Raw genomic sequence first — 111,875 nt, 5'->3', positions numbered from 1 at the left:
CAAGGAAGGCCAGGTTCTCGGGCTGCGATTTGCTGAAGCGGTGGCTCTGGTGGTTGTAGGGGTTCACGGCGGGGGCCGTGTCCGACTTGCGCAGTTCCGGCGCCAGGGGCGGGTTGTCGCGCAGCTGGGCGTCGTGGAAATAGAAGTTGATCGTGTCCAGCCGGAAGCCGTCGACGCCCTTGTCCAGCCAGAACCGCGCCATCTCGATCAGGGCATCCTGGACGGCGGGGTTGTGAAAGTTCAGGTCCGGCTGCGACGACAGGAAATTGTGCAGGAAATACTGTTCGCGCCGCGCATCCCATTGCCACGCGCTGCCGCCAAAGATCGACAGCCAGTTGTTGGGCGGCGTGCCGTCCGGGCGCGGGTCCGACCAGACATACCAGTCCGATTTCGGGTTGTCGCGGCTGGCGCGGCTTTCCTTGAACCAGGGATGCTGGTCCGAGGTATGCGACATCACCAGGTCGATCATGACCTTCAGGCCCAGCTCATGCGCGCTTTGGACCAGCCAGTCGAAATCCTCCATCGTGCCGAAGATCGGGTCGATGCCGCAGTAATCGCTGACGTCGTAGCCGAAATCCTTCATCGGAGAGGTGAAGAACGGAGAGATCCAGACCGCATCGACCCCCAGGGACGCCACATAGGGCAGGCGCTGGGCGATGCCCGCCAGATCGCCCGTGCCGCTGCCGGTCGTGTCCTGAAAGCTGCGCGGGTAGATCTGATAGATGATCCCGCCCTTCCACCAATCCGTCGTCTGTTCAGTCAAGTTCATCCACCTTTCACGGAGCCGGCCAGCAATCCGCGGACCAGATATTTCTGCATGGCAAAGAACACCAGCAGCGGCACCGCTATCGAGATAAAGGCCGAAGTTGCAAGGATCTCCCATTCACCTCCGCGCGATCCCATCAGCTCTCGCAGCAGGCCCGTCATGACCAGCTGTTCGCGCGTGTTGCCCAGGAAGACCGTGGCCACCAGCAGGTCGTTCCAGACCCACAGGAACTGGAAGATCGCGAAACTGGCCAGGGCGGGGAAGGACAGCGGCAGGATGATCCGGCGGAAGATCTGGAATTCGGTCGCGCCGTCCACGCGGGCGCTCTCGATGACCTCTCGTGGCAGGCCGACCATGTAGTTTCGCAGCAGATAGACCGCCAGCGGCAGGCCGAACCCGGTATGGGCCAGCCAGATGCCCAGGTATCCCTTGCCGATGCCCAGTTCGTTGTGCAGCCGCAGCAATGGGATCAGCGCCACCTGCAGCGGCACGACCAGAAGCCCCACCACGCAGGCCGTCAGCAGGGCCCGGCCCGGAAACTGCATCCAAGCCAGCGCATAGGCCGCAAAGGCCGCGATCAGGATCGGGATGACGGTGGCGGGGATCGTCACCGTCATGGTGTTCATGAAGGCGCGCCCCAACCCGCCTGCGGTCAGAACCCGGGAATAGTTGTCGGTCGTGAAGGCCGGCGGCGACAGGGTGGTGGTGAAGATCCGTTCACCCCGCCGCATCTCGAAGGGCTGGGCCGAGGTCATGCGATAGCTGCCGTCCTCGGCCACGGTCAGATCGATCCCCGGCTCCAGCTCGACGGTGTCGCCGGGGGCGTTGGCATCGGGCTGACGCGCGCTGGTGCCCCAGGCGGTCAACTCCTGCGTGCCCTCCAGGGCGCTGCCCTGGATCACATAGAGATCGCCCTCCTGCACCTGGTCCTCGGCCGTGCCCGAACGCACGAAACCGGTCTGCACCGAGCCCGAGAACGACTGCCACCACCCCGAGGTCGAGATCTGGTCGCGGTCGCGGAACGACGACACGAACAGGCCCAGCGTCGGGATCGTCCACAGCAGCACCAGCAGGAAGGCCGCGATGTTGACCGCCCAGGCCAGCGACGACTTCTGTCCAGCCATCCCCTCCATCAGCGGACCTCCTTGCGTGCGTTGTAGATGTTCCAGACCATGATCGGGGTGACCAGGATCATCAGGACGATGGCGATGGCCGATCCGCGCCCGTAATCGGGCGTGCCGCGGAACATCCAGTCATACATCAGGTTCGCCAGCACCTGCGTGCCCCATTGCCCGTTGGTCATGACGAAGACGATGTCGAAGACCTTCAGCACGACGATGGTGATGGTGGTCCAGACCACCGCGATGGTGCCCATGATCTGCGGCACCTTGATCTTGAAGAAGACCTGCAGGGGGGATGCGCCGTCCAGGATGGCGGCCTCGATCGTCTCCTCGGGGATGCCGCGCAGGGCGGCCGACAGGATGACCATCGCGAAGCCTGTCTGGATCCAGACCAGCACGATCATCAGCAGAAGGTTGTTCCACACCGGCAGGGTCAGCCAGATCTGCGGCTCTCCACCCAGCTGGGTCACGATCCAGTTCAGAAGGCCGATCTGCGTCTCGCCCGAGGCGCGGTATTCATAGATGAATTTCCAGATCACGCCCGCGCCGACAAAGCTGATGGCCATGGGCATGAAGATCAGCGACTTGCCGATGTTGCCCCATTTCAGCCGGTCGGTCAGCTGCGCGGCCAGCAGGCCGAACAGCGTGGACAGGGCAGGCACGACCAGCAGCCAGGCCATGTTGTTCAGCATGGATTCCCGGAACTTGCCGTCGTTCACCAGCCAGACATAGTTGTCCAGGCCGACGAACTGCGATCCGTTCGAATTGAACAGCGACCGCCAGAAGCTGTCCAGCACCGGATAGACCAGATAGGTCGTCAGGAACAGGATCGCGGGCCCCAGGAACAGCCAGGGGCGGATCTGGCTCGCCCGCCGGATGTTGTCGCCCGCCTGCGCCCCGCGCGGCGGATAGATGCGGTCCAGCAGCCAGTTCGACCCCCAGAACCAGGCCACGCAGCCAAAGACCCCGATCGCGATCGTGCTGACCGCCAACCACAGCAATTCCATTCCCGGTCTCCCCCCTGGATCATGGGGCGCGGCGGCGTCGCGGCCGCCGCGCCGGTCGTCGTCAGTTCAGCGAAGCCCAGCTGGCCTGGATCTTGTCCGCGACGTCCTGTGCCGAGGCGCCGCCGACGAAATCGATCATCCCGGTCCAGAACGCCCCCGCGCCAATCGCGCCGGGCATCAGGTCCGACCCGTCAAACCGGAAGACCGTCGCGTCCAGCAGGATCTGCCCCATGCGGCGGACGGTCGGATCGTCATAGGCCTCGACATTGGCGCCGGTATAGGGCGTGACGAAGCCCTGCTGCGCCATCCAGATCTCGTGCGCGACGGGGGTCTTCAGGAACTCGACGAAGGCCATCGCGGCGGGGTTGTCCGACAGGACCGCGAACATGGTGCCGCCGCCCAGGACGGGCTGTCCCAGGTCACCCGATGCGGGCGCGGGCATGTAGAAGAAGTCGGCATCCTCGCCCACGACCGTGCCCTCAGGGAAGAAGGTCGTGATGAAGCTGGCCTGACGGTGCAGGTAGCAGGCGGGCGGGCTGTCGAACAGGCCGGCGGGGCTTTCGCGGAAATCGGTCGCGCTGACCGATCCGACGCCGCCCGCGACGAAATCGGGGTTCTTGGCGAACCAGCCGAACTCGTCGATCGCGGCCACGACCTTGGGGTCGTTGAACGGCATCGCATTGGTCGTCCAGGCGTCGTAATCCTCGGGCGTGGAAGTGCGCAGCATCAGGTCCTCGACCCAGTCGGTCGCGGGCCAGCCGGTGGCGCCGCCCGATCCCAGGCCGATGCACCAGGGGGTCTCTCCCTCCTCGGCGATCTGCTCGGTCAGGGCCTTCAGGTCCTCGTAGGTCTCGGGGATCTCATAGCCGGCATCCTCGAAGTTCTCGGGGACGTACCACACCAGCGACTTGACATCGGCCTTGTAGGGGAAAGCGTACAGCGCCTCGGTCCCGTCGGGGCCCGCATAGGTGCCAAGCGCCGCCCAGCTTTCGCCCGCGGCATAGTTGTCGGTCAGCCATTGCGCCGTCTCCTCGCCCAGAGGGCGCAGGAAGCCCTTTTCGGCCAGGTCCGAGGCCAGGCCCGGCTGCGGAAAGACCGCGACATCGGGGGGCGATCCTGCCTCGCTGTCGATGACAATCTGCTGCTCGAAGCTGTCAGAACCGGAATAGTTCGCCTGCGCGCCGGTCGCCTCGTTGAAATAGGCGATGACCGACTGGAACAGCTCCTGGTCGCCGCCCAGCCAGGGGCCCAGGATGTTGAAGCTCTGCCCCTCAAGGTCGGAATGCGCGGCCTTGAACTCGTCCAGGCTGGCCCAGTTGATGCGGTCGTCGCTGCCCGGTTCGATCACCAGCTGCGCCTGCGCGCTGCCCGCGGTCAGCGCGATGATCGCGGCGGTCGTGTACAATGCGGTTTTCAAGTCTTCCTCCCTGAAAGTCCCCGGACCTGTTTCGCCCGGCTGTTAACGCGAACATTTGCCAGTTCTGGCGAACCTGTCAAACGCTTCTCATTCCCATTCCAGTTCCTTGTAGGCCGCGGTTGCGTTCCGCGCCACCGTCTCTGGATAGGAATTCCATGAATTCTGCATCGGCTGCAATGCATTGGCGATGGCGGGCACGGCCTGCGACAGCGGCAACCCGTCCTGAATGGCCCGGCGCGTCGCGGTCGCAAGCGCTTTCAATAATGCGGCCTGGGGCGCCGATGCTTCGGCCCATGATTCGCTGGCCGGCCCATGTCCCGGCACGATCAAGCCTGCGCCGCGCGCCGGGTCGCTGTCCAGCCATTCCAACCATCCCAGCAGCGATCCGTCCACGACCGGCGTCAGGTCACGGAACAGCAGATCGCCGGTGAACAGCGTGTTAGTCCTGCGGTCCAGCACGGTCAGGTCGCTGTCGGTATGGGCCGCGGGCCATGCCCGCAGCAGCAGGGACCGATCGCCCAGGTCGATCTGGCGGCGGTCATCGACCAGGTCGTCGGGCATGACCACCTGCGTGCCGATCCAGTCCGGGGCCGGGTAAAGACCAACCAGCGCGTCAAGATACCCCGCCGCCCGCGCCTGAAGCGCCTGCGGCAGGGCGTGATGCGCGGTGATGCGGGCCCCGGCCTCGGACAGCACCTGCGCGCCCAGCACGTGGTCGGGATGCATGTGCGTCAGGATCAGGTGCCGCACCGGAAGGTCGGTGATCCTCCGGATCGCCACATAGAGGTCCTGCGCCTGCGCCCGCGACACGCCCGCATCGATCACCGCGACCGCATCGCGGCCGATGATCACCCCCAGGTTGGCGATGCGCCCGTCCGGGGTCTCCTCCATCTGGTGAGAATCGCCGAAATGGACATGAACGCCCGGCGCGACCTGCTGCAGATCCAGCGTCGGAAGATCGGCATTGGCGCGGCATTCCGGCGCACTGCCGGTCAGATCGGGCCGCGCGGCCAGCCACGCATCCGCGACCTGCGCGGCCTGCGTCCGACACCCCTGGGCCGTCGCCGAATCGCCCTGGGGCAGCAGAACCTGGCCGCATTGATCGGCGGCCATCGCCAGACAGACGCCCAGAACCAGGTGAAACATCGTCCTTCCGTCCCCTTTTGCGGCCCGTCTTCACGAAATGGTCACGACCTTGCGACCTTTGTCGTGTTGATTCATCCTGTCTCTATACTAGATTTGAATCCAGTCGCCTTCTGTAGCGGCGCCACCGGCATGTAGGAGGAGCACAACATGGCCTGGACCAAACCTATCCTGACCGAGATCGCTTGCGGCATGGAAATCAACATGTACGCACCCGCCGAGGACGAGCCCGTCCTGTTCTGAGCCTGTACCGCAGGCAGGAATGCGGCCCCGTCCGAATTCGTTCGGGCGGGGCTTTCTTATCGTAAGGCACGACACCCGATGCGGATCATCATCCTTGGGGCGGCGGCGGGCGGTGGCCTGCCGCAATGGAACTGCGGCTGCGGCAATTGCGACGCGGCACGCGCGGGACGTATCCCGTCGATGACCCAAAGCTCGGTCGCGGTCAGTGCCGATGGGCGCGACTGGGCCATCCTGAACGCATCGCCCGATATCCGGGCGCAACTGGCAGCGACGCCGGCGCTGCACCCGTCCGGTCCGCGGACCATGCCACTGCGGTCGGTCCTGGTCACGAATGGCGACATCGATCACGTGGCCGGGCTGCTGACGCTGCGCGAAAGCCAGCCCTTCGATCTGTTCGCGACGCAGGCGATCCATGATGCGCTGGCGGCGAACCCGATGATGGCTGCGGTGAACCCCGACTTTGTCCCACGCCGGACCGTCGCGCTGGACCAGACGATCCCGCTGACCCCCGGCCTGACCGCGACGCTGTTCGCCGTGCCGGGCAAGGTGCCACTGTATCAGGAGGGCGCCACGGTCGAGACCGGACTGATCGGAGAGACCACCGTGGGCGTCGAGCTGCGCAGCGCGGACCGGCGCGCGTTCTACATCCCCGGATGCGCGGACATGCCCGACTGGCTGCGCGACCGCGTCGCGGGGGCGGATGCGCTGTTCTTCGACGGCACCCTTTGGGACGACGAAGAGATGATCCGCATGGGCTTGGGCCGCAAGACCGGCCGCCGCATGGGGCACATGGCGGTGACCGACACGATCCCCGCCTTGGCCGACACGCCGCTTGGTCGGCGCATCTTCGTGCACATGAACAATTCGAACCCGCTGACCGACCCGGACAGCCCGCAGGCGGCCCAGGCCGCGGCACAGGGCTGGCAGGTCGCCCGCGACGGAATGGAGATCACGCTGTGAAGGACGTCCAAGCCACCGCCCAGTCCCGTGAGGATTTCGAGGCCCGCCTGCGCGCCATCGGCGCCGCGCGCTATCACGACCGCCACCCGTTCCACGCCCGCCTGCATGGCGGGCAGTGCACCCCGGACGAGGTGCGGGCCTGGGTCATCAACCGCTGGATGTACCAGTCGCGCATCCCCATGAAGGACGCGGCCTTCATGAGCCGGGTCGAGGATCCCGACCTGCGCCGCGCCTGGCGCAAGCGGATCGAGGATCACGACGGCGGCCAGACCGAGGGCGGCGGCATCCGCCGCTGGCTGGCTTTGGCGCAGGCGGTGGGGCTGGACCCGGACTATGTCGCATCGGGCGTGGGCATCATGCCGGCGACACGGTTCGCGGTCGATGCCTATGTCCGCTTCGTGCGCGACATGCCGCTGCTGGACGCGGTGGCGGCCAGCCTGACCGAACTGTTCGCGCCCCGTATCCATGCCCAGCGGATCGAGGGTCTGTTGCAGCATTACGATTTCGCCGATGACAGCAGCCTGTCCTATTTCAAGAAACGCCTGACCGAGGCGCCCGAGGACGTCAAGTTCGGCCTGGACTATGTCCTGACCCATGCCGACACGCTGGAGAAGCAGGACGCTGCCGCCGCCGCGCTGACCTTCAAGACCGACGTGCTGTGGGCCCAACTGGACGCGCTGTGGCACGGCTATGTCGAGGGGCGCACGCCCCCCGGGGCCTGGCGGCCCGGAGAGGGGATGCGCGCATGACCGCATTGATCGGACCCGACGACATCCCCTATCTGCCGCGCGGCGTGCGGCTGCAGGGCGACCGCGTGCGCGGCATCCGCGTGCTGCAGGCCCCGGAACGCGCGATGCAGCTGGACCAGATCGGAGAGGCGATCCTGTCCGAACTGGACGGCGCTCGCAGCCTGGACCGGATCGTGCGCGACTTGGCCGCGCGCTACGACGCGCCGGTGGACCAGATCGGCGGCGACGTGCGCGATTTCCTGACCGGGCTGATCGAACGGCGCATGGTCTTTGTCAGGGACAGCGCATGAAGGACCAGCAGCACCAGCCCCGCGACCTGGACGGCAACCCCGTCACCCCCGGCCTGCCCATGGCGATGCTGGCCGAGGTCACACACCGCTGCCCACTGGCCTGCCCCTATTGCTCGAACCCCGTCGATCTGGTCCGCGCGTCGCGCGAGATCGGCGCCGACGACTGGGGCCGGGTGTTCCGGCAGGCTGCCGATCTGGGCGTGCTGCAGGTGCACATCTCGGGCGGTGAACCCGGTGCGCGGCGCGATCTGGCGCAGATCGTGGGCCATGCGCGCGACGCGGGGCTGTACGTGAACCTGATCACCTCTGGCATCGGCATCACCCGTGACCGGCTGATCGAACTGGACCGCGCGGGCGTCGATCATGTCCAGCTGTCGCTGCAGGGCATCCGCCCGGACATGGCCGACCGGATCAGCGGCCATCCGGGATCCTGGGACAAGAAGATGGCCTTCAGCGACTGGGTCACCGAGATCGGCTTTCCGCTGACCATCAACGCCGTCGTCCACCGCCAGAACATGGACCGCCTGCCCGACATGATCGATCTGGCCGAACGCCTTGGCGCCCGGCGGATCGAGGTGGCGACCGTCCAGTTCCACGGATGGGCCGACCGCAACCGCGGCGCGCTGATGCCCACGCGCGAACAGGCCGAATTCGCGCGACAGGTGGTCAACGCCGCCCGCGTCCGGCTGCGCGGACGGATGGTCATCGATTACGTCCCCGCCGATCACCATGCGGTCTATCCCAAGGCCTGCATGGGGGGCTGGGGCTCGACCGGGCTGAACGTCGGACCTGATGGGACCGTGCTGCCCTGTCATGCCGCCCAGACCATCGACTGGATGCGTTTCGAGAACGTGCAGGAGCGGTCGCTGTCCGACATCTGGCACCTGTCCGACAGCTTCAACGCGTTCCGCGGCACGGCATGGATGCCGGAACCCTGCCGCGGCTGCGATCGCAAGACCGTCGATTTCGGGGGCTGCCGCTGCCAGGCGATGGCGCTGGCCGGTGACGCGCGGGCGACGGACCCGGTCTGTTCGAAATCTCCGCTGCATGCAGGGGTCGTGGCACGTGCCGAGGAGGACGCCGCCGCCACGACCACCGAATTCGTCTATCGGAGGATGTCCAAGGGAGGATGAGGCAATGAGACTGTGGCTGACCCTAACGGCGGCGTTGCTGGCCGTGCCCGCGATGGCGCAGGACAACGCGCTGCAACCATCGCCCACCTGGGAGGAGCTGCGCGGGGCGGTGATGGATTTGGACAGCGATCCGCCGCAGGACGCGACGGTGCTGGACCTGGACGCACCGGCCCGCGCCCATGACGCGGCCATTGTGCCCATCCGGCTGACGCAGGCGGCCGACGCCCCCGCCATCGACGCCCTGACCCTGGTCATCGACGAGAACCCTGCCCCCGTCGCCGCCGAATACGCCTTTGGTCCCGCGCTGATGCCCCTGGATTTCGAGGTGCGCGTCAGGGTCGACAGCTATTCTGACGTCCGCGCCATCGCGACCCAGGCCGACGGCACGCAGGTCATGGCCGGGCGCTTCGTCAAGGCCGCGGGCGGCTGTTCGGCGCCGGCGGGCAAGGACATGGCCGCGACCAAGGCGACCATGGGCCAGATGCGCTGGCGCAGCGAGGTTCAGGACGGAGAGGAGATCGGCACGCTGATGATCCGGCATCCGAACTTTTCAGGCCTTCAGCGCGACCAAGTGACGCTGCTGAACATCCCGGCCCATTTCATCGACCGCCTGGACGTGCGCCAAGGTGACGCACTGCTGTTCTCGATGGCGGCGGGGATCTCGGTCAGCGAGGATCCGGTGTTCCGCTTTCGCTATCAACCGGATGGCCAGCCGATCAACGTCCGGGTCGAGGATACGGACGGCAATGTCTGGACCGAAAGCTTTCCGCCGGGCGAACGAACGGTCAACAAAAGCTAGATCGTCATCCGACTTTCGTCGCAGCATGGCGCTTGCTTTATGTGCACCCTGCCCTAGACTGCGGTCACGGCGGCACCCTTGAGGAGGGGTTGCAGCCGGCAGAACCCAGGGAGGAATGCCATGACAGCAGCCGCCATGCAGGCGCGTCCCGTGCCGTCAGCGCGACCCACCGCCGACCAGGTCCGCGAGATCCTGATCGTCGACGACCACCCGCTGATGTGCGATGCGCTGGCACTGACGCTGAAGATCAGCTTTGGCCTGAAGAATGTCCGCACCGCGCGCAGCCTTGGCGCAGCGGTGGAACAGATCCGCGTGCAGGGTGCGCCCGATGCCGTAATCCTTGACTTGAACCTGCCCGACGCGCGCGGCGCCGAGGGCATCGTGACCCTGCGCCGCCAGCTTCCGGGCGTGCCGATCACCATGATCTCGGCCGATCTGGAGGGGGCGATGATCTCGACCGCGATGGCGGCCGGGGCACAGGGCTATATCAGCAAGTCGCTGTCGCGCGAGGCGCTGGTCGACAGCCTGCGCCGCATGTGGGAGGGCGAGCACGTCACCCCCGAGGGATACCAACCCGATCAGGACAGCGCGGACGACGACGCGAAGGCCGAACTGGCGCGGCGCTTTTCGTCGCTGACGCCTCAGCAGATGAAGATCCTGCGGCTGATCTGCAAGGGCAAGGCCAACAAGGAGATCAGCTACGAGCTGTCGATCGCCGAGGCCACGGTCAAGACCCACATCACGGCGATCATGTCCAAGATCAACGCCCGCCGCCGCACGCAGGCCGTGCTGCTGGCCAACTCGATCCGGCTGTTCGAGGCCGGCTGATGAACACCGACCCGGCTGCGATGGAGGGCGCATCCGGGCCGGTCGCTGTGCAGGCCGACCGCGACGGGACCGACATGGTTCCGACCCTGCTGGACGGCCTGCGCGGCACCAATCCCGCCTTGGTCCTGCTGTTCGGCGCGCAGGCGGACGACCTGGCCGCGCTGCAGTGCGGGCTGGCCCCCCACCTGCCGCCCGATTGCGTGATCGCCGGATGCTCGTCCGCCGGGGAGATCGGGCCGCAGGGCTATGCCAGCGACAGCGTGGTGGCGATCGGGTTTCCCGCGCGCCATTTCCGCGCCGCGTCCCTGCTGCTTCCGGACCTTGCCGCGCTGCCGGTGTCGGAATGGATGGCGCAGCTGCGCCAGATGGCGCGCGATTTCGGCCCCGATCCGGCGCGGCACCTGTTCGGCCTTCTGCTGACCGATGGCCTGGCCGGACAGGAGGACGCGCTGGTCGCCACGCTGGACGCGGCCCTGCCCTCGGTCCCGGTGCTGGGGGGGTCGGCGGGCGACGGTCTGGATTTCCGCCGCACCTCGCTGCTGGCCCAGGGCGCCGTGCAGTCGGGCGTCGCGGTCTTCCTGCTGGTCGAGACCGACCTGACCATCCGCGAGGTCACGTTCGCCCATTTCAGCCCCACCCCCACGCGCGCGGTGGTCACCGCCGCCATTCCCGAAAAACGCCGCATCCTGGAGCTGAACGCCGAACCCGCGGCCCAGGAATATGCCCGCCTGACCGGGTTGCGCCGCGCCGACCTGACGCCCAGCGAATTTGCCCGCCACCCCCTGCTGCTGCGCATGGGCGGGCGCCATCACGTGCGTGCCATCAGCGCCATCACAGACGACGACGGCCTGTCGCTGATGTCGTCCATCGACACCGGCACGGTCCTGACCCTCGGCCGGTCCGAGGATCTGATCCAGGGGTTTTCCGACCTGCTGGAGGCGCTGCCCACGCCGCCGCTGATGGTGCTGGCCTTCGACTGCATCCTGCGCCGGCTGGCACTGGAACGCGCGGGGCTGACCGACCGCATGTCGGACCTGTACCGCCGTCACCGCGTTGCGGGGTTCAACACCTATGGCGAACAGCACAGCGGCATGCATGTGAACCAGACATTCGTGGGCCTGGCCTTCATGAGGTCCGATGATGTTGCGTGACGACGATCCGCCCGACCGGCAGATCGCCAAGCTGACCCGCATCAACGCCGTCCTGATCGACCGGATCGACCGGCTGGAAGAATCACGCGGGTCCGCATGGTCGATGTTCCAGGCCGCCGTCGCGCTGGAGCAGGAGGTGCTGGCCCGCACGCGTGACCTGGAACGCGCGATGGCCGACCTGTCGCAAAGAAACCGCGAACTGGCCGTGGCCCGCGCCCTGGCCGAGGAGGCGAACCGGTCCAAGACCCGTTTCCTGCGCGCGGCCAGCCACGACCTGCTGCAGCCCCTGTCGGCGGCGCGCCTGTTCCTGTCGGCGCTGACCGACACGCCGATGGACCCGCACCAGACCGAACTGACCGACCGGCTTGGCAGTGCCTTCGAATCGGTCGAACAGCTGATGCATGCAGTGCTGGACATCTCGCGGCTGGACAGCCAGCGGATCGAGTTCAACCGGCAGCCCGTGCCGCTGGATGACCTGTTCCGCAGGCTGGCCGCCGAATTCGCGCCCGTGGCTCAGGCCAAGGGGTTGCGGCTGCGGTTCATGCCCACGACCACGGTCGTGGACAGCGACCCGATCTTCCTGCGCCGCATCGCGCAGAACCTGGTGTCGAACGCGATCAAGTACACCCATCGCGGCGGCGTCGCGGTGGGTGCGCGGCGCAAGGGAGCGATGTGCTGGCTGTCGGTCTATGACACCGGGATGGGCATTCCCGCCGTGGACCGCAACCGCATCTTTGACGAATTCCAGCGCCTGACTCATGACAGCGCGACGCCTGGCATGGGGCTGGGCCTGTCCATCGTGCGCCGGGCCTGCGCCAAGCTGGGCCATCCGATCAGCCTGTCGTCCGAGGCGATGCGCGGCACGGTGTTCCGCGTCGGCCTGCCCCTGGTGCAGGCGCTGTCGGACACACCGCGCCTTGCCGTCGCGCCGCTGCCCGCGCTGCGCGGCCGCGTGGCCCTGGTGGTCGAGAACGACCCCGAGATGCGCCGTGCCTATCAGATGATCCTGCGCGACCGGCTTGGCATGGTGCCCCGCATCGCCGGCGACACGGCCGAGGCGCTGGCCACGATGGGGGACGAACCCCCCGACGTGATCCTGGCCGATTACCACCTGGAGAACGGCGACACCGGGTTTGCCGCGATCGAGGCGCTGCGCGCCGCATCCGACCGGCCGGTGCCCGCGGTGATGGTGACGGCGCATCGCGATCCGGCGATTTCGCGGCGCTGCGCCGCCATGGGCATCCACCTGCTGGAAAAGCCCGTCAGCCCGCCAGACCTGGCCGAGATTCTGGGGCGTCTTCTGGCCTAAGACCAAGGGGGGATGCGGCCGCCGCCGGGGCTTGCGCCGCCGCCCGTCCCGCGCCCATCATGCCCCAACGTTTGGGAGGACGACCATGACCCGCGCCTTTGCACTTGCCCTGATGCTGGGGCTTGCCCCCCTGCCCCTGATCGCGGCCGAGGCCGGCGACGCGGTCTTTGCCGAGCGGGGGCCCTGGGATCTGGGCGACAGGACGCTGGAATGGCAGATGACCGTCACGGGCCCTATGGCCGAAGGGTTCCGTCCGACCGAGGACGGCCGCATCACCCTGTCCCAGGACATCGACCCCAGCGATCAGCAGCCGATCCTGGAACTGACCCAGAAGGCCGGGCCGATCGACCGCACGATCGGGCCGTTCCCGATCTCTTCGGGTGATCCGGTCCTGACCTTCTTTCTGGAACAGACGACCCGCGACATGGCCGCGCTGACCGGAGGCAGCCCTTTCTATATCCGCAACCGCATGAAGGAGGCGCTGTTCCGGGGCGGAGAGGTCACGACCACCGACGGCGGCATCACGGCCAGCTTTCAGCCCTTCATCGCGGACAAGAATGCAGAACGCATGCACGGCTTCCAGACTCTGACGCTGACCTTCGTGATGACCGCGCCGGACGAACCCATCCGCGAGCTGCGCGCCGAAACCGATGCCGCGGCGGGTTATCGCAACGAACTGGTTCTGCAATGATCCGCGCAGGCGCCTGTGCGCTGGCGCTGGCCCTGACGGCGGCCCCGGCATCGGCGCAGGCGGTGAACGATTATCCGACCAATGCGCGGGTCGAATACGCCTTTGCCTGCATGGCGACCAACGGGCAGACACGCGACATGCTGGACCGCTGTTCCTGCGCGATCGACCGCATCGCCGAGGTGCTGCCCTATGCCGATTACGTCGGCGCGGAAACCATCCTGCGGATGCGCCAGACCACCGGAGAGCGGTCCGGCATGTTCCGCGGCATGGCCGCCCTGACCGAGACCGTGGCCACCCTGCGCCGCGCCGAGGCCGAGGCCGAGATCATCTGTTTCTGACCGGCGCGCCCTACAGCGACAGGCCGATCCCCGCCCCCGCCGCCAGCGCCAGGATCGCGACCAGCAGCAGCGTCCCGGAACTGCGCGGCTGGATCAGGGTCAGGCGCGCCTCCTCGGGGTGGGCGCGTTCCCACAGGGCCTGCTCGATCATCCGTGGCAGCAGCGGGCCGTACCGGCCCACGGTCTGCGCGATATGGGTCAGGTCGCTGATCGCGGCCTTGGGGCCGACGCTGGCCTTGATGTAATCGGACACCACAGGCTTGGCCGCGTCCCAGATGTTCAGCTGCGGGTCCAGCGACCGGGCCACGCCCTCGACCACGACCATGGTGCGTTGCAGCAGGATCAGCTCGGTCCGCGTGGGCATGCCGAAGCGTTCCGTCACCTCGAACAGATAGGACAGCAGGTTGCCCATGCTGATGCGGCTGGCATCGGCACCGAAGATCGGCTCGCCCACGGCACGCAGGGCGCGGGCAAAGGCGGCCTCGTCGCGGTCGCGGGGGACGTATCCGGCCTCGAAATGCACGCGCGCGACCAGGCGGTAATCGCGCTGTATGAACCCGTACAGGATCTGGGCATAGACCCGGCGGGTGTATTCGTCGATCTCTCCCATGATGCCAAAGTCATAGGCGATGATGTCGCCGTTCGCCGCCACCTTGAGGTTGCCGTGATGCATGTCGGCATGGAAGAACCCGTCGCGCAGCGCATGCGACAGGAACAGCTGGATCACCCGGCGCGCCAGTTCGGTCGTGTCGTGACCGGCGGCGATCAGCGCGTCGCGGTCGCCCATCGGCAGCCCCTCGGCCCAGTCGGCGGTCAGCACGCGACGCGACGACAGCGCCCAATGCGGCATGGGGATCTGAAAGCCCGCGTCCCGCGCGGTGTTTTCTGCGAATTCCGACGCGGCCGCGGCCTCCAGGCGCAGGTCCTGCTCGCCGGTGACCGTCTGTTCGAAATGGCTCACCACGTCGCGCGGCCGCAGGCGGCGGGTGCCGGGGGACAGAAGCTGGATCAGGCGGGCGCCGAAATGGAACGCGTCGATGTCGCGCTTGAACGCGGCCCCGATGCCGGGGCGCACGACCTTGACCGCGACCTCGCGCCCCGTCTCGCGGACGCGGGCGCGGTGGACCTGCGCGATCGAGGCGGCGGCGACGGGTTCGGAAAATTCGCTGAACAGCTGGTCGACCGGGGCGCGCAGTTCGGCCTCGATGGCCTTCTTGGCCAGGTCGGTGGGAAAGGGCGGCAGGCGGTCCTGCAGCATGCGCAGCTGCCCGGCCATTTCCGGGCCCACGACATCGGCGCGCGTCGACAGGATCTGCCCGAACTTGATGTAGGCCGGCCCCAGCGCGGTGATCGCCCGGGTGATGGGCGGCAGGGTCGGATCGCCCTTGTAGCCCAGCCAGCGGAAGGGCCAGCCCATGACCCGCGCGGCCAGGCGCAGGCGGATCGGCGCATCGACCGCGTCCAGGACGGCGGCCATCGCACCCGTCCGTTCGAAGGTCGCACCTGTCCTGATCAGACGCAAGATGTTGTGGGGACCGCGCATATGCCTACAATTTCCAGCCGGAATGCAGGGCGGCGATGCCCATCGACAGATTGCGCCACTGCACCCGGTCAAATCCCGCGTCACGGATCAGGGCGGCAAAACTGTCCTGGTCGGGAAACTTGCGGATCGATTCGACCAGGTATTGATAGCTGTCGCGATCACCCGTTACTGCCTGCCCCATCGCCGGGATCACGTTGAAGCTGTAGCGGTCATAGGCCCATTGCATCGCCGGCACCGGGATCTGGCTGAACTCCAGCACCATCAGGCGGCCGCCTGGCCTCAGCACGCGGTACGCCTCGGCCAGTGCATCGGGAATGCGCGTCACGTTGCGGATGCCGAAGCTGATCGTGTAGCGGTCGAAGCTGTTGTCGGCAAACGGAAGCGCCATCGCGTCGCCCGTGACCCAGGCCAGCCGGTCCGCCTTGTCGACGGCATCGGCACGCTTGCGCCCCTCGACCAGCATGGATTCGGTCATGTCGCAGACGGTGACCCGCGCGCCCGGCGCCCGGTCCAGGAACCGGAATGCCACGTCGCCCGTGCCGCCCGCCACGTCCAGCAGGTGCTGTCCGTCACGCGGCGCCAGCCAGTCCATCATTGCGGTCTTCCAGACGCGGTGGATGCCCACGCTCATCAGGTCGTTCATCACGTCGTATTTCGACGCGACCGAGGAGAAGACCTGATGGACCATACCGGCCTTCTGATCCTCGTCCACGGTCCGAAAGCCGAAATGGGTCGTCTTGCTGTCCGTCATGCGCTTGCCGTTTGCCTGTTCCATTGCCAGATAGGTCCGGCGTGCCGCGCGCACAATGCGACGAAAGGAACCCGATTGCCAGAACTGCCGGAAGTCGAGACCGTTCGCCGCGGCCTGCTGCCCCATCTGGAAGGCGCGCGCATCGCCCGCGTCCAGATCAACCGCCCCGACCTGCGCTGGCCCCTGCCGGTGGACCTGATGCAGGTGCTGACGGGCGCCACCGTCACCGCGCTGCGGCGGCGGTCGAAATACCTGCTGGCCGACCTGGAAGGGCGCGGCACGGTCCTGTGGCACCTAGGCATGTCCGGCCGCATGCTGGTCGAAGGTGCGGGCCTGGCGGGGTTCCACCGCGATCCAGGCATCCATGCACGCCACGACCATGTCGTGCTGACCACGGATGCGGGCACGACCGTCACCTTCAACGACGCCCGACGGTTCGGCATGGTCGACCTGATCCGCGAGGGCGCGTCCCATCCCCTGCTGGACCATCTGGGCCCGGAACCCTTCGACCCGGTCTTCACGCCCGCCTATCTGCAGGCGGCCTTTGCCGGTCGGCGGGTGCCGGTGAAACAAGCGCTGCTGGATCAGCGCATCGTCGCGGGGCTGGGCAACATCTATGTCAGCGAATCGCTGTGGCGCGCAGGCATCGATCCGCGCCGGGCGGCGGGACGGATCGGGGCCGCACGCATCGCGGTGCTGGTGGGCCATGTCCGCGACGTGCTGACCGACGCGATCGCCGCGGGCGGGTCCAGCCTGCGCGATCACCGGCAGGCCAGCGGAGAGCTAGGCTATTTCCAGCACAGCTTCCGTGTCTATGACCGGGCGGGCCAGCCCTGCCTGCGGGACGGATGCGGCGGCACCATCGCGCGGATCGTGCAATCGGGGCGGTCGTCCTTCTACTGTCCCGCCTGCCAGAGGTGAACGATTGGACGACTGCGCGGGCCTCTGCTAGGACGGGGGCCACGCAATCTGCCAACGAGGTCCAAGCCTATGGCTTATGAAACCATCATCGTGGAGATCGAGGACGAGGTCGCCCTGATCCGGCTGAACCGCCCCGAGGCGCTGAACGCGCTGAACGCCACGCTTCTGGACGAGCTGTCGGCCGCGCTGTCGGATGCCGACCGCAACGACAAGGTCCGCTGCATCGTCCTGACCGGCAGCGAAAAGGCCTTTGCCGCCGGCGCCGACATCAAGGAGATGTCGACCAAGACCTTCGTCGAGGTCTACGAATCCGACCTGTTCGGCGCCCAGATCGAGGCGATCACCCGGGTCCGCAAGCCGATCATCGCCGCCGTCAGCGGATACGCCTTGGGCGGCGGATGCGAACTGGCGATGGTCTGCGACTTCATCATCTGCGCCGAGAACGCCAAGTTCGGCCAGCCCGAGATCAACCTGGGCGTCGTCGCGGGCATCGGCGGCACGCAGCGCCTGACGCGGTTCGTGGGCAAGTCCAAGGCGATGGACATGAACCTGACCGGCCGCTTCATGGACGCCGCAGAGGCCGAGCGGTCCGGTCTGGTCAGCCGCGTCGTGCCCACCCCCAAGCTGATTCCCGAGGCGATGGCCGCCGCGCGCAAGATCGCCGAGAAGTCCCAGATCGCGACCAAGACCGTCAAGGAGGCCGTGAACCGCGCCTATGAGACGACGCTGCGCGAGGGTCTGCTGTTCGAGCGCCGGTCCTTCCATGCGCTGTTCGCGACCGAGGACCAGAAGGAGGGCATGGCCGCCTTCCTGGAAAAGCGCGAGGCGCAGTTCCGCGACAGATAAGGGTTTTCTTTTCGGCAAGGCTGGCCTATACGCCCCGACTTACATGCGTGTGGGCCCGCTTTGGCAAGAATCATGTCCGTCCCGAACAGGGACGGCGCCATGGGGCTTTTGCACGTTCGAAATTTAGACATGCAACTGACCCGATAGGAAGACACCCATGGCCAACACGCCCCAGTCCAAGAAACGCGCCCGCCAGATCGAACGTCGCACTGACGTCAACAAGGCCCGCCGTTCGCGCATCCGCACCTATATCCGCAAGGTCGAAGAGGCCATCGCCTCGGGCAATGCCGATGCGGCCGCGCTGGCGCTGAAGACCGCGCAGCCCGAACTGATGCGCGGCGTGACCAAGGGCGTCGTGCACAAGAACACCGCGTCGCGCAAGATCTCGCGTCTGGCGGCCCGCGTGAAGGCGCTGTCGGCCAACTGATCCACAGGCCCCACGGGGCCCTGAGACACGCGTTCCACGCCCTTCAGGGAACCGGAATACAGCATCGGGTGCAGGCGAAAGCCCTGCGCCCGATTTGCGTTTCTGCACCTGCGACATTTTGAAAAATCGAACGAATTCAAGCAATTCAGAAAATTGTTAATCGAGTCAAAGGCATCGCAGATTCGCTTGGACCAAGTTGCTGTCAAGCGCAGAGTTCGGTTGCAGCTATCCACAAGCTGGGGCTAGTTTCCTCCTTGCGATTCACGTCGCTTGGGGACGGGCCGGGCCCTGTGGACAGATCTTCGGATCCGTCCGGGACGACGGCCGGGCCGCGAAGAACACCTCTTCCGCCTTCGGGTTCACGACATCCGGCTGCCACCGGGTGTCCGGGGACCTGTGTCCAGGACCGAAAACGGGCTGATGCCCCTTGATCGACCGCGTTCGCGGTCGCGGGGGCAGCGTTTTTGCGTGCCACCCGGATGACGTGAATTCTGTCCCGTCGGATCAACCGGCGGGGATTGGGGACAGACGGGAAACGGGACGATGATGGACAAGATCTGGGGTCAGGCATGCGCCGAGCTGGAACAGAGCGTGGGGCCGAACAACTACAACCACTGGATCAAGCCGCTGCGCCTGATGGCGATCGACGACGGGGCCGCGCGATTCGTCAGCCCGACGCGCTTCATCTCTGACTGGGTCGGGCGTCACTTTGCCAAGGACATCATGGCGGTGTTGACCCGCCACGGCGCCCCGGTCGAGCGTCTGCGCTTTGACGTGGGCAGCGCCGCGGCGCGCCCCTCGGCCCAGGCCACGGCCCCCGCGGGCCAGCCGGCCGAGGCGCCGACCACCCGCGCCGCCCGCACCGATCTGGGCGCGCCGCTGGACAGCCGCTTCACCTTCGGGAACTTCATCGTCGGCAAGCCGAACGAGCTGGCCCATGCCGCCGCCCGCCGCGTGGCCGAGGGGGGGCCCGTGGGTTTCAACCCGCTGTTCCTCTATGGCGGCGTGGGCCTGGGCAAGACGCACCTGATGCACGCCATCGCGCATGACTATCAGGCGCGCCACCCGTCGGCGCAGGTCCTGTACCTGTCGGCCGAACAGTTCATGTACCGCTTCGTGCAGGCGCTGCGCGAAAGCTCGATCATGGACTTCAAGAGCATGTTCCGGAACGTGAACATGCTGATGGTCGACGACGTGCAGTTCATCGCCGGCAAGGACAGCACCCAAGAGGAATTCTTCCACACGTTCAACGCGCTGGTCGACCAGGGCAAGCAGATCGTGATCTCGGCCGACCGCGCGCCCGCCGAGATCAAGGGCCTTGAGGAACGCATCAAGTCGCGCCTGTCCTGCGGCCTGATCGTGGACCTGCACCCGACGACGTATGAGCTGCGCCTGGGCATCCTGCAGTCCAAGACGCAGGCCTTTCGCGCCCAGCAGCCCGACCTGGAGATCGGCGCGGGGGTGCTGGAGTTCCTGGCGCATCGCATCACCACCAACGTCCGTGTCCTGGAAGGTGCGCTGCAGCGCCTGTTCGCGCATGCAAGCCTGTTGCGCCGCGAGATCACGCTGGAGGTGGCGCAGGAATGCCTGGCCGACATCCTGCGGACCAACGACCGCAAGATCAACATCGACGACATCCAGCGCAAGGTGGCCGAGCATTACAACATCCGCCTGGCCGACATGATGGGTCCGAAACGCGCCCGCAACGTCGCCCGGCCCCGCCAGATCGCGATGTACCTGTCCAAGCAGCTGACCAGCCGCTCCCTCCCCGAGATCGGCCGCCGCTTCGGCGGACGCGACCACACCACGATCATGCACGGCGTGCGCAAGATCGAGGAGCTCTTGGTCGAGGACAGCGCCATGGTCGAGGACATCGCCGTGCTGAAGCGGATGCTGGAAGCCTGATCACGAAAATCTTGTGACTGCCCGCGCGGGCGGCTACACATCAGGTCCGGCAGGGGCCGCAGAGCCATGGGACAGGGGAAACTGATGAAATTCTCGATCGAGCGCGCCGTTCTGGTCAAGGCCGTGTCGCAGGCCCAGTCGGTCGTGGAACGCCGCAACACCATCCCGATCCTGGCCAACGTGCTGATCGAGGCCACCCCCGAAGGCGTCAGCTTCCGGGCCACCGACCTGGACACCGAGGTCGTGGACCGGGCCGTGGCCCAGGTCGAACGCCCCGGCGCCACCACCGTCAGCGCCGTGATGCTGAACGAGATCGCGCGCAAGCTGCCCGACGGCGCCCTGGTCCAGCTGGCCAGCGACGACGCCTCGGGGCGGCTGTCGGTCCAGGCCGGGCGGTCGTCCTTCAGCCTGGCGACCCTGCCGCGGGCCGATTTCCCGGTCATGGCCACCAGCGAATACAGCGCGAACTTCAAGGCGCCCGCATCGGTGCTGCGCCGGCTGTTCGACAAGTCGAAATTCGCGATCTCGACCGAGGAGACGCGGTACTATCTGAATGGCGTCTACATGCACGTGGCCCAGTCCGAGGACGGCCCCGTCCTGCGCTGCGTGGCGACCGACGGGCACCGCCTGGCCCGGATCGACGCGCCCCTGCCCGCGAACGCGGATGCGATGCCCGGCGTGATCGTGCCCCGCAAGACCGTCGGAGAGCTGCGCAAGCTTCTGGACGACGACGAGGCCGAGATCGCCGTGTCGGTCAGCGAGACCAAGGTCCGCTTTGCCACGCCCACGATCACGCTGACCTCCAAGGTCATCGACGGGACCTTCCCCGATTACAGCCGCGTGATCCCGCAGGGCAACGCCCGCAAGCTGGAGGTGGACGCCGCCGACTTTGCCCGCGCGGTCGACCGCGTGGCGACCGTCAGCAGCGAACGTTCGCGCGCGGTCAAGCTGTCGCTGGACGCGGACCGGCTGGTCCTGTCGGTCAACGCCCCCGATGCCGGCGCCGCCGAGGAGGAGTTGATCGTGGCCTATGCCGACGAGCCGCTGGAGATCGGCTTCAACGCCAAGTACCTGCAGGAGATCGCGGGCCAGGTCGATCGCGACAATGCGGTGTTCCTGTTCAACGGCTCGGGCGACGCCGCCCTGATCCGCGAGGGCAGCGATCTCAGCGCGGTCTATGTCGTCATGCCGATGCGCGTGTGACACTGACGGCGCTGCGGCTGTCCCAGTTCCGGTCCTGGCCGCGGCTGGACCTGTCGCTGGACGCCCGCCCCCTGGCGATCCACGGGCCGAACGGGTCCGGCAAGACAAACATCCTGGAAGCGCTGTCCATGCTGGCGCCGGGCCGCGGACTGCGCGCGGTGGCCGCCCCCGATCAGGCGCGGATGGGCCCCGATGCGGGCTGGCGCCTCCGCGCCACGCTTGGCGATCACGCGGTCGAGACCGCGGCGCCCCCCGGCCAGCCCCGCCATGTCATCCTGGACGACAAGCCCGTGACCCAGACCGCGCTGGCCCGGCTGGTGCGGGTCATCTGGCTGGTGCCCGCGATGGACCGGTTGTGGTCGGACGCACCCGAAGGGCGGCGGCGGTTCCTGGACCGCGTGACCCTGTCGCTGATGCCCGACCACGCGGACCTGGCGCTGGCCTATGACAAGGCCATGCGTGAACGCAACCGCCTGCTGCGCGATCAGATCGGCGATCCCGGCTGGTACCGCGCACTGGAGACGCAGATGGCCGAGGCCGGCGCGGGCCTGACCCGCAACCGCCAGGCGGCCCTGTCCGCCATCATGGCCGCGCAGGACGGCGGCACGGATTTTCCGGCCGCACGCCTGACCCTGCTGGCCCAGGACGGCTTTGCCGACGATGCCGATCCCGCCAGCATTGCGTCGCGCCTGGCCGCGACGCGCCACCGCGACATGGCCGCCGGGCGGACGCTGACCGGGGCGCATCGGGCCGATCTGGGCGCCAGCTGGGGACCGCAGGACATGCCCGCCGCCCAATCCTCGACCGGAGAGCAGAAGGCATTGCTGCTGTCGCTGATCCTGGCCAATGCGCGGGCGCTGTCGGACCAGCCGGTCCTGCTGCTGCTGGACGAGGTCGCGGCGCATCTGGACGCCGACCGGCGCGCGGCCCTTTACGACCGCATCACCGACCTGCCCGCCCAGACCCTGCTGACCGGCACGGGGCCGGAACTGTTCGACGCCTTCGGCCCGCGCGCGCGCAGCCTGGCCGTGACCAAGACCGACGGCGCCTCTGCGGCATGCGAGGCCGCATGACGCTGAGCGTGCAGGCGATCTGGCTGTATGCGGGCGCGCTGGCGGCGATCTGGCTGACGCCCGGCCCGGTCTGGGTGGCGATCATGGCGCGGGGCCTGTCGTCCGGTTGGGCGGGGGTCTGGCCGCTGGCGCTTGGGGTGGCGATCGGGGACATGATCTGGCCTCTGATCGCGATCTTCGGTCTGACGCTGCTGGTGGGCGATCAGGCGGCCCTGCTGTCGGTCCTGCGCTGGATCGCGGTCGCGGTCTTTCTGGGCATGGGCATCGGGCTTTTGCGCCACGCCGGACAGGCCGTGGACAGCGACAGCCGCCTGACCCGGCGTGGTGGGTGGGCGGGCTTCAGCGCGGGCCTGCTGGCCATCGCGGGCAACCCCAAGGCGGCGCTGTTCTATGTCGGCGTGCTGCCCGGTTTCTTCGACGTGGCGCGGCTTACCGGGCGCGATGTGGCGGTGATCGTGGGGATGTCGGGGGCCATTCCGTTCCTGCTAAACCTGGGCATGGGCGCCACTTTGGCCGCGCTGCGCGCCCGTCTGGCGACCCCCGCGGGGCTGCGGCGGATGAACCTGGCATCGGGCTGGCTGCTGATTTTCGTGGGGCTGGTGCTGGGTGCGGGCCAGATCTGGGCAGGCCGGGCATAAAACCCGCCGACGGGGCCGAAAAACCCAGCCAAAGCCGTGACTTTGCCCCTGCGAAGGCCTATATCAAGACATGACGAACAGAAAGCCCGACGCATGACCGACACCGCCGCCCAACCCGCTTTGTACGACGCCGATTCCATCAAGGTTCTCAAGGGTTTGGACGCCGTGCGAAAGCGTCCCGGCATGTATATCGGCGATACCGACGACGGGTCCGGCCTGCACCACATGGTCTATGAGGTCGTGGACAACGGCATCGACGAGGTCCTGGCCGGCCATGCCGACTTCGTGCAGGTCAAGATCCATGCCGACAGCAGCGTCAGCGTGCGCGATAACGGGCGCGGCATCCCGGTCGACATGCATGCCGGAGAGGGCGTCAGCGCGGCCGAGGTTATCATGACCCAGCTGCATGCGGGCGGAAAGTTCGACCAGAACAGCTACAAGGTGTCGGGGGGCCTGCACGGCGTGGGCGTGTCGGTCGTGAACGCCCTGTCCGATTGGCTGGAGCTGCGCATCTGGCGCAACGACAAGGAGCACTTCGTTCGGTTCGAGCGCGGCGACACCGTCAAGTCGCTGGTCGTGGTGGGCGATGCGCCGGGTGAAAGCGGGACCGAAGTGCGCTTCATGGCCTCGGCCAAGACCGTGCATCCGGACGGGACCTTCAGCAACCTGGACTACAGCTTCAAGACGCTGGAGAACCGCCTGCGCGAGCTGGCCTTCCTGAACAGCGGCGTGCGCATCATCCTGGAGGACGAGCGTCATGCCGAGGTCCAGAAGACCGAGCTGTTCTACGAGGGCGGCGTCAAGGAATTCGTGAAATACCTGGACCGGTCCAAGACCGCCGTCATGCCCGAGCCGATCTTCATCACCGGAGAGAAGGGCGGCATCGGCGTCGAGGTCGCGATGTGGTGGAACGACAGCTATCACGAGACCGTCCTGCCCTTCACCAACAACATCCCGCAGCGGGACGGCGGCACGCACATGGCCGGTTTCCGCGGCGCCCTGACCCGCGTGATCGGCAAATACGCGCAGGACAGCGGCATCGCGAAGAAGGAAAAGGTCGACTTCACCGGCGATGACGCGCGCGAGGGGCTGACCTGCGTGCTGTCCGTCAAGGTGCCCGATCCCAAATTCTCCAGCCAGACCAAGGACAAGCTTGTCTCCAGCGAGGTCCGTCCGGCGGTCGAGGGGCTGGTGGGCGAGAAGCTGGCCGAATGGTTCGAGGAGAACCCGACCGAGGCCCGCCAGATCGTCGGCAAGATCATCGAGGCCGCCTTGGCCCGCGAGGCGGCGCGCAAGGCGCGCGAGCTGACGCGGCGCAAGACGGCGATGGACGTGGCATCTCTGCCTGGCAAGCTGGCCGATTGCCAGGAGAAGGACCCGGCGCTGTCCGAGCTGTTCATCGTCGAGGGGGATTCGGCCGGCGGTTCGGCGAAGCAGGGCCGCTCGCGCCAGAACCAGGCCGTCCTGCCGCTGCGCGGCAAGATCCTGAACGTGGAACGCGCGCGGTTCGACCGGATGCTGGGCAGCGACCAGATCGGCACGCTGATCACCGCGCTTGGCACCGGCATCGGGCGCGACGAGTTCAGCCTGAAGAAGCTGCGCTACCATAAGATCGTCATCATGACGGACGCCGACGTCGACGGCGCGCATATCCGCACGCTGCTGCTGACATTCTTCTTCCGGCAGATGCCGGAGCTGATCGAGGGCGGGCATCTCTATATCGCGCAGCCGCCGCTCTACAAGGTCGGGCGCGGCCGGTCCGAGGTCTATCTGAAGAACGAGGCCGCGCTGGAGGATTACCTGATCCAGCAGGGCGTCGAGGGGGCATCGCTGCGCCTGGCCTCGGGCGAGGAGATCACCGGCAACGACCTAGCCCGCGTGGTCGAGGAGGCGCGGGTGGCACGCCGCGTCCTGCGCGCCTATCCGACCCACTACCCGCCCCACATCACCGAACAGGCTGCGATCGCCGGGGCACTGGTTCCCGGCCGTATCGACCAGGACGCCCAAGGCGTGGCCACCGACATCGCCGCCCGCTTGGACCAGATCGCCGAGGAGTACGAGCGCGGCTGGCAGGGACGCCCGACCCAGGATGCCGGCATCCGCCTGTCGCGCACCCTGCGCGGGGTCGAGGAGAACCGCACCCTGGACGGCCAGATGCTGCGCAGCGGCGAGAGCCGCAGGCTGGGCGAGATGACCCAGGCCCTGCAGGACATCTATGCCAAGCCCGCGCGCCTGATCCGCAAGGATCGCGATCAGCCCATTCACGGCCCCCTGGGCCTGCTGCAGGCGGTGTTTCTGGAGGGCGAGAAGGGCCTGTCCCTGCAGCGCTACAAGGGACTGGGAGAGATGAACCCCGAGCAGCTGTGGGAAACCACGCTGGACCCCGTCGCGCGCACCATGCTCCAGGTCCGCATCGAGGACGTGGCCGAGGCCGAGGACCTGTTCACCAAGCTGATGGGCGACGTCGTCGAACCGCGCCGCGAGTTCATCCAGCAGAACGCCCTGAACGTCGAGAACCTGGATACCTGAACGGCCCATGTTGCCCAAAGGTCACTGTCCATGCCCGTCACCGCGTGCAGGGACAGGGGCCAATGCGCGTTTTAATTGATCTTGGGCCGATTCTCTGCGCTGGATTGACCGGACATCATTTGCAGATCGGGCGCAGCCGGTGGGCGCGCCCCAGCTTTTCAGGAGTATCCCCCATGCGCCTCTTTGCTCTCTCCTCCGTCTCGGCCCTGGTTTTGGGGGCAGGCGCTGCCCTTGCCGGGGGCGTGGTGTCGCCCGTCGTTGACGTGGCACCGGTGACGGTGACACCCGTGGCGCCGATCGCCTCGGCATGGGGTGGCGCCTATGTGGGCGGGTCGCTCGGCTATATCTTCGACACCGAGGATCAGGTGGGTTTCTCCGAGGTCATCGACGGCGAGGATGTGGGCCTGATCGGCGGGCTGGGTGATGTCGGCATCTCCGGCGCAACCGCAGGCCTGCAGCTGGGCTATCGCTGGCAGCGCGGCAACTGGGTCTTCGGTCCTGAACTGGGCGTCGAGTTCGGCTCGGTCGACGAAAGCATCGACATCGGCGATCCGCTGCTGGGCCGCGTCGAGAGCGAGATGAAGAACATCGCCACCCTGGTCATCAAGACCGGCTATGCGGTCAACCCGCAGACGCTGGTCTATGGCACCCTGGGCGTCGCCCGCGGTGATTTCGACTATACGCTGAGCACGGGCGACTTCTCGCAGACGCGCGGCTTCACCGCGACGGGTGCCGCGGGCGGCTTGGGCGTGGAGCGCATGATCAACCCGCGCACATCGATCTTCGCCGAATACCAGTACCGCGATTTCGGCAACGAGCGGGTGGAATTCTCGGATGGGATCGACACCCTCTCGACCCGCGCCAGCATGACCATGAGCTGCGTCAAGATCGGTGCGAACTTCCGCTTCTGATCCGACCACTCTGGATGACGGGGCCGGCCGCGATGCGTGCCGGCCCTTTTTCATGCGCGGCGACGCATGCCCACCGGCACCGGCAGGGCGCGCGCCCCGCAAGCGATTGCCAACCCCTGCGGCACCAGCGCGGCCAGCGCCCTGTCCGTGACCTCCAGCCCGCCGGTATAGGCACCGAACGCGGGCAGGATCAGGTGGTCGCGGCCGACCAGGAAACACCGCCGCCGCTGGCCCGCCAACCGGATGCAAGGGTGGTAATGGCCCGACACGTCCGGCCCCTGACCCGCCTCGTGGCGCAGGATCAGGCCGTCGTGCAGGTCCGCCGCGGTATCGCCGGGCAGACGGGGACAGATCGCCCCGGGGTCGTGGTTGCCGCTGACCCAGATCCAGCGCCGGCCCTGGGCCATCGTGCGCAGCCGGTCGCAGACATCGTCGGGCAGCGCGCGCCCCGCCGCGTTGTCGTCGAACCCGTCCCCCAGGCTGACGACCACCGCAGGATCGGTCGCTGCGATCTCCGCCTGGAGGCGGTCCAGCGTCTCCAGCGTCTCATAGGGGGGCAGCAGGGCACCCCCACGCCGCGCCATGCGTTCGGATTTGCCCAGATGCAGGTCGGCCACGATCAGCCAGCGCCGTTCCGGCCAGAACAGCGCACCGGTGGCCCGCGCCTGCAGCGCCTGACCGTCGAAATCGAAAGGGTGAAACGTCACGAAAGCCCTGCCTCTGCCATCAATGCCGCAGCCTCCGCCTCTGCCATGCGCTCGCGTCCCTGTCCCGCGATGGGCACGCGACCCAGTTCCAGCATCAGCGGCGCGGCCAGGGGCGACACACGCTCCAGCATGCGGTGGTCCAGGCGGTCGGTGCGGTCCAGCATTTCCTCGATCCGGCCGAAATCCACAAGCCCCCGGCTGGCCTCGGCCGCGGTGATGCGCAGCATCAGGTGGTCCGGGTCGTACTTGCGCAGCGTGTCATAGAGGATGTCGCTGGAGAACGTCGCCTGCCGCCCCGACTTGCGCGCGCCCGGCAGGTTGCGCTGAATCAGCCCGGCGATGGTCGCCACGTTGCGAAAGCTGCGCTTCATCACCGCATTGCTGGCCAGCCAGTCGCCCAGACCCTCTCGCAGGCCGTCGCGGTCCAGCAAAGGCGCGGGGTCGGTCACCGGGTCCAGCGACCAGATCAGCAGCGCGTAATCGGTGGCCAGGAACCCCAGGGGGGCCAGCCCCGCCTCCTCCATCAGCCGCGTCATCAGCAGGCCCAAGGTCTGCAGCGCATTGCGCCCCGCAAAACCATAGACCGCCAGATGCCAGCGCCCCTGATGGGGGAACGCCTCGGTCAGCAGGGTGCCGGGACGCGGCAGCGCGCTGACCCGCGCCTGCAACGCCAGCCAGTCGCGCGTGTCCGCGGGCAGGCCCGCATGGGCCGCCGGATCGCCGATCAGCGCCAGGACCCGGTGCGACAGCTGCGTCGACGTGGCCAGCTTCATGCCCGAGAAGGTGGCGATGCGGGGTTCCTTGGAGGGCTGTTTCGTGACCTCGACCACCATCTCGCGCAGCGCGTCGTATCGGACCGTCTGCCCGCCGATCAGGAAGGTGTCGCCCGGCGCCAAGGTCGCCGCGAACCCTTCCTCGACCTCGCCCAGGGGAGCGCCGCCGCGTCCGCGAAAGCGGACCTTGAGCATCTCGGCCTCGACGATGGTGCCGATGTTCATGCGCAGGTTTCGTGCCGCGCGCGGGTCGCGCAGGCGCCACAGCCCGTCGCGTTCCATCAGCCGCTGCCAGCGGTCATAGGCCCGCAGCGCATAGCCACCCGTCGCCGCGAACTCCAGGCAGGCGTCGAAATCGGCGCGGGTCAGGTCACGATAGGGCCCGGCGGTGCGGACCTCGGCGAACAGCGCATCGGCGTCAAAAGGCCCCGCGCAGGCGGTCAGCAGGATATGCTGGCACAGCACGTCCAGCGGCCCCGGCCCCCGGTCGTCGCCATCCAGATCGCGTTCGCGCACGGCCTGCAGGGCGGCGACGCATTCGATCACCTCGAACCGGTTTGCGGGCACGATCCGCGCCCGCGACGGCGCGTTATAGCGGTGGTTCGCGCGCCCGATCCGCTGGACCAGCCGCTTGACATTGCGCGGCGCGCCGACCTGGATCACCAGATCCACCGCGCCCCAGTCGATGCCCAGATCCAGGGACCCGGTCGCCACCACCGCGCGCAATTCGCCCGCGGCCATCGCGGCCTCGGTCCGGGCGCGGGCCTCGCGCGAGAGGCTGCCGTGATGCAGGCCGATGGGCAGGTTCGCGTCATTCGCGGCCCAGAGCGCCTGAAAGAACAGCTCGGCCTGGGCGCGGGTGTTGATGAAGATGATCGTGGTCGTGGCCTGCGCCACGGCCTCCAGCACGTCCGGCACGGCGTAATGCCCGCCCGCGCCGGCCCAGGGCGGGGCCTTGGCGGTGGGCAGCATGGCGATGTCGGGGTTGGGGCCGGGATCGGCGTGGATCACGGTGGCACCGCCCATGAAGCGGGCCAGCCGCGACGGGTCCTCGACCGTGGCGGAGAGGCCCGTGACCTGCAGGTCGGGCGCCAGCGTGCGCAGCCGCGACAAAGCCAGCATCAGCTGATCGCCGCGCTTGTTCTCGGCCAGGGCATGCAGCTCGTCCAGCACCACCCGGCGCAGGCCCCCGAAGATCGCGGGCGCCTGTTCATAGGACAGCATCAGGGCCAGCGATTCCGGCGTGGTCAGCAGGATGTCGGGCGGGTCCATGCGCTGGCGGGCGCGCTGGCTGGCGCGGGTGTCGCCGGTGCGATCCTCGATGCGGATGTCCAGGCCCAGATCGGCGACCGGGCGCGACAGGTTGCGCGCGATATCCGCCGTCAGCGCCTTCAAGGGCGAGACGTACAGCGTGTGCATCCCCCGATGCGGCGCGGTCAGATCGACCAGCGAGGGCAGGAACCCCGCCAGCGTCTTGCCGCCCCCGGTCGGCGCGATCAGCAGGCTGTCCTCCCTGGCCTCCAGCAGGGCCAGCTGATGCGGATGCGGCTGCCAGCCCTGCCGGGAGAACCAGTCCTGGAACGCGGGGGGCAGCGTCACGGGATCATGTCCTTCAGCGTCTGCAGCCGGTCGGCCTCGGCGGCGGGCTTGTCCCATCGGATGCGGCTGATGCGGGGAAAGCGCATCGCGACCCCGGACTTGTGGCGCGGAGAGGCGTTCAGCCCCTCGAACGCGACCTCCAGCACCAGCTTGGGCGCAACGGAGCGCACGGGGCCAAAACGTTCGGTGGTGTTGTTCCGAACGAACCGGTCCAACTCGCGCAGCTCTTCATCGGTGAAGCCGAAATAGGCCTTGCCCACGGGCACCAGCGCCTCGCCGTCCCACAGGCCGAAGGTGAAGTCGCTGTAGAAGCCCGACCGCTTGCCATGCCCGCGCTGCGCATAGAGCATCACCGCATCCACCACCATCGGGTCGCGTTTCCACTTGAACCAGGGCCCGCGCGGGCGGCCGCCGACGTAAGGACTGTCGCGGCGCTTGATCATCACGCCTTCGATCACGATCGAGGGCGGGTCGGCGCGCAGGGAGGCAAGATCGTCCCAGGTCTGGAAGGGCAGCAATGGCGACAGGTCGATCCGGTCGCTGCCGAAATCGGCGTCCTCCAGCACCGCGCGCCGCTCCTGATGCGGCAGGTCGCGCAGGTCGCGCCCTTTCCAGATCATCGCGTCATAGACCCGAAGGCCCGCGGGATGGCTGTCCAGCATCGCGCGCCCCACGACCTTGCGGCCCAAACGCTTCTGCAGATCGCCGAAGGGCGCCACGTCGGCGCCCCGCCGGACCAGCAGCTCGCCATCCAGCGCACCGTCGAAGTTCAGCGCCTCCAGCAGGTCGGGAAAGGCCGCGCCCACATCCTCTCCGGTCCGGGAATAGAGGCGCCGGGTGCCGCCGTCGTTGATCGCCTGAACGCGAATGCCGTCCCATTTCCATTCAGCGATGTAATCGCCGGGATCGAAGGCGCGCAGCTGATCGAGATCGACGGGCGTGGACAGCATCACGGGCCGGAAGGGCGCGCGGGCCGCGTGTTCGGGGCGCGCACCCCCCGCGATCCAGTCGAACAGCGGCTGATAGGGGGGCGTCAAGCCGTGCCAAATCTCCTCGATGTCCTTGACCTCGGGGCGGCCCATCTCGGCCAGGGCCATGCGCGCCATGCGGGCGGACAGGCCCACGCGCATGTTTCCCGTGGCCAGCTTCAGGAAGGCCAGTCGCTGAGACGGACCAAGCCGGTCCAGCATCGCGGTGATCGCCGCAGGCAGCCCCGCGCGGCCCGTGTCGCGCAGGAGCGCTACCGCATCCCGCAGGGGCACGTCCTGATCCTGGTCGGTATCCCACAGCAGCGCGATGGTCTCCGCCAGATCGCCCACGAAATCATAGGACATGGCGAACAGCTGTTCGTCCACCCGCCCCGCCATCAGCCCGCGCAACAGGCCCGGCGTCACCGCCCTGAGCTTCAGATCACCGGTCAGCGCGGCCAGCGCATAGCCGCGGTCGGGGTCGGGCGTGGCCTCCAGGTAATGGCGCAGCAGGCGCAGCTTGGCGTTGCGCGCGGCGGTGAAGGCCAGCCGTTCCAGCAGATGGGCAAAAGCCTTCATTCCGGCTCGTCCTCATATCCGATCAGGCGCAGGGGGCGGGACGCGATGCCCTGCAGCTCGCACCAGCGCATCAGCCCGTCCTCGGTCCCGTGGGTGATCCAGACCTCCTGGGGGGCCAGCTCAAGGATGGTCTGTGTGACCTGCGGCCAGTCGACATGGTCGCTGATGACCAGGGGCAGCTCCACCCCCCGCTGCCGCGCCCGCGCGCGCACCGTCATCCAGCCCGAGGCAAAGCCGATGACCGGGTCGCGGAAGCGCTGGACCCAGGCACTGGCAAAGGCCGAGGGCGGCGCGATGACCAGCTGGGCATCGACCTGCTTGGCGGTGGCGGGGACCAGCGGGCCAAGGTCGATCCCTTGTTCCACGTGAAAATCGCACAGGCGTTGCAGCGCGCCGTGGATGGCGATGGGGCCGTCGATCCCGGCCTGGCGTGCCAGCGCGATGACCCGCTGCGCCTTGCCCAGGGCATAGGCGCCGATCAGGTGCGGGCGTTCGGGAAATTCGGCCATGCTGGCGATCAGCTTGGTCATCTCGGTCAGCGGGTCGGGGTGGCGGAAGACCGGCAGGCCGAAGGTCGCCTCGGTCACGAAGATGTCGCAGGGCACCGGCTCATAGGGGGCGCAGACCGGGTTCGGGGCGCGGCAGTAGTCGCCCGAGACGACGATCTTGGGGCCGCGGTCGGGCATCACCGCGATCTGGGCCGAGCCCAGGATATGGCCCGCGGGGTGAAAGCTGACCTGCACGTCGCCAATGCGGGCCACCCCTTGGGCGGCCTGGCGGGTGCCGGTGAAATCCTCGCCATAGCGGATCGCCATGATGTCCAAGGTCTGCTGGGTCGCCATGACGGCCCCATGACCCGCACGGGCGTGGTCGCCATGCCCGTGCGTGATCAGCGCGCGGGGCACCGGGCGGACCGGGTCGATGTAGAAATCGCCGGGCGGGCAATAGAGCCCGGCCTCGGTCGGGTGCAGGATCTGGTCGGGACGCATGGCACCATCATCGCAGGGGTTCGCGCAGGCTCAACGCCGCCGATGGCCGCAGGGGTCCGTCAGCTGGGCGGCGGGCGCTTGACCGGGGGCGCCTTGGACAGCTGCACCGCCAGAATGCCGGCCATGATGACCGCGACGCCGATCACGTCGCCCGCGCCCAGATCCTCGCCCAGGAACAGGGCGGCGGTGGCCACGCCGAAGAAGGGCGTCAGAAAGTGGAACGTTGCCGCGCGCACCGCGCCGATGCGCCCAACCAGCATGAACCACACCCAGGTCGCGACCAGCCCCGGCACGATCACCGTATATAGGAACGCCACGACCAGGCGCGGTGTATAGGTGACGTCCCAGGTCTCGAACCAAGGCGCGATCAGGCCCAGGGTCACGGCGCCGACCAGCATCTGCAGGCCCACGATCATCATCACGTTGCCGCCCGAACTGGCGCCCCGCACGGTCAACGTGGCCACCGCCAGCGCCAGCGCCGCGACGAAGCACATGACGATGCCGGTCAGGTCGCTGCCGCCCTGCAGGCGCGCGCCCATGATGATCGCCACACCAACCACGCCCAGGATCAGGCCGCCCACGCCCATCGGGCGCAGGCGCTCGCCCATCAGGCTCCAGCCCAGGGCGGCCACCATCAGCGGCATGGTCGCCGCGATGATCGAGGCCAGTCCCGCCTCGATCCACTGCATCGCGGTCCAGTTGAGGCCCAGGTACAGTGCGTTCTGGCACAGCCCCAGGATCAGCACGGCGCGCCACTGCGCCCGCGTCAGGGTGCGCCAGGTCTGCCCCATGGCCAGCGCGATCATCACGCCCACCACGCCCGACAGCGCAAAGCGCAGGGCCAGCGCCATCAGGGGCGGCGCCTCGGTCACGATCATCCGGGTCGAGGTGAAGGCCGAGGCCCACATCACCGCGAAGGCCAGACCCATCAGCAACGCGCGAAGATCCATGGACCAGGCCTTTCTTGCAGGTGATGCAAGACGGCTAACAGAGCACCGCCGTGGGGTGAAGACATAAAGAAAAGGGGCCGTGCCCGATGGCACGACCCCGATCCGTCATCGCAGCATCTGCGGATCAGCTGTTGACGCTGTCCTTCAGGGCCTTGGCGATGGTGACCTTGACCTGCTTGTCGGCCGGCTTGGTCATCATTTCCTGGGTCTGCGGGTTGCGGACCTGACGCTCGGGGCGGGCGCGGCAGGCGATCTTGCCGATGCCCGGCAGGGTCACCGCGCCGCCGCCGGCGACTTCGCGGGTCACGATCGCCACGATCGCGTCCAGAGCGGCCGAAGCGGATTTCTTGTCCGAGCCCATTTCTTCGGCGATCGTCGCCACCAGTTGGGTCTTGGTCATCGGTTTTGCAGCAGCCGTAGCCATGGTCCGTCTCCTCTTGCCCTGTTGCACCGGGCCCACAAATTGCGCCTTTTGCGGCATATCGCCTGCTACACACGGTTTTGACGGGCAGATCAAGCCTTTTTCGCCCCGCGCGCGAAAACCCGCGTTTGCTGGTGTTTTGCCGCCGCGCTACAGGAACGCCGTCTCGCTGAAGGACCGCAGCTTGCGCGAATGGATGCGCTCCAGCGGCATGTCGCGCAGCTTCTCCATCGCGCGGATGCCGATCAGCAGATGGTTGGCGACCTGCGTGCGATAGAAGTCCGTCGCCATGCCCGGCAGCTTCAGCTCTCCGTGCAGCGGCTTGTCGCTGACGCAGAGAAGCGTGCCGTAGGGCACCCGGAACCGGAACCCGTTCGCGGCTATCGTGGCGCTCTCCATGTCCAGCGCCACCGCGCGCGACAGCGACAGGCGGTGGACCGGGCCGGACTGGTCGCGCAGTTCCCAGTTGCGGTTGTCGATGGTGGCGACGGTGCCCGTGCGCATGATGCGCTTCAACTCGTACCCGTCCAGTCGGGTGACCTCGGCCACTGCCTCCTGCAGGGCGACCTGGACCTCGGCCAGGGCCGGGATCGGCACCCAGACGGGCAGGTCGTCGTCCAGCACGTGATCCTCGCGCAGATAGGCGTGGGCCAGGACGAAATCGCCCAGGGACTGGCTGTTCCTGAGGCCCGCGCAATGGCCCACCATCAGCCAGACATGCGGGCGCAGCACCGCGATGTGGTCGGTGGCGGTCTTGGCGTTGGACGGGCCGACGCCGATATTGACCAGGGTGATCCCCTGCCCGTTCGCGCGTTTCAGGTGATAGGTCGGCATCTGCGGCAGCTTGGACAGCGGCACGATCGTGTCATGGCCGTCGGTGATCTGCTGGTTTCCGGGGGCGACGAAGGCGGTATAGCCGCTGTCCGGATCCGACAGGACGCGGCGGGCAAAGGCCTCGAACTCGTCGACATAGAACTGATAGTTGGTGAACAGGACGAAATTCTGGAAATGCTCGGGCGCGGTCGCCGTGTAATGGGCAAGGCGCGCCAGCGAATAATCCACACGCTGCGCGGTGAACGCCGCCAGGTGCTGGCTGCCGTCGGGCATGGCGCCGGCCACGCCGTTCACGATGTCGTCGTTCATGGTGTTGAGGTCCGGCACGTCAAAGACGTCGCGCAGGCTGAAATCCAGAACGCCCTCCTGCGGGACGGCCAGGTCGCTCTGGGCGGCGACCGCGAAATGGACAGGCATGGGCGTGTCCGACAGGCCGATGGTCACCGGCACCCCGTGATTCTTGATCAGCAGGCCCAGCTGCTCGGTCAGGTAATGCTGGAACAGGTCGGGGCGCGTCACCGTGGCCGCATAGACGCCGGGCGCGACCACATGGCCGAAGGACAGGCGGCTGTCGATCTTGCCATGCGTCGGGACGATCAGCCGCACCTCGGGGTAGAAGGCGCGATAGCGCGCGACGGGGGACGTGCCTTCCAGGATGGCGGTGAAATGGCCCAGCAGAAAGCCGGTCGCCTGGTCGTACAGCGCACGCAGATGGGCCACGGCCGCGGCCGCGTCGGTAAAGTCGCGGGGCGCCGCGGCGTCGGGGGTCTGGACCGGCAGAAAGCGGGCGTCTGTCGTCATCGGATCTGTCCTTCTTGCTGCGCCGACCCTGCCAGCGCGGCAGGCGGCAGGCAAGCGTCTGGCGCAGCCGCACGTGCGCCGTTACGGTGCCGTCATGAAGATGCTCGTTTTCGGTCACGGCTACAGCGCCGGCTTCCTGACACCCCTGTTGACCGCCCGCGGCTGGCAGGTCACCGGCACCACCCGCGACGACCCTGACCGCGTCGCGGCCGCAGGCGCCGTGCCCCTGCTGTGGCCGGGGTCCGAGGATGCGCTGCGCACGGCCATCGTCCAGGCCGACGCGATCCTGGTCAGCACCGCGCCCGGACCGGACGGCGACCCTGTTCTGGCCGCGTTCCGCGACGACTTGGCTCGCGCGCGGCCTCGCTGGCTGGGCTATCTGTCGACCACCGGCGTCTATGGCGACCGCGACGGGGGCTGGGTCGACGAGGATTCGGTTCTGGACGGATCGGGCCCGCGCGGCCAGGCCCGCATCGCCGCCGAAGGCGCATGGCAGGACCTGGCGCGGGCGCATGACCTGCCGCTGCACATCTTTCGGTTGGCGGGGATCTATGGTCCCGGTCGCGGTCCGTTCCAGAAGGTCCGCGACGGCACCGCGCGGCGCATCATCAAGCCCGGTCAGGTCTTCTCGCGCATCCATGTCGAGGATATCGCCCAGGTCCTGCTGGCCTCGATCGACGCGCCCGACCCGATCGGCATCTACAACGTCTGCGACGACGACCCGGCTCCGCCTCAGGACGTGATCGCCCATGCGGCGACCCTGCTAGGCCTGCCCTTGCCGCCTGCTGTGCCCTTCGATCAGGCCGACATGACCCCGATGGCGCGGTCCTTCTATGGCGACAGCAAGCGGGTCCGGAACGACCGGATCAAGCGCGACTTGGGCGTGACGCTGCACTATCCCGATTACCGGACCGGGCTGGCCGCCCTGCTGGCCCAGGGCGCGTGAGGCCGCGCGCCGCATTGCCTTTGCCCACGGCCCGTGCAAGCTGCGGGCCATGACACAGGATTTCGACATCGTGGTGGCCGGGGGCGGGCTGAACGGCCCGACCCTGGCGCTGGCGCTGGCCCAGGCCGGGCTGCGCGTGGCCGTGGTCGATCCGCGCCCCGCGCGCGCGCGGTCGGGGGCAGGTTTCGACGGGCGGGCCTATTCGCTGGCCATCGCCTCGGTCCGCGTGCTGCGGGCGCTTGGCCTGTGGGACCGGCTGGCCCCCGACGCCCAGCCCATCCACCAGATCAAGGCGTCCCAAGGGCAGCCCGGAGAGGGCGCGGGCCATTTCTTCCTGCATTTCGACAGCGCCGAGCTGGGCGAAGGCCCGGTGGGCCACATGCTGGAGGACCGCTTCCTGCACGCCGCCCTGACCGATGCGATGGAAGGCACGGTCACCACCCTGCCCGGCCTGTCCGTCACCGGCCAGGAGGTCGGCCCGGCGGGCGTCACCGCGATCCTGTCTGACGGGCAGCGGCTGACGGCGCGGCTGCTGGTCGGTGCGGACGGGCGCGGGTCGGGCGTGGCCACGCGCGCGGGCATCCGGCGCCAGGGCTGGGATTACGGCCAGACCGCGCTGGTCGCGGCCATCGACCATGCTCTGCCCCATCAGGACATCGCGCATCAGTATTTCATGGCGACCGGGCCGCTGGCGATCCTGCCCCTGCCCGGCAACCGCAGCAACATCGTCTGGTCGGAAACCACCGCGAACGCCGCGGCCATCGCCGCCCTGGACGACGCCGCCTTCCTGGCGGTCCTGCGGCCGCGCTTTGGCGATTTCCTGGGCGATCTGTCGCTGGCGGGGCCGCGCTTCAGCTATCCACTGTCGCTGTCCCTGGCCGAACGCTATGTCGCCGACCGCGTGGCGCTGGTGGGGGACGCGGCGCATGGGGTCCATCCCATCGCGGGCCAGGGCCTGAACCTGGGCCTGCGCGACGTAGCCGCCCTGGCCGAGGTGCTGGTCGATGCCGCCCGGCGCGGCGAGGATATCGGCAGCACGCTGGTGCTGGAGCGGTATCAGGCGTGGCGCAGACCGGATGCGACGACGCTGGCACTGGGCATGGACGGGGTGAACCGACTGTTCGCGACCGACAATCCGGCCGTGGCCGGGCTGCGCGGCGCGGGCATGGGCGTGGTCGATGCACTGCCGGGACTGCGGCGCGGCTTCATGCGGCAGGCGGCGGGGCTGTCCGTGTCGCCGATGCCGCGGATGCTGGCGGGTCAGGCGCTTTAACCTTCCCCGGGCGGCGGTTTCGCGCCATAGGCTCTGCGCAGCATCGGGGGACGCCATGACGCTTGAACGCTTTCTGCAGGACCTGGACCGCGACATCCGCAAGGCTGCCGATTGGGGCAAAGTCGCCGACTATATCCCCGAACTGGCCGGCGTCGCCCCCGATCAGTTCGGCATCGCCGTGGCCCTGGCGGACGGACAGGTGCTGACCGCCGGGCAGGCGGATCGGGGATTTTCCATCCAATCGGTCAGCAAGGTGTTCGCGCTGGCCTGCGTGCTGGGCCGCATCGGCGAACAGTTGTGGCTGCGCGTGGGGCGCGAGCCGTCGGGCGACCGGTTCGATTCGATCCTGCTCTTGGAACAGGAGAAGGGCCGGCCCCGGAACCCGTTCATCAACGCGGGCGCCATTGTGGTCACCGACCAGCTGCTGACCGGACGCAGCCCCCAGCAGACCCTGGCCGAGATCCTGGGCTTCGTGCGCGCGGCGGCGGAGGATGACGACATCCACATCGACAAGGCCGTCGCCCGGTCCGAGGCGCGGACCGGATACCGCAACGCGGCGCTGGCGCATTACCTGCGCAGCTTCGGCAATCTGCGCAATCCGCCGGATCATGTCATCGGCACCTATGTCCACCAATGCGCGATCGAGATGTCCTGCATCCAGCTGGCCCGCGCGGGCCGGGTGATCGCCGGGCTGGACTGCGCGCCGCCCCTGCTGGCCCCGGTGAAACAGCGGCGCATCAACGCGCTGATGATGACCTGCGGGCAATATGACGGGTCGGGCAATTTCGCCTTCCGCGTGGGCATGCCCGCCAAGTCCGGCGTGGGGGGTGGGCTGCTGGTCATCGCGCCGGGCAAGGCGTCGATCGCGATCTGGTCGCCGGGGCTGGACGGATGGGGCAATTCGCAGATGGGCACGCTGGCCGCCGAACGGCTGGCCGAATTCACCGGCTGGTCGGTCTTCGGCTGACGCCTCAGGCCACCATCTGCACCGCCTGCGCCAGATCGGCGCGCAGTTCGGCCAAGGCCGCAGGCGCGCGGTCGGGCGGCAGGCGCAGGATCAGGCTGGGATGCCAGGTGATCAGGACGGGGCCGCCGTCGCGCGCCGGTTCGACCAGACCGCGGCGCGGCGTCAGCGGCTTGCGGTTGCCGGTCAGCGCGAAGGCCGCCGTCGCCCCCAGGGCCACGGTCAGGCGCGGCGCGACCATGCGGCGTTCCAGGTTCAACCACCAACGACACTGATCGACATGGTCGCGGTCGGGCGTCTGGTGCAGGCGGCGCTTGCCGCGCGGGGTGAAACGGAAATGCTTGACCGCATTGGTCATCCAGGCGCGGTCGGGGGCCAGCCCGGCCTCGGCCATGGTCCGGTGCAGAAGCTGGCCCGCGGGGCCCACGAAGGGCAGGCCCGCCAGATCCTCCTGATCGCCCGGCGCTTCGCCCACCAGCATCAGGCGGGCGGCAGGATCACCCTGCCCCCAGACGGTCTGGGTGGCCGCATGACACAGCTCGCACCGGGTGCAGCGGGCGGCCTGGGACGCGGCCTGCTCCAGCGTGTCGGGGATGCTGTCGTCGGGCTGCTGGCGCAGGCGGGCGGTGATCTTGGGCGCAAAGGCCGGCGCATCGGTCGCACCCGCGTCGCGCATGGCCTGAACCCGGCGCGGCGCATCGGCCAGCATGTCGGGGATCAGCCGGGTTTCGGGCAGGTTCTTCCAGTATTTCTTGGGCATCTCGGACCGCATTGCATTGGTCTTGATGCGCGCGGGGTTGAAGATGTTGGCAAAATAGGTCTGCCACAGGTCATGGCTTGCATCGTCGGGCAGATCGGGGCGCGGGGCCGGGTCGTCATAGGCGATGGTGTCGCCGTCGAACCGGGCAGTGCCTTCGGGCGTGGCGATCAGCCAGTCCATGTCGGCGAACCGCTTGGCAAAGAACGGCGTCCCGGCCTCCAGGATCGGGTGTTCGGGTTCGAACCACGCACCAAAGGCCCGGCGCGGCCCGTCCGAGGGCAGTTCGTGAAACCGGACAAAGGCGTGCATTTTGTGGATGTCGCGGCGCACCGATTTCGCCATGCGCGACAGGCGGTCCATCATTGGATCGGCGGGATTGGACAGAAAGCGCCGATCGCCCTGCGCCCGCATCAGTGTCCCGTACAGCAGCGACCAGCGTTCCGGGTCCGAATGGCTGGCGACCTGACGGGCCAGCTGCAGGAACTGCTGCGTGGCGATCACCGGATGATCGCCCGGCGGCGGGGCCGGGTCGGCGCCGAACAGGTCGGGGGGCGTGTCAGGGTCGGCCCAGGTCACGCCCTCCATCGGGACGCGTGCGCTGGCCAGATCGCGGGCGGCCTGACGCCAGGCGTCAAAGCGTCCGAACCGCGGCAGCGTGACCCGGATCATCCGAACAGGGACAGCTGTTCGGGCGGCGGCGCAAAGCGCGCCCGCAGGCCGGCGCTGTCGGTCAGTGCGCCCGGCGTCCAGTCGGGCAGCGTGACGAAGGGCTGGGCCTTGGACATGATCGCGCCCATGCGCAAAAGGTCCGCGTATCGCAGCACGCCGTTCCGGCGCGCGGTCAGGATGCGACCCACGGTCTTGGTGCCGAAGCCCGGCACGCGCAGCAGCATCTCGCGCGGGGCGCGGGCGACATCGACGGGGAACTGCGCCCGGTTGGCCAGCGCCCAGGCCAGCTTGGGGTCGATCGCCAGGTCCAGGTTGCCCGACGGATGCGCCGACCCGATCTCTGTCGCGTCAAAGCCGTAAAATCGCATAAGCCAATCGGCCTGATACAGGCGATGTTCGCGCATCAGCGGCGGCTTGATCAGCGGCAGCATGGCGGACGCGTCGGGGATCGGGCTGAAGGCCGAGTAATAGACACGCTTCAGCTGATACCCCGAATAGAGATTGGCCGACGTGTTCAGGATGTCGACGTCGGTGGCCTGATCCGCGCCGACGATCATCTGCGTGGACTGCCCGGCGGGGGCGAAGCGCGGCGGGCGCTTGCCCGTATGGCTTCGGTCCTTGGCGGCCTCGCGGCCAAGGCGCACGTCGGCCATGGTGGCGCGGATCGTCTCGGGGCGTTTTTCTGGGGCAAGGTGGCGCAGGCTGGCATCCTGAGGCAGTTCGACATTCACCGACAGGCGGTCCGCGAACAGCCCTGCCTGCGCCACCAGGTCGGGCGAGGCGTCGGGGATCGTCTTGAGGTGGATGTAGCCCTTGAACCCGTGCTCGATCCGCAGCATGCGCGCGATGCGGACCATGTCGCCCATCGTCTGGTCCGGGCTGCGGATGATGCCCGACGACAGGAACAGCCCCTCGATCATGTTGCGGCGATAGAATTCCAGCGTCAGCCGGACCACCTCCTCCGGAGAGAACCGGGCACGTTCGACATTGCTGCTGACGCGGTTGATGCAATAGGCGCAATCATAGATGCAGAAATTCGTCATCAGGATCTTCAGCAGGCTGATGCAGCGCCCGTCCGGCGTATAGGCATGACAGATCCCCGTGCCCCCGGCCGAGCCGATGCCCCCCGACCGCGAATCGCGTCGCGTCGTTCCGCTGGACGCACAGGAGGCGTCGTATTTCGCGGCGTCCGACAGGATCGCCAGCTTGTCCTGCAAGGTGCGCTGTGCCATGCCGGGAAAGATATGTTCCCCATGTGTTCTTCACAAGGTGTCTGGCATGAAACAAATGATGGGGAACCGTCACGGACGCGCGATGGTTGGCTGCGCGTTCATCCGCCAGACGTGATGTGCATCGCAACAGCGAAAGGATATGATCGGGACCATGAACATACGCACCCTCGCCCTTGCGCCCGCCCTTCTTGTCGCCATGGCCTTTCCGGCCTTGGCCGAACGTATCCCGCTGTCCGAGATCTCGCGCTATCTCAACAGCCTGACCACGGTCACGTCCGAGTTCACGCAGATCAACCCGGATGGCACGGTATCGACGGGGACCGTCTATATCCAGCGTCCCGGCCGGGTGCGGTTCGAATACGACAACGACCCGACACTGGTTCTGGCATCGGGCGGCAACGTGGCGATCTTCGACGGCAAGTCGAACGGCGGCCCGCAGCAGTATCCCTTGTCCCAGACGCCGCTGTCGATCATCCTGGATGCCAACGTGAACCTGGGCCGCCAAGGCATGGTCACCGGTCACAGCGAACAGAACAACGGCACCGTCGTCACCGCGCAGGACCCGCAGCGGCCGCAGAACGGCACCATCCAGATGGTGTTCACCGCGCCGACAGAGCTGCGCCAGTGGGTCGTCACAGACGATACCGGCCAGAAGACCACCGTGATCCTTGGAGAGATGTCAAAGGGCGGAACGATCCCTGCCTCGCGCTTTTCGATCCAGTCCGAGGTGCAGCGCCGCTGACCGGCGGCGATTGCATCCTGACAATTGCGTGATTGACGCGCCCCCATGCCGGGGGCAACGCTGCGGCCGACCCCATCCAAGGCCGCAGCCATGCCCCATTCCCGCATCCTGACACCCGTGCTGATCGGCGGATCGCTGATCCTGCTGATCAACTTTGCACTGCGCGCCAGCTTTGGCGTGTTCCAGATTCCCATCGCACAGGATTTCGGCTGGCCGCGGGCCGAGTTCTCGCTGGCCATCGCGATCCAGAACCTGGCCTGGGGCATCGGCCAGCCGATCTTCGGCGCGATGGCGGAACGATGGGGCGACCGGTGGGCGATCATCGTCGGCGCGATCCTCTACAGCTCCGGCCTGATCCTGACCGCCTTCGCCACGACCCCGGCCAGCATCCAGCTGCTGGAGATCATCGTGGGCTTTGGCATCGCGGGCACCGGGTTCGGGGTGATCCTGGCCGTGGTCGGCCGGGCCGCCAGCGACGACAACCGCAGCCTGGCCCTGGGCATCGCCACCGCCGCCGGATCGGCGGGACAGGTCTTCGGCGCACCCCTGGCCGAAGGGCTGCTGGCCTTCTATCCGTGGCAGTCGGTCTTCATCATCTTCGGCGTGATCGTCCTGTCGACGATGCTGTTCCTGCCGATGCTGGGGGACGGCAGGCCCGCGACCCCGTCGCAGCTGGAGGACAGCATGGGCACCGTGCTGCGGCGCGCGTTCCGCGACCCGTCCTTCATGATGATCTTTGCGGGGTTCTTCTCCTGCGGCTATCAGCTGGGCTTCATCACCGCGCATTTCCCCGCGATGATCACCGAGATGTGCGGCCCCATCGACCCTGCCGGCATGCTGGCGGGCCTGGGCATCACCACCACGTCGGCGCTTGGGGCGATCGCCATCTCGTTGATCGGGCTGGCGAATATCGGCGGGGCGATCCTCGCGGGATATCTGGGCAAGCGCTACACCAAGAAATACCTGCTGGCGGGCATCTACACGCTGCGCACCATCGCCGCCGCGGCCTTCATCCTGACGCCGATGACGCCTGCCACGGTGGTCGTGTTCTCGCTGGTCATGGGGGGGCTGTGGCTGGCCACGGTGCCGCTGACCTCGGGTCTGGTCGCCTATATCTATGGGCTGCGCTACATGGGGACGCTTTACGGGTTCGTGTTCCTGTCTCACCAGCTGGGATCGTTCATGGGGGTCTGGCTGGGGGGCAAGCTGTACGACGCGTCGGGCGACTATTTCCTGGTCTGGTGGATCGGCGTGGGCATCGGGGCCTTCAGCGCCCTGATCCACCTGCCCGTCCGCGAGGCGCCCTATCGCATCCCCGCGCCCGCCATCTGACCACGCGGCGCAGACCACCGGACCGTCATTTGACCCGGCGGCGCGCGCGGCCTAGCTATGTTGCGCGCGACCAAAGGACAGATCATGCAGCCCACCCACACGCCTCACGACCACGCCATCGCCGTCCGCTATCAGCAGGCCTCGGCCGAGGTGCGCGCCCTGCAGCGGCAATGCTATGCGCTGGCAACCCTGCGCCTGCGTGCCGCCGTTGACCAGGCAGGCGGCGGCGCCGGGCTGGCGGTCCTCAGCGACATCGACGAGACGATCCTGGACAACAGCGCCGTCATGGCGGCCGCGATGCACAACGAGGGGATGTTCCAGAACATCGACACCTGGCTGCTGTGGGAGCGCGAGGGCAACCCCCACCTGATCCCCGGCGCGGCCGAGTTCTTTGCGCTGGCCGACAGCCTGGGCGTCACGATCTTCTACGTCTCGGACCGATTCGAGGAGAACAAGCTGGCCACCATCGCGACCCTGTCGCGTCTCGGCCTGCCGCAGGTCTGCGCCGAACAGGTCCTGCTGTTCGGTCCGCCCAAGGCCGCCCGCCGCGCGCAGGTCGAGGACGGGCACCGTATCGTGCTGCAGCTGGGCGACACGCTGCACGATTTCCATGGCGCCTTCGCCGGGGCAGCGCTGGAGGATCAGCACCGCCTGACCGAAGACCACGCCGACCGCTTCGGCCAGGACTGGATCGTCTTTCCCAACGCCGCCCATGGCACCTGGATGGAGGCCGAGCTGCGCCCCTGGCAGCGCGACTAGGGCCGCAGCCGCCGCGCCACACGCGACACCGCCCGCAGCGGCGCCGTCACGCGCCACGAGGTGCTGGCCAGCAGCTCCGCCTCGCGGGTCGCACCCCAGCGCTGCGCGGCATCGCGTTCGGCACGGGCCGTGGCCAGGTCCTCGCGCAGCCGCGCGCCTTCGGCGGCCATCGCCTCGGCTTCGGCGTTCAGGCGGTCGCGCTCCCTGCGGCGTTCGGCGGTGACACGTTCCACGCGTTCGGCAAGGTCGTCCAGCCGGTCCGCCATGGCGTTCGGGTCGTCCAGTGCGATGGCCAGCCGCAGGCGCTCCTGCATCTCGCGTTCGCGCTGTTCGGTCAGCTGTCGCAACTGGACCGACGCGACGTGCTGGCGCCGCTCCATGACCTCAAGACGCTCTGCCTGTTCGGCGATCTGGGCGTCACGGCGGTCGGCCTCCTGCCCGGCACGGCTCAGGTCCCGGTGCGCCTGGGTCAGGTCCGCCGTCAGGCTTTCGACCCGGCCCGACAGATGTGCCACCTGACGGGCACGATGCACGGTCCGCAGGGCCAATCCGTCGAACAGCGGCCCGCTGGCATCCAGCGCCGACCGCAGGCGGTCAAGGCGATCGTGATCCTGCGACGATTCTCCCTCATCGACCCATGCGCCCAGGACCTGCTGCAACTCTGCCGCCACCGGAGGCAGGGGCTGGCCGTCGGGACCGGTCGCCGATGCGCCGCGGAAATGCTGCAGGTCACGGCTGAGGAAATCGTCCACCGCGGCACCGGCCTGATCCGGGCCCCGCGGCCAGTCCAGGTCCAGCGCGTCGGCGATATGGCGGGCCACGGCGCGCCAGTCGTCCATCAGCGCCTCGAAGCTGGTGAAGCAGCGCGGCAGTGCGCGACTGCCGGCCTCGGCGTCCAGGACGTGGCGCGACCACAGCACCAGCCCGAACTCGGGCTCGTACTCCGCCCACCGGGCCAGCGACGCGGCGACGTCCCACGCGGCACGGTGCGTGTGCACGATCCGGACCTGCGCACCGAAGCGGTCCAACGCGGCAGTCCAGAACGGCAGCAGGCGGCAGATCCGCGGGTCCTTCATGACGAACAGCGCCGCATCGCCGTAATCCGCCCGCAGCACCTCGACGGCCTCGTCCAGCAGGGTGGCCGCCTCGGGGGTGTCGAACCATGCGGCGGGAAAGCGGCGCGGGTCCCACCAGGTGAAGCCAGCCTGCGCCAGCAGACGGTCGTTTAGCCCGGTGATGCGGTTCGATTCGAAGAACCCCTTGGCGTTCATGTCCGAGGGCGCCATCAGGTCCTGCGGAAGTGCCGCACCCAGATGCCCCAGCACACCCGCCAACGCCGAAGTTCCCGACCTGTGCATGCCCAGCACGATCAGGGCGGTTCTGACCGGCGGCACGGTCAGGTCGGTCTGCGGGCTGGTCGAGGTCATCTGATGCGTCTCCGGTCGGGGTCAGAGGCAGCGCGCCCCTCCTCCCAAAGGGGGTCGGTCTGCCTGGCGGGCAGGGACCGACTGTCTGCGTGACGGTCTCCTGCCCATCGCAAATGCCTGCAAGGCGTTCAAGAGAAAGTTACTTCTCCTTGGCCTTGTGTGAAGCCTCAAGCGTCGCAACCCGAGCGCGTAGCGCTATCAGTTCATCATTCAGGCCGAAGACAAGACGCAAAAGATATTGGTCCATTGCCCAAGGCGTGGGATGCTCAACTGGCCGGGGAGGCGTAGTGAAGTCCAGTTCTGGCTGCCCGTTTCGTGCAAGATGCTCGTTCAAGGTTGCGATATCATCTCTGCGATCATCCAAAAGCGTCTTCAATGCATCCTGACTGGGAAACAACTTGTCGATGGTCGACAAAGGTTGTTCAATCCCAGCATCACGCCGAAGAAGATTAGCCACCTTGTCGTACTCTGAGGGGCGCATTGAAATGGGATGCTTGCTGTTGAAAACAGCCTGCGCCGCAATCTCCACTGCAGACGGAGATACGTTCTCATTAATAGGCCGTACCCCTGCGATTTGATTATTAACCAGAAAATGTTCGACAACATCGCCTATGGCGTCGAAGTTGAACACCTTCACCTTGTCGGAAAAAGCATCGTGCCACGGCTTTATGTCGTCAGCAAACCGTATCGATCGTCCTCCGAAAACCGGCATCCAGCTCTCGAAATCACGAACCCTGCCGTCGTATGACTTATGCTTTAGGCCCCACTGCGAATAGGCGCTGATCGCCCACTTGTCGTGACGGCGGACGTAGCATTGTATTTCGATCTCGTGCCCACTCTCGGCGATCTTCTGCAACGCCGGGAGCACCATCCCCGAGCGGGGTGCCAGCCATTCGTTGCTCCAAATCGCCTTGGTGACGCCGTCACGATCGCATTGTGACAGCGCCTCCGACAAAGCGGCGAACATCTCGCCGTTAGCGGTGAGAGGATCGCGGGCATTGGCGAAGAAGATGTCAGAGCCAGACCGCTTCTGCCAATCATGGCGGTTCAACCCTCCACCATGCTCCAGCATAAGTCCAAGATAGGCTATTCCCTGATCAGCAAGAATATCGCGCCCTGAAAGAAGGGTCTCTTGGATGGAACTGGACCCAGTTTTGCCGTGACCAATATGAACGATCAGCTTGACCATGACGTCTCCTGCTTAAGTGTGGTCCAAGGCTTGTCCGCAGATCCCACACACATATTCGTTTGAACGAAGGCGCGGCGCCGGGTCAGACCCGCTCCTCATCATCCTTGTGCAGAAACACCGAATCCAGCCCCATCCGCGCGGCGATGGCGGGCCACAGGCGCTCGATCAGGTGGTACTCGGTGCCGTCGGTCGGGATCGGTTCATTGGGCCAGGGGTGGTCCTCTCCGAACAGGTCCAGCATCTGCCGGGCGACATCGGCTTTGGTCCAGAACATGTTGCCCACCGGGAACAGCAGCGGGTTCTGCGGCATCGGTCCCGGAAAGCGGTCCGCGATGCCCGCCAGCAGACGCCGCGAATCGTCCCAGGGCACGAAATGCGGCTCGAACGGCGCGACCAGGCCCACGTCGGGGTCGGCGATCCGGCGGACGGCCCAGGACAGCATGTTCTGGTCGCCCAGCAGGATGCGATGCAGGAAACGCCGCCAGACATCGCCGTGCGAGGTCGTCTGGACCGACTTCTTCTGATGCAGGTGGCACCAGATGCGATCGTCGCCCGCCAGGCCGTCGCGCCCGAACAGCCGCAGGAAGGGCAGGATGTCCCGGCCCTGGTTGGGCACCAGCTGCGTCTGGATGGTCAGGCCGCGGTCGGCGCCCATCTGGCGGATCCGGTCGGCCTTGGCTTCGGTATCGGTGGTCACGACGATGCGCGAGGCCCGTGCGAAGGCCGCCTGATCGCGCAGGTCGTCATCCAGATCGTCGATGTAGAACGCATGGACGTGGATGGCAAAGTCCGCCACCCCAGCATCGTCCGGCGCGATGGCCCGATACTCCTCCAGGCGCAGGCGGCGGTGCACCCAGTTGTCGGATGCGGCGACGGTCGTGCGCGCGTCGTCCACGTCGCGCCACAGCAACCGGCGGCCATAGCGGAACAGCTTCTCGCGTTCCTGCCGGCGCAGGGGGCGGTCGGCCTCGGACTTGGTGAACAGCAGCGGGATGTCGATCCGGCTTTCGCCGAGGACGAAGTTGCGCTGCTGCACCAGGCGGTCGTGCAAGGCGCCGCGCATGCGGTGGAACAGTCGCGGCCCATCGTCATCGGCGGCGGGCAGGTCCTGGTCCGGCGTTCCCGTCTTGCGGGGCAGCGCCAGCAGGGCCCGGACCGCGGCGGCCGGGTCGGCATAGGGGGTGCGCGTGATCCGGTCGGATCCGCGATACCGGTCGTCGGCAAAGCCCGTGGCTCCGTCGAAGCAGACCATCGTCTGGCCGCGCCGCACCGCGTCGAAGACCACGTTCGGCAGCGGGTCCAGCCGCGAGGACAGGAACATCGAATCCGCAGCGTCCATCACGTCCAGATACAGCGGCCCCGCCGGCAGCATGAACAGGTTGCCGTCCGGCCGGTTCGCGCCGACTTGGCGGAGGTGATAGTCGAACCAGACGCCGAACCCCATGTCCTGGTGGTTCCGGCCGTCGCCGATCCAGACGAACACGGTGTCGGGGTCCGCATTGGCGCAGATCTGCGCCGCCTGCACGAAGATGTCGGTGCCCTTGCGCCACTGGACATGGCCCGCGCCGCAGACGATGCGCGCATCCGCCAGATCACGGCCCAGGGCCGCGGAAATCCTGCGCCGCGCCTCGACCCGGCGCCGTTCGGTGACCTGCCCGTCGATCAGCGGGTGCTGGGGAATGATGGTGCTGTCAGTCGCGGTGTCGAAGTCGACATCCGCAAGGCGCCCCTGCCAGCTGTCACGGACATGTTCGGAGGAGAAGATCAGCAGATCCGCAAAGGCCGCCATGTACAGGGACTTCCATGACGGGAACGTATAGTCCGAATATTCATGGATATAGGCCGCGAACGGCACCTGCTGTGCGACCAGCGGATGGATGAACGGCGCGCATTCGACGGAATTCAGGATCGCATGGTCGATCCGGCGGAACACGTCGGCGTTCAGGTAGGGCATCTCGCGCAGCGGGTTCTGGGTCACCAGCGCGCCGCAGCAGTGCGGCAGGAACTGGTCCAGCAGGTCCCCGCCGCGCAGGGCGGCGACCGCAACGTTGTGGGTCCGGCTTGCCTCGCGGACAAGATCGCGCCCGACGACGGGCGCGCCGGTGCGCGACATCTCGTGGACGCAGATCAGGACGGTGGGCAGTTCGGGCCGGAACACCTGCTGGCCCCGGTGCAGTCCCTTGCGCAGATCCGAAAGGGTGCGGCGCCCACCCTCGACCGATCCGAAGCGCAGATAATGCATCAACGGGTTCATCCCCGCCGCCTCGATGTCGGGATACCATTCCAGATAGGCCGACATCGAAAAGTCCGAGATGGCCGCATCGACCGGAGCGCCCAGCAGGATCGCCTCGAACGCCAAGTGCAGGGCATCGGGATGCCCGGCGTCGATCGCCGCGCGAATGCCCGGGTCCGTGACCAGCCTGTCCAGGGCACCGTCGATATGGGGCGCCTGTCGGCGCAGGAGACTGTAATATGTACCGTTGCGGCCTTCGGCCTTTCCGCAGTCGACGAAATGGCGCAGCAGCGCGGCATCGTCACCGTCGATCTCGGGATAGGTGCGGGCGTAGAATGCCGGGTCGAAGCGAAAATCAGGGCGTCGGTCCGCGATCCCGGCGCGACCGACAATGGCCGTCCAGATGTCGTTCAGTTGTGGCATTCAGGCTCCTGCAAAGGCGGCGGCAAGAAAGGCAAAGCGCCGGTCGTCCGACATCGACCGGCCACAGAGATCGCGTGACAGCGACATCAGCAGCGGACTGCTGGCAATGATCGGCGCAATGCGGAATGCGGTCACGGTTCCGTCCGCTTGCGCCGACCAGGCGACGGGGGCATCGCCGGAAAAGGCAGTCTGTTCGTCCTGCGGTTGACGATAGCGCAGGGCGCACAGATGTTCGGCGAGAAGCCGCTGACAGAGGCAGGCGCAGTCGGCCAACATCTGAAAGGCAGATGGCCGGGGGGTCAGGTGGGTAAAGCGCAGAACGGTCCCGCCGACCCGACCCGGCCCGGGGTGCAAGGCGGCGGCATCGAATGCTCCCACCGGCCCGGCAAGCACAAGGAAGTCGTTTTCTTTCAAAAGCTCGGCAGACAATGCCTGTGCCTGCTGGCTTGCCTTAGCGTGTAGGATCAACACTATGCCTGCTCCCTCGGGGTGACCTGTTCCGCCGACGCGGTGCTGTCCAAAGACCCGGATTGCGGTGACCGTACAGGGCTTATGGCCAGCCCTGCAGTTGTTTGCAATGCAGCATGTTTCCGGTATGGGTGATCGTGCCAAGGCCACGTTGCGCCGCGCATGTCAGTCACGATCAGCCCGCGTTTCGACGGAATACCGCGACAATAACGGATTATCATTCATGAACCGAACCCTAGTGATCGGCGGCTGCGGCTTCATCGGATCTCATATCGTCGACGCGCTTGTCGCACGCGGACACAACGTCCGTGTGCTGGACATGAAACCTGAAGCCTTCCGCCCCCCCCTGCCCGGGGTGGAATACGTCAAGGGCAGCTTCTCATCCGAGGATGTCCTGAAGGTTGCCCTGCGCGATGTCGATTCAGTGATCCACAGCGCCAGCACGACGGTGCCCGCGACCTCCAACCTGAACCCTTGCGCCGACATCGAGGGCAACCTGATCGCGACCGTCCGGCTGCTGCACGCGATGCGGGCCCGCAACATCCACAAGCTGGTGTTCCTGTCGTCGGGCGGCACCGTCTATGGCGTGCCCCAGTGCGAGGAGGTGCCCGAAAGCCACCCCCTGCAGCCGATCAGCTCCTACGGGATCGTCAAGGTCGCCATCGAGAACTATCTGCACATGGAGCGCAAACTGCATGGGCTGGATTTCGTCGCCTTGCGGGCCTCGAATCCCTATGGCCCGCGCCAGGGTCATGCCGGCCTGCAGGGCATCATCGGCACCTATCTGTGGAAGATCGCCCGCGGCGAACAGATCGAGGTATGGGGCGACGGCAGCGTCATCCGCGACTTCATCGACGTCCGCGACCTTGCGGCGCTGTCGGCGATCGCCCTGGAATCGCCGATCAACGGTTGCTTCAATGCCGGTTCGGGCGAAGGCGCGTCGGTCAAGCGCATCGTCGAGCTGACGGCACAGATCACCGGGCGGGATCTGTCGCCGCTCTATCGACCCGGCCGCGGCTTCGACGTGCCCAGGATCATCCTGGACATCGCGCGCATTCGAAAGGCGGTCGGATGGAACCCCACCATCCCGCTGGAGCAGGGCATGCGCGACAGCTGGGACTGGATCTGTCAGCAGCAGCAGGTTTCAGCCGTCGCCTAGGCGGCGGCCTGTTGGCCTGCACTTCCCGGCACGCTATAGCATCGGCCAAAGCATGACGGACTGTCGACCATGCGCAAAGGCGGGGCGGGGCAATGAGAATTCTTCTGGTGGGTGCGGGACTGTCCGGTGCCGTGATCGGGCGGGAGCTGGCCGAGGCCGGGCATGACTGCCGCATCATCGACGCGCGCCCCCATATCGCCGGCAACTGCCATACCGAACGCGATGCTGACACCGGCGTCATGATGCATGTCTATGGCCCGCACATCTTCCATACCGACGACGAGGGCGTGTGGGATTACGTCAACCGCTTCGCGCGCTTCATGCCGTTCCAGAACCGGGTCAAGACGACCGCGCAGGGCCGGGTCTATTCGCTGCCGGTGAACCTGCTGACGATCAACCAGTTCTTCGGCACCACCCTGCGCCCCGAGGAGGCGCGCGCCTTCATCGACTCCAAGGCCGACACGACCATCACCGATCCGCAGAGCTTCGAGGAGCAGGCCCTGCGGTTCGTGGGCCCGGAACTCTACGAGGCCTTCTTCAAGGGCTACACCGAAAAGCAGTGGGGCTGTTCGCCGACCGAACTGCCGGCGTCGATCCTCAAGCGGCTGCCGGTGCGGTTCAACTATGACGACAACTACTTCTTCCACCGTTTCCAGGGGATGCCGCAGGACGGCTATACCGCGATGGTTGCGGCCATCCTGGACCATCCGCGGATCACGGTAGAACTGGGCACCGAATACAGCGCCGAGATGGCGGCAGAGGCCGATCACGTCTTCTGGTCGGGGCCGCTGGACGGATACTTCGACTACCGCTTGGGTCGCCTTGGCTATCGGACGCTGGATTTCGAACGCTTCAGCCATGACGGCGACTATCAGGGCTGTGCGGTGATGAACTACGGCGACCGCGACGTGCCCTATACCCGCATCACCGAGCACAAGCACTTCAGTCCCTGGGAGAGCCACCAGGGGTCCGTCTGCTATCGCGAATACTCCCGCGCGGCAGAGCCGGGCGACACGCCCTATTACCCGATCCGCCTGGTCGAGGAGAAATCCCTGCTGGAGCAGTATGTCGACCTGGCCCACGACACCCCCGGCGTGACCTTCGTGGGCCGCCTCGGCACGTATCGCTATCTGGACATGGACGTGACGATCAGAGAGGCGCTAGACACGGCAAATCAGTTCAACACGCATCAAGGCCAAGGCCGGCCAATGCCCGCAATGGTCGGATTCTGATCATATCGCAGGTCACTAGAGGCGCACCATGCATCGTATCAAGCTGAACCCGCGCATCCGACACCTTATGGACGATTCCAACATTCACCCCAATCTGGGGTGGGACAGCATCAAGGCAATCGCGTTCGACAACACGCTGCAGGTATCGGTGTGGTCGCGTCACTCAAAACCGGGACCGAACGTAGTCGCCCTGTCTTCCCTAGGATACATGAGTTACACGAACTCTCCTGCCGTACGCATTAAAACCGGTGCGTATTGCTCGATCGCGCCGGGATCGGCCGTCATGGGGGATGCCCACCCCATCGATCGCGTGACGACACACCCGCTAACCTATGGAAAATTCTATCAGGAAGCTGCCCGAAAGCTTGGTGCGGTATCCATGAACATGGTGTCACCCTTTCAAGGCAGACCGGCACCGGTGATACTTGGCGACGACGTGTGGATCGGTGGAAACGTCACCTTCGCTGGTGGGGTCAGGATCGGTACGGGCGCCGTTGTGGCAGCGAGAAGCGTGGTCACCAAGGATATACCGCCCTATGCCATCGCCGGCGGCGTGCCCGCGCGCATCCTGAGATACCGGTTCCCGGATGATGTAATCACAGCCCTGCAGGAAACGCGCTGGTGGGATTACCAGCTAAATGACATCGCGCAGTTCGATTTCAACGATCCTATGACGTTTTGCGCCACGTTTATGGAAAAGCGGGACACCATCGCGCCGCGTCGGGACAAGTACGTAACGGCAGCGGAACTGCTTGCATTGGCCTGAGCGGTTCTAGGCCGCAGGTATTTCTAGGTTGGCTAGCCACTCACGCTCCGCATCGGTCAACCGTGATCGACCGCCTATGGCACGCAGGCCAGCCAACGCAGCCCGCGCGGCTTCGAGTTCGGGCACGGGCCGCAGCAACGCCATGTCTTCCAGATCTGGATAAAAACGATTTACACCTGATAACGTCGACAGGTCATCAGCGACGGGTCGGAACCGCTCGACCATCATGTCACGCATAGTCTGACCGAACACCTCCACCTCCCTGTCCGCGACGTGGTCAACTTCCTCGCGCATCGCTATCAGCCAAGCAACCATAGACCGCGCCGATTCTTGCGGCAGTTGATGCAGCGCAAGCCGCGCGATCTCGGCGAAGGCCGAAGGCACGGACGGGTTCATCATTCCAGGCATGACCGCCATGTCAGGGATGGGAATTCCTGTTCGTGACATGAAATCGACTACGGATCCTCCACTTTTCTGGATATCCGAGAAATTGCGCAGTACGAGTTCGGCCCCTTCGAACCCCCCTTCAAGCCAGCCGCGAACCAACTTTGCTTGTTGGAAATGCGCAGTCTCTAGATAGGCATTCAGCGCCCCGGCGCGCAGAGGAAGCATCTTCTCGCCGAATTTCAGCCGCTGGCGGTGCCACGATGACAGATAATCATCGGGTCGACGCAGGCTGCAGTACAATTTGACGTCATGGGACCGAAACCGGTTATGAATCCGTTTTACGCTTTTCCGCTCCTTGGTCATTCCTAGAAGGGCAAAGACCTCAGAGCACAGGACCATTGTCTCGGGCTGGATAGCATCCAACTGGTTCTTGATCATTTCGAACATCTGCAGGCCCGAAGGGGCATGCGGATAGTAGGGAGGGACGCCGTGGCCATCCTCCTCGTTCTTCAACCTCAGGGCCAGTGCATTATGAGGTTCGATCACGTTCAACGTCTGTCCGCGGAGGTCTTCGTCACGTCCGGTAAGGCTGAGACGAATTGCACGGGCCGCGGCCTGTGATTCGACACCGGGATAGAGAACACCCTTGCGCAGCAATGCAAGCCAGTTGCGGGCAAAGTAGTGCTGAATGGATGTCGATCCGGTCTTGAAATGACCGATGAACATAATGGTTTTCATCTGGAACTGCTTTTGCCAACAGAGGGTGTCATTCGAATGCCATCAAACGCGCTCAATGGCCGGGCGAAACCCCAAGCCTTTGATGATCGCGCCATAGATCTGGCGGCGCAGGGATGAGGGCACGTCGCCGCGGCGCATCTGCCCCCGGACCCCATAGGCATAGGCCAGCACGCCCATCAGGCCCATCTCGCGCCGGCGCCATGAGGTTTCGTTGCGGGCTCCGTACTTGAACTTCCACAGGCTCTTGTCGTCGACCAAGCCGAAGTTCACGCCTCTGTTGTCGGGCGTGTCGTGGACCACGACGCTTTCGGGCACGAAGATACCCGGATAGCTGCGCGCGATGCGGCGGGTGTATTCGGCATCGTCGAACCAGATGAAGTAATCCGCGATCGGCAGGCCGTGTTCGCTGACGGCCCAGCGCGGGATCATCACCGACACGAAGGACGCGCTGTCCACCAGCGCCCAGGCACTGCCCGGCCGCACGAAGCGTGCCCAGTCCCACACCGTGCGCGGACAGTTCATCTCGCACAGCGATCCGTCGATCCACTCGACCCGCGAACAGGCAAAGCTGGGGCGCCAGCCGTTATCGGCCTGGAAACTCGTCAGGGCCCGATGCAGGGATTGCAGGGCGTCCGGTCGGGGATAGGCGTCGTCGTCCGACACCCAGAAATACTGCGCGCCCATCTGGTAGGCTGCCTTGATCCCGGCATGAAACCCCCCCGCCCCGCCGACATTCGCCGGCAGCCGCAGGTGGCGGATGGTCGGGTCGGCGTCGGCCCGCGCCTGCACCAGCGCCGCGGTGTCGTCGGTCGAGGCATTGTCCACGACCAGCACGATGTCGGGGCGCATAGTCTGCGCCGCCAGCGCGTCAAGCACCGCCATCAGCTTGCCCGAGCGGTTGAAGGTGACGATGACCGCAGCCGTCTTGTTCAGGACGCTCATGCCGCGTCCCTCTGGGCCAGACGGCGATAGACGGGCATCAGCACCTCCTCGGCGGTCGGATCGGCGGTCAGACGCGTCCACGCAGCCTGCAGGGCGTCCTTGTGGCGCGCCAGGGTGCCTGCATCGCGCCACATCGCGTCGACTGCGGCCACGGTGCCCGCCACGGCCGCACGCGGCGCCAGCGGCACCAGCAGGCCGTCGGGCAGCACCTCGTCCTGGGATCCGACGCGGGTCGAGATGGGGATGCAGCCATGGGCCACGGCCTCGTAGCAGACCAGCGCCAGACCCTCGTTGTTCGAGGGAAGAAGCAGGATGTCGGACCGTTCCAGCAATGCCGGGATGTCGGTATTGCCGGGCAGCAGGTCGACCTTGGACGACAGACCGTGCTTGCGCAGAAGACGCGTCAGCGTGCCGTCATAGGGACCTTCGCCGACGATGGTTGCGGTCAACGTGACGCCGTTCCGCCCGGCCCAGGCATTCAGCGCGCGCAGGGCCTCGACCACCACGACCGGACGCTTCTGATAGAACAGCCGCCCGATGAAGCAGGCATGCAGCGTTTTCTGTCCCGCCTGCAGGCGCAGCGGCGGCAGCGCATCGTTGTTCTTGCGGTCCAGCATGCGGCCCAGGACGACCTTGCCCGCCGGGGCATGGAAGCGGTCGCGGAAATAGCGGACCAGTTCTCCGCTGATGACATGCTGCATATCCAGATAGTTGGACCACACGCCCGAGATCCGCGGATAGCCGCCATTCGCGTGTTCGACGATATGCGTGCTGTCGATCGTCTGCACCCACGGCATGTGCATGCGAAGCATGGTCAGGCTTTCGTACAGCGGCGTGCAATGGTGGATGTGCACGGCGCGGATGTTTTCCGCCATCGCCAGCCGCTGGACATAGCGCGGCCACAGGTGGTGCGGCAGATAGCGATCCAGCCGGATGAAGGTCAGGTCCGGATGGTCGGGCAGCTTGTCCGCCAGCCGCTGCACGGCCGGAACCGACGCCACGACGAACACCCGCAGCCCGGCCGCCAGCGCCCAGCGCATGGTGTCGAAGCCCAGCTTCTCGGCGCCGCCCATCTCCAGCCAGTGCATGCCGATCAGGATGGCGGGACGCTTGTCGCTGTCGGGCGCCACGGGCGCGGGCAACAGGGCCGAGCCGTCGCCCAGGGGCATGGCCGTCTGGTCCGTGCGTCGGTCGGCCTGCCGCTTGCGAGCCATCTCGGCACCATAGCGCACCTGTTCGTACCACAGCGGGCTGGCCCGGAACAGCGCGCCCAGACCGCGCATGGGCCTCCAGGGCGAATCGATCTGCTTGATCTCTCCGGGCAGGGGCAGGCGCGGGATGGCCAGGCGGATGGTCACCTGCGGCGCGCCGTCATAGGCGCCCGGCCGGGTCAGGGTGCCCAAATAATCCGCACCCAGGTCCTGGGGACGCGGATTGTGCGGACCCTCGATCACCTCGGGGGCGGCCCAGATCGGGTTGTTGCCCTGCGACAGGACGAAGAACAGCTGCTGCGTGGGAAACAGCAGCTCATAGATCGAACGGGCCTCGGCGATGCCGGCGGTCAGATGGGCCACCAGCGCAGGATCTGCGGGCGTGTGCGAGGCAAGGTCGGACATGGGCGAGGTCAATCCGTCTGTCGGGAGGAAGGGTCAGTCGATCAGACGCAGCAGATAGGCCCCATAATCGTTCTTGGCAAACTTTGCCGCACGCGCGCGCAGCTGGTCAGGCGAGATCCAGCCGGCCTCGAAGGCGATCTCCTCGGGGCAGCCGGTCTGCAGACCCTGGCGGTTCTCCAGCGTGCGCACGAAGTTGCCTGCATCCAGCAGGCTGGCATGGGTGCCGGTGTCCAGCCAGGCAAAGCCGCGGCCCATGCGTTCGACGGTCAGCGACCCGTCATGCAGATAGCTTTCCAGAAGGGTCGTGATCTCCAGCTCTCCGCGATCGGAGGGCTGGACGGCGCGAGCCCGTTCCGGCGCGGTGCCGTCCAGGAAATAGAGCCCCGTCACGGCATAATCCGACGGCGGCACGATGGGCTTTTCGACGATGGCGCGGGCCCGCATCTGGTCGTCGAAATCGACGACGCCATAGCGTTCGGGGTCCGACACGCGATAGCCGAAGACCGTGCCGCCCCCGTCGCGCGCATCTGCTGACGCCAGCAGTTCCGGCAGGCCGTGCCCGAAGAAGATGTTGTCGCCCAGCACCATCGCGGACGGTGCGCCCGCCAGGAAGTCCTCGGCCAGGATATAGGCCTGCGCCAGGCCGTCGGGGCTGGGCTGCACGATATAGGTGAAGCTGATTCCCCACTGGCTGCCGTCGTCCAGCAGGCGGCGGAACTGATCCTGATCCTCGGGGGTGGTGATAATCGCGATCTCGCGGATGCCGGCAAGCATCAGGACGCTGATCGGATAGAAGATCATCGGCTTGTCGTAAAGCGGCAGCAGCTGCTTGGACACGCCCATGGTGATCGGATACAGCCGGGTGCCCGATCCGCCGGCCAGAATGATGCCCTTGCGCTGTGTCATGCCTTGTCCTTCAATTGATCCAGAACGCGGGCCAGCCCGGCCCGCCAGTCGGGACGCGCGATCCCGAGATCCCGCGCGATGCGTCCGCAATCCAGCCGCGAATTCAGCGGGCGCGCGGCGGGCGTCGGATAGTCGGATGACGGGATGTCCGCCACCTGCGCAGCCAAGCCCGCCTGCGCCATGATCTGGCGCGCGAAATCGGCCCAGGAGGCGTCGGGTGTGCCCGCGAAATGATAGATCCCGCCCGTGGTGTCGGGCCTGTCGCGCATCACGCGGATCATCCGCAGGCAGGCGGCCGCGATGTCGGCGGCAGGCGTCGGCCCACCGATCTGGTCGGCCACCACGGTCAGGCGGTCGCGTTCCGCGCCAAGGCGCAGCATCGTCTTGACGAAATTCGCGCCATGGGCGGAGAACACCCAGGAGGTCCGCATCACGGCCCAGGCTCCGCCCGCGGCGGCCACGCCCTGCTCTCCGGTCAGCTTGGTCGCGCCATAGACGCCCAAGGGCGCCGTGGGCGCATCCTCGGCCCGCGACCCGTCGCCCGAGCCGTCAAAGACATAGTCGGTCGAGATGTGCAGGAACGGGATTCCCAGATCCGCGCAGGCCTGCGCCATCGCGGCGGGCGCCTCGGCATTGACCAGGCGGGCGGTCTCGGCATCCGTCTCGGCCCGGTCCACGGCGGTGTAGGCGGCGGCATTGATGACCGCACGCGGACGCGCCGCGCGGATCAGGGCGGCGCAGGCGGCGGGATCGGTCAGGTCCGCCCTGTCGCGGCCCACAAAAGTCGCATCGGGCGCCAGCGCGGCCAGTTCCCGCGCGACCTGGCCGGTCCGGCCAAAGACCAGCAGGCCCTGCATCAGGCCGTCCCCAGACGCTTGCCCACGCCGTCACGGTCCAGCAGCGGCTGCCACCAGTCGCGATTGGCCAGATACCATTCGACGGTGCGGCGCAGCCCCTCCTCGACCGTCACGGACGGGCGCCAGCCCAGTTCCGTGCGGATGCGGGTCGGGTCGATTGCATAGCGGCGGTCATGGCCCGGACGGTCGGTCACGAAGGTGATCAGGTCCGCATGCGGCGCGCCCGCGGGGTGCAGCTCGTCCATATGGGCACAGATGGTGCGGACCAGGTCGATGTTGGTGGCCTCGTTCTCTCCGCCGATATTGTAGCTGCGGTTCAACTGGCCCTTTTCCAGGACCAGCAGAAGCGCATCGGCGTGATCCTCGACATAGAGCCAGTCGCGGATGTTGCCACCGTCGCCATAGACCGGGATCGGCTGGCCCGACAGCGCCTTGAGGATCACCACAGGCACCAGCTTTTCGGGGAAATGATAGGGGCCGTAATTGTTCGAACAGTTCGTCAGCACGACCGGCAGGCCATAGGTTTCGGCCCACGCGCGGACCAGATGGTCGGACCCTGCCTTGCTGGCCGAATAGGGGCTGCGCGGGTCATAGGGCGTGGTTTCGGTGAACTGCCCCGTCTCGCCCAGCGACCCGAAGACCTCGTCGGTCGAGATGTGGTGAAAGCGAAAGCTGTCGGGGCGCCCTTGGGCCGTCCAATAGGCGCGCGCAGCCTCCAGCATGTTGAACGTGCCGATCACGTTCGTCTCCACGAAGGCCGCAGGGCCGTCGATGGACCGGTCCACATGGCTCTCCGCGGCCAGGTGCATGATCGCGTCGGGGCGGTGCTGCGCCAGGATGCGGTCCAGCGCCGCGCGGTCGCGGATGTCGGCCTGCTCGAACGCGTAGCGGTCGGACTGCGCGGCCTCGGCCACGTTCTCCAGGTTCGCGGCATAGGTCAGCGCGTCCAGGTTCACGACATGATGCCCACGTGCGATCGCCAGACGAACGACGGCAGAGCCGATGAATCCGGCGCCGCCGGTGATCAGGATCTTCATGCCTGCTCCTCAAAGACGAAGGGCGATTTCAACTCTGCCAGCGGCTGCGCATTCCGATCCTTGTCGGACAGCAGCGGATCGGTGACGTCCCAGTCGATGCCGACGCTGTTCCAGGCCACCGCCCCGTCCGACGCGCGGTCGTAATGGGCCGTGCACTTGTAGACGATCTCGGTATCGGGTTCGCGGGTGACGAAGCCGTGAAGGAAGCCTGCAGGAATCCACAGCTGGCGGCCGTTCTCGAAGCTCAGCTCGGTCCCGAACCATTGGCCATAGGTCGGGCTGCCCACGCGCACGTCCACCGCCACGTCGAACAGCCGGCCACGCCCGCAGCGCACCAGCTTGCCCTGCGCGAAGGGGGGCGACTGATAATGCAGACCCCGCAGCGTGCCGGTCTGCGCGGACATCGAATGGTTGTCCTGCACGAACTCGGGCAGCACGACACCGGCATCGGCCAGCGTCCTGCGATTCCAGCTTTCCGAGAAGAAGCCGCGCGCATCGCCATGACGGGCCGGCGTCAGCAGCAGCACTCCGGGCAGCGGGGTTGTTTCGATCTGCATCTTTGCCTCGGGCGGTTGTCCTGCACGATGTCTAGGGGCATCGACGCGCCTTGTCAGCCCCGTCCGGCACGGAAAACCAGCATGGGTGGCGGTTGCTGCACAAATGCCCTTCGTGGTATCGCGCGGTCGGACCCGGCCGCAGCCTGCCGGCAGATGACATGATCGGCACGCCATGGCCCATACCCGACCCTCGATCGCCGCCGTGGTGGTCACGCACAACCGGCTGGACAAGCTGACTGTCACGGTCGCGCGCCTGCTGGACCAGCCGGTCGATCACGTGATCGTGGTCGACAATGCCTCGACCGACGGGACCGAAGACTGGCTTTCGGCGCTGGACGACCCGCGCCTGCGCGTCCATCGCAGCGCCACGAACCAAGGCGGGGCGGGCGGGTTTTCCGTCGGCATGCAGCTTGCGCGAGACGAGGCGCAGGCCGACTGGACCGTGGTCATGGACGATGACGGTCGCCCCGCGCCCGGCGCCATCGACGCCTTCCGGGCGATGGATCTGTCGGAATGGGACGCGATCGGCGCCGCGGTGCATCACCCCGACGGCCGCATCTGCGAGATGAACCGCCCCTATCGCAACCCGTTCTGGAATCCGGGGGCCTTCCTGCGCACCCTGGCGCGGATGCCCCTGGGCCGCGGCCGTGCCGGGTTCCACCTGGGCGACGGTGATTACGGAACCGGGTCACCGGTCGTGCCGGTGGACATGAGCAGCTTCGTCGGCCTGTTCCTGTCGCGCGCGGCGCTGCAGCGGGCCGGGCTGCCCGACCCGCGCCTGTTCATCTATGGCGACGACCAGCTGTACACGCTGCAGATGCGCCGTGCCGGACTGCGCATCGGGTTCGCGCCGCAGGTGCGGTTCGATCACGACACCACGGCCCTGCAGGCGCAGGGTGGTGTCGTGCTGCGGCCGATGTGGAAGGTGTTCTACATGTATCGCAATGCGCTGATGGCCTATCGGGTGGCGGCGGGACCGTGGTTCTGGCCGCTGGTCCCGGTGCTGCTGCGCAAGTGGCGGCGCAAGGCCGCGGATTACGGACCGGACGCCGCCTTGTTCCGAACCATCCTGGATCAGGCAGTGCGCGACGGGCTTGCGGGCCGGATGGACCGCAGCCATGACGACATCCTGCGACTGTCGCGCAGCGACGCGCCTTAGTCCAGCTGGCCGGCGATGGCACGGCCCAGCGTGAAGATGCGCTGTTCCAAAATCACCGGCGTCTCGCACACATAGGTCAGCGACTGCTGGCGTTCGGTGAAGATACGCTGATCCCAGTCCAGGGCCTTTTCCTCGGCGTCGATGGCGTCGAAATCGGGGGCCTCGGCGGCCTCCATTTCGGCCATGCGGGCGCGGCGTTCCTCGATCCGTTCGGACAGGTCCACCTGCGACCGGCCATAGCGCGCGATGCCCGCGATCAGCGCGCTGCGGTCGCTGTCGATCCGGTCGAAGATCGCCTGCATCAGTGCGACCAGATGCGTGTCTGGGGCCTCGGCTCCGAATTCGGCGATCTCCGTCTCGGCCTCCTCGATCGGCAGGCGGCGCTGTTCCAGGCGTTCGGCCAGGCGGGCGATGTCGGGATCGCGGGCAAGGGCCAGCGTCTCGTCGTCCGGGATGGGGCCGGTCCAGACCTGGCCCATCGACAGATGCGGCTGCTTGCGCTGGATGCAGGGCCAGTCGGGATCGGTCCCCGCCGCGCCGAAGGCGGGACCGGCCAGCAGCGCCAGGGCCAGGGTGATGCGGATCATGCGGGACCTCCTTTCCGCCGGGCCCACAGGCCCTTTTGCGGATCATACATGAAGACCGCCGCGCCGAAGAACCCCGCCAAACATCCTAGGACCACCGCCAGGGCGGTCCAGTTCACCTGCATGTACAGCGCAAACCGGATCAGCTCGACCGCGTGGGTGAAGGGATTGACGGCGCAGATGTCGTGCAACAGCGGGCTGCTTTCGCGCATCCGCCACAGCGGGTACAGCGCGGACGAGGCAAAGAACATCGGGAAGATCACGAAGTTCATGACGCCCGCGAAATTCTCCAGCTGGCGGATCGCGCTGGACAGGAACAGACCCATCGCGCCCAGCATCAGCCCCGACAGGATCAGCGCCGGGATCACGGTGACATAGCCCCAGACGGGCGGGCGGATGCCCCACCAATACGCGATGGCCAGGAAGGTGAAGACCTGGATGATCGACACGATCACCCCCGCGATCAGCTTGGATCCCAGCAGGTACCAACGCGGAAACGGGCTGACCAGCAGCGTGCGCATGGCCCCGGTCTCTCGGTCGTAGACCATCGACAACGACGACTGCATGCCGTTGAAGAGCTGGATCATCGCGACCAGGCCGGGGGTCACGTAGACCTCGTACAGGACATAGGTCTGATAGGGCGGCGTGATCGACAGACCCAGCACGGCGCGGAACCCGGCGGCAAAGATGAACAGCCAGACCAGCGGGCGCACCAGTGCCGCCAGGAAGCGCCCGCGCTGGTTGACGAAGCGCAGCGTCTCGCGGCGCGCGATGCCCAGAAAGGCGGTCAGCCAGCCGCGGGGGCGGTCGGTGGGTGCGGTCATGGCGCGACTCCGGTCAGGTCCAGGAAGGCGCGCGTCAGCCCGTGCGGCCCGGCGATGTCGGCGGCGCGACCCTGGCGCAGCACCCGGCCGCGATGCAGGATCACCAGGTCGTCGGCGGGGTCGATCTCGTCCATGATATGGGTGGCCCACAGGGCGGACACGCCATCGCGGGCGATCAGGCGGCGGGTCAGGGCCAGCACCTCGGCCCGGGACTTCACGTCCAGGCCCACCGTCGCCTCGTCCAGCAGCAGCAGGTCGGGGCTGTGGATCAGGGCGCGCGCGATCTCGGCGCGGCGCGACTGGCCGCCGGACAGGGCGGTGACGCGGGTGTCGGCCTTGTCGGCCAGATCGACCTGGCCCAGGACCTGTTCGATGCGTGGCCTCGCCAGTCTGCCGGGTATCCCGTGCAGGCTGGCGTGATAGATCAGGTTCTGGCGGATCGTCAGGTCGGCATCCATCGCGCGGCTTTGAAAGACCACGCCCAGACGGGCCAGCGCCTGCGACGGTTCGCGCCGCAGGTCGTGCCCCGCCACGCGGATCATCCCCGACCGGTTGTTGTAGAGCCGCGTCACAAGCGAGAACAGCGTGGTCTTGCCCGCGCCGTTCACCCCCAGAAGGGCGGTGAATCCGCCGCGCGGCACCGTCAGCGACACGTCGTCCAGCGCCTGCACGGCACCGAAATTGTGGCTGACACGGTCGATCTGCAACGCGGCGGTCAATGAACCCTACTGGATGTTGAAGACGGCTTGCAGACTGTCGCCCGAAGAACCCGGCACTGACAAGGTGTATCGACCGGGCAGCACCGCGACGAAGCTGAGGACCGCCGTGCCGTCGGCATCGAATTCGATGCTGTGCACGCCCATCGGCCGGATCTCGGTGTCGCCGATGACGATCTCGTTGATCCAGATCGCGCGGAAGAAGTCGCCGCCCGACAGGGCCAGCTCCTGGCTGCCGTCGGCCACGATGTTGATGCGATAGTAGCCGCCCGACTTGATCGTGTATTCGCCGCCTGCGACGGGCTGGCCGGATGCCAGCGTCAGGGGCGCCAGGTCGGTACGGTTCTCCCGCGCCAGAAGGCCCGAGAAGCCGTAATCAAACATGCCGGTCGCGTCATAGGTCCCCTCGGACGGAGCCTCCTCCTCCTCGTCGTCATCATCCTCGTCCGCCTCGACGGCCTCGCCCGATTGGGTGCCCGCCTCGGCAGGTTCGCCCACAACGGCATCGCCGCCGGGTGCCTGCTCGGCAGAGGCGTCGGAGGCCGCGGCATCCTGGGCGGTGGCGGGCACCGCCAGGATCAGGGCCAAGGCGGCACCGGACATCAGTTTCGTCAGCGTGGTCATGGAATCTCTCCTCCTCAGGATATGCAGGGATGCCGGATCAGTCCGGGGCGACGACGACACCCCAGGGCTGCTGCCCCACGGGAACCGAGCGGACGACCTCGTTGGCGGCCACGTCGATGATCGACACGTCGTTGGAATTGCCGTTGGTGGTATAGAGGTATTTCTCGTCCGGGCTGAAGGCCAGCTGCCAGACCCGCTGCCCGACCAGCAGGTAATCGGTCACCTCGTCGGTGGTGGCGTCGATCACGGCAACCCGGTTGGCCGGCCCCAAGGCCACGAACAGCTTGGACCCGTCGGATGTCACGCGGGCGCCGACCGGCTGGATCGCCTCGGGCAGGACGCCGGGGATGTCGAAACTGATCTTCTTGGTGATCGTCTGCGTGGCCGGGTCGATCACGCTGACCGTGCCGCCGATCTCGGACGTCACGTACAGCTTGGTTCCGTCGGCGGTGTACTGGGCAAAGCGCGGGCGGCTGTCGACCAGCACGTTGGCGGTGATCTGGAACGTCTCGGTGTCGATGAAATGCGCCATGTTCGTCGTTTCCGACGTGTTGATCACGACCTTGCCATCGGGGCTGACGCCCATGCCCTCGGGCTCGACGCCGACCGGCACCTCGGCCAGCATCTGGTGGGTCTTGGTGTCGACCACGGTGACGATGTTGTCGTCCTCGTTGGCGATGAACAGCGGGTTGCCCGACGGATGCAGCACGAACAGCTCCGGGTCTGGACCCGACGGCAGGGTGTGCATCTCCTCCATCGTCTCGGAGTTGAAGACGCGCACCAGGTTATCGTCCGACGCGCAGACATACAGCTCGGTCCCGTCGGGGCTGATGGTGATGCCGCGGGGGCGGTTGCCCACGGGATAGGTCCCGATGACCTCGAACGTCTCTCCGTCCAGGACGGTGACGTCGTTGCTGCGCTCGTTGGTGACGAAGACGCGGTTCGCCAGGGCGGGTCCGGCGGCAAGCATCAGCGCAAGCCCGGTGGTGGCACTCAGAAGATGTCGCATGCGGCCTCTCAGAATTGGCATTGGGTTTCGGGGCGGTCGACGCCCAGCGTGTCCAGCTGGCTGGTCTGATGCAGGTACTGGTCCTGCGGGCTGACCGAGGTGGTCAGCACGCCGGTGGTCAGCAGGATGGGTTGGCGCACCTGGTGGTCCCAGTCGCGCACCGTCAGGGCCTGGCCCTTGAACCCCGCGACGTCGAAATCGGGGGACAGGATGAACTCCTTCAGCGCGGCGGGGTCGCCGGAATTGGTGCGGGTCGCCGCCTCTCCGACGATGCGCAGCGACAGCCAGGTCTGGTAATCCTCCTCGCGGATCGGGCGGGCGGCCAGCTTCTCGAAGCGGTTCTGGAACTGGGTGCCGCCCCAGGCCTCCATCGCCGGGTGCCAGCTGCGCGGAACCAGCCCGGCGGATCCCGCCACCGGGCGCGCGTCCCAGGTCAGATAGGGCAGATAGGCGGCGAAGACGTCCGCCTCGTCCGCGGCAATGACCACATCATGGTCCGCGGCGCGCTGCGTAAAGACGGGCATCTGCGCCTGGACCTGCACATGGCCGCTGTCGGTGCGGCGCGCGCCGCCGGTATCGGTGTATTCGCGTTCCTCGACGATCTGGGCGCCGAACTTGGCGGCGCTGGTGCGCCAGGCCTGGGCCAGGGCTTGGTCCTCGGGGTGGCTGCCGTGGATCAGGAACCAGCGGGGCCAGTTCTTCCACATCAGGAACTGCGTCATGGCGTCGGTCAGCATCGCGCGGCTTGGCGCGACGTGGATCGTGTTGAACCGGCAATCGGTCCCGCGCAGGTTGTCGCCGCGCGCCATCGCATTGAAGACCATCGCCCGGTCCCCCGCCTGATCGGCCAGGGCCAGGGTCGTCGCGTCATCGGCCAGAAGCACGATGAACTGCACCCCCTCGTCCAGCAAGCGTGCCATCTCGGCCTCGGCGGTCTCGGGGGTGGCAGCCACCTCCTCGGCCTCGAAGTCCTGGCCCATGAAGCGGCCGGTGGTGTCGTTGTCCTCGATCGCCAGGCGCGCGCCTGCAAAACCCAGATCGGCGGGCATCAGGTCCAGCCGCGAGATCGGCGGCAGGCCAGGGTCGTCGACCCGCAGCACGGCCGTGCGGATCTGCACCGGGTCCGGGGTCTGGGCCGCGACGGGCTGGGCCAGTGCCACGGCACCAGCCAAAAGTCCCATGATTCCTTTGAACATTTCGTCTCTCCCTGCAGGCATGGTGGGGGGTGATCCGGGATGCGGCAAGCCGGTTATTGTTCCCGTTTCGTCCGGGAACTTTTTCCCTCAACCCAAAGTCGGGGGCGGCTGCACCTTTTGTCTTAATGGACGCCTGTCCGACCCCGGCGCATGGTCGGGGAATGACCCGTTTCGGCCTGATATCGACCTTGCTGCTGGCCCCCATGGCCGCCCTTGCCCAGCCGGCACCGCCCCCGGGGACCGCGACCTGGTTCGGCCTGCATTACATCGACACCTCGACCGAGGGAGCCATCAACGGCGTCCGCGCGGACGAGACCGCGCGCATCGCCATGGTCGAGGATTTCATCGCCGAAGACCTGACCGGACGCGGCTTTGCCCTGACCCCGCCCCCGGCCGAGGCGGTGGCGGGCATCCTGAACCCGGTCCGGTCGAACGGCGCCGATACCAAGATCGCCCGCGGGATGGGATCGGACTATGCCATCGCCGGAGAGGTGCAGAAGGTCTCCAACCTGATCCAGTCGGTCAATCTGACCCTGCGCGATACCGAAACCGGAGAGACCGTGCGCGCCGGATCGGTCGAGATCCGCGGCAACACCGATGACGCGTTCCGGCGCGGCTACAGCTATCTGCTGAGAAATGTGATCTTTCGGGAGGAACGGAAGGAATGAGGACGACGACAGTTCTGGCGGGCGCGCTTGGTGCGGTGCTGGCCCTGACGGGGATGGCGGGGGCGCATGGCCCGTCGCGCCTGAAGACGGAAAAGACCGTGACGCTGGATGCCACCCCCGCCGAGGTATGGGAGGTGATCGGCCGCTTCGACGACATGAGCTGGCATCCGGTGGTCGCATCGACCGCGATGACGCCCGAGGGCGCGGCAGCGGACGTTCCCGACGAATCAACCCGCGTGCTGACACTGAACGGCGACGGGGCGCCCACCATCACCGAACAGCTGATGGCCATCGACAACGACAAGATGATGTACAAGTACATGATCACCGAGGTCGACACGGCGGTCCTGCCGGTGACCAACTACTCCTCGACGCTGCAGGTCAGCGACAAGGACGGCAAGGCCGAGGTCCTGTGGAAGGGCGGCTTCTATCGCGGTTTCCCGAACAACGAACCCCCGGCCGAACTGAACGACGATGCCGCCATCGCAGCGGTCGACGGCGTCTATCAGGCCGGGCTGGACGCCCTGGCGGAACGCTTTGGCCGCGTCGAATAGGTGCGGGGCGCGTTCTTGGCGCTGCTGCTGACAGGGTCCCCGGTCTTGGCCGGGGATCTTGCGTTCGTGACCTCGCAGAACGCCGATGCGTTGTCGGTGATCGACCTGGGGACGGGCGCGATCATTGCGACGGCCGACATTCCAGATGCCCCTGCGCCTGTAGCCTATGACCCGCAGGTCGGACGCGTCTATGTCATTGCCGCCGACAGCGGACGCCTGCACGTGTTGGACGAAGACGCCTTGCCCTTGGCCCATCGGGACCTGGGCGCCGGGGCCTTCGGATTGGCCGCGGCGGGCGATGGCGGGGTCTTCGTCACCGACTGGTACGGTGCGCGGCTGACCCGGCTGGACGCCGACCTGCAGCCGGTCTGGAGCGCGCCAACCGGCGACGCGCCGGCAGGCGTGGCGACCGACGGTATGGGCCTGGTGGCGACGGCCGATCGTGATTCGGATCAGGTCAGCATATTCGACGCCGGAACCGGGGCGCTGCTGCATCGCGTGGCGACGGCCGGGGCGCATCCCTTCGGCGTGACCTTCCATGACGGACAGCTGTTTTCGGCCGATGTACAAGGGGATGTGGTGTCGGTCATCGATCCTGTCGCGGGGCTGCTGACGGGCCAGGTGCCAACCGGCAGCCATCCCTATGCCGTCGCCTTTGCCGGGGGGCGGGGTTTCGTCACCGACCAGTATGACGGCACCGTCACCGTGTTCGACGCAGCCACGCTGGACCCGGTGACGACCGTCACCATGGGCGATTATCCCGAAGGAATCGCGACCCTGCCCGACGGCAGCGGCGTCGCGGTCGCGAACTGGGATTCGGACACGCTTACGATTCTGGACGCCAAGACGCTGGTGGTGACGCACAGCATCGACGTGCCGTCAGGTCCCCGCGCCTTCGGCAGCTTTACGGGGCGACAGGCTCCACGGTGACCAGCGGCTGGCCGGCCTGTTCCCAGGCATCCGTACCGCCGGGGAACCAGATCACCGGGTCAAAGCCCCATTCGACCGCCCGCCGCGCGGCGTTCCAGCTCATCCAGCAGTCGGACCGGCAAAAGATCACCACGGGGCGATCGGGATCGCCGGCCTTGGCGCGGGTCAGGCCGTCGCGCAGGCGCGCTTCCTCGGCAGGGGACAGGGCTTCGTACCCGGTGTCCCACAGCCATTCGGCGCCGGGAATCGAGCGGTGGGGCGGCTCGTTCCAGATCGTCCCCTCTGGAAGGCCCGCGGGCTTGGCCTTGGGCCGCGGCAGCACGTCCAGAAACGCCGCCTGCCCCTGCAGGGCGATGGCCTGACCCACGTCGATGACCTGCGCCCCGGCCAGCGTTGCAGGAACCGGAGAGCGGTAGGGTTCGCCGTGATAGGTGTCGGGCTCGGGCACGGTTTCGGCCCGCGCCGCGGGTGCCAGCAGCAGCGCCAGCGTCAGCAGCCGGATCACGGCAGCACTTCCTTGCCATAGTCGTCGACCAGCGGCACCCCGGCATCGTGCAGGATCTGGTTGATGCCGTCCTGATTGCGACGGATCAAGCTGTTCAGCTCGCGCTTCCATTCCTGCTCCTCGGGGCGCACGCCCATGGTGATGCGGAAGAACAGGCGCGGCGACGCCTCCTCGTGCAGCAGGGGCGTGAATTGCAGGTCGGGGTCGTCCTTGACGCGCGGTCCGGCCAACGGGCCCCACAGCACGGCGGCGCCCGTCGCACCGCTGCGAACATCCTCCAGCAGATCGCCCATCGGATCCTCGACCCGGCGGTCGACGAACAGGTCCGCGCCGCGCATGTTGGGCGCCAGACCCGCCCGCGCAAGATGCGTGGCAGGCGGCGTGCCCGCCACGACGCCGATGCCGACCGCCTTCAGCGCCGGGTCGCTGAGGCGGTCAACCTTGGCCAACGAACCGTCCCTGCGCGTCACGATGCCATAGACCGAGGTATAGTAGTGGTTGGTGTTCTGGACCAGTTCGTCCCCTTGGGCATAACCGATCACCACGTCGCAGTTGCCCTCCCGCAGGGTGCGTTGCACGAACCCCATGCCCGACGGGAACCAGAAATAGGTCACCGGCAGTCCAAGCTGCTGGCCGAAGAACTCGGCCAGCTTGTTCTCGAACCCGCTGCCGTCGCGGCTGGACATCGGCGCATTCGCGGGGTCGGCGCAGACCCGAAACTGGGTGGTGGAGCGCAGATCCGCCACCTGGGCCGCGGCCGGGGTGGACAGCACCCCCACCGCCAGCACCAGCCCGGCAAGGCGTCCTAGGGCCGTCAACTGGACATGCAGGAATCTTCCTGCGCGGTATACTCTTCTGACTTGTCGGCGCGTTCCGCCGGACGACCGCGACCGATCTCGCCGGTGCCATGCGCCAGCAGATAGACATAGATGTCGTCGATATAGCACCAGACGTTCTTGTTGGTGCCGAAGGCGGGCATGACTGAGTTCGTGCCCTGCCGGCCCGACGCCACGGTCTGCATGAAGTCGTAATAATCCATGCGCAGCACCGATTCCTTCAACGCAGGGGCGTAGGTCGACCCCTCGCCGTCAGGACCGTGGCAGACATGGCATTCCGCGTGATAGCGGCGGAAACCGTTGAAGGTCGCGAAATCGACGACGCCATCCTCGACCTTGAAGGTCGGAATGCCCTCGTCATTGCGCCAGCGGCCGTCCAGCTCCTCGACCGGGGTCATGTCCTGGCCGTTGGGCAGGACATGGGCGCCTGCCGCTGCGGTCTCGGTCCCTTCGGCGGCTGCGTCGGCTGCAGGTTCGGCGGCTGCGGCATTGGCGGGGGCCTCTGCCGCGGCATCACCCGACACGGCGGCGGCCGCACCAGCGCCCGCGTCCGCCGGGGGCGTCGTTTCGGTCTGCGCCCAAGCCATGCCGGCCAAGGACGCGCCCAGGACCAGCGCCGTGAGGCTGGTGATGGCTTTCATGTCGGAAGTCCTCCCAAAGTCGTCTGTCTCCTCAGACGGTTCCGCCCCAGTCTAGTGCTGGGGCGGCGCCGTCATAGGTCACGCTTGCGTATGCGGAACGAAAGTATGAGACGCCCCGCGGCCGGCAGATCAGTCCGGCAGTTCGAACACGGTCAGCTGACCGCCCAGTTCGGTATAGTCGCTGAGGGCCGCATAGCCGCCCACGGCACCCAGACCGTCATTGGGATTGGTCAGACCGGCCGCCAGACCGATGCCCGCCCATCCGCCGACACCCGACAGAACCGCGACATACTGCTTGCCGTTGTTCTCGTAGGTCATGGTGTTGCCGATGATGCCCGACGGCGTCTTGAAGCTGTAGAGCTCCTCGCCCGTCTCGGCGTCGACAGCCTTCAGGTAGCCTTCCAGCGTGCCGTAGAAGACCACGTCGCCCGCGGTCGCCAGGGCGCCCGACCAGACCGAGAACTGCTCGGGCAGCGACCACTTGATCTCGCCGGCGACGGCGTCCCAGGCGATGAAGTTGCCCATGCCGCCATGGCTTTCGGGGGCCGGATACATCGACAGCGTCGCGCCGACATAGGGCTGACCCGCGGTATAGGCGACGCGGAAGGGTTCATAGTCCATGCAGACGTGGTTGGTCGGCACATAGAACAGGCCGGTCTTCGGCGAATAGGACGCCGGCTGCTGGTCCTTGGATCCCAGCGCCGCCGGGCAGACGCCGGTGGTGTTGGTGTCCTCGCCGTTCTGGGCGGTCGAGTATTCCGACACGACCAGCGGACGGCCGTAGGTCTCGGAGTCCTTGTTCATGTCGACTTCGGTCGCCCAGTTGACGGCCGGGTCGAACTTTTCGGCCACCAGCAGTTCGCCCGTCTCGCGGTCCAGCGTGTAGCCGAAGCCGTTGCGGTCGAAGTTCACCAGCAGCTTGCGCATCTGGCCGTCGATTTCCTTGTCGACCAGGATGTTCTCGTTCACGCCGTCATAGTCCCATTCGTCATGGGGCGTCTTCTGGTAGAACCACTTGGCCATGCCGGTATCGGCGTCGCGGGCCATGATGGTCATGGACCAGCGGTTGTCGCCGGGACGCTGCGACGGGTTCCAGGTCGACGGGTTGCCGGTGCCGTAATAGATCAGGTTCAGGTCCGGGTCATAGGAATACCAGCCCCAGGTCGAACCGCCGCCGATCTTCCACTGATCGCCTTCCCAGCTGTTCAGCGAGCTGTCGGCACCGATGGGCTTGCCCAGGTGCATGGTGGTTTCCGGATCGACAAGCATCTCCTCGTCGGGACCGGTCGAATAGGCCTTCCAGACCTCGGACCCGTCGGCCAGGCTGTAGGCGGTGACGCGGCCGCGCACGCCGTATTCGCCGCCCGACACGCCCACGATCACCTTGTCGCCCACGGGCAGCACGGTCGCGGTGTTCGTCTCGCCGATGGCCGGATCGCCGGTCTTGACCGACCACTTGACCTCGCCGGTCTTGGCGTCAAGCGCCACCAGCGTCGTGTCGGCCTGGTGCGACAGGATCAGTCCGTCTGCATAGGCCGGACCGCGATAGACGGTGTCGCAGCACATGACCGCGATGACTTCGGGGTCCTGCTGGGGCGTATAGCGCCACAGGATCTTGCCGTTGTCGTTCAGGTCCAGCGCGAAGATGTTGTTCGGAAAGGGCGTGTGGACATACATCACATTGTCCACGACCAGCGGCCCGCCCTCGTGTCCGCGCAGCACGCCGGTCGAGAAGGTCCAGGCGACGCGCAGATCGCCGACGTTCTCACGGGTGATCTGGTCCAGTTCGGAATACCGGGTGTTGGCATAGTCGCCGGTCTGGATGGCCCATTGTCCGGCCTCGGCGGTCTCGGTCAGGACGCTTTCATTCGCGTAAGCCGATGCGCCGGTCAAAAGCAGCGCGACAGCCGCGCTGTTCAAGAGATGTTTCATCGAGTGCTCCTCCGCTCCCTGGATAAGCGCCGCGGATTTCCTCCCCCCGCGGCATTCCATGTCCAAGTAGTTGGTCGGGCACCCCCTTGCGTCAATCGCGGCCCCTGCCCTTTGCCCCTAAAGTCTTATGGGAAAACGGCAGGGGCATCGGGAATGTTCGGCAATCGGTTCAGGTCAGCCGTTCGGCATGCCAGAAGACATGGTCGGCCATGAAGCTCTGGACGAAGAAGTAGCTGTGGTCATAGCCCGGATGCATGCGGAACTGACCGGGCTGGCGGCGTGCCATCATCGCATGGGCCAACGATTCGGGACGCAGCAGGTCCAGGAACTGGTCGTTGGCGCCCTGGTCGATCAGCACCTCTCCGGGATAGCCCTTCTCGGTCATCAGCAGCGTCGCATCATGGGCCCGCCACGTGGCGCGATCCTCGCCCAGATAGGCCGTGAACTGCTTGCGACCCCAGTCCGATTCCGTCGGGTTCGCGATCGGAGAGAAGGCCGACACCGACTTGTAGCGGTCTGGATGGGTCATCGCGATGGTCAGCGCGCCGTGCCCGCCCATCGAATGGCCGGTGATGCCCATCGCATCGCGGTCGATGGCGAAATTGTCGGATACCAGTTCGGGCAGTTCATGGACGATATAGTGCCACATCTGGAAATGCGGCTTCCACGGGTCCTGCGTGGCGTTCACGTAAAAGCCCGCACCCTGGCCCAGGTCATAGGCCTCGTCGTTGGCCACACCCTCGCCACGGGGCGAGGTGTCGGGAAAGATGATGGCGATGCCGGCCTCGTCGCACCACTGCTGGGCGGCGGCCTTGGTCATCGCGTTCTCGTGGTTGCAGGTCAGGCCGGACAGGTACCACAGAACCGGTACGCGCCCGTGCAGCGCCATCTCCGGCAGGTAGACGGCAAAGGTCATGTCGGTGCCGGTGGCCTGCGACTTGTGGCGATAGACGCCTTGGGTGCCGCCGAAGCTGCGGGTTTCGGACAGGGTCTCAAGGCTCATCGGGCTCTCCCTTCAGGGTGTGGAACATGACCAGCCCATCGACCGGTCCAAGCTGGGGATGACGAAACGCCCCCGGCAGCCGGCCGACAATGGAAAATCCGGCCTTCTGCCACAAATGGACGGCATCGGCATTGGTCGACACCACGAAATTGAACTGCATCGCGGCGAATCCCTGCGCGGCGGCCCATGATTTGGCATGTTCGACCAGCCCGCGGGCGACGCCCCGGCCCCGCGCGTCCGGATGGGTCGCAAAGGACGCGTTGGCGACATGCGACCCGCCTGCGGGGCGGTTCGCGCCCACATGGCTGGTCCCCAGGATGCGGCCGTCCAGCACCGCGACGAAGGCCGTGAAGGGATGCCCGAACCAGTCGGCGATCGCCTCGGGGCGGGTGATGTCGCGGGGGATGCAATAGGTCTCACCGGCACGATAGACGGGCTCCAGGATGGCCCAGATCGCATCGTGATCGGCGGGGGTGGCCGGGCGGATGGTCAATCCGCCCCCTGCCGTCATTTCAGGTCGTCCGCGCTGCGGATCACCTGGCCCAGCAGGCCGTAATCCAGCGCCTCCTGCGTGTTCAGCCAGAAATCGCGCTGCGTGTCCTTCTCGATCCGCTCGACCTTCTGACCGGTCGCCTCGGCGAAGATCTGGTTCAGGCGATCGCGCATCAGACGCACCTGTTCCGCCTGGATCATCATGTCCGAGGACGTGCCGCCGATCCCGCCCGAGGGCTGGTGGATCAGGAAGCGGGTGTTGGGCAGGCAGTAGCGGTTTTCCTTCTTCGCCGCGACGAAGATCAGCGCGCCGGCGCTGGCGACCCAGCCCGACCCGATGGTGCGCACGGTGGGACGGATGAACTTGACCACGTCGTGGATCATGTCGCCCGATTCCACATGCCCGCCGGGGGACGAGATCAGCATGTTGATCGGCTTGTCGCTTTCCTCGGCCAGGGCCAGAAGGTGGGCCACGGTGCGCTGCGCCAGCTTGTCGTTGATGGCGCCGGCGACGATCACCGTGCGCGACTTGAAGTACAGCTTGCCGATCTTGTCGCCTTCGGGCAGGCCCAGCCCGCCCTCTTCCTTGTGGCGGCGGTCGTCTTCTTGCGGTTCGTCGTCGTCATCGTCCAGCCACTGGTGACGCATCGGCCTGCTCCTTGTTCTCTCTCATGGCGACGGCGGGACCGGGGCCCCGCCGTTCTTTTACCTAAGCAGCCATGAAGGATCAGTAAAGGACGACCGAGCGGATCGATTCACCGTGATGCATCAGATCGAAGCCCTTGTTGATGTCGTCGAGCGGCATCGTGTGGGTGATCATCGGGTCGATCTCGATCTTGCCGTCCATGTACCAGTCGACGATCTTGGGCACGTCGGTCCGCCCGCGCGCGCCACCGAAGGCCGTGCCCTTCCAGACCCGGCCGGTGACCAGCTGGAACGGGCGGGTGCTGATCTCGGCGCCCGCCGCGGCCACGCCGATGATCACCGACACGCCCCAGCCCCGGTGGGTGCATTCCAGCGCGTCGCGCATCACCTTGGTGCTGCCGGTCGCGTCAAAGCTGTAATCGGCGCCACCGATCTGGTCGAAGGGGGTCTTGGTCATCTCGACGATGTGCTGGACGATGCCGCCGTCGATTTCCTTGGGATTGACGAAATGCGTCATGCCGAAGCGTTCGGCCATCTCGCGGCGGTCGTTATTCAGATCGACGCCGATGATCATGTCAGCGCCCGCCAGCCGCAGGCCCTGCACGACGTTCAGGCCGATGCCGCCCAGGCCAAAGACCACCGCCTTGGCGCCGATCTCGACCTTGGCAGTATTGATGACCGCGCCGATGCCGGTGGTCACGCCGCAGCCGATATAGCAGATCTTGTCGAAGGGCGCGTCGTCGCGGACCTTGGCGACCGCGATCTCGGGCAGGACCGTGTGGTTGGCGAAGGTCGAGCAGCCCATGTAGTGATAGATCGGCGTGCCATCCAGCATGCTGAAGCGGGTCGTGCCGTCGGGCATCAGGCCCTTGCCCTGGGTCGCGCGGATCTTGGTGCACAGGTTCGTCTTGCCCGACAGGCAGGACGCGCATTCGCGGCATTCGGGCGTGTAGAGCGGGATGACGTGATCGCCGACCTTCAGCGAGGTGACGCCGGGGCCGACCTCGACCACGACGCCCGCGCCCTCATGGCCCAGGATGGCGGGGAAGATGCCTTCCGGGTCGTCGCCCGAACGGGTGAATTCGTCGGTATGGCAGATACCGGTGGCCTTGATTTCGATCATGACCTCGCCGGCCTTGGGGCCTTCCAGGTTGACCTCCATCACTTCCAGCGGTTTGCCGGCCTCTAGGGCCACGGCGGCACGGGTTCTCATGACTATTCTCCTGTTCCCTCACGGGCTTGTCGGTCGGGCGTTTCAGTCAGGTCTAAGGGGCCGACAAGCGGCCCCTTGAATGTTCTTCCAGTCTAATGCGCATCCCCGTCAAGCGGGCAGCGCACCGGAGCGCTTGGCGATGCTGGTGGCGATCGCGTCCATCAGCGGCGGGGACAGCGCGTCATAGGGCTCCAGCCCCAGTTCGCGCAGGCGCGAGCGGATGCCGTCCATGCGGCTTGGTTCGACCCCCGATTCGATGACGGAGCTGACGAATGCCGCGAATTCCGGCGCCGACCAACCCTGTTCCCCCGACAGTTCGGTATGCACGAAGTCCAGCCCGTAGAACGGATGGTCCTTGTTCTCGATCCGGCCGTACATGTGCACGCCGCACTCGCGGCAGCGGTGGCGCTGGATGGCGGCACCAGCGTCCACGACCTCCAGCTTGTCGGCGCCCTCCAGGACCTCGACGGAATCGCGGGACACCACGGCGATCTGGCTGAACACCGCATCGTCGGGTTTCCAGCACTTGGTGCAGCCGCAGACATGGTTGTGGGCGGTCTGCGCGCTGACCCGGACCTTGACCGGGTTGGTCGCGCAGTGACACGTCAGGACCCCGCCCGAGAAGCCCGGGCTGCCTTTCGCGATGCCGTGATCGACGGCAGGGTGGATATGCACCCCCTGAGTGCTGGTCATCATCCCCTCCTCTGGCTGACCGGTGTGACCAAGCGTCGCGCCATCGGGAACATTCGACAAGTCAGCGGAAGGTAGCAGCCCGACCCGCGGACCGGGCTGCGAATCGGTCAGCTGGCGGGGGTCGAGGACACGCCGACCTTGGCCGGGCGCAGCAGGCGGTCGTGCAGCATGAAGCCGTTATCCATCACCTGGATGATGTGGCCCGCGACGGTGCCGGGGACCGCGGCCTCGAACATCGCCTCGTGGTGGGTGGGGTCGAACTTGTCGCCGGCCTCGGGGCGGATGATGGTCACGCCGTGCTTGGTGAACACGTTGGACAGCTCGCGCAGGGTCAGTTCGACCCCCTCGATCAGGGCGGCGGCGGCGGTGCGCTGCTCCTCTCCCGCGGCGTCCAGCGCGCGGGTCAGGGCGTCATGCACGGGCAGCAGGTCGCGTGCCAGGCGCGATCCGCCGTAATTCTCGGCGTCGCGGCGGTCCTTGTCGGCCCGCTTGCGCGAGTTTTCGGCATCGGCCAGCGCGCGCATCCACTTGTCGCGCAGCTCGTCGCGCTCGGCGGTCAGCTGGGCCAGCGCGTCATCGGGCTCTGCCAGGGGGTCATCCATGAATTCGTCCATGGGCTGTTCGTTCTGCTCGGTCATTTCACTTCATCCTTTCCGGCCGGACAGCACCCGCCCGACCAGCTGCGCGGTATAATCGACGATCGGCACGATCCGGCCGTAATTCAGCCGGGTCGGCCCGATGACACCCACCGCACCCACAATTTTCCGGTCGGCATTCATATAGGGTGAAACCACCAGAGCGGAACCCGAAAGTGAAAAAAGCTTGTTCTCGGAGCCGATGAAAATGCGCACGCCCTCGCCCCGTTCGGTCAGTTCCAGGAATTCGACGATGTCGCGCTTGCGTTCCAGGTCGTCGAACAGCACGCGGATGCGGTCCAGGTCGGCGGCCTCGCGGTCCAGCAGGTTCGCGCGTCCCCGCACGATCAGGCGCGGGTCGGTGGCCTCGGCCCCCCACAGCGCGATGCCCGATTCCACCAACTCTGCCGCCAGCACGTCCAGTTCGCGCCTGCGGGCGTTGATCTGCTGGGACAGATGGCCGCGCAGTTCGGCCAATGTCTTGCCCTCGGCCATGGCGTTCAGGAAATTGCCGGCCTCGCGCATCGATGATGGGGTCTGGCCGGGCGGCGGGGTAAAGATGCGGTTCTCGACATGGCCGTCGGCAAAGACCAGAACCACCAGCGCCCGATCCGGCCCCAGGCTGACGAATTCGATGTGACGGATCGGCGCTTCGTGCTTGGGCATCAGGACCAGCGACGCGCCGCGCGTGATCGAGGACAGCGCCGTGCTGACGCGGTCCAGCAGCACCCCGGTCTCGGGGTCGTCATTGCCAAGCGTCTCGTCGATGGCGGCACGGTCGGTCGAATTGACGGCGTCGATTTCCATCATGCCGTCGACGAACAGGCGCAGGCCCATCTGCGACGGCAGGCGCCCTGCGGATGCATGCGGGCTGTCCAGCAGGCCCATGAATTCCAGGTCCTGCATCACGTTTCGGATGGTCGCGGCGCTGACCTTTTCGGACAGCGCGCGGGTCAGGGTGCGAGAGCCCACAGGCTCTCCGGTCTCCAGATAGGATTCGACGACCCGGCGAAAAACCTCGCGGGACCGGTCGTTCATCTCGTGCAGCAGCGATTCCTGGTTCATGCGCCCCGTCTTGTGACCCCCGGTGGGGTTGCGTGATGGTGCCCCCGGACGGTATGGGCATCCTAACCTCACGAAAAGGAACAGTCATGCGCCCGTCCGGCCGGAATCTAGCCCAAATGCGTCCGATTTCAATTGAAACCGGGGTGATGCGCCACGCCGAGGGGTCCTGTCTGATCCGGTGCGGCGACACGCATGTCCTGTGCACCGCCACCATCGAGGACAACCCGCCGCGTTTCCTGAAGGGCACCGGCCTGGGCTGGGTCACGGCCGAATACGGCATGCTGCCACGCGCCACGAACACGCGCAACCGCCGCGAGGCAGCCCAGGGCAAGCAGTCGGGCCGCACGCAGGAGATCCAGCGCCTGATCGGCCGCAGCCTGCGCGCGGGCATCGACCGCAGCGCCTTGGGCGAACGCCAGATCAGCATCGACTGCGACGTGATCCAAGCGGACGGCGGCACGCGCTGTGCGTCCATCACCGGGGGCTGGGTGGCGCTGCGGCTGGCGGTGAACAAGCTGCTGAAGGCCGGCGCGATCTCCAGCGACCCGATCCTGGACCACGTGGCGGCCGTCAGCTGCGGCATCTATGCGGGCCAGCCGCTTCTGGACCTGGACTATGCCGAGGACAGCGAGGCCGGGACCGACGGCAACTTCGTGCTGACCGGTGCGGGCCGCCTGATCGAGGTGCAGATGTCGGCCGAAGGCGCGACCTTCTCGCGCGACGAGATGGGACGTCTGCTGGACCTGGCCGAGGCCGGGATGGCCGATCTGGTCGCCGCGCAGAAGGCGGCCATGGCATGAGGCAGTTCACCGACAAGCGGCTGCTGGTCGCCACGCACAACGCCGGCAAGCTGGACGAGATGCGCGCCCTGCTGGCGCCCTATGGCGTCGAGGTGGTCGGTGCGGCCCAGCTGGGTCTGGCCGAACCCGCCGAAACCGAAGACAGCTTCGTCGGCAATGCCCGCATCAAGGCACGCGCCGCGATGCAGGCGACCGGCCTGCCCGTCCTGTCGGACGACAGCGGCATCTGCGTCGATGCCTTGGGCGGTGCGCCGGGTGTCCAGACCGCGGACTGGGCCGAAACGCCCCAGGGCCGCGATTTCGCCATGGCCATGGAGCGCACCTGGCGCGAATTGGAGGCCGTGGACGCCCCTGCCCCGCGTCGCGCGCAGTTCCGCTGCACGCTGGTGCTGATGTGGCCCGACGGCCACGAGGAGGTGTTCGAGGTCGTTCTGCCGGGCCAGGTCGTCTGGCCGCCGCGCGGGGCCGAGGGTCACGGCTATGACCCGATCTTCCAGCCCGACGGACACCCCGTCACCCTTGGAGAGATGCCCGCCAAGACCAAGAACAGCCTCAGCCATCGCGCCCGCGCCGTGTCGCGCATGATCGAGGCCTGCTTTGCATAGGCTGACCACCGGATCGCCCTTCGAGGCGCGGCTGGCCTACAGCCGCGCCGTGGTCAAGGGCGACTGGTGCTTCGTGTCGGGTGTCACCGGCTACGACTATGCCGACATGACCATGCCGGAGGATGCCTGCCAGCAGGCGCGCAACTGTTTCACGACGATCTTCTTGGTGCTGGAGCAGGCGGGCTTTGCGCCTGCCGACATCGTTCGGGTGCAGTACACGATCACCGATGCCGCGCTGGTCGACGTCATCGCCCCCGCCCTGTCCGATGCACTTGGCGACATCCGGCCCGCCGCCACGATGGTGGTCGCGGGCCTGATCCGGCCCGAGATGCGCGTCGAGATCGAAGTCACGGCGTTCTGCGGATGACGGTCGCGGGCGAGGATTGGCGTGCCGGGGGGTTCGGCCTTTATGTGCATTGGCCCTTCTGCGCGGCCAAGTGCCCCTATTGCGATTTCAACAGCCATGTCGTGGCCCATGTCGATCAGCGCCGATGGGCCGACGCCCTGTCCGCCGAGATCGCGCGCCTTGCCGCCGAAACGCCGGACCGGCATCTGGGCAGTATCTTCTTTGGCGGCGGTACCCCATCGCTGATGCTGCCCGAGACGGTCGATGCGGTGATCCGCGCCGCCCAGGCCGGGTGGGGCTTTGCCAACGATATCGAGATATCGCTGGAAGCCAATCCGACCAGCGTCGAAAAGGGCCGCTTTCGCGGATTTGCCGATGCGGGTGTGAACCGCCTGTCGATGGGGATACAGGCACTGAACGACACCGATCTGCACCGGCTTGGCCGCATGCATTCCGTGGCCGAGGCGCGCACGGCATTCGACGTCGCGCGCAGCGTCTTCGACAGGGTCAGTTTCGACCTGATCTATGCCAGACAGGGCCAGGATCGCACCGCTTGGCGGGCGGAACTGCGCGAGGCGCTGTCCATGGCCGTGGATCATCTGTCGTTGTATCAGCTGACGATCGAGCCCGGCACGGCGTTTGGCGCACGGGCCGAGGCGGGCAAGCTGCGCGACCTGCCCGATGACGACCTGTCGGCCGACATGTATTTCGACACCCAGGACCTGTGCGAGGCTGCCGGCATGGGATGCTATGAGATTTCGAACCACGCCCGCCCCGGCGCGCAGAGCCGTCACAATCTGGTCTATTGGCGCCAGGGGGACTGGGCGGCCGTCGGTCCCGGTGCGCATGGACGGCTGACCCTGCCCAACGGACGCATGGCGACCGAGGCGCATCGCATGCCCGGAGCCTGGCTTCAGGCGGTGGAAACCACCGGAACCGGAGAGGTGCCGCGCGACGCCATTCCCGCACATGAGCAGGCGACCGAGTACCTGTTGATGTCCCTGCGCCTGACCGAAGGCCTGGACGAAGCGCGCTATGCGGCCTTGTCCGGCAAGCCGCTGGAGGAGCATGCGGTGACGTCACTGATCGACATGGGGATGATCGACCGCCGTGATGGGCGCATCCGGGCAACCGCGCAGGGCCGGCCGGTGCTGAACGCGATTCTACGCGAACTGGCGGCCTGACCGATGCGGCGGCGGATGTGGTTGGTCTTGGGATGGCTGTTTGCCTTGTGCGGGATCATCGGTGTCGCCTTGCCGGTGGTGCCGACGGTCCCCTTCCTTCTGGTGGCCGCGTGGGCCTTTGCACGATCCTCTCCGACATTGGAGCGCCGGATCCTGGATCACCCCACCTACGGACCACCCGTGCGTGCGTGGCAGGAACGTGGTGTCGTCGGGCGCTTGGCCAAGATTTGGGCCATCACCGCAATGAGCTCCGGGGTCGGCATTTCGTGGTGGGTGGGGATGCCGCCTTGGGTCGTCGCAACTCAGGCGGCGATCTGTGGGCTGGTCGCGCTGTTTCTGGTAACGCGACCCAGCCAATAATCAGAATTTAGCCTTAACTGCCTTACCATATACTATATATGGTCAGCGATTGCCTCCAAGAAGCTGGCACAGCTGATCCAGCTGGTCCAGATCCCGATAGGTGATCGTCAACTGCCCCCCGTCTGCACCGCCATGTGAAATCTGCACGCGCATCTTCAGATGAGCACCCAGATCTGCCTCCAGCGCCTTGGTATCGGCATCCTTTGCAGCGCTTCGCGAGGCCTTGCGCGGCTTTTCACCGCCGTCCTGCGACAGCTTTCGCACCATGTCTTCGGTATCACGGACCGACAGGCCTTTTTCACTGACCGTACGGGCCAACTGCGCGGCGTTGGGAGCCGTGATCAAGGCGCGGGCGTGCCCCGCACTGAGCTTGCCGTCCTTGACCATATCCTGGACAGAATCGGGTAATGACAACAGCCTAAGAAGGTTTGCGATGTGACTGCGGCTCTTGTTCAGCGCTTCGGCCAATTTTTCCTGCGTATGACCGAAACGGTCCATCAGTTGCCGGAACGATGCCGCTTCTTCGATCGCATTCAGGTCGGCACGCTGAATGTTCTCGATAATGGCGACTTCAAGAACCTCGGTATCCGACATGTCGCGGATGATGACCGGCATCTCATGCAGTTGCGCCATTTGGCCCGCACGCCAGCGCCGTTCGCCCGCGACGATCTGATAGAGATCCTTGTCCTGTGGGTGGGGACGCACGATAAGGGGCTGAAGCACACCGCGCTGCCGCAAGGAGGCGGCAAGCTCCTGTAACGCATCCGGATCAAAGGTCCGACGCGGCTGGTCAGGATTAGCGGTGATCTGCTCGATCGGGAGCATCATGCGGTCTCGCGATTGCGCGGGACCTGCGCTGTCGCCAAGGTCCATGTCGGCCATCAATGCGGACAGACCCCGGCCAAGGCCACGTTTCGCAATCTTGCTGTCCGACATCACGCAATCTCCGGGATCAGTTTCAGGCGCGCCGTGAATTCGGTCGCGAATTGACGATAGGCGTGGCTGCCCTTTGACGACGGATCATAGATCAATACCGGCTGCGCATGTGACGGGGCCTCGGACACGCGAACGTTTCTGGGAATGACCGTGGGATAGACAAGATCGCCAAGCGTCTCACGCGCGTCTGCCTCCACCTGCTGCGACAAGTTGTTCCGATAATCGGACATCGTAAGAAGAATGCCATTGATGCGGAGCTTGGGATTGGCGCCCTGGCGGACCTGCTTTACCGTACCCAGCAACTGCGACAAACCTTCCAAGGCATAGAATTCCGCCTGAAGCGGAACAAGAACACTGGACGCCGCGACCATCGCATTAACCGTCAACAGACCCAAGGCCGGAGGACAGTCGATCAGCACGATCGTTCCATGTGGTGCATCAGATAGCTGGCGTTCCAAAAGACGTGTGCGATCAGCAACTTGGGACAGTTGTACATCGGCAGACGCAAGATCGGATGTCGATGGGACAACCCGCAGGTTCGGAACCGCAGTGTCGACGGCTACAGTCATGAGATCCGCATCGCCGGTTAAAAGGTCATAGACCGTGAAATCACGGTCTTCGGTCCCAATCCCCAGTCCCGTTGACGCGTTTCCTTGAGGGTCCAAGTCAACAAGTATTGTCGGATAGCCTGCTTGCGCCAGGGCAGCACCCAAGTTAACAGCGGTCGTCGTCTTGCCAACGCCGCCCTTTTGGTTCGCGATTGCCACAATATGCTGTTCAGGCATGCGAGACTCCGGTAATTTTCAGGATGGCTGCGTCTGGATCTGTTTTACTTGGAAAGCTGGTAACGTCAAATCGCCATTCCTTCCTTGCTTTGTTGCATTCCGCCTTCCACGAACGGCCTTTCAGGAATATTGCGGTGCCCTCCGGGTTCATGTGCCTTCGCACCATCGGAAGAAGGACCGACAACGGAGCAAGCGCGCGAGCAGAAACAAAGTTTGCGGCGAGTGGGGGAACATTTTCTATACGACCTGTCAGGATCGATACATTTTGCAACGATAGCTCTCGAATGACTGTGCGCAAAAACGCCGACTTCCGCTGATCGCTTTCAACTAAGGACACTGTCAGCGGGGCCTTCTGAGCATATATAGAGACAACTATTCCAGGAAGTCCACCGCCGCTTCCAAGGTCCACCCAATTCCCTTCCGGAAATTGTACGTGATCGAAGATCTGAATGCTGTCCTGAATATGTCTTGAGTTGAACTCCGGAAGTGTCGAAGGCGCAACCAAGTTTATTTTCGCATTCCATTTCCGAACGAGAGCTTCGTATGCGATAAGCCTCTCATGTGTTTCACGTGAAACAATCATGCAGTACGACGCACGCTTGTCTTCGAAGCGACGATCAATAGCGTCAAAGCGGCTGGCGTCATTCCTTCAATCTTTGAAGCCTCGAACACCGTCTTAGGTCGACGATCCGAAAGCTTTCCACGCAATTCAGACGAGAGACCACCCAAGCCGCTGTAGTCAATATCAGGGTCGAGAGATGTAGCCTCATTAGCTCTGATTAATTCAGCATCTTTGTTTTGCCGACCAGTATATTGCTCGTACAAAGCATCGTTCCGCAGCTGCACCAATGTTTCACTGGAGATAGCAGCCAGTTCAGGAACAATATCCGCGAGTTTGTCCGGATTGATATCGCTATTACCGAGCAAGCTAAAGACAGTCCTTCTTTGGCCGTCCCTTGAGACGTGGAATCCGGCATTGCTCAGATCATTTGATGATAAGAAAACAGAACTAAGACGATCGCGTGCGTTAGTGTATTTTGATTGACGCGCCTGAAACGACACAGACCGTTCATTCGAAATGCACCCTATCTCTATTGCCATCGGGGTAAGACGTTGATCTGCATTGTCCGCCCGCAAGGTCAATCTGAACTCGGCGCGGGATGTAAACATGCGATAAGGTTCTGTCACGCCTCTAGTGACCAGATCATCGATCATCACACCGATATAGCTGTTTGTCCGACTAAAGGTCACAGGTGCCTTGTCCGCCGCCTTAAGCGCGGCATTCAAGCCAGCAACGAGTCCTTGGGCCGCTGCTTCCTCGTATCCTGTCGTTCCGTTAATTTGACCTGCCAAGAACAGGCCTCGAACTGATCTGACTGCGAGCGTCGTATCTAGGGACGTAGGGTCGATATAATCATACTCGACCGCATACCCCGGCTGAGTGATCTCCGCGTTCTCCATCCCCCGGATTGACCGAACATAAGCTAGCTGCACATCCTCAGGAAGAGAAGTTGAAATGCCGTTCGGGTAAACGATGTCGCTATCCAATCCTTCCGGCTCCAGAAATATCTGATGGGAATCTTTGTCGGCAAAGCGAATTATTTTGTCCTCGATCGAGGGGCAATATCTGGGTCCGCGACCACTGATGTGACCGCCATACATCGCAGATTTCTGAATATTCTCGTTGATGATCCGATGTGTCGTCGCATTTGTATGTGTGATCTTGCAATCGATTTGCTGAACTAATGACACGGCAGGAAGATAAGAGAAGGTGACCGGCTTTTCGTCACCTGGTTGAGATTCCAGACTATCCCAATCGATCGACGATTTTCTGATCCGCGGCGGCGTTCCAGTTTTCAGCCGACCCACTGGCAGGGCAAACTTGGCAAGGCTCTCACCAAGCCTGCTTGCCGCCCTATCCCCCCAACGACCGGCAGGACGGCTGACGTCGCCAATATGTATCATGCCATTGAGGAACGTGCCTGTTGTCAAGACAACCGATTTAGCACGTACGTCTCTTCCGTCGGATAAGCTTACTCCTTCGACAACATTTGCATCGCCAAGAAATTCAACAGCCTCGCCGAACACGACATCAACGCCAACGTAGCTGGAAATAAGCTCCCAAGCGGCGGCGCGATAAAGATCTCTATCCATCTGAGCCCTAGGCCCTTGAACCGCAGGCCCCTTGCGACGATTCAGAAGTCTAAACTGGATACCTGCTTGATCAGCCAGCCGTCCCATCACACCGTCCATCGCGTCAACTTCGCGGACCAGATGACCTTTACCAAGTCCACCGATAGCAGGATTGCAGGATAACGTACCGATGTCCTCGCGGCGCATGGTGACCAGGGCTACAATTGCACCAAGGCGCGCTGCAGCGGTAGCTGCTTCCAAGCCTGCATGCCCCCCCCCGATGACTGCGACGTCGTAATGTTTCACGTGAAACAACTCCTACTTGCCGATGCAAAACGAGGAAAATATAACATCAAGATAGTCGTCCGCACCGATTCTTCCAAGCAGACGATCTAACGATGCTGCAGATAGGCGAAGCTTCTCCGCAATAAGTTCTGCGGGCAATTCCCCCAGGCCTTTAACTGCCTCAAGTGCGGTAATGATTTCTAAACGCTGCCGCTCATGACTGATCAGACCTGCAGAAGAAACACGGTTTCTCAATATTTCACCGATTATACCAAGCATTTTGTCAATACCCTGCCCGGTCACTGCGGATAGTGTCAGATCGGCGTCACTTTCATGGATGTCAGCATGGCTGACCGCAATGACGTCATCAGGGTGCCAAAGTTCTTGGACGATATCCCCGTCACGCGAAAGATGGATACGCAGATCAGCACTTTTCGCGCGATTCAATGCACGGTCTATCCCGATCCTCTCAACAGCATCGTCGGATTCCCGCAAACCTGCCGTATCAAGAAAAGTCACGGGCAACCCGTTCAGATCGAATTTTAGCTCGATCACATCTCTCGTCGTTCCCTCCCGATCAGATACGATCGCCACATCTCTCTGGGCCAACCGGTTCAGGAGACTCGATTTTCCGGCATTTGGCGGTCCGATGATAGCGACTTCGAACCCCATCCTGATCCGTTCGGCCGACGAAAATCCCGCCAATTCGCGCTGCAGCGCTTGGCGCAGTTCAGCGATTGCTTCGAAAACTCGATTTGGAACTTCATCAGGAACGTCTTCGTCCGCGAAATCAACACTGACCTCGACCAAAGCGCCAGCTTCGATCAGAAGTTGCCGCCATTCCAACGCCTTTTGGGCCAGCTCGCCGCTCGCAGTGCGCAAGGCCAACTTACGCTGAGCCTCCGTCTCTGCTGCAAGGAGATCACCCAGCCCCTCGATTTCGGCAAGATCCATCCGGCCGTTCAGAAAGGACCGCCGTGTGAACTCACCGGCTTCCGCTGGTCTGGCACCCATGGACAACAGCGCGGACCCCACCCGTCGTGAAATCACAGGTGCACCATGCAGATGCAGTTCTGCCACTTCGTCGCCGGTAAAACTCTGACCCTCTGGGAACCACATTGCCAGAACCTGGTCGATTGGCTCGTCGTCGTGCCTCAAGGTCCGAAAATACGCATGACGCGCGTCGGGCATTTGGCCGACAAGACGCTCGGCAGTCAGCCGAGCATTCGTGCCGCTCAGTCTGATGACAGAAACTCCCCCCCGCCCGGGCGGGGTGGCTTCTGCAAAGATCAGGTCCATGGCTGCCTCGTCAGGCGTTCATCGAGTCGAAGAACTCGGCGTTGCTCTTGGTCTGTTTCATCTTGGAAATCAGGAACTCAACGGCGTCAGTCGTGCCCATCGGATTCAGGATGCGACGCAGCAGATAAGTCTTCTGCAGGTCCTTGCTGTCGACCAGCAGTTCCTCTTTCCGCGTACCGGATTTCAGGATGTCCATGGCCGGGAAGACGCGCTTGTCCGCAACCTTGCGGTCCAGAACGATCTCGCTGTTGCCCGTACCTTTGAACTCCTCGAAGATCACTTCGTCCATACGCGATCCGGTGTCGATCAGCGCCGTGGCGATGATCGTCAGACTTCCACCTTCCTCGATATTGCGTGCGGCACCGAAGAACCGCTTGGGCCGCTGCAATGCATTCGCATCGACACCACCGGTCAGCACCTTGCCCGAGCTTGGGACAACGGTGTTGAACGCTCTACCAAGTCTTGTGATAGAGTCCAAAAGAATCACAACATCTCGTTTATGCTCGACCAGACGCTTTGCCTTTTCGATGACCATCTCGGACACCGCAACGTGGCGGCTGGCCGGTTCATCGAAGGTCGAGGACACGACCTCGCCTCGCACGCTGCGCTGCATGTCGGTCACTTCCTCGGGGCGCTCGTCGATCAGCAGGACGATCAGATAGCATTCCGGATGGTTCTTCTCGATCGAATGGGCGATGTTCTGCAGCAGAACCGTCTTGCCCGTCCGCGGCGGTGCCACGATCAGCGACCGCTGACCCTTGCCGATCGGCGCCACCAGATCGATGATCCGGGCACTGCGATCCTTCATGGTTGGATCCTCGATCTCCATGTTCAGGCGTTCGTCCGGGTAAAGCGGCGTCAGGTTGTCGAATGCGACCTTGTGACGGGCCTTTTCCGGCTCCTCAAAGTTGATCTTCTCGACCTTCGTCAGCGCAAAATACCGTTCGTTGTCGCCAGGCGCACGGATGACGCCGTCCACCGTGTCGCCCGTGCGCAGCGAGTGCTGACGGATCATGTCGGGGCTGACATAGATGTCGTCCGGTCCGGGCAGATAGTTCGCCTCGGTCGACCGCAGAAAGCCGAAGCCGTCCTGGACGACCTCCAGCACGCCTTCGCCGCCGATCTCCCAGCCCTCCTCGGCATGCTCCTTGAGGATCGAGAACATCATCTCGCCCTTGCGCATGGTCGAGGCGTTCTCGATCTCCCACTCCTCGGCCATCGACAGCAGGTCGGCGGGGCTCTTTGCCTTGAGGTCGGACAGATTCAGGCGTTCTTCGGTCATTCTGATGCAAACTTTCGGCCGCGCGACGTATCGGACGGAGCAGACAGGTGTACAAGGGAATCCCGTACCGGACGGCCGGGGTTGGGGCGCAGATAAGGCCGCGCCGGTCACGAGTCAATCTTTTCGATCAGAACTTGACGATCACGGCGGTCACGATCCCGACCATCAGCAGGGTCGGCACCTCGTTCATCATCCGATAGGACCGCCCGGCACGGGCCATTCCGGCCGACAGATGCCGTCGTTCACGCGCGCACCACATGTGAAACACGCTCATCGCGATCACGCAGGCCGCCTTGACCCACGGCCAGGTCATGTCCCAGCTGACGATGCCCGGCGTCATCACAAGGGCCAACCCGCTGATCCACGTGGCGATCATCGCCGGGTTCATGATCAGCCGCAGCAGCTTCTGTTCCATGATCATGAAGCTTGCGACCGGTTCGGCCGATTCCCTACGGCGTTCGGCGTGATAGACGAACAGCCTGGGCAGGTAGAACAGGCCCGCCATCCACGAAATGACGGCCATGACGTGGAACGCCTTCACGTAGGGATAAATCAGGGCCAGTCCGTCGATCATCGCGAAACCTCTCTTCGGTCTTCTCTTAAATAAGAAAGATAAAGAAAGGAATGTTGTTGAAGTAGGGCCTGTGGATAGCAGGAATTGGACTCTGTTCACCGGGATTTCCTCAGAATCGGGCGTTGTGGACAAGCATGTGCGAAAGCGGCAAGCCGACCTGAAAACCGTTTGTAAACAAAGTGATCATATGTGGATAACTTTGCGGATAATGATTTGGCCGCTGATTCCTCCACAGGCCGCCCGATCGGGACGCCCGATTCGTCCCCCTGTGGAAAACGCCCTGCTGTTTCTGTTTTGTTCCAAGGGCAAATCAGGACAGGCAGGGGATTGACGCGGGTTGCCACCAACCCCGGCACCGATTCCTCCGAGGATTTGTCCACAGCGTGCCTGCCCGATCCGCCACGGATATACCGCCAGATGCCGACAGGGGCTTTCGCCACGCCGTCCGTGTGCCTAGTCTGCACAGAAAGACGCCATGTGATGATCAAGCCGATGCAAGACGACCTGCCCGCCAGCCAGATCACCCACGCGCCCCTGGCCGGCGTGATCGGCATGCCCATCGCGCATTCGCGCTCTCCGCGCCTGCACGGACATTGGTTGGCCCGCTATGGCCTGCCCGGCCATTACGTGCCGATCCCGGTAATGCCCGAACATCTGGCCGAGGTTCTGCGCATCCTGCCGCGTGCCGGTTTCGTCGGCGCCAATGTCACCATTCCCCACAAGGAGGCGGTCCTGACGCTGGCCGACACGGTCACGGACCGCGCGGCCCTGATCGGTGCCGCCAACACGCTGATCTTTCGCCCCGACGGCAAGATCCATGCCGACAATACCGACGGCTATGGCTTCATCGCGAACCTGCGGCAGAACGAACCCGACTGGCAGCCCGATCTGGGCCCCGCCGCGGTGATCGGTGCGGGGGGTGCGGCACGCGCGGTGGTCGCATCCCTGCTGGACAGCGGCGTCAAGGAGTTGCGCATCGCCAACCGGACGCGGCTGCGGGCGGAACAGATCAAGGCAGAGTTCGGGGCGCGGCTGGTCGTCTATGACTGGGCCCAGGTCGGCAACATGCTGGAAGGCGCATCCACCGTCGTCAACGCCACCTCGCTTGGGATGGATGGAAAACAGCCGCTGCGGGTGCCACTGGACGCGCTGTCGCCCGGCGCCTTGGTCACAGACCTGGTCTATACCCCGCTGATGACCCCCTTCCTGAGCGAGGCGCAGGCCCGCGGATGCCGCGTGGTCGATGGTCTGGGAATGCTGCTGCACCAGGCGGCCCCAGGCTTTGAACGCTGGTTCGGCCAGCGCCCCGATGTCGACGACGAGGCGCGGCGGGTCGCGCTGGAATGACCTTTCGTCTTGGCCTGACCGGCAGCATCGGCATGGGCAAATCGACCACGGCACAGATGTTCCGCGATCTTGGTCACCCGGTCTGGGACGCGGATCAGGCCGTCCATCGTCTGTATGCCCCGGGCGGATCGGCCGTGGCGCCGGTCGCCGCCGCCTTTCCCACGGCCTTGGTTCAGGGCGGAATCGACCGGGGCGCGCTGAGGACCGCACTTGCCGCCGACCCTGCCGCACTGGCGCGGCTGGAGGGGATCGTCCACCCCCTGGTCGCACGGGACAGGCAGGATTTCCTGGCGCGACATGTGGGCGCACCCCTGGTTGTCCTGGACATCCCCCTGCTGTTCGAAAGCGCGCATCCCCCCGATCTGGACGGGGTCGCGGTGGTGTCGACCAATTCTGCCACTCAGGCGGCCCGCGTGCTTGCGCGTCCGGGCATGACGCGCGATACGCTGGCCATGATCCTGGCGCGCCAGATGCCCGACGCGGACAAGCGTGCGCGCGCCGACTGGATCATTCCGACCGACAGCCTGGATGGCGCCCGTGCCGCCGTCGCCCGCATCGTGAACGAGGTTGCCCCCCATGCGTGAGATCGTCCTGGACACCGAAACCACCGGCTTCGATGCCGAGGGTGCCGACCGCATCGTCGAGATCGGCGCGCTGGAGCTGATGAACCACCTGCCCACCGGGCGCACCTTCCACGTCTACATCAACCCCGAACGGTCGATGCCCAAGGAGGCGTTCGACGTCCACGGCCTGGGCGACGACTTTCTGCGCGACAAGCCGAAATTCGCAGCGATCGTCAATGATTTCATGGACTTCATCGCCGACGACGCCAAGCTGGTGATCCACAATGCCAGCTTCGACATGAAATTCCTGAACGCCGAACTGAAACGCGCGGGGCACAAGCCGCTGCCATGGTCGCGGGCGCTGGACACGCTGATGCTGGCACGCGAGAAGTTTCCCGGATCGCCCGCGACGCTGGATGCGCTGTGCCGCCGCTTCGGCGTGGACAATTCGGGTCGCGAGCTGCACGGCGCCTTGCTGGACAGCGAACTGCTGGCCGAGGTCTATCTGGAACTGATCGGTGGCCGCCAGCCCGACCTGGTCTTGGACAAGCCCGGTGCACAGGACGACGCTGCCCGCAGCCCCGATGGCCAGATGCGCCCGCGCGCCGCGCGTCCCCGCCCCCTGCCGCCCCGACTGACCCCGGACGAGGCGCAGGCCCATGCCCAATTCGTGGCCAAGCTGGGCGAGGATTCGGTCTGGGCGCGCTTCGCCACGACCTGACGGCGGTCTTGCGCGGGCCGGTTTCGCGGACCATGCTGACGAAAAGGGATGCGGGGCGGGATGCTGGACTGGCTGCGGGATCTGGGATCATTCTGGGGCGCCATCTTCGAACGGATGGACAAGACCCACATGACGCTGATCGCGGCGGGCGTCGCGTTCTATGCGATGTTCGCGGTGTTTCCCGGACTGGCCGCGATCATCGCGCTGTGGAGCCTGTGGTTCGACCCGATGGTCGTCCTGACCTATCTGGACGTCGCGCATGAATTCCTGCCGGACGGCGCGTCCGACATCGTCGACGACCAGGTGACCACGCTGACGCAGAATGGCCAGACCTCGGTCGGGTGGACGTCGTTCGTGTCGTTCATGATCGCCACCGTCGCGGCGCGGGCGGGGGTGGACGCCCTGATCCGCGGTTTGAACGCCGCCTATGGGGTGCGGGCGCATTCGACGATCTTCGGCTTCGTGCTGGCCTATGCGCTGACGTTGGTGATCGTCGGGATCTCCCTTGCAGGGCTGGCGACGATCGTCGTGGTGCCGGTGCTGCTGAACTTCCTGGTCTTTGCGCCCGTGCGGGCATCGTTGCTGACGGTGCTGCCTTGGGCGGGGATGTTCCTGCTGGTGATCGTGACCATCGGGGTGCTGTATCGCTATGGTCCCAACGTCAAGACGCCGCGGACGCCGATCTTCACCTGGGGGGCGCTGTTCGCGGCCGTGCTGTGGTCGGCGGGGTCGATCGCCTTTTCCGCCTATCTGGGCAGCTTTAACAGCTACAACCGCATCTACGGATCGATCGGGACCGTGGTGGCACTGTTGATGTGGTTCTATCTGGCGGGGTTCTCGGTGCTGTTGGGTGCGCTGATCAATGTCGAACTGGCGCGGCGTCGCCGGATGCGGGCGGCACGCGAGGCACGGCGCGGCTTTGACGAACTGCTGGCAGAGAAGGCAAAGTGAAAGGGGCGCCCGGTCCGGGGCGCCCCTGTTCTTATCCTCAGGCGTTCAGGCCCTCGGTCGAGGCAAAGAACATCGCCTGGCTGACCGCCGAACGCACCTGCTCCTCGCTGTAGGGCTTGGAGATCAGGAAGGCCGGCTCCGGTCGGTCGCCCGTCAGCAAGCGTTCCGGGAAGGCGGTGATGAAGATCACAGGGATGTCGCCCATGCTGCCCAGCAGCTCGTTGACGGCATCGACGCCCGACGATCCGTCGGCCAGCTGGATGTCGGCCAGGATCAGGTCGGGACGGTGCTTGCCGGCCAGTTCGATCGCGGCGGTGTGGGTGCGGGCGACGCCGGTGACGTCATGGCCCATCGCCTGGACGATGCCCTTCAGGTCCATCGCGATGATCATCTCATCCTCGATGACCATGACCTTGCCGCGCAGCGCCTGGCCCATCTCGTTCAGCGCGATCTGGACCAGTTCCTCCGCCTCGGCGGCCTCGATCTGCATCACGCGGGCGATCTGGTCGGCGCGCAGCTCCTCGATCGTGCGCAGCAACAGGGCCTCGCGCGAATTCGGCGTCAGGCCGCGCAGATGGCCTTGGGCCCGGCGTTCACGTTCGGACATCTCGGCATCGTCCACCGGCTGGCCCGAGCTTTGCCAGATCACGTGGAACGTCTTGAACAGCGCGATGCGCAGGTCGTCTTCGCCGTCCAGAACGCTGCGATCGGTCAGGATCGCCTCCAGCGTGGCGGCTGCATAATTGTCGCCGGCGCGCTGGCTGCCGGTCAGGGCGCGCGCATAGCGACGCAGAAACGGAAGCTCGCGCCCGATGGATTGGGCCAGATCGGCAACAGTCATTACACAGTCCTCTTAAATCGCGTATTGCAGGGAACCAACTGAACCCCCTATCGGTTGCATGCTGTGCGCACAAGTTTGTCGGGACTGACACGAATATGACACCAAAGCGAGACGACCGCAGGAGAGCGGCTGTGGAAAAACAGATCGATGAGAACCTGAAACGCGTCTATGAGCAGGATGCAACTGACCAGATCCCCGATCGGTTTCTGGAACTGCTGAAGAAGTTGAAGGAACAGGAATGATCCGTTTCCCGGCCCGGCGTTCCTCGATCCCCAAGCTTTCCGGTGTTTCATTTCCATGACCAATTCCCCTTCGGTTCATCCGCGCGACCAGCTGGTCGACCACCTGCCCGCATTGCGGGCCTTTGCGCTGTCGCTGACCCGCGAGGGGGCGTCGGCCGATGATCTGGTGCAGGACACCATCGTCAAGGCGTGGACGAACATGGACAAGTTCCAGGCCGGAACGAACCTGCGGGCCTGGCTGTTCACCATCCTGCGCAACACGTTCTATTCGTCGCGCCGCAAGACCAAGCGCGAGGTCAGCGACAGCGACGGCATCCATGCCGCCCGCCAGGCGACGCGGCCCGACCATGACGGGCGTCTTGCCCTTCGCGACTTCCGTGCGGCCTTCGACAAGCTGCCCGACGAACAGCGCGAGGCACTGATCCTGGTCGGCGCATCAGGCTTTTCCTACGAGGAAGCGGCCGAGATGACCAAGGTCGCCGTCGGCACGGTCAAGTCGCGCGCCAATCGCGGGCGCCGCAAGCTGGCTGAACTGCTGCACCTGGAACAGGGTGAGGAGTTGAGCATGACCGACCAGGCGACCTTGGCCGTCATGGCGCAGAACAACTACAGTTCTCGCTGAGGCGGGCGGTGTGCTGAGGCGGATCACCCAACGGATGGAATTTACGCGGCGTCTCGGGTTTCGGCTCGGGGCGCTGTTGTCCATCGCGATCCTTCCGATCGGCCTGATCTCTCTTGTCCAGAACCTGCACCTGTCGCGCGAGGCGGAACGCAGCGCCGAAATCGCGCTGCTGGGCCGGACCGCATCGGCCGCCGCCGGAGAGCGGGCTCTGCTGCAAAGCGCATTGGGGGCCGCCGACGCCCTGGGCCCCGCGATCCTGGAAAGCGCGGGCCAGCCCGGCATGTGTTCGGATCTGCTGCGCAATTTCGTGCAGCGCAGCGGTACCTATCGCCATGCGGCCTTCGTGCCGGTGGATGGGCGCGTCGAATGCAGTTCCGCCGGGCCGGACGACCCGCAGCTGGACCTGTCGAACAGCGACATGGTCCGCGAGTTCATGCAGAACCCGATGACCGCGGTGACCGCCATGGCCCAGGGGCCGGTCAGCCGGGAACCCGTCGTGGTCGTGCTGCAGCCCCTGTATCGCGACCGCGAATTTCTGGGCCTGACCGCCCTGTCCCTGACGCAGGAGCTGCTGCGTTCGACCCACGCGATGGATTTCGGGACCGAAGGCGCGCGTATCCTGACCTTCAACAATTCCGGCCGCGTGCTGATCGCGGATACCAGCCAAGGCGACGACCCGGCCCAGCTGCTGCCCCGCGACGTGCCCCTGGTCAGTTTGCCCGGACAGGGAGAAGCGACCTTCCGCACCCGCGCCAACAGCGGAGAGATGCGCGTCTTCACCGTCGTCCCGGTGGTCCCCGGCCTGGTCTATGCCCTTGGCAGCTGGAGCCCCAGCATCGCCGGCGTCGGTTTGTTCCAGCTGTCGCGCTTTGGCGCGGTCATGCTGCCGGTGGCGCTGTGGGTGGTATCGCTGGCGGTCGCCTATTTCGCGGTGTTCCGACTGGTCCTGCGTCACATCACCGTCCTGCGCGGACAGATGCGTCGTTTCGCCATCGGCAATCGCGACAGCCCGCCCCCGGTCCTGGCCGATGCGCCGACCGAGATCGCAGATGTCAGCCAGACCTTTCACAACATGGCCCGCATCCTGATCCGCGACGAAGAGGCGATGGAGCAGGCCGTCGCCGAAAAGACCGTCCTCCTCAAGGAGGTCCATCACCGGGTCAAGAACAACCTTCAGTTGATCGCCTCGATCATCAATATGCAAAGCCGCCTGATCGACGACCGGGACGCCAAGCGCGTGCTGCGCTCGGTCCAGGACCGGGTGGCGGCGCTGGCCACGATCTATCGCAACCTGTATCAGGCCGAACAATTGGATCAGGTCTATGCCGACCGGCTGATCACCGACATCATCGCCCAGCTGACCACCGCATCGGCCAGCGCGGGCCGTCACCTGCAGGTGCAGACCGACATCCAGCCGCTGACGATGCTGCCCGACCAGGCGGTGCCGCTGACCCTGCTGACGACCGAAGCCTTCACCAACGCCATGAAATACGCGGGCAATCCGGCGGATGGCGGCGATCCGTGGGTGCGCGTGTCGTTGACCTCTCCCACGCCGGGGCAGGGCCTTCTGGAGGTGGTGAACTCCACCGGCCCGGACGAGGCCGCGGGCGGCACCGGCCTGGGCAGCCAGCTGATCGAGGCGTTCTCGATGCAGCTGGAGGGCGATGTCACCACCAATTCCCAGCCCGGCGCCTATCGCCTGGCGCTGACCTTCCGGCTTGGCCAGGCCGGTTCCGCGGGCGGTAACAGCCCGCGACAGGTCGTCCTGACATCGGCGGCGCGGGCCGGATCGCGGCATTAGCGCCGCGCCTGCGTGCAATTCTGCGTGGCCCGCTCGCGCCATGCTTGCACCGCAGGCCGTCAGGCTTATCTTCGGCGCATGGAACGCGAACAAACATATGATCTGTCGACCGGCGAAGGGCTGATTGCCTGCCCGCTCTGCGACGCCCTGCATATCCAGGAGGATCTGGATGTCGGAGAGACCGCGCGCTGCATCCGTTGCGGCACGGTCCTGGCCAAGCCGCGCGACGGCGCGTTCGCGCAGCTGATCGCGCTGGCCTTCACCTCGATGGTGCTGCTGGTGGGGGCGGTGTTCTTTCCCTTCCTGGAGGTGTCGGCGATGGGCTTCGGCAATGCCAGCTCGCTGTTCGACGTGGCGCTGGCCTTTGCCGACGGGGTTCTGCTGCCGCTGGTCTTGGCGGTTCTGGCGATGATCATCGGCCTGCCGATCCTGCGGGCGTTCCTGCTGCTCTATACGCTGGTCCCGCTGGCGCAGGGGCGTCCGCCGCATCGCCATGCCGCCGTCGCCTTCCGCTGGTCCGAACTGCTGCGCCCCTGGTCCATGGCCGAGATCTTTGTCATCGGCACCGCGGTCGCGCTGATCAAGGTCGCAGGTCTTGCCACCGTCCATCTGGGCCCGGCCTTCTGGGCATTCTGCGCGCTGATCTTCGTGAACCTCGCCAGCCGTGCCTTCATGTGCCAGACCTCGATCTGGGACGCGATCGAGGATGCCGGCATGAAAACCGAGTATCAGGCCAAGACCCCCGCCCCCCTGACCGCCCCCGGCGACGCATGAGCGCGCCTGCCGGACAGTTCGATGCCCCCGTCCTGACCGCGCATCGCGCCGGTCTGTCGGGGTGCCACCGTTGCGGCCGGGTCTGGCCCCAGGATCAGGCCCGCTGTCACCGCTGCGGCGCGCATCTGGTCGCGCCCGACCGGCGCGGCCTGCAGAAGGTCTGGGCGTGGTGGCTGGCCGGGCTGATCGCCTATATCCCCGCCAACGTCTTCCCGATGATGAGCACCCAGACCTTCGCGGGCCTTGCCGGCAACTCCGAGGCGACGATCCTGGGCGGCGTGGTCGAGCTGATGCATTACGGCAATTACGACATCGCGCTGATCGTCTTTGTGGCCTCGGTCATCGTGCCGGTGGGCAAGTTCCTGGCCATCGCCTGGCTGGCCGTCGTCGCGGGCCGCCCGGCCAGCGTGGACCAGGCCCATTCGCGGCTGAAGGTCTATGAGGTCGTCGAATTCATCGGTCGCTGGTCGATGATCGACGTCTTTGTCGTGGCCATCCTGTCGGCGCTGGTGCAGCTGGGCTTCGTCGCCTCGATCCGGCCGGGACCGGCCGCGGTGTCCTTTGCGCTGTCGGTTGCCTTCACGATGCTTTCTGCGCAAAGCTTTGACGCACGATTGATCTGGCGCGGCCTGCCCTTGCGCACCCGCCGCGAACCCTGACCACCTGCATTTTCAGTACGAACGCCCAAGGATCACGACCTCATGACGGACACACCCCCGCCCCTGACGCCGGCCAGCCCGGTGCGCAAGACGGCCGCCCGCGCGGCCCAGGCCGGTATCAACGTCATCTGGATCGTGCCCATCGTGGCGCTGATCGTGACGCTTGGCATCGCCTGGAACGCGTTCCGCGACCGGGGCAGCGTGATCGAGATCGAATTCGCAGACGCCACCGGCATCACGCCCGGAGAGACCACCCTGCGCTTTCGCGAGATCACCGTGGGCGGGGTCGAGGGGGTCAAGTTCACCGACGATCTGTCGCGGGTCGTGGTGTCGGTCCGCGTGGACACCGACGTGGCGCAGTTCATCGATGCCGACGCGTCCTTCTGGATCGTCCGCCCGCAGGTCAGCGCCCAGGGGGTCACCCGTCTGGACACGGTCCTCAGTGGCGCCTTCATCGAGGGTTACTGGGACGCCGAGGTGTCCGAGCCGGCCGCACGTTTCACCGGACTGGACCGCCCGCCGCTGATCCGCAACGATCAGCCCGGCACTTGGGTCACCCTGTCGATGGAGACCGCCGACGGCCTGTCCGAAGGCGCCCCGGTCCTGTTCCGCGGTGTGCAAGTTGGTCGGCTGGAGAACATCCGCGTGGATTCCGGCACCGACCGCGTCATCGTGGACGCCTTTGTCGAGGCGCCCCATGACGCGCGGCTGACCAGCGCGACCGTCTTCTGGGACACGTCCGGCTTCTCGGTCTCGCTTGGGACGCAGGGGGTGGCGCTGAACGTCAATTCGCTGTCGTCGCTCCTGCAGGGCGGCGTGGCCTTCGAGACCTTCGTCAGCGGCGGCACGCCCATCGAACCCGGACAGGAATTCGCCGTTCAGCCGGACGAGGGCACCGCCCGCACCGCCCGGTTCGAGGATGACGACACCCGCCTGCTGCGCGTGGGGATCCTGATCGACGACAGCGTCGAGGGCCTGTCCACCGGCGCCGATGTCCAGTTCCAGGGCCTGCGCGTCGGTCGCGTGACCGACCTGGCCGTCAGCCTGTCCGAGGATGAGCAGGGCAACACTGTGCCGCGCCAGCTGGTCAGCATGGTGATCTCTCCGCGGCGGATGGGCCTGCCGGACGGATCGACCGCCGACGACGCGCTGGCCCTGCTGACCGAGGAGGTCGGCGACGGCCTGCGCGCGCGTGTGGCCAGCGCCGGGTTCCTGGGCACCACCCTGATGGTCGAACTGGTCGACATGCCCGATGCGGCCCCGGCGACGATCGACCTGGAAACGGGTCCGAATCCGCTGATCCCGTCGGTGCCCGGCGATCTGGACGATTTCACCGCCAGCGCCCAGGGGCTGGTCAACCGCATCGGCAACCTGCCCATCGAGGAGCTGCTGACCTCGGCCCGCGACACGCTGGACGGGATCACCGCGCTGGCGACCTCGCAGGATACCCGTGCGATCCCCGGTGCGCTGCGCGAGGCGATTGAGGGGGGCAGCGTTGCCCTGGCCGACATCAGCGCCATCACGGGCGATCTGCGGCAGGCCGAAAGCGGCCAGACCCTGGCCCGGATGCTGGACGAGGCCTCCGCCGCCTTCACCGCCGTGTCCGAGGCCGCCGTGGGCGTCCCCGAGATGGTCGAACAGATCGACAGCGCCGCAGCCTCGGTCGAGGAGTTCGGCTTTGCCGAGATCAGCCTGCAGGCCGAGGGAATCCTGGCCGACCTGCGCGCCATGCTGGGCAGCGAAGATGCCGAACAGCTGCCGCGCAACCTGTCCAACGTGCTGGAATCGGCCACCGGCCTGCTGGACGACCTGCGCGACGGCAACGCCGTAGGCAGCCTGAACAGCGCGCTGGACAGCGCCAGCCAGGCCGCCGACCAGATCGCGGCCTCGGTCCAGCAGCTGCCCGACCTGCTGCAGCGCCTGCAGGTCACCGCGGCGCGGGCCGACACGCTGTTCGCCAGCTATGGCGACCGGTCGGCCTTTAACAACGAACTGATCGGGGCGCTGCGCGAGCTGCGGCGTGCCACCTCCTCCATCGGTTCGGTCGCCCGGCTGATCGAACGCAACCCCCGCGCCTTCATTCTGGGACGATAGACATGATGCTGCCCCACTGCGCCCTGCGCCTGCCTGCCCTGCCCATCGCCGTCCTGATCGGGGCGTCCCTGCTGGGCGCCTGTTCCAATCCGGAAAAGACCGGGCGTTTCCTGATCGACCCGCCGGTGGCCGGGGTCCAGGTGCCCAACCGCCTTGGCACCGCGGAACTCAAGGACGTGTCCCTGCCCGAATACGCCGCCGACCAGGAGGTCGCGTTCCAGACCGGCGACGGGGCGGTGCGGTCCAATTCGGACAACCTGTGGGCGGACGACCCGGCCCGGTCCTTCACCACGACGCTGGCCCGCGCGATCAGCGACGTGTCGGGCGCCACCGTCATCAGCGAGCCCTGGCCCCTGGCCCAGCCCCCGGCCCGCGTGCTGGAGGTGCGCGTCGAACGCGCCCTGGCGCAGGCCGACACCACCTATCGCCTGTCGGGGCGGTATTTCGTGTCCGACGACGGCCTGTCGGGGGGCGGCACGAACCACGCGCGCAGCTTTGACATCCGCGTTCCGATGACCGCGCAGGGGCCGGCCGCGACGGCGGCCGCAGCCAGCCAGGCGATCTCGATCCTGGCGCAGCAGATCGCGACGCTGTCGGGGCCGGGGGCGACCATCGCCACCACGCGTCCGGCCGCGTCCGATCCGTTCGACCTGCCGCCGTTGTTCTGAAAAAGATCGGCGGAAGGCCGCCCCAGACGGCCTTCCGCCGATCCACCCGCAGGACGGGCACCAATACCACCACACCGCTCACGACAGACGGCCCTGCAGGTATCCCTTCCGGCGCGGATCAGGCGCCGGATGTCTCGGTGGGCCCGTGGCCCAGCACCCGGATGATGACCGGCAGAACGAAATGGTCAAAGCAGGTGCGGTCCGGGTTGAAGGCGCCGGGCCGCCCGACGCCGCCGCATTCCTCGCAATCCTCAAGCGTGCCCCAACAGTTCGGACAGGCGCCAAGCGCGCAGGCCAGCATCTCCGCGTGATCGATCAACAGCTCGTTCTCGCGCTCCAGCCGCTGCAGCGCGGCCCAACTGGGCCGGTCGGCGGTGCCGGTGGTCTGCATCCGCGCCATCGCCCGCCCGACCGACGCGCCGGGCGCCGGGTCCGCGCCCAGCATCCGCAGGGCGGCCAGCATGTCCTGGAATTCCGCGGTGTCCTTGTCCTTCATCGCCTGTCCCCCGTGCGGACGATCCGTTCGTCCTGTGCATCGTGATTCGCATGCCGCCGTGAAAGCGGCGTGAAAGGATCAGTCCCGCGGCGGGTCGGTCGGCAGGACCGGCACGGGGACGTCTGTCGCCCCCTGCACCAGCCGGATGATCGCCGCGCGGCTGTCGGGCCGCGCCCCGTCGGCCAGGTGTCCGGCCAGCCAGCGTGTCGCCTGAGGGGCCGCCATCGAGCTGCCGCTCATCACGGCAAAGCTGCCGCTGGTGCGGCCGCGCACGATCATGCCGGGCCGGGCCTGCGACCGGTCCACGCAGGCCAAGAGATCACCGCCCTGCGCCACCCCGATCAACGACGCATAGGCCAGCCCCCGCCCGCTCCGGTCCACCGCGCCCACCCGCAGGCTGTGCCGCCCCGTCGCATAGGCGTTCACCGTGTCCGCCCGCTGCACCCGCGCGGGGCCAGCGGCCCGCGGGTCCAGCAGGACGGGAAACCCCCGGGCGTCCATGTCGGCATAGGCGGGCTGGGACAGCCAGCTTTGCCGCGCCTCTCGCGGGAAACCGCGCAGGACGTCGTCACGCTGGACCGATACCGCGTGATCGCCGTCCCCCTGCACCAGCGTCAGCCCCCACCGGCCGGGCGGCGCCCAGCTGTCGCCCGCGGCCGCGGGGCAGGTCGGCGCCATGATCAGCGTCATGCATTCGCGCCAGCCGTCGGGATGCGGCATCACCCGATAGAACGCCCGCCCCAGATCGCGCCCCCGCCCGTCGCGCAGCGTGCTGGACTGGGCGGGGGCGCAAAAGCGGGTCCGGGCCTCGGTCCCGCCGGGTGGCGTCAGCCCGATCCGCATGGGCCAGTCCGGTCGCGAGGGACGGACCGGCCCCCAGATCTCCAGCGGGGTCTGGGTCGCGTCGTCGGGCGGCAGTTGCCATCCGATCCTGCCCTGGGGACGCAGGGTCGCGCGCAGGCGCGCCATGCGATGATTGCCGGTCGGCAACACCGCATGCACCGGCCCCAGTCCGGTGGACGCATGGGTCGCCAGCGCATCCAAGAAACGTTCCAGCAGGCCCGTGCCGTCGCGCGGCCCCGCCGTCAGCCCCAGACTGAGGTTCAGCACCACGGGCAGGCGCACGCTGTCCACGGGCAGGCCATGCGCGGCCTCGACCTGGCGACACAGCATCCGGGCGCGGGTGATGACGAAGACGATGGCGGCCAGCAGCGGGTCCTGGGCCAGCGTGGCCGAGGTGTCCGCGATCACCCCGGGGGCCAGCGTCACCCCGATCACCGGATGATTGCGGGCACGCGGATCGTTCGGTGCAAAGCCCGCGGCCAACAGCGCCACCGCCGCGCCGTGACCCGCGGCAAAGGCCGCGCTGTGCGTCGTGCGGCGGTCCATCGCCACGACCCCGGCCCTGCGATAGACCGCATCCTCGGCCGCGATCGCACCCGATTCCAGTCCCGCCAGCCAGCCGCCGATCCTGTCGCCCCGCAGCTCGATTCCCCATGACAGGTCGCGGCCCGGACCGTCGGGATCGACGCGGGCATCCTGGACCCACAGCGACGCCACCCGCGACAGCGCCCCCGGCAGGCGCAGGTGCTGATGTGCGAACGGAATGGCATCGTCGATGACGGCGATGATGCAGCCACGGTCCGGGTCCGGCAGCGCGCCCGCAGCCATCAGCGGACCGGCGCCCGCAGGGGCCGGGTCACGGTTCACCGCGTCCGGGGGCAGGACCGCGGATGGCAGGAACCAGGACCGATCCATCCGCCCGAACGCCTGCGCCATCAGCGCGGGAAGGTCGGGCGCGGATGTGGGCGGGGGGACTCGGTGTCGCTGGCACCACTCCACCAGCGCGGGCGACAGCCCCGCCGGGGCGGCACCCGGGGTGGTCCATATGGCTCTCAGCTCCACTGGTCCGCCCGTTCGTCCCGGGCGCGCGCGACCAGCGTGGCCCATAACGGTGCGGGGCGCGGGGTCAGTGCAGGTCCCCTGAGCCTTGTGGCGGGATCGGCGTCGTTCAGAATTTCGGTCAGAATGCCATAGTGGAAATCGCGCACGGCCCCGCCGTCGTGATAAAGCCGCCCGTCGAACTGCGCACCGTGGGCGGTCGCGGCCGGATCGGCGCGGGCCAGCATGTAATGCGCCAGCTGCATCCCCAGCACCGCCCCCGCGGCGCTGTCGGCGGGGAAATGCACTCCGGCCACCGTCCGGTTCACCGCGATTCGACAGGCCAGTCGGAACAGCGGGTCGTCGGCCCGCAGCGGCGCCCGTGGGTCGTCCAGCCGCGTCAGCAGCGTGGCCAGGCAAAAGGCCTGGGTCGCATGGCCACTGGGCAGGGTAGGATGGCTGGGACAGGCGATCATCGGCTGGATCAGGTCGCTGAATTGCGTGGGGCGCGGGCATGCCAACGCAAGCTTGAGACGCATGACCGCGGCGGTGGTCAGGTCCAGCGCACGGGCCAGCATCTCCAGCGTGGCGGGGTTCCGCGACGCCTCCAGGGGGCGGATCGCGGCAAAGAACGGCATCAGGCCGTGGGTCTGGACCTCGATCTCGGGGGCGCGGTCGGGGCGCAGTTCGGCGTAATGCCCGACCATCGCCGCAGCCTCGCGGAACTGCACCAGATCGGGCCGGTCGATCCGCACCAGCGAGGCGCAGGTTCCGTCCGCCTGGCGGCACAGCAGGCTGGCGGATGATGCACCGGCGACCCCGTCATCGGCCGACAGGGGCAGATCCTCGGACAGTTCCGCCAACAGGATTGCGGCGCGGTGGTCCGGGTCCAGCCGCGCCAGCCGCGCACCCGGCGCCAGCATGGCGGGGGAACCGCCCCGGCCCTGCGGATCCTCGGTCCCCGCGATCGCATCGCGCGTGCGCATCAGGGCAAGGGACAAAAGCGCCCCCTGGCCGTCCGGTATGTCGTCGGACTTGGCATGCTTGGCATGTTTGGCGTGGAACAGGGACATGATGCACCAGGGAAAACAGGAACGGGTGACCTGATTAATCTATCACACGAAGCCGTGATTGGATAACCTTTTGCAAATCGCCCTTTGGGACAACGCCATGGACCGTCTGACCCTGCACCTGATCGGTCCGGTCGAGATGACCGGCCCGGGCGACCGCCGTCTGACGCCGCGGGGCATGCGGGCCCGGGGGGCGCTGGCGGTACTGGGCACGGCCCGGGGCCTGCGCGTCACGCGGGCGCGGCTGCAGGACCTGCTGTTCAGTGACCGCGACCCCGATCACGGCAATGCCAGCCTGCGCCAGCTGCTGAGAGAGATCCGCCAGGGCCTTGGCCCCGCCCGCGACGCGCTGGTCACGGGGCCGGGCTGGGTCGGGCTGGACCCCGACTGGGTGCAGGTGGATCTGGCCGCCCGCCCTGGTCCAGACGGCCAGGTGCCCGAATTCGCGGCCGACCTGGACATCCCCGACCCCGAGTTCGAGGACTGGCTGCGCGATGCGCGCCAGACCGCGGCCGCCCGTACGCCCCAGGTCGCCACGGCGGATGCGCTGCCCGACCTGCTGCTGTCCGATCCGGTGTCCATCGGGCAGGACGCGATGGTGCTTGCCACGATGATCCTGTCCGAGGCCGCGGGCAGGGCCGCAGACCTGCTGCCCATCGCGGTCCTATCGCCGGGGGCTGCGCCGCGGGGGGCCTATGTGCGGGTATCGTCGATGGCGAACGTGCAGGGCGGCGTCTTCAGCCTGCTGGTGCGGCTGATCCACCAGCCGTCGGGCCGGGTGATGTGGTCACAGCGGCTGACGGCGCCGCTGGCCGGCCTGGATGGACAGCTGGACGACCTGGCCGCGCGCTGCTGCCTGGGGATGCTGCAGGTGCTGGACCAGGGGCGGGCGCTTGGGGCGGCGATGGGAATCTCGTTCGCGGACGTGTTCAGCTTTTCCGCGTCCCGTTTGGCGCACGCCGATCAGGTCCTGGCGCAGCTGGGCGACAGCATCACCCCGGCGGTGACCTTGTCGCTGCGCGCCTGGATCCGCACGACCCACGCCTTTGAACGCCTGACCCCCGATCCCCGCCAGGCCATCGCCGAGGCGGCAGAGCTTGCCGCCCGCGCCCGTCGGGCCGCGCCCTTCCACGCCACCGCCCTGGCCGTGCAATCGGTGGTCGAGGCCTATCTGGACCGCGACCAGATCGCCTTCGACCTGTCGCGCCAGGCCGTACTGGCCGATCCGGGCAACCCCCTGGCGCGGCTGGCCCATTCCCGCGCGCTGACCGGTGTCGACCGCTTTGCCGATTCCGCGGCGCAGGCGCGGGCCGGGCTGGACCAGGCGCTGTCCAGTCTGAACCCCGCCAATTGGCACTTGGGAATCGGGGTGGCGATGATGCGCGCGGGCGATCTGTCCGCCGCCACCCGCCACCTGGAGGCCGTGCACCGCTTTGCCCCCGACAACCGCCCTGCCCTGCGCTTCCTGGCCGCCCTGCGGTACGCGCAGCGCGACGAGGAAGGCACCGTTCGCGCCCTGCTGGCCCTGCGCAGGCTGGAGCCGGATTTCAGCCTGGACCTGATGGGCAGCGACGGATACCCGGTGGACAGCCTGCGCAGGCTGGGCCTGCTGCAGGTCGCGGGATCACGGCTGATCTAGCGCAGCGCGGCCAGCAGCGCGCCGTGCAGGCGCGAGCCCGCCACGATCAGCCCGTCCACCTGCGCGGCCTCGCTGTTGAACCGCATCGGCTGGCCCCGCCGGTCGGTCACGCGCGCGCCCGCGCGTTCCGCGATCAGCGCCCCGGCGGCGATGTCCCATTCCCACGCCGCGCGCAGCGACAGCGCCGCGTCGAACCGTCCCTCGGCCGCAAGGCACAGCCGCCACGCCAGCGAAGACCGGAACTCGCGCCGGAATCCGGGCATGCCGCTGTGCCAGTTCGGCGCATCGGCCACCGCGCGATAGGTCAGCACCCGTGCGCCCTCGATCGCTGCATCGGTCGGGGCGATGGGGGCGCCGTTCAGCGTGGCGGGGCCGTCGACATGGGCGGCATAGGTCAGGTCCAGCACCGGCAGGTGGACGACCGCGGCCACGATCCGGTCGCCCCGTGCCACGGCCAGCGAATGGGAAAACCCGTCCTGCCCGTCGATGAAGGCGCGGGTGCCGTCGATCGGGTCGATGATGAAGCAATGTTCGGCGTCAAGGCGGGCGGGGTCGGCCTCGGATTCCTCGGACAGCCAGCCGTAATCGGGGCGCGCGGCGGTCAGGGTCGCGTGCAGGGCGTCGTTGACCGCCAGGTCGGCCTCGGTCACCGGGCCCGCGCCGCCGCCCTTGTCCCAGGCCTGCGGATCGCGCCGCCAGAACCGCAGGGCGATCCGCCCCGCGTCCCGCGCGGCGGCGGTCAGCAGGTCCAGGTCGGCCTCAGCCCCCGGCAACGGTCATGCCCCGGACCAGCAGGCTGGGCACCTCGGTTCCGCGCCACGGCAGGGCGTCGTCGGCGGCCTCCAGCGTCATCAGCATGTCGCGCAGGTTGCCCGCGATGGTGCATTCGTTCACCGGCCAGGCGATGCGGCCGTCCTGAACCCAGAACCCGGCCGCGCCGCGGGAATAATCGCCCGTGGTGCCATTCACCGACGCCCCCAGCATCGACGTCACGATCAGGCCGGTGCCCATCCGTTCGATCAGGTCCTGGCGGCTGACGCGCCCCGGCGTCAGGATGACGTTGCTGTGGCTGGGGGACGGGCTGGAGGCCAGCCCCCGCGCCGCCGATGCGGTGCTGTCCATGCCCAGCTTGCGCGCCGTGGCCAGGTCCAGCGTCCAGCCCTGCAGCACGCCGTCGGCCACGATCATCCGCGCCCGTGTGGGCAGTCCCTCGGCATCGAAGGGGCGCGACGAGGGATAGCGCGGGCGCAGCGGGTCCTCGGCCAGGTCCATCCCGGCGGGCAGGACGGGTTGGCCCAGGTCGCGCCGCAGCCAGCTGGCCCCGCGCGCGATGGACGACCCGTTCACCGCCGACAGCAGATGGCCGATCAGCGAGGCCGACACGCGGCGGTCATAAAGGATGGGATAGGCGCCCGTCGGCGGCTTGCGCCCGCCTGCGCGGGCCAGCGTGCGTTCCGCGGCCAGGGCGCCGATCTCCTCGGGGGTGGGCAGGTCGGCGGCGAAGGTGCGGGATTCGCCCGCATAATCGCGCTCCATTCGCAGCCCCTCGCCGGTGATCGCCACGACCGACAGCGAATGCCCGGTTCGGGCATAGCCGCCCGAAAACCCGTTCGACGCGGCCAGCCACATGCGCCGCTGGCTGTAGCTGGCATTGGCCGCCTCGACCTGAGAGATCCCCGCCACGTCCAGCGCCGCGGCCTCGGCGCGCTGTGCCAGGTCCTGCAGGTGCTGGGGTTCGGGTTCCGGCGCGTCCTCGGCCAGTTCCAGGCCGACGGCGTCGCGATGGCGCGCCAGCTGGCCGGGATCGGCAAGGCCCAGATGATCGTCCACCGGCGCCTCGCGCGCCATGGCGACGGCGCGGGCGGCCATCTCGACGATGGCGGCGTCGCGGTGGTCGGACGACGACACCGCCGCCTGGCGCCCGCCCACCAGCACGCGCAGCCCGATCTCCAGCCCTTCGGCGCGTTCGGCCTGTTCCAGCGCGCGGGCCCGCATGTCGATGCTGACGGACCGCCCGTCGACGGCCAGCGCGTCGGCCTGGTCGGCCCCGGCACGGCGCGCGGCATCGATCAGCGCCTCGGACAGGCGCTGAAGGCGAAGGGGGTCGGCGGCGTCGGTCATGCGGGCCTCACAGGCGAAAGGATCAGGCCGGGACGGATGCCCCGGCCCGCTGTCAAGGGATGCGGATCACTGGATCTGCTGGCCGTTGGCAAAGATCGCGCCACCCTCGCGGAACTCGATCTCGGTCTGCAGCTGGTCGGGGTTGCCCTCGACCGGGCGGGCGAACATCGCCATCATCATGCGCGGACCCATCAGCTGCTCCTGCGGCACGACGCCCATCGCGACCAGCGTGTCCAGCAGGCCGTTGATGCCGCCGAACGTGCCCTCGATCTTGCCCAGGGGCTGGCTGGGATCCTCGCCGAAGGTCAGCGCACCGGACAGGTCGGCGGTGGCGCCCACGGCGTCCAGGGCCAGTTCCTTGATGGTCAGGCTGCGCGGCTGCAGAGGCATGGGCGCGGCGCCGTCCGGACCCGGCTCCACCGGCTGCGGAAAGTCGGGATCCATGAAGTTCTGCGTCAGCAGCGCCGTCCCTTCCACGTCGATGGTCAGGCTGGCCGGATCGCGCGGCAGCGCCGCCTCGGGGTCCAGCGCCTGCCAGATCGCGTCGTCCAGCGTCAGCCCGTCCAGGACATAGGTCAACGCAAAGGGCTGCTCCTGATCGGATGCCACGATCGGCATGGCCAGCCGGAACCGGTTCTCCGCCGCGCCATAGGCGATCGGGAAGGGCATGTCCGTGGCGGTCAGGTTGGTCGTCATGTCGGTCAGCCCGCCTTCATAGGACAGGCCGTCCTTGGAGATGCCGACGGCCAGCGTGCCGCTTGCCGCCTGGAAGCTGCCTTCGGAATCGTTGCGGCTGCCATCCGCGGTCAGGGTGCTGGCAGTGAAGCTGCCGCTGGTCGCGCCCATCGCAAAGCTGCCCTTGCCACCAAAGCCCGCCTGCAGCGCCTGCGTGGGCTGGCTGCCAAAGTTGAGCTCGCCCGCAGGGCTGGTGCCGTCGCCCTGCATGGTCAGGTCGGCGATGGTGATCGTGGCCTGGAAATCGTCCGTCTCTGCGGTGGCCGCCGGGGCGTCGGGCGCCTCGGATGCCTCCGGCGCGTCGGTGGCGTCGGGCGCGGTTTCGGTTTCAGGCGCATCTGTGGCGGCAAGCGACGGCCCCGAGGCGGTGATCTGCGCCTCCAGCGCATCGGCGCGACCCTCGAAGGTCTGGGTGCTGGCGCCGTCGGCGGCGGTGGTGACGGTCTGGCTGCCGGTGACGCCGGTCAGCGTGGCGGTCAGCGGAACCTCGTTCCGGTCGTCCAGCGCGCGGCCCGACATGGTTAGCGTGGGCATGGTCACGTCATGGGTCAGCGCCTCGGGCGTGCCCGAGCTGATCGTCTCGTTGCCGGGGGCGTCCATGGTCATCGAAAAGCCCACGGCCTCGTCGTCGCCCTCGGGCACGGCGCTGCTCTCCAGCGTCATCTGGCCGCCCACGACCGACCGCACGGTGCCGTCGCCGACCGCGGTCAGCACGATTTCGGGCAGGGTCAGGACCATGTCCGGGGCATCGGCCTCTCCGTCGACGGTCAGGACCACGTCGGTCAGGGTGATCGCCTCGTCCGAGGCATCCTCGGACCCGACCTGGACCGCATAGCCCATCTGTTCATAGCTGTCCTGCAGGCTCTGCCAGACTTCGGCGGGGGTGACGTCTGCAAGGGCCGGGCCCGCGCCCAGGATCAGCGCAAGCGCCGAGGTTGCAAGGGGACGGTTCATGGCGGATACCTTTCGCAAACCTGAAATCGGGGGGATTCCTGACACAGTGCCGCCGAAAGGGAAAGGGAACAAGTCGTGATCCGCAGCCACCACCGGGACGGCCTGTCCCTGCTGACGATCGACCGCCCCGACAAGGCGAACGCCCTGACCGTCGGCATGCTGCGCGACCTGCGCGCGGGTGTGGCGCAGGCCCTGGACAGCGGCGCGCGGGCGCTGATCCTGACCGGGGCGGGCCGGGTCTTTTCGGCCGGCGCGGACCTGGACCAGGCCCGCGCCGGCCTGGCCACGGCCCACGAATGGGAGGATCTGTCCGCCGCGCTGGCCGCCCTGCCCTGCCTGACCGTCGCCGCGCTGAACGGGTCGCTGGCCGGGGGCGCCTTCGGCATGGCGCTGGCCTGCGACATCCGCCTGGCGGTGCCCGATGCAAGGTTCTTCTATCCGGTGATGCGGCTGGGCTTTCTGCCGCAGCCAAGCGACCCGGCGCGCCTGGTGGCGCTGGTGGGGCCCGCGCGGGCGCGGATGATCCTGATGGCCGGCGCCCGGATCGACGCGCCCGAGGCGCTGGCCTGGGGCCTGGTCGACCGCATCCTGCCTGCGCCCGACCTGATGGACGCCGCGCGCGCCCTGGCCACCGATGCCCTGGCCGCCGACCCCGCCCATGTCGCCACGATCAAGGCGATGACGCGGCCTTCGCGCGCTTGATCGCGGTCCCCGGACCCGTCATGGAACGAAGTTCCCCGCCCGCCGTTGCGCCAGCAGGGCTTGTTCCGCGGTGCTGCGGCCTGCCGCATCTTTGTCCTTTTCTGCCACCGCCCCGCTTGCGGATCGCATTGCCAGATCGCAGGTAACGTCCAAGAACCTATGGAGATTTCCCGTGCGCACGCTTGTCCTGACCGCCGCCCTTGCCCTGACCACCGCCCTGCCCGCCGCGGCCGACACGATCCGCGTCGGCATGTCCGGCGGCTATTTCCCCTTCACCTTCACCCGTGCGGATGAACTGCAGGGCTTCGAGGTGGATTTCCTGAACGCCATCGCCGAAGAGACCGGCGACGAGGTCGAATTCGTCACGATGTCCTTTTCGGGCCTGATCGGCGCGCTGGAATCGAACCGCATCGACACCATCGCCAACCAGATCACCATCACCCCCGAACGCGAGGCGGCATTCGCCTTTACCCAGCCCTATGTCTATGACGGCGCCCAGATCGTCACGCGCGAGGGCAACCCGGCCGCGATCGAGGGGCCGGACAGCCTGGACGGCAAGACGGTCGCGGTGAACCTGGGGTCGAACTTCGAACAGCTGCTGCGCGAACTGCCCAATGCCGACCAGATCGACATCCGCACCTATGAAAGCAACATCGAACAGGACACGGCGCTGGGCCGGGTCGACGCCTTCGTCATGGACCGCGTGTCCTCGGCCCAGGTGATCGCGCAGAGCCCGCTGCCGCTGGAACTGGCCGGAGAGCCCTTCTCGGAGATCAGGAACGCCCTGCCCTTCCGCAACGACGAGGCCGGTCAGGCGCTGCGCGACCGCGTTGACGCGGCCATCACCACCCTGAAGGAGAACGGCACCCTGGCCGAGATCTCTCAGAAATGGCTGGATGCCGACGTGACGCAGCCCGTGTCGCAGTAACATGCGGCCTCTGGACACCGCCTACATGTGGGACCTGGTCCCGGTCATCGCGGGCTATGTGCCGCTGACGCTGTTCATGGCGATCGTCGCGATGGTGGCGGCACTGACCCTGGGGTCGGCGCTGGCCATCGTGCGCGTGCTGCGCGTGCCGGTCCTGGACCGCATCGTGGCGGTGTTCATCAGCTTCTTCCGCGGCACGCCGCTGCTGGTGCAGCTGTTCCTGTTCTATTTCGGCCTGCCCCAGATCGTGCCTGCGATGACCGGCATCGACGGCGTCACCGCCGCGATCATCGGCCTGACGCTGCATTTCTCGGCCTATATGGCCGAGAGCATCCGTGGCGCCATCCTGGGCGTCGACCGCAGCCAGTGGGAGGCCGCAGCCTCCATCGGCATGACCCAGGGACAGCTTCTGCGCCGGATCATCCTGCCCCAGGCCGCGCGGACCGCGGCGCCGACGCTGATGAACTATTTTATCGACATGATCAAAAGCACCTCGCTGGCCTTCACCCTGGGGGTGACCGAGATGATGGGCGCCGCCCAGAAGGAGGCCGCAGGCAGCTTTCTGTACCTGGAGGCGTTCCTGGTGGTCGCGCTGTTCTATTGGGTGATCGTCGAAACCTTGTCGGTCGGCCAGCGCCGGCTGGAATCCAGCCTTGGAAAGGCCGTCGCGCGATGAGCTGTCAGATCGAGATCACCGGACTGGTCAAGCGCTTTGGCGACAACACGGTCCTGGACGGCATCGACCTGTGCCTGGAGCCGGGCGAACGCGTGGCGATCATCGGGCCGTCCGGAACTGGGAAATCGACCCTGCTGCGTTGCCTGAACTGGCTGGACACGCCCGATCAGGGCACGATCCGCATGGGCGACGTGACGGTCGATGCCACACGCGCGACCAAGGCGCAGATCCTGGGCCTGCGGCGGCGGACGGGGTTCGTGTTCCAGAACTATGCATTGTTCGCCAACAAGACCGCCCGCGGCAACATCACCGAAGGGCTGACCACCGTGCGCGGATGGCCCGCCGACAAGGCGCGGGCGCGGGCGGATGACATTCTGGCCCAGATCGGCTTGGCGGATCGGGGCGACAGCTATCCGGCGGCCATGTCCGGCGGTCAGCAGCAGCGCGTCGGCATCGGTCGCGCAATGGCCCTGGACGCGGACCTGATGCTGTTCGACGAACCGACCAGCGCGTTGGATCCCGAATGGGTGGGCGAGGTTCTGGACCTGATCCGCCGCATCGCCGACGGACGCCAGACCATGCTGATCGTGACCCATGAAATGCAGTTTGCCCGCGAAATCGCGGACAGGGTGGTCTTCATGGAAGGTGGGCGGATCGTGGAACAGGGGCCGCCTGCGCAGATCTTCGGCAATCCGCAGGACGACCGCACACGGGCCTTCCTGCGTCGCGTGGGCTGATTACAACCCTGCTACCTGGAAATAGGCCTGCGTGCTGCGGTCATCGCTGAAGCCGATGCCGCTGGCGATGATGCAGCTGGTCTGATCATCGCGCGGCGCGACCAGTGTCCATGTCCCCAGCTGATCGGACCCCCACAGCTGCGTGCCTTGCACGCCAGTCATGTCGACGGGATGTTCCGCGAAATCCTGTTCCAGCGTCGCGGCGATTTCCGC

Annotated in this window: 113 protein-coding genes (2 of these 113 only partly in view); 54 read left to right on the top strand and 59 right to left on the bottom strand. The window is 66.5% G+C overall.

Annotated features, from left to right (window positions below):
- From PRL19_RS04995 to PRL19_RS04975, 5 genes are all read right to left on the bottom strand, one after another.
- On the bottom strand, nt 1-769 hold the 5' portion of the coding sequence (locus PRL19_RS04995; protein ID WP_052715245.1) for an alpha-amylase family glycosyl hydrolase. The gene continues 773 nt to the left of window position 1, outside the view; only the first 769 of its 1,542 coding nucleotides appear in the window; the start codon lies at nt 767-769; its stop codon lies off the left edge, out of view.
- On the bottom strand, nt 766-1,899 hold the full coding sequence (locus PRL19_RS04990) for a carbohydrate ABC transporter permease (protein WP_045982319.1): 1,134 nt from the start codon (nt 1,897-1,899) through the stop codon (nt 766-768). The genes PRL19_RS04995 and PRL19_RS04990 overlap by 4 nt, the downstream gene beginning before the upstream one ends.
- Nucleotides 1,899-2,894 (bottom strand): carbohydrate ABC transporter permease, encoded by a 996-nt coding sequence (locus PRL19_RS04985; RefSeq protein WP_252927749.1) that lies wholly within the window; start codon nt 2,892-2,894, stop codon nt 1,899-1,901. Before PRL19_RS04985 ends, PRL19_RS04990 begins: the two co-directional genes overlap by 1 nt.
- A 61-nt stretch (nt 2,895-2,955) precedes the next feature.
- Nucleotides 2,956-4,311: an ABC transporter substrate-binding protein gene (locus PRL19_RS04980; protein WP_148910765.1), complete on the bottom strand. Its 1,356-nt coding sequence runs from the start codon at nt 4,309-4,311 to the stop codon at nt 2,956-2,958.
- Between the two features lie 87 nt (nt 4,312-4,398).
- Nucleotides 4,399-5,457 (bottom strand): quinoprotein relay system zinc metallohydrolase 2, encoded by a 1,059-nt coding sequence (locus tag PRL19_RS04975; RefSeq protein ID WP_273744082.1) that lies wholly within the window; start codon nt 5,455-5,457, stop codon nt 4,399-4,401.
- Between the two features lie 147 nt (nt 5,458-5,604).
- Between PRL19_RS04975 and pqqA the strand changes: the two genes are divergently transcribed.
- From pqqA to PRL19_RS04920, 11 genes are all read left to right on the top strand, one after another.
- Nucleotides 5,605-5,697: a pyrroloquinoline quinone precursor peptide PqqA gene (gene pqqA / locus PRL19_RS04970; RefSeq protein WP_042250260.1), complete on the top strand. Its 93-nt coding sequence runs from the start codon at nt 5,605-5,607 to the stop codon at nt 5,695-5,697.
- A gap of 78 nt (nt 5,698-5,775) precedes the next feature.
- On the top strand, nt 5,776-6,657 hold the full coding sequence (gene pqqB / locus PRL19_RS04965; protein ID WP_273744081.1) for a pyrroloquinoline quinone biosynthesis protein PqqB: 882 nt from the start codon (nt 5,776-5,778) through the stop codon (nt 6,655-6,657).
- A complete protein-coding gene (gene pqqC / locus PRL19_RS04960; RefSeq protein ID WP_045982314.1) occupies nt 6,654-7,406 on the top strand; it encodes a pyrroloquinoline-quinone synthase PqqC in 753 nt (250 codons plus the stop codon). Before pqqB ends, pqqC begins: the two co-directional genes overlap by 4 nt.
- Nucleotides 7,403-7,696: a pyrroloquinoline quinone biosynthesis peptide chaperone PqqD gene (gene pqqD / locus PRL19_RS04955; protein ID WP_046000581.1), complete on the top strand. Its 294-nt coding sequence runs from the start codon at nt 7,403-7,405 to the stop codon at nt 7,694-7,696. The genes pqqC and pqqD overlap by 4 nt, the downstream gene beginning before the upstream one ends.
- Nucleotides 7,693-8,829 carry a pyrroloquinoline quinone biosynthesis protein PqqE gene (gene pqqE / locus PRL19_RS04950; protein ID WP_273744080.1) on the top strand — a complete coding sequence of 379 codons (1,137 nt, stop codon included), beginning with the start codon at nt 7,693-7,695 and terminating at the stop codon, nt 8,827-8,829. Before pqqD ends, pqqE begins: the two co-directional genes overlap by 4 nt.
- A gap of 4 nt (nt 8,830-8,833) precedes the next feature.
- Complete coding sequence (locus tag PRL19_RS04945) at nt 8,834-9,628, top strand: quinoprotein dehydrogenase-associated SoxYZ-like carrier (RefSeq protein ID WP_273744079.1); 795 nt, start codon at nt 8,834-8,836, stop codon at nt 9,626-9,628.
- A 120-nt stretch (nt 9,629-9,748) separates the two neighbouring features.
- Nucleotides 9,749-10,456: a response regulator transcription factor gene (locus tag PRL19_RS04940; RefSeq protein WP_046000578.1), complete on the top strand. Its 708-nt coding sequence runs from the start codon at nt 9,749-9,751 to the stop codon at nt 10,454-10,456.
- Nucleotides 10,456-11,607, top strand: a complete 1,152-nt coding sequence (locus PRL19_RS04935) for an FIST N-terminal domain-containing protein (RefSeq protein ID WP_273744078.1) — start codon at nt 10,456-10,458, stop codon at nt 11,605-11,607. Before PRL19_RS04940 ends, PRL19_RS04935 begins: the two co-directional genes overlap by 1 nt.
- On the top strand, nt 11,594-12,916 hold the full coding sequence (locus tag PRL19_RS04930) for an ATP-binding response regulator (RefSeq protein WP_273744077.1): 1,323 nt from the start codon (nt 11,594-11,596) through the stop codon (nt 12,914-12,916). The genes PRL19_RS04935 and PRL19_RS04930 overlap by 14 nt, the downstream gene beginning before the upstream one ends.
- An 85-nt stretch (nt 12,917-13,001) precedes the next feature.
- A complete protein-coding gene (locus PRL19_RS04925; protein ID WP_273744076.1) occupies nt 13,002-13,607 on the top strand; it encodes a hypothetical protein in 606 nt (201 codons plus the stop codon).
- Nucleotides 13,604-13,945 (top strand): hypothetical protein, encoded by a 342-nt coding sequence (locus PRL19_RS04920; RefSeq protein WP_127897576.1) that lies wholly within the window; start codon nt 13,604-13,606, stop codon nt 13,943-13,945. The genes PRL19_RS04925 and PRL19_RS04920 overlap by 4 nt, the downstream gene beginning before the upstream one ends.
- Nucleotides 13,946-13,955: 10 nt before the next feature.
- On the opposite strand, the gene ubiB is transcribed toward PRL19_RS04920, so the two are convergent.
- The gene (gene ubiB, locus PRL19_RS04915; protein ID WP_273744075.1) at nt 13,956-15,488 is read right to left on the bottom strand and encodes a 2-polyprenylphenol 6-hydroxylase; all 1,533 of its coding nucleotides are present in this window, start codon (nt 15,486-15,488) and stop codon (nt 13,956-13,958) included.
- 4 nt (nt 15,489-15,492) lie between these two features.
- Entirely contained in the window at nt 15,493-16,239 is a 747-nt protein-coding gene (gene ubiE, locus PRL19_RS04910) for a bifunctional demethylmenaquinone methyltransferase/2-methoxy-6-polyprenyl-1,4-benzoquinol methylase UbiE (RefSeq protein WP_273744074.1), read from the bottom strand.
- 75 nt (nt 16,240-16,314) lie between these two features.
- On the opposite strand from ubiE, the gene mutM reads away from it, so the two are divergent.
- From mutM to PRL19_RS04865, 9 genes are all read left to right on the top strand, one after another.
- Nucleotides 16,315-17,160 carry a bifunctional DNA-formamidopyrimidine glycosylase/DNA-(apurinic or apyrimidinic site) lyase gene (mutM, locus tag PRL19_RS04905; RefSeq protein WP_273744073.1) on the top strand — a complete coding sequence of 282 codons (846 nt, stop codon included), beginning with the start codon at nt 16,315-16,317 and terminating at the stop codon, nt 17,158-17,160.
- A gap of 69 nt (nt 17,161-17,229) precedes the next feature.
- On the top strand, nt 17,230-18,006 hold the full coding sequence (locus PRL19_RS04900; RefSeq protein ID WP_046000574.1) for an enoyl-CoA hydratase: 777 nt from the start codon (nt 17,230-17,232) through the stop codon (nt 18,004-18,006).
- A gap of 157 nt (nt 18,007-18,163) precedes the next feature.
- Nucleotides 18,164-18,433, top strand: a complete 270-nt coding sequence (gene rpsT / locus PRL19_RS04895; protein ID WP_045982305.1) for a 30S ribosomal protein S20 — start codon at nt 18,164-18,166, stop codon at nt 18,431-18,433.
- A gap of 543 nt (nt 18,434-18,976) precedes the next feature.
- Nucleotides 18,977-20,338, top strand: coding sequence for a chromosomal replication initiator protein DnaA (gene dnaA / locus PRL19_RS04890; protein WP_217845144.1), 1,362 nt, complete (start codon nt 18,977-18,979; stop codon nt 20,336-20,338).
- 84 nt (nt 20,339-20,422) lie between these two features.
- A complete protein-coding gene (dnaN, locus tag PRL19_RS04885) occupies nt 20,423-21,541 on the top strand; it encodes a DNA polymerase III subunit beta (RefSeq protein ID WP_046000572.1) in 1,119 nt (372 codons plus the stop codon).
- The gene (gene recF / locus PRL19_RS04880; RefSeq protein WP_273744072.1) at nt 21,538-22,614 is read left to right on the top strand and encodes a DNA replication/repair protein RecF; all 1,077 of its coding nucleotides are present in this window, start codon (nt 21,538-21,540) and stop codon (nt 22,612-22,614) included. Before dnaN ends, recF begins: the two co-directional genes overlap by 4 nt.
- On the top strand, nt 22,611-23,252 hold the full coding sequence (locus tag PRL19_RS04875; RefSeq protein WP_045982301.1) for a LysE family translocator: 642 nt from the start codon (nt 22,611-22,613) through the stop codon (nt 23,250-23,252). Before recF ends, PRL19_RS04875 begins: the two co-directional genes overlap by 4 nt.
- Before the next feature lie 93 nt (nt 23,253-23,345).
- The gene (gyrB, locus tag PRL19_RS04870) at nt 23,346-25,781 is read left to right on the top strand and encodes a DNA topoisomerase (ATP-hydrolyzing) subunit B (protein WP_045982300.1); all 2,436 of its coding nucleotides are present in this window, start codon (nt 23,346-23,348) and stop codon (nt 25,779-25,781) included.
- A gap of 173 nt (nt 25,782-25,954) precedes the next feature.
- Complete coding sequence (locus tag PRL19_RS04865; RefSeq protein WP_273744071.1) at nt 25,955-26,692, top strand: outer membrane protein; 738 nt, start codon at nt 25,955-25,957, stop codon at nt 26,690-26,692.
- Nucleotides 26,693-26,742: 50 nt separating this feature from the next.
- Here PRL19_RS04865 and pdeM read toward each other — a convergent pair whose 3' ends face one another.
- The 7 genes from pdeM to PRL19_RS04830 form a co-directional block, all read right to left on the bottom strand.
- On the bottom strand, nt 26,743-27,399 hold the full coding sequence (gene pdeM, locus PRL19_RS04860; RefSeq protein ID WP_273744070.1) for a ligase-associated DNA damage response endonuclease PdeM: 657 nt from the start codon (nt 27,397-27,399) through the stop codon (nt 26,743-26,745).
- Nucleotides 27,396-29,771, bottom strand: a complete 2,376-nt coding sequence (locus PRL19_RS04855; protein WP_273744069.1) for a ligase-associated DNA damage response DEXH box helicase — start codon at nt 29,769-29,771, stop codon at nt 27,396-27,398. Before PRL19_RS04855 ends, pdeM begins: the two co-directional genes overlap by 4 nt.
- Complete coding sequence (locus PRL19_RS04850) at nt 29,768-31,318, bottom strand: cisplatin damage response ATP-dependent DNA ligase (RefSeq protein ID WP_273744068.1); 1,551 nt, start codon at nt 31,316-31,318, stop codon at nt 29,768-29,770. Before PRL19_RS04850 ends, PRL19_RS04855 begins: the two co-directional genes overlap by 4 nt.
- Nucleotides 31,315-32,307: a ligase-associated DNA damage response exonuclease gene (locus PRL19_RS04845; RefSeq protein WP_273744067.1), complete on the bottom strand. Its 993-nt coding sequence runs from the start codon at nt 32,305-32,307 to the stop codon at nt 31,315-31,317. Before PRL19_RS04845 ends, PRL19_RS04850 begins: the two co-directional genes overlap by 4 nt.
- Nucleotides 32,308-32,366: 59 nt before the next feature.
- Nucleotides 32,367-33,257 (bottom strand): DMT family transporter, encoded by an 891-nt coding sequence (locus PRL19_RS04840; protein ID WP_046000564.1) that lies wholly within the window; start codon nt 33,255-33,257, stop codon nt 32,367-32,369.
- Between the two features lie 124 nt (nt 33,258-33,381).
- The gene (locus PRL19_RS04835; RefSeq protein ID WP_042246023.1) at nt 33,382-33,681 is read right to left on the bottom strand and encodes an HU family DNA-binding protein; all 300 of its coding nucleotides are present in this window, start codon (nt 33,679-33,681) and stop codon (nt 33,382-33,384) included.
- A gap of 147 nt (nt 33,682-33,828) precedes the next feature.
- Nucleotides 33,829-35,313 carry an AMP nucleosidase gene (locus PRL19_RS04830; protein WP_273744066.1) on the bottom strand — a complete coding sequence of 495 codons (1,485 nt, stop codon included), beginning with the start codon at nt 35,311-35,313 and terminating at the stop codon, nt 33,829-33,831.
- Nucleotides 35,314-35,407: 94 nt separating this feature from the next.
- On the opposite strand from PRL19_RS04830, the gene PRL19_RS04825 reads away from it, so the two are divergent.
- From PRL19_RS04825 to PRL19_RS04815, 3 genes are read left to right on the top strand one after another with little or no spacing between them, the layout of a single operon-like run.
- Nucleotides 35,408-36,259 carry an SDR family oxidoreductase gene (locus PRL19_RS04825; protein ID WP_273744065.1) on the top strand — a complete coding sequence of 284 codons (852 nt, stop codon included), beginning with the start codon at nt 35,408-35,410 and terminating at the stop codon, nt 36,257-36,259.
- 49 nt (nt 36,260-36,308) lie between these two features.
- Nucleotides 36,309-37,532, top strand: a complete 1,224-nt coding sequence (locus PRL19_RS04820; RefSeq protein WP_273744064.1) for a UbiH/UbiF/VisC/COQ6 family ubiquinone biosynthesis hydroxylase — start codon at nt 36,309-36,311, stop codon at nt 37,530-37,532.
- Nucleotides 37,533-37,587: 55 nt separating this feature from the next.
- The gene (locus PRL19_RS04815; protein ID WP_045982290.1) at nt 37,588-38,499 is read left to right on the top strand and encodes a glutaminase; all 912 of its coding nucleotides are present in this window, start codon (nt 37,588-37,590) and stop codon (nt 38,497-38,499) included.
- 4 nt (nt 38,500-38,503) lie between these two features.
- Here the strand turns inward: PRL19_RS04815 and PRL19_RS04810 are convergent, their stop codons facing one another.
- Nucleotides 38,504-39,925, bottom strand: a complete 1,422-nt coding sequence (locus PRL19_RS04810) for a UdgX family uracil-DNA binding protein (protein ID WP_273744063.1) — start codon at nt 39,923-39,925, stop codon at nt 38,504-38,506.
- Entirely contained in the window at nt 39,922-41,157 is a 1,236-nt protein-coding gene (locus PRL19_RS04805) for a putative DNA modification/repair radical SAM protein (protein ID WP_045982288.1), read from the bottom strand. Before PRL19_RS04805 ends, PRL19_RS04810 begins: the two co-directional genes overlap by 4 nt.
- A gap of 151 nt (nt 41,158-41,308) precedes the next feature.
- On the opposite strand from PRL19_RS04805, the gene PRL19_RS04800 reads away from it, so the two are divergent.
- From PRL19_RS04800 to PRL19_RS04790, 3 genes are all read left to right on the top strand, one after another.
- Nucleotides 41,309-41,899, top strand: a complete 591-nt coding sequence (locus tag PRL19_RS04800; RefSeq protein WP_045982343.1) for a LolA family protein — start codon at nt 41,309-41,311, stop codon at nt 41,897-41,899.
- Nucleotides 41,900-41,989: 90 nt separating this feature from the next.
- Nucleotides 41,990-43,231: an MFS transporter gene (locus PRL19_RS04795; protein ID WP_127897557.1), complete on the top strand. Its 1,242-nt coding sequence runs from the start codon at nt 41,990-41,992 to the stop codon at nt 43,229-43,231.
- 84 nt (nt 43,232-43,315) lie between these two features.
- Nucleotides 43,316-43,990 (top strand): 5'-nucleotidase, lipoprotein e(P4) family, encoded by a 675-nt coding sequence (locus PRL19_RS04790; protein WP_273744062.1) that lies wholly within the window; start codon nt 43,316-43,318, stop codon nt 43,988-43,990.
- Here PRL19_RS04790 and PRL19_RS04785 read toward each other — a convergent pair.
- The 4 genes from PRL19_RS04785 to PRL19_RS04770 form a co-directional block, all read right to left on the bottom strand.
- Nucleotides 43,987-45,417, bottom strand: coding sequence for a sulfotransferase (locus PRL19_RS04785; protein WP_273744061.1), 1,431 nt, complete (start codon nt 45,415-45,417; stop codon nt 43,987-43,989). The genes PRL19_RS04790 and PRL19_RS04785 overlap by 4 nt on opposite strands.
- A gap of 139 nt (nt 45,418-45,556) precedes the next feature.
- On the bottom strand, nt 45,557-46,606 hold the full coding sequence (locus PRL19_RS04780) for a hypothetical protein (RefSeq protein WP_273744060.1): 1,050 nt from the start codon (nt 46,604-46,606) through the stop codon (nt 45,557-45,559).
- An 82-nt stretch (nt 46,607-46,688) separates the two neighbouring features.
- Nucleotides 46,689-49,262: a rhamnan synthesis F family protein gene (locus tag PRL19_RS04775; RefSeq protein ID WP_273744059.1), complete on the bottom strand. Its 2,574-nt coding sequence runs from the start codon at nt 49,260-49,262 to the stop codon at nt 46,689-46,691.
- Nucleotides 49,263-49,733: a hypothetical protein gene (locus tag PRL19_RS04770; RefSeq protein WP_273744058.1), complete on the bottom strand. Its 471-nt coding sequence runs from the start codon at nt 49,731-49,733 to the stop codon at nt 49,263-49,265. It lies immediately after the preceding gene.
- A 220-nt stretch (nt 49,734-49,953) separates the two neighbouring features.
- Between PRL19_RS04770 and PRL19_RS04765 the strand changes: the two genes are divergently transcribed.
- The 3 genes from PRL19_RS04765 to PRL19_RS04755 all read left to right on the top strand — a co-directional run bounded on the left by PRL19_RS04765 (nt 49,954) and on the right by PRL19_RS04755 (nt 52,887).
- A complete protein-coding gene (locus PRL19_RS04765; protein ID WP_139598255.1) occupies nt 49,954-50,889 on the top strand; it encodes an NAD-dependent epimerase/dehydratase family protein in 936 nt (311 codons plus the stop codon).
- 92 nt (nt 50,890-50,981) lie between these two features.
- Nucleotides 50,982-52,121: a UDP-galactopyranose mutase gene (gene glf, locus PRL19_RS04760; protein ID WP_273744057.1), complete on the top strand. Its 1,140-nt coding sequence runs from the start codon at nt 50,982-50,984 to the stop codon at nt 52,119-52,121.
- Nucleotides 52,122-52,149: 28 nt separating this feature from the next.
- Nucleotides 52,150-52,887 (top strand): CatB-related O-acetyltransferase, encoded by a 738-nt coding sequence (locus PRL19_RS04755; RefSeq protein WP_273744056.1) that lies wholly within the window; start codon nt 52,150-52,152, stop codon nt 52,885-52,887.
- A gap of 6 nt (nt 52,888-52,893) precedes the next feature.
- Here the strand turns inward: PRL19_RS04755 and PRL19_RS04750 are convergent, their stop codons facing one another.
- From PRL19_RS04750 to rfbC, 7 genes are read right to left on the bottom strand one after another with little or no spacing between them, the layout of a single operon-like run.
- Complete coding sequence (locus tag PRL19_RS04750) at nt 52,894-54,012, bottom strand: hypothetical protein (RefSeq protein ID WP_273744055.1); 1,119 nt, start codon at nt 54,010-54,012, stop codon at nt 52,894-52,896.
- Between the two features lie 42 nt (nt 54,013-54,054).
- Nucleotides 54,055-54,954, bottom strand: coding sequence for a glycosyltransferase family 2 protein (locus PRL19_RS04745; RefSeq protein ID WP_273744054.1), 900 nt, complete (start codon nt 54,952-54,954; stop codon nt 54,055-54,057).
- On the bottom strand, nt 54,951-56,570 hold the full coding sequence (locus tag PRL19_RS04740) for a glycosyltransferase (RefSeq protein ID WP_273744053.1): 1,620 nt from the start codon (nt 56,568-56,570) through the stop codon (nt 54,951-54,953). The genes PRL19_RS04745 and PRL19_RS04740 overlap by 4 nt, the downstream gene beginning before the upstream one ends.
- A 33-nt stretch (nt 56,571-56,603) precedes the next feature.
- Nucleotides 56,604-57,476 (bottom strand): glucose-1-phosphate thymidylyltransferase RfbA, encoded by an 873-nt coding sequence (gene rfbA / locus PRL19_RS04735; protein ID WP_217845164.1) that lies wholly within the window; start codon nt 57,474-57,476, stop codon nt 56,604-56,606.
- A complete protein-coding gene (gene rfbD, locus PRL19_RS04730; RefSeq protein ID WP_273744052.1) occupies nt 57,473-58,333 on the bottom strand; it encodes a dTDP-4-dehydrorhamnose reductase in 861 nt (286 codons plus the stop codon). The genes rfbA and rfbD overlap by 4 nt, the downstream gene beginning before the upstream one ends.
- Nucleotides 58,333-59,370: a dTDP-glucose 4,6-dehydratase gene (gene rfbB, locus PRL19_RS04725; RefSeq protein WP_273744051.1), complete on the bottom strand. Its 1,038-nt coding sequence runs from the start codon at nt 59,368-59,370 to the stop codon at nt 58,333-58,335. Before rfbB ends, rfbD begins: the two co-directional genes overlap by 1 nt.
- Nucleotides 59,367-59,927, bottom strand: a complete 561-nt coding sequence (rfbC, locus tag PRL19_RS04720; RefSeq protein WP_273744050.1) for a dTDP-4-dehydrorhamnose 3,5-epimerase — start codon at nt 59,925-59,927, stop codon at nt 59,367-59,369. The genes rfbB and rfbC overlap by 4 nt, the downstream gene beginning before the upstream one ends.
- 172 nt (nt 59,928-60,099) lie before the next feature.
- Here rfbC and PRL19_RS04715 point away from each other — a divergent pair, with 172 nt between their 5' ends.
- Entirely contained in the window at nt 60,100-61,086 is a 987-nt protein-coding gene (locus tag PRL19_RS04715; RefSeq protein WP_273744049.1) for a glycosyltransferase, read from the top strand.
- On the opposite strand, the gene PRL19_RS04710 is transcribed toward PRL19_RS04715, so the two are convergent.
- Genes PRL19_RS04710 through PRL19_RS04685 form a run of 6 tightly spaced genes read right to left on the bottom strand, consistent with a single transcriptional unit; the run spans nt 61,083 to nt 66,024 of the window.
- Complete coding sequence (locus tag PRL19_RS04710) at nt 61,083-61,673, bottom strand: hypothetical protein (RefSeq protein ID WP_045981878.1); 591 nt, start codon at nt 61,671-61,673, stop codon at nt 61,083-61,085. The genes PRL19_RS04715 and PRL19_RS04710 overlap by 4 nt on opposite strands.
- Complete coding sequence (locus PRL19_RS04705; RefSeq protein ID WP_045981879.1) at nt 61,670-62,494, bottom strand: ABC transporter permease; 825 nt, start codon at nt 62,492-62,494, stop codon at nt 61,670-61,672. The genes PRL19_RS04710 and PRL19_RS04705 overlap by 4 nt, the downstream gene beginning before the upstream one ends.
- The gene (locus PRL19_RS04700) at nt 62,491-63,213 is read right to left on the bottom strand and encodes an ABC transporter ATP-binding protein (protein WP_273744048.1); all 723 of its coding nucleotides are present in this window, start codon (nt 63,211-63,213) and stop codon (nt 62,491-62,493) included. The genes PRL19_RS04705 and PRL19_RS04700 overlap by 4 nt, the downstream gene beginning before the upstream one ends.
- 6 nt (nt 63,214-63,219) lie before the next feature.
- Nucleotides 63,220-63,834 carry a cupredoxin domain-containing protein gene (locus tag PRL19_RS04695; protein ID WP_273744047.1) on the bottom strand — a complete coding sequence of 205 codons (615 nt, stop codon included), beginning with the start codon at nt 63,832-63,834 and terminating at the stop codon, nt 63,220-63,222.
- Between the two features lie 37 nt (nt 63,835-63,871).
- A complete protein-coding gene (locus PRL19_RS04690) occupies nt 63,872-64,843 on the bottom strand; it encodes a YVTN family beta-propeller repeat protein (RefSeq protein WP_273744046.1) in 972 nt (323 codons plus the stop codon).
- Between the two features lie 8 nt (nt 64,844-64,851).
- Complete coding sequence (locus PRL19_RS04685; protein ID WP_045981882.1) at nt 64,852-66,024, bottom strand: ABC transporter substrate-binding protein; 1,173 nt, start codon at nt 66,022-66,024, stop codon at nt 64,852-64,854.
- Between the two features lie 176 nt (nt 66,025-66,200).
- Here PRL19_RS04685 and PRL19_RS04680 point away from each other — a divergent pair, with 176 nt between their 5' ends.
- From PRL19_RS04680 to PRL19_RS04670, 3 genes are read left to right on the top strand one after another with little or no spacing between them, the layout of a single operon-like run.
- Nucleotides 66,201-66,707: a DUF3280 domain-containing protein gene (locus tag PRL19_RS04680; protein ID WP_273744045.1), complete on the top strand. Its 507-nt coding sequence runs from the start codon at nt 66,201-66,203 to the stop codon at nt 66,705-66,707.
- Nucleotides 66,704-67,261, top strand: coding sequence for an SRPBCC family protein (locus tag PRL19_RS04675; RefSeq protein ID WP_045981884.1), 558 nt, complete (start codon nt 66,704-66,706; stop codon nt 67,259-67,261). The genes PRL19_RS04680 and PRL19_RS04675 overlap by 4 nt, the downstream gene beginning before the upstream one ends.
- Before the next feature lie 45 nt (nt 67,262-67,306).
- Nucleotides 67,307-68,191 carry a YncE family protein gene (locus tag PRL19_RS04670; protein ID WP_273744044.1) on the top strand — a complete coding sequence of 295 codons (885 nt, stop codon included), beginning with the start codon at nt 67,307-67,309 and terminating at the stop codon, nt 68,189-68,191.
- On the opposite strand, the gene PRL19_RS04665 is transcribed toward PRL19_RS04670, so the two are convergent.
- The 11 genes from PRL19_RS04665 to hrcA form a co-directional block, all read right to left on the bottom strand.
- Nucleotides 68,166-68,696 (bottom strand): PQQ-dependent catabolism-associated CXXCW motif protein, encoded by a 531-nt coding sequence (locus PRL19_RS04665; RefSeq protein WP_273744043.1) that lies wholly within the window; start codon nt 68,694-68,696, stop codon nt 68,166-68,168. The two genes, PRL19_RS04670 and PRL19_RS04665, sit on opposite strands and share 26 nt — an antisense overlap.
- Nucleotides 68,693-69,514, bottom strand: a complete 822-nt coding sequence (locus PRL19_RS04660; RefSeq protein WP_273744042.1) for a quinoprotein dehydrogenase-associated putative ABC transporter substrate-binding protein — start codon at nt 69,512-69,514, stop codon at nt 68,693-68,695. Before PRL19_RS04660 ends, PRL19_RS04665 begins: the two co-directional genes overlap by 4 nt.
- Nucleotides 69,511-70,173 (bottom strand): c-type cytochrome, methanol metabolism-related, encoded by a 663-nt coding sequence (locus PRL19_RS04655; protein WP_273744041.1) that lies wholly within the window; start codon nt 70,171-70,173, stop codon nt 69,511-69,513. Before PRL19_RS04655 ends, PRL19_RS04660 begins: the two co-directional genes overlap by 4 nt.
- 129 nt (nt 70,174-70,302) lie before the next feature.
- Nucleotides 70,303-72,105 (bottom strand): methanol/ethanol family PQQ-dependent dehydrogenase, encoded by a 1,803-nt coding sequence (locus tag PRL19_RS04650; RefSeq protein WP_046000536.1) that lies wholly within the window; start codon nt 72,103-72,105, stop codon nt 70,303-70,305.
- Nucleotides 72,106-72,274: 169 nt separating this feature from the next.
- Nucleotides 72,275-73,108: an S-formylglutathione hydrolase gene (fghA, locus tag PRL19_RS04645; protein ID WP_045981889.1), complete on the bottom strand. Its 834-nt coding sequence runs from the start codon at nt 73,106-73,108 to the stop codon at nt 72,275-72,277.
- Complete coding sequence (locus PRL19_RS04640) at nt 73,098-73,619, bottom strand: GNAT family N-acetyltransferase (protein ID WP_139598268.1); 522 nt, start codon at nt 73,617-73,619, stop codon at nt 73,098-73,100. Before PRL19_RS04640 ends, fghA begins: the two co-directional genes overlap by 11 nt.
- Complete coding sequence (locus PRL19_RS04635; RefSeq protein ID WP_045981891.1) at nt 73,616-74,248, bottom strand: ATP-dependent Clp protease proteolytic subunit; 633 nt, start codon at nt 74,246-74,248, stop codon at nt 73,616-73,618. Before PRL19_RS04635 ends, PRL19_RS04640 begins: the two co-directional genes overlap by 4 nt.
- A 79-nt stretch (nt 74,249-74,327) precedes the next feature.
- Entirely contained in the window at nt 74,328-75,458 is a 1,131-nt protein-coding gene (locus tag PRL19_RS04630) for an S-(hydroxymethyl)glutathione dehydrogenase/class III alcohol dehydrogenase (RefSeq protein WP_046000533.1), read from the bottom strand.
- A gap of 108 nt (nt 75,459-75,566) precedes the next feature.
- A complete protein-coding gene (gfa, locus tag PRL19_RS04625; RefSeq protein WP_139598320.1) occupies nt 75,567-76,151 on the bottom strand; it encodes an S-(hydroxymethyl)glutathione synthase in 585 nt (194 codons plus the stop codon).
- 107 nt (nt 76,152-76,258) lie between these two features.
- Complete coding sequence (locus tag PRL19_RS04620; protein ID WP_045981894.1) at nt 76,259-76,789, bottom strand: nucleotide exchange factor GrpE; 531 nt, start codon at nt 76,787-76,789, stop codon at nt 76,259-76,261.
- 6 nt (nt 76,790-76,795) lie between these two features.
- A complete protein-coding gene (hrcA, locus tag PRL19_RS04615; protein ID WP_273744040.1) occupies nt 76,796-77,851 on the bottom strand; it encodes a heat-inducible transcriptional repressor HrcA in 1,056 nt (351 codons plus the stop codon).
- Nucleotides 77,852-77,937: 86 nt separating this feature from the next.
- Between hrcA and rph the strand changes: the two genes are divergently transcribed.
- The 5 genes from rph to PRL19_RS04590 are packed head-to-tail and all read left to right on the top strand — an operon-like array spanning nt 77,938 to nt 81,146.
- Complete coding sequence (gene rph / locus PRL19_RS04610; RefSeq protein ID WP_273744039.1) at nt 77,938-78,651, top strand: ribonuclease PH; 714 nt, start codon at nt 77,938-77,940, stop codon at nt 78,649-78,651.
- Nucleotides 78,648-79,256 (top strand): non-canonical purine NTP pyrophosphatase, encoded by a 609-nt coding sequence (locus PRL19_RS04605; protein WP_273744038.1) that lies wholly within the window; start codon nt 78,648-78,650, stop codon nt 79,254-79,256. Before rph ends, PRL19_RS04605 begins: the two co-directional genes overlap by 4 nt.
- Complete coding sequence (locus tag PRL19_RS04600) at nt 79,249-79,623, top strand: RidA family protein (RefSeq protein WP_273744037.1); 375 nt, start codon at nt 79,249-79,251, stop codon at nt 79,621-79,623. Before PRL19_RS04605 ends, PRL19_RS04600 begins: the two co-directional genes overlap by 8 nt.
- The gene (gene hemW / locus PRL19_RS04595) at nt 79,620-80,786 is read left to right on the top strand and encodes a radical SAM family heme chaperone HemW (protein WP_273744036.1); all 1,167 of its coding nucleotides are present in this window, start codon (nt 79,620-79,622) and stop codon (nt 80,784-80,786) included. The genes PRL19_RS04600 and hemW overlap by 4 nt, the downstream gene beginning before the upstream one ends.
- 3 nt (nt 80,787-80,789) lie before the next feature.
- A complete protein-coding gene (locus tag PRL19_RS04590) occupies nt 80,790-81,146 on the top strand; it encodes a YbaN family protein (protein WP_282029039.1) in 357 nt (118 codons plus the stop codon).
- A 42-nt stretch (nt 81,147-81,188) separates the two neighbouring features.
- On the opposite strand, the gene PRL19_RS04585 is transcribed toward PRL19_RS04590, so the two are convergent.
- The 7 genes from PRL19_RS04585 to hemJ all read right to left on the bottom strand — a co-directional run bounded on the left by PRL19_RS04585 (nt 81,189) and on the right by hemJ (nt 88,440).
- Nucleotides 81,189-82,082, bottom strand: coding sequence for a ParB/RepB/Spo0J family partition protein (locus tag PRL19_RS04585; protein ID WP_273744035.1), 894 nt, complete (start codon nt 82,080-82,082; stop codon nt 81,189-81,191).
- On the bottom strand, nt 82,082-82,867 hold the full coding sequence (locus PRL19_RS04580) for a ParA family protein (RefSeq protein WP_273744034.1): 786 nt from the start codon (nt 82,865-82,867) through the stop codon (nt 82,082-82,084). Before PRL19_RS04580 ends, PRL19_RS04585 begins: the two co-directional genes overlap by 1 nt.
- On the bottom strand, nt 82,860-83,450 hold the full coding sequence (gene rsmG / locus PRL19_RS04575) for a 16S rRNA (guanine(527)-N(7))-methyltransferase RsmG (protein WP_273744033.1): 591 nt from the start codon (nt 83,448-83,450) through the stop codon (nt 82,860-82,862). Before rsmG ends, PRL19_RS04580 begins: the two co-directional genes overlap by 8 nt.
- Entirely contained in the window at nt 83,447-85,306 is a 1,860-nt protein-coding gene (gene mnmG, locus PRL19_RS04570; protein ID WP_273744032.1) for a tRNA uridine-5-carboxymethylaminomethyl(34) synthesis enzyme MnmG, read from the bottom strand. Before mnmG ends, rsmG begins: the two co-directional genes overlap by 4 nt.
- Before the next feature lie 12 nt (nt 85,307-85,318).
- The gene (gene mnmE / locus PRL19_RS04565) at nt 85,319-86,584 is read right to left on the bottom strand and encodes a tRNA uridine-5-carboxymethylaminomethyl(34) synthesis GTPase MnmE (protein WP_273744031.1); all 1,266 of its coding nucleotides are present in this window, start codon (nt 86,582-86,584) and stop codon (nt 85,319-85,321) included.
- 10 nt (nt 86,585-86,594) lie between these two features.
- Complete coding sequence (gene rho / locus PRL19_RS04560) at nt 86,595-87,866, bottom strand: transcription termination factor Rho (protein WP_273744458.1); 1,272 nt, start codon at nt 87,864-87,866, stop codon at nt 86,595-86,597.
- Between the two features lie 127 nt (nt 87,867-87,993).
- Nucleotides 87,994-88,440 (bottom strand): protoporphyrinogen oxidase HemJ, encoded by a 447-nt coding sequence (hemJ, locus tag PRL19_RS04555; protein WP_273744030.1) that lies wholly within the window; start codon nt 88,438-88,440, stop codon nt 87,994-87,996.
- Nucleotides 88,441-88,932: 492 nt separating this feature from the next.
- On the opposite strand from hemJ, the gene PRL19_RS04550 reads away from it, so the two are divergent.
- From PRL19_RS04550 to PRL19_RS04535, 4 genes are read left to right on the top strand one after another with little or no spacing between them, the layout of a single operon-like run.
- Nucleotides 88,933-89,787, top strand: a complete 855-nt coding sequence (locus PRL19_RS04550; protein ID WP_273744457.1) for a shikimate dehydrogenase — start codon at nt 88,933-88,935, stop codon at nt 89,785-89,787.
- A complete protein-coding gene (gene coaE, locus PRL19_RS04545) occupies nt 89,784-90,371 on the top strand; it encodes a dephospho-CoA kinase (RefSeq protein ID WP_273744029.1) in 588 nt (195 codons plus the stop codon). The genes PRL19_RS04550 and coaE overlap by 4 nt, the downstream gene beginning before the upstream one ends.
- Nucleotides 90,364-91,071, top strand: coding sequence for a DNA polymerase III subunit epsilon (gene dnaQ / locus PRL19_RS04540; RefSeq protein ID WP_273744028.1), 708 nt, complete (start codon nt 90,364-90,366; stop codon nt 91,069-91,071). Before coaE ends, dnaQ begins: the two co-directional genes overlap by 8 nt.
- Before the next feature lie 60 nt (nt 91,072-91,131).
- On the top strand, nt 91,132-92,022 hold the full coding sequence (locus tag PRL19_RS04535) for a YihY/virulence factor BrkB family protein (protein ID WP_232303326.1): 891 nt from the start codon (nt 91,132-91,134) through the stop codon (nt 92,020-92,022).
- A gap of 37 nt (nt 92,023-92,059) precedes the next feature.
- Here PRL19_RS04535 and PRL19_RS04530 read toward each other — a convergent pair whose 3' ends face one another.
- Entirely contained in the window at nt 92,060-92,863 is an 804-nt protein-coding gene (locus PRL19_RS04530) for a response regulator (RefSeq protein WP_045981908.1), read from the bottom strand.
- A gap of 131 nt (nt 92,864-92,994) precedes the next feature.
- Between PRL19_RS04530 and PRL19_RS04525 the strand changes: the two genes are divergently transcribed.
- The 7 genes from PRL19_RS04525 to PRL19_RS04495 all read left to right on the top strand — a co-directional run bounded on the left by PRL19_RS04525 (nt 92,995) and on the right by PRL19_RS04495 (nt 99,723).
- On the top strand, nt 92,995-93,105 hold the full coding sequence (locus PRL19_RS04525) for a NepR family anti-sigma factor (protein WP_231558891.1): 111 nt from the start codon (nt 92,995-92,997) through the stop codon (nt 93,103-93,105).
- A 55-nt stretch (nt 93,106-93,160) separates the two neighbouring features.
- Nucleotides 93,161-93,727 (top strand): RNA polymerase sigma factor, encoded by a 567-nt coding sequence (locus tag PRL19_RS04520; protein WP_045981909.1) that lies wholly within the window; start codon nt 93,161-93,163, stop codon nt 93,725-93,727.
- 76 nt (nt 93,728-93,803) lie between these two features.
- Nucleotides 93,804-95,528, top strand: a complete 1,725-nt coding sequence (locus tag PRL19_RS04515) for a sensor histidine kinase (protein ID WP_273744027.1) — start codon at nt 93,804-93,806, stop codon at nt 95,526-95,528.
- Nucleotides 95,529-95,606: 78 nt separating this feature from the next.
- Nucleotides 95,607-96,302: a paraquat-inducible protein A gene (locus tag PRL19_RS04510; RefSeq protein ID WP_273744026.1), complete on the top strand. Its 696-nt coding sequence runs from the start codon at nt 95,607-95,609 to the stop codon at nt 96,300-96,302.
- On the top strand, nt 96,299-96,961 hold the full coding sequence (locus tag PRL19_RS04505; protein ID WP_273744025.1) for a paraquat-inducible protein A: 663 nt from the start codon (nt 96,299-96,301) through the stop codon (nt 96,959-96,961). The genes PRL19_RS04510 and PRL19_RS04505 overlap by 4 nt, the downstream gene beginning before the upstream one ends.
- A 42-nt stretch (nt 96,962-97,003) precedes the next feature.
- Complete coding sequence (locus PRL19_RS04500; RefSeq protein WP_273744024.1) at nt 97,004-99,055, top strand: PqiB family protein; 2,052 nt, start codon at nt 97,004-97,006, stop codon at nt 99,053-99,055.
- 2 nt (nt 99,056-99,057) lie between these two features.
- On the top strand, nt 99,058-99,723 hold the full coding sequence (locus PRL19_RS04495) for a PqiC family protein (RefSeq protein WP_273744022.1): 666 nt from the start codon (nt 99,058-99,060) through the stop codon (nt 99,721-99,723).
- Between the two features lie 118 nt (nt 99,724-99,841).
- Here the strand turns inward: PRL19_RS04495 and PRL19_RS04490 are convergent, their stop codons facing one another.
- The 3 genes from PRL19_RS04490 to PRL19_RS04480 all read right to left on the bottom strand — a co-directional run bounded on the left by PRL19_RS04490 (nt 99,842) and on the right by PRL19_RS04480 (nt 103,173).
- Entirely contained in the window at nt 99,842-100,219 is a 378-nt protein-coding gene (locus PRL19_RS04490; RefSeq protein ID WP_045981913.1) for a hypothetical protein, read from the bottom strand.
- Nucleotides 100,220-100,297: 78 nt separating this feature from the next.
- On the bottom strand, nt 100,298-101,977 hold the full coding sequence (locus PRL19_RS04485; protein ID WP_273744021.1) for a S8/S53 family peptidase: 1,680 nt from the start codon (nt 101,975-101,977) through the stop codon (nt 100,298-100,300).
- 137 nt (nt 101,978-102,114) lie between these two features.
- Nucleotides 102,115-103,173: a phosphatase PAP2 family protein gene (locus PRL19_RS04480; protein WP_273744020.1), complete on the bottom strand. Its 1,059-nt coding sequence runs from the start codon at nt 103,171-103,173 to the stop codon at nt 102,115-102,117.
- Between the two features lie 97 nt (nt 103,174-103,270).
- Between PRL19_RS04480 and PRL19_RS04475 the strand changes: the two genes are divergently transcribed.
- A complete protein-coding gene (locus PRL19_RS04475; protein WP_273744019.1) occupies nt 103,271-104,809 on the top strand; it encodes an AfsR/SARP family transcriptional regulator in 1,539 nt (512 codons plus the stop codon).
- Here the strand turns inward: PRL19_RS04475 and PRL19_RS04470 are convergent.
- The 3 genes from PRL19_RS04470 to PRL19_RS04460 form a co-directional block, all read right to left on the bottom strand.
- Nucleotides 104,806-105,582, bottom strand: a complete 777-nt coding sequence (locus tag PRL19_RS04470; protein WP_273744018.1) for a 3'(2'),5'-bisphosphate nucleotidase CysQ — start codon at nt 105,580-105,582, stop codon at nt 104,806-104,808. The two genes, PRL19_RS04475 and PRL19_RS04470, sit on opposite strands and share 4 nt — an antisense overlap.
- Nucleotides 105,569-106,930 (bottom strand): TldD/PmbA family protein, encoded by a 1,362-nt coding sequence (locus tag PRL19_RS04465; RefSeq protein ID WP_273744017.1) that lies wholly within the window; start codon nt 106,928-106,930, stop codon nt 105,569-105,571. Before PRL19_RS04465 ends, PRL19_RS04470 begins: the two co-directional genes overlap by 14 nt.
- A 66-nt stretch (nt 106,931-106,996) precedes the next feature.
- Nucleotides 106,997-108,619, bottom strand: coding sequence for a hypothetical protein (locus PRL19_RS04460; RefSeq protein ID WP_273744016.1), 1,623 nt, complete (start codon nt 108,617-108,619; stop codon nt 106,997-106,999).
- A gap of 75 nt (nt 108,620-108,694) precedes the next feature.
- Between PRL19_RS04460 and PRL19_RS04455 the strand changes: the two genes are divergently transcribed.
- The 4 genes from PRL19_RS04455 to PRL19_RS04440 all read left to right on the top strand — a co-directional run bounded on the left by PRL19_RS04455 (nt 108,695) and on the right by PRL19_RS04440 (nt 111,662).
- Complete coding sequence (locus tag PRL19_RS04455) at nt 108,695-109,321, top strand: enoyl-CoA hydratase/isomerase family protein (protein ID WP_273744015.1); 627 nt, start codon at nt 108,695-108,697, stop codon at nt 109,319-109,321.
- 172 nt (nt 109,322-109,493) lie between these two features.
- Nucleotides 109,494-110,249: an amino acid ABC transporter substrate-binding protein gene (locus PRL19_RS04450; RefSeq protein ID WP_045981919.1), complete on the top strand. Its 756-nt coding sequence runs from the start codon at nt 109,494-109,496 to the stop codon at nt 110,247-110,249.
- Nucleotide 110,250: 1 nt separating this feature from the next.
- Nucleotides 110,251-110,925: an amino acid ABC transporter permease gene (locus tag PRL19_RS04445; protein WP_045981920.1), complete on the top strand. Its 675-nt coding sequence runs from the start codon at nt 110,251-110,253 to the stop codon at nt 110,923-110,925.
- Entirely contained in the window at nt 110,922-111,662 is a 741-nt protein-coding gene (locus PRL19_RS04440) for an amino acid ABC transporter ATP-binding protein (RefSeq protein WP_273744014.1), read from the top strand. Before PRL19_RS04445 ends, PRL19_RS04440 begins: the two co-directional genes overlap by 4 nt.
- Here the strand turns inward: PRL19_RS04440 and PRL19_RS04435 are convergent, their stop codons facing one another.
- A protein-coding gene (locus tag PRL19_RS04435) for a hypothetical protein (protein ID WP_273744013.1) crosses the window boundary here: on the bottom strand, nt 111,663-111,875 show its 3' portion. The gene runs 210 nt beyond the window's last position; only the last 213 of its 423 coding nucleotides appear in the window; its start codon lies beyond the right edge, outside the window — the gene reads right to left on this strand; the stop codon is at nt 111,663-111,665.

It is taken from the genome of Paracoccus marcusii (genome assembly GCF_028621715.1).
In the GTDB taxonomy this organism is placed as follows: domain Bacteria; phylum Pseudomonadota; class Alphaproteobacteria; order Rhodobacterales; family Rhodobacteraceae; genus Paracoccus; species Paracoccus marcusii.
This window is presented reverse-complemented; position numbering and strand designations above follow the sequence as displayed.

Excerpts from the sequence above, each read along its gene's own strand:
- PRL19_RS04620 (WP_045981894.1), bottom strand. The coding sequence starts at position 76,789 with ATGACCGAGCAGAACGAACAGCCCATGGACGAATTCATGGATGACCCC.
- rsmG (WP_273744033.1), bottom strand. The coding sequence starts at position 83,450 with ATGATTGTTTCACGTGAAACACATGAGAGGCTTATCGCATACGAAGCT.
- PRL19_RS04500 (WP_273744024.1), top strand. The coding sequence starts at position 97,004 with ATGACGGACACACCCCCGCCCCTGACGCCGGCCAGCCCGGTGCGCAAG.
- PRL19_RS04830 (WP_273744066.1), bottom strand. The coding sequence starts at position 35,313 with ATGACGACAGACGCCCGCTTTCTGCCGGTCCAGACCCCCGACGCCGCG.
- PRL19_RS04590 (WP_282029039.1), top strand. The coding sequence starts at position 80,790 with ATGCGGCGGCGGATGTGGTTGGTCTTGGGATGGCTGTTTGCCTTGTGC.
- rfbD (WP_273744052.1), bottom strand. The coding sequence starts at position 58,333 with ATGCAGGGCCTGCTGGTCTTTGGCCGGACCGGCCAGGTCGCGCGGGAA.
- pqqD (WP_046000581.1), top strand. The coding sequence starts at position 7,403 with ATGACCGCATTGATCGGACCCGACGACATCCCCTATCTGCCGCGCGGC.
- rho (WP_273744458.1), bottom strand. The coding sequence starts at position 87,866 with ATGACCGAAGAACGCCTGAATCTGTCCGACCTCAAGGCAAAGAGCCCC.
- pqqB (WP_273744081.1), top strand. The coding sequence starts at position 5,776 with ATGCGGATCATCATCCTTGGGGCGGCGGCGGGCGGTGGCCTGCCGCAA.
- PRL19_RS04810 (WP_273744063.1), bottom strand. The coding sequence starts at position 39,925 with ATGATCCGGGTCACGCTGCCGCGGTTCGGACGCTTTGACGCCTGGCGT.
- PRL19_RS04480 (WP_273744020.1), bottom strand. The coding sequence starts at position 103,173 with ATGTCCCTGTTCCACGCCAAACATGCCAAGCATGCCAAGTCCGACGAC.
- PRL19_RS04990 (WP_045982319.1), bottom strand. The coding sequence starts at position 1,899 with ATGGAGGGGATGGCTGGACAGAAGTCGTCGCTGGCCTGGGCGGTCAAC.
- PRL19_RS04740 (WP_273744053.1), bottom strand. The coding sequence starts at position 56,570 with ATGTCCGACCTTGCCTCGCACACGCCCGCAGATCCTGCGCTGGTGGCC.
- PRL19_RS04485 (WP_273744021.1), bottom strand. The coding sequence starts at position 101,977 with ATGGATCGGTCCTGGTTCCTGCCATCCGCGGTCCTGCCCCCGGACGCG.
- PRL19_RS04640 (WP_139598268.1), bottom strand. The coding sequence starts at position 73,619 with ATGACGGCAGGGGGCGGATTGACCATCCGCCCGGCCACCCCCGCCGAT.
- PRL19_RS04745 (WP_273744054.1), bottom strand. The coding sequence starts at position 54,954 with ATGAGCGTCCTGAACAAGACGGCTGCGGTCATCGTCACCTTCAACCGC.
- mnmE (WP_273744031.1), bottom strand. The coding sequence starts at position 86,584 with ATGGACCTGATCTTTGCAGAAGCCACCCCGCCCGGGCGGGGGGGAGTT.
- PRL19_RS04445 (WP_045981920.1), top strand. The coding sequence starts at position 110,251 with ATGCGGCCTCTGGACACCGCCTACATGTGGGACCTGGTCCCGGTCATC.
- PRL19_RS04535 (WP_232303326.1), top strand. The coding sequence starts at position 91,132 with ATGCTGGACTGGCTGCGGGATCTGGGATCATTCTGGGGCGCCATCTTC.
- PRL19_RS04530 (WP_045981908.1), bottom strand. The coding sequence starts at position 92,863 with ATGACTGTTGCCGATCTGGCCCAATCCATCGGGCGCGAGCTTCCGTTT.
- PRL19_RS04790 (WP_273744062.1), top strand. The coding sequence starts at position 43,316 with ATGCAGCCCACCCACACGCCTCACGACCACGCCATCGCCGTCCGCTAT.
- PRL19_RS04655 (WP_273744041.1), bottom strand. The coding sequence starts at position 70,173 with ATGAAAGCCATCACCAGCCTCACGGCGCTGGTCCTGGGCGCGTCCTTG.
- ubiB (WP_273744075.1), bottom strand. The coding sequence starts at position 15,488 with ATGCGCGGTCCCCACAACATCTTGCGTCTGATCAGGACAGGTGCGACC.
- PRL19_RS04750 (WP_273744055.1), bottom strand. The coding sequence starts at position 54,012 with ATGAAAACCATTATGTTCATCGGTCATTTCAAGACCGGATCGACATCC.
- PRL19_RS04850 (WP_273744068.1), bottom strand. The coding sequence starts at position 31,318 with ATGAAGGCTTTTGCCCATCTGCTGGAACGGCTGGCCTTCACCGCCGCG.
- PRL19_RS04795 (WP_127897557.1), top strand. The coding sequence starts at position 41,990 with ATGCCCCATTCCCGCATCCTGACACCCGTGCTGATCGGCGGATCGCTG.
- PRL19_RS04940 (WP_046000578.1), top strand. The coding sequence starts at position 9,749 with ATGACAGCAGCCGCCATGCAGGCGCGTCCCGTGCCGTCAGCGCGACCC.
- rfbC (WP_273744050.1), bottom strand. The coding sequence starts at position 59,927 with ATGCAGATCGAAACAACCCCGCTGCCCGGAGTGCTGCTGCTGACGCCG.
- PRL19_RS04580 (WP_273744034.1), bottom strand. The coding sequence starts at position 82,867 with ATGCCTGAACAGCATATTGTGGCAATCGCGAACCAAAAGGGCGGCGTT.
- PRL19_RS04935 (WP_273744078.1), top strand. The coding sequence starts at position 10,456 with ATGAACACCGACCCGGCTGCGATGGAGGGCGCATCCGGGCCGGTCGCT.
- PRL19_RS04845 (WP_273744067.1), bottom strand. The coding sequence starts at position 32,307 with ATGCGTCCCGACCAGATCCTGCACCCGACCGAGGCCGGGCTCTATTGC.
- PRL19_RS04755 (WP_273744056.1), top strand. The coding sequence starts at position 52,150 with ATGCATCGTATCAAGCTGAACCCGCGCATCCGACACCTTATGGACGAT.
- PRL19_RS04780 (WP_273744060.1), bottom strand. The coding sequence starts at position 46,606 with ATGGTCAAGCTGATCGTTCATATTGGTCACGGCAAAACTGGGTCCAGT.
- PRL19_RS04840 (WP_046000564.1), bottom strand. The coding sequence starts at position 33,257 with ATGGATCTTCGCGCGTTGCTGATGGGTCTGGCCTTCGCGGTGATGTGG.
- PRL19_RS04930 (WP_273744077.1), top strand. The coding sequence starts at position 11,594 with ATGATGTTGCGTGACGACGATCCGCCCGACCGGCAGATCGCCAAGCTG.
- PRL19_RS04975 (WP_273744082.1), bottom strand. The coding sequence starts at position 5,457 with ATGTTTCACCTGGTTCTGGGCGTCTGTCTGGCGATGGCCGCCGATCAA.
- PRL19_RS04440 (WP_273744014.1), top strand. The coding sequence starts at position 110,922 with ATGAGCTGTCAGATCGAGATCACCGGACTGGTCAAGCGCTTTGGCGAC.
- pqqA (WP_042250260.1), top strand. The coding sequence starts at position 5,605 with ATGGCCTGGACCAAACCTATCCTGACCGAGATCGCTTGCGGCATGGAA.
- PRL19_RS04785 (WP_273744061.1), bottom strand. The coding sequence starts at position 45,417 with ATGACCTCGACCAGCCCGCAGACCGACCTGACCGTGCCGCCGGTCAGA.
- PRL19_RS04815 (WP_045982290.1), top strand. The coding sequence starts at position 37,588 with ATGACGCTTGAACGCTTTCTGCAGGACCTGGACCGCGACATCCGCAAG.
- PRL19_RS04800 (WP_045982343.1), top strand. The coding sequence starts at position 41,309 with ATGAACATACGCACCCTCGCCCTTGCGCCCGCCCTTCTTGTCGCCATG.
- PRL19_RS04495 (WP_273744022.1), top strand. The coding sequence starts at position 99,058 with ATGATGCTGCCCCACTGCGCCCTGCGCCTGCCTGCCCTGCCCATCGCC.
- PRL19_RS04825 (WP_273744065.1), top strand. The coding sequence starts at position 35,408 with ATGAAGATGCTCGTTTTCGGTCACGGCTACAGCGCCGGCTTCCTGACA.
- gyrB (WP_045982300.1), top strand. The coding sequence starts at position 23,346 with ATGACCGACACCGCCGCCCAACCCGCTTTGTACGACGCCGATTCCATC.
- PRL19_RS04520 (WP_045981909.1), top strand. The coding sequence starts at position 93,161 with ATGACCAATTCCCCTTCGGTTCATCCGCGCGACCAGCTGGTCGACCAC.
- coaE (WP_273744029.1), top strand. The coding sequence starts at position 89,784 with ATGACCTTTCGTCTTGGCCTGACCGGCAGCATCGGCATGGGCAAATCG.
- PRL19_RS04690 (WP_273744046.1), bottom strand. The coding sequence starts at position 64,843 with ATGCGACATCTTCTGAGTGCCACCACCGGGCTTGCGCTGATGCTTGCC.
- PRL19_RS04465 (WP_273744017.1), bottom strand. The coding sequence starts at position 106,930 with ATGACCGACGCCGCCGACCCCCTTCGCCTTCAGCGCCTGTCCGAGGCG.
- hrcA (WP_273744040.1), bottom strand. The coding sequence starts at position 77,851 with ATGAACCAGGAATCGCTGCTGCACGAGATGAACGACCGGTCCCGCGAG.
- dnaQ (WP_273744028.1), top strand. The coding sequence starts at position 90,364 with ATGCGTGAGATCGTCCTGGACACCGAAACCACCGGCTTCGATGCCGAG.
- PRL19_RS04630 (WP_046000533.1), bottom strand. The coding sequence starts at position 75,458 with ATGAGAACCCGTGCCGCCGTGGCCCTAGAGGCCGGCAAACCGCTGGAA.
- PRL19_RS04505 (WP_273744025.1), top strand. The coding sequence starts at position 96,299 with ATGAGCGCGCCTGCCGGACAGTTCGATGCCCCCGTCCTGACCGCGCAT.
- PRL19_RS04550 (WP_273744457.1), top strand. The coding sequence starts at position 88,933 with ATGCAAGACGACCTGCCCGCCAGCCAGATCACCCACGCGCCCCTGGCC.
- dnaN (WP_046000572.1), top strand. The coding sequence starts at position 20,423 with ATGAAATTCTCGATCGAGCGCGCCGTTCTGGTCAAGGCCGTGTCGCAG.
- ubiE (WP_273744074.1), bottom strand. The coding sequence starts at position 16,239 with ATGACGGACAGCAAGACGACCCATTTCGGCTTTCGGACCGTGGACGAG.
- PRL19_RS04865 (WP_273744071.1), top strand. The coding sequence starts at position 25,955 with ATGCGCCTCTTTGCTCTCTCCTCCGTCTCGGCCCTGGTTTTGGGGGCA.
- PRL19_RS04490 (WP_045981913.1), bottom strand. The coding sequence starts at position 100,219 with ATGAAGGACAAGGACACCGCGGAATTCCAGGACATGCTGGCCGCCCTG.
- PRL19_RS04985 (WP_252927749.1), bottom strand. The coding sequence starts at position 2,894 with ATGGAATTGCTGTGGTTGGCGGTCAGCACGATCGCGATCGGGGTCTTT.
- PRL19_RS04875 (WP_045982301.1), top strand. The coding sequence starts at position 22,611 with ATGACGCTGAGCGTGCAGGCGATCTGGCTGTATGCGGGCGCGCTGGCG.
- PRL19_RS04715 (WP_273744049.1), top strand. The coding sequence starts at position 60,100 with ATGGCCCATACCCGACCCTCGATCGCCGCCGTGGTGGTCACGCACAAC.
- PRL19_RS04585 (WP_273744035.1), bottom strand. The coding sequence starts at position 82,082 with ATGTCGGACAGCAAGATTGCGAAACGTGGCCTTGGCCGGGGTCTGTCC.
- PRL19_RS04605 (WP_273744038.1), top strand. The coding sequence starts at position 78,648 with ATGAGGCAGTTCACCGACAAGCGGCTGCTGGTCGCCACGCACAACGCC.
- PRL19_RS04925 (WP_273744076.1), top strand. The coding sequence starts at position 13,002 with ATGACCCGCGCCTTTGCACTTGCCCTGATGCTGGGGCTTGCCCCCCTG.
- PRL19_RS04775 (WP_273744059.1), bottom strand. The coding sequence starts at position 49,262 with ATGCCACAACTGAACGACATCTGGACGGCCATTGTCGGTCGCGCCGGG.
- PRL19_RS04835 (WP_042246023.1), bottom strand. The coding sequence starts at position 33,681 with ATGGCTACGGCTGCTGCAAAACCGATGACCAAGACCCAACTGGTGGCG.
- rph (WP_273744039.1), top strand. The coding sequence starts at position 77,938 with ATGCGCCCGTCCGGCCGGAATCTAGCCCAAATGCGTCCGATTTCAATT.
- gfa (WP_139598320.1), bottom strand. The coding sequence starts at position 76,151 with ATGACCAGCACTCAGGGGGTGCATATCCACCCTGCCGTCGATCACGGC.
- hemW (WP_273744036.1), top strand. The coding sequence starts at position 79,620 with ATGACGGTCGCGGGCGAGGATTGGCGTGCCGGGGGGTTCGGCCTTTAT.
- glf (WP_273744057.1), top strand. The coding sequence starts at position 50,982 with ATGAGAATTCTTCTGGTGGGTGCGGGACTGTCCGGTGCCGTGATCGGG.
- PRL19_RS04945 (WP_273744079.1), top strand. The coding sequence starts at position 8,834 with ATGAGACTGTGGCTGACCCTAACGGCGGCGTTGCTGGCCGTGCCCGCG.
- PRL19_RS04705 (WP_045981879.1), bottom strand. The coding sequence starts at position 62,494 with ATGACCGCACCCACCGACCGCCCCCGCGGCTGGCTGACCGCCTTTCTG.
- rfbB (WP_273744051.1), bottom strand. The coding sequence starts at position 59,370 with ATGAAGATCCTGATCACCGGCGGCGCCGGATTCATCGGCTCTGCCGTC.
- PRL19_RS04650 (WP_046000536.1), bottom strand. The coding sequence starts at position 72,105 with ATGAAACATCTCTTGAACAGCGCGGCTGTCGCGCTGCTTTTGACCGGC.
- rfbA (WP_217845164.1), bottom strand. The coding sequence starts at position 57,476 with ATGACACAGCGCAAGGGCATCATTCTGGCCGGCGGATCGGGCACCCGG.
- PRL19_RS04820 (WP_273744064.1), top strand. The coding sequence starts at position 36,309 with ATGACACAGGATTTCGACATCGTGGTGGCCGGGGGCGGGCTGAACGGC.
- PRL19_RS04675 (WP_045981884.1), top strand. The coding sequence starts at position 66,704 with ATGAGGACGACGACAGTTCTGGCGGGCGCGCTTGGTGCGGTGCTGGCC.
- PRL19_RS04765 (WP_139598255.1), top strand. The coding sequence starts at position 49,954 with ATGAACCGAACCCTAGTGATCGGCGGCTGCGGCTTCATCGGATCTCAT.
- PRL19_RS04685 (WP_045981882.1), bottom strand. The coding sequence starts at position 66,024 with ATGGGACTTTTGGCTGGTGCCGTGGCACTGGCCCAGCCCGTCGCGGCC.
- rpsT (WP_045982305.1), top strand. The coding sequence starts at position 18,164 with ATGGCCAACACGCCCCAGTCCAAGAAACGCGCCCGCCAGATCGAACGT.
- PRL19_RS04680 (WP_273744045.1), top strand. The coding sequence starts at position 66,201 with ATGACCCGTTTCGGCCTGATATCGACCTTGCTGCTGGCCCCCATGGCC.
- PRL19_RS04900 (WP_046000574.1), top strand. The coding sequence starts at position 17,230 with ATGGCTTATGAAACCATCATCGTGGAGATCGAGGACGAGGTCGCCCTG.
- dnaA (WP_217845144.1), top strand. The coding sequence starts at position 18,977 with ATGATGGACAAGATCTGGGGTCAGGCATGCGCCGAGCTGGAACAGAGC.
- PRL19_RS04695 (WP_273744047.1), bottom strand. The coding sequence starts at position 63,834 with ATGACCACGCTGACGAAACTGATGTCCGGTGCCGCCTTGGCCCTGATC.
- PRL19_RS04635 (WP_045981891.1), bottom strand. The coding sequence starts at position 74,248 with ATGCGTCACCAGTGGCTGGACGATGACGACGACGAACCGCAAGAAGAC.
- fghA (WP_045981889.1), bottom strand. The coding sequence starts at position 73,108 with ATGAGCCTTGAGACCCTGTCCGAAACCCGCAGCTTCGGCGGCACCCAA.
- hemJ (WP_273744030.1), bottom strand. The coding sequence starts at position 88,440 with ATGATCGACGGACTGGCCCTGATTTATCCCTACGTGAAGGCGTTCCAC.
- PRL19_RS04460 (WP_273744016.1), bottom strand. The coding sequence starts at position 108,619 with ATGAACCGTCCCCTTGCAACCTCGGCGCTTGCGCTGATCCTGGGCGCG.
- PRL19_RS04475 (WP_273744019.1), top strand. The coding sequence starts at position 103,271 with ATGGACCGTCTGACCCTGCACCTGATCGGTCCGGTCGAGATGACCGGC.
- PRL19_RS04710 (WP_045981878.1), bottom strand. The coding sequence starts at position 61,673 with ATGATCCGCATCACCCTGGCCCTGGCGCTGCTGGCCGGTCCCGCCTTC.
- PRL19_RS04920 (WP_127897576.1), top strand. The coding sequence starts at position 13,604 with ATGATCCGCGCAGGCGCCTGTGCGCTGGCGCTGGCCCTGACGGCGGCC.
- pqqE (WP_273744080.1), top strand. The coding sequence starts at position 7,693 with ATGAAGGACCAGCAGCACCAGCCCCGCGACCTGGACGGCAACCCCGTC.
- PRL19_RS04805 (WP_045982288.1), bottom strand. The coding sequence starts at position 41,157 with ATGGCACAGCGCACCTTGCAGGACAAGCTGGCGATCCTGTCGGACGCC.
- PRL19_RS04510 (WP_273744026.1), top strand. The coding sequence starts at position 95,607 with ATGGAACGCGAACAAACATATGATCTGTCGACCGGCGAAGGGCTGATT.